The sequence below is a fragment of the Streptomyces sp. NPDC047022 genome (assembly GCF_040644155.1).
Taxonomy (GTDB): Bacteria; Actinomycetota; Actinomycetes; order Streptomycetales; family Streptomycetaceae; genus Streptomyces.
Window position 1 is genome coordinate 1 of sequence record NZ_JBEYVV010000019.1, and the last position, 115,343, is coordinate 115,343.

Annotated in this window: 94 protein-coding genes, 3 tRNA genes and 3 pseudogenes; 58 read left to right on the forward strand and 42 right to left on the reverse strand. The window is 70.0% G+C overall.

Annotation, left to right across the window (positions count from 1 at the left end):
• Nucleotides 1-439: 439 nt before the first annotated feature.
• A pseudogene (locus tag ABZ845_RS20170) lies at nucleotides 440-523 on the reverse strand (glyoxalase/bleomycin resistance/dioxygenase family protein); the annotation flags it as partial.
• A 48-nt stretch (nucleotides 524-571) separates the two neighbouring features.
• On the reverse strand, nucleotides 572-1,168 hold the full coding sequence (locus tag ABZ845_RS20175) for a TetR family transcriptional regulator (protein ID WP_360981415.1): 597 nt from the start codon (nucleotides 1,166-1,168) through the stop codon (nucleotides 572-574).
• A 278-nt stretch (nucleotides 1,169-1,446) separates the two neighbouring features.
• Between ABZ845_RS20175 and ABZ845_RS20180 the strand changes: the two genes are divergently transcribed.
• Both ABZ845_RS20180 and ABZ845_RS20185 read left to right on the forward strand, forming a co-directional pair.
• Complete coding sequence (locus ABZ845_RS20180) at nucleotides 1,447-2,991, forward strand: MFS transporter (RefSeq protein WP_360981418.1); 1,545 nt, start codon at nucleotides 1,447-1,449, stop codon at nucleotides 2,989-2,991.
• A 252-nt stretch (nucleotides 2,992-3,243) separates the two neighbouring features.
• Complete coding sequence (locus ABZ845_RS20185; RefSeq protein WP_360981421.1) at nucleotides 3,244-4,146, forward strand: NmrA family NAD(P)-binding protein; 903 nt, start codon at nucleotides 3,244-3,246, stop codon at nucleotides 4,144-4,146.
• A gap of 305 nt (nucleotides 4,147-4,451) precedes the next feature.
• Here the strand turns inward: ABZ845_RS20185 and ABZ845_RS20190 are convergent, their stop codons facing one another.
• Nucleotides 4,452-4,637 carry a hypothetical protein gene (locus ABZ845_RS20190; RefSeq protein WP_360981424.1) on the reverse strand — a complete coding sequence of 62 codons (186 nt, stop codon included), beginning with the start codon at nucleotides 4,635-4,637 and terminating at the stop codon, nucleotides 4,452-4,454.
• 162 nt (nucleotides 4,638-4,799) lie between these two features.
• Here ABZ845_RS20190 and ABZ845_RS20195 point away from each other — a divergent pair, with 162 nt between their 5' ends.
• From ABZ845_RS20195 to ABZ845_RS20210, 4 genes and pseudogenes are all read left to right on the forward strand, one after another.
• Nucleotides 4,800-5,018: a hypothetical protein gene (locus ABZ845_RS20195; protein WP_360981427.1), complete on the forward strand. Its 219-nt coding sequence runs from the start codon at nucleotides 4,800-4,802 to the stop codon at nucleotides 5,016-5,018.
• A 166-nt stretch (nucleotides 5,019-5,184) separates the two neighbouring features.
• Nucleotides 5,185-6,198, forward strand: a pseudogene (locus ABZ845_RS20200) (AAA family ATPase); the annotation flags it as partial.
• On the forward strand, nucleotides 6,195-6,398 hold the full coding sequence (locus ABZ845_RS20205) for a helix-turn-helix domain-containing protein (RefSeq protein WP_360981430.1): 204 nt from the start codon (nucleotides 6,195-6,197) through the stop codon (nucleotides 6,396-6,398). The pseudogene ABZ845_RS20200 and the gene ABZ845_RS20205, both read left to right, overlap by 4 nt.
• A complete protein-coding gene (locus ABZ845_RS20210; protein WP_360981433.1) occupies nucleotides 6,398-7,801 on the forward strand; it encodes a tyrosine-type recombinase/integrase in 1,404 nt (467 codons plus the stop codon). Before ABZ845_RS20205 ends, ABZ845_RS20210 begins: the two co-directional genes overlap by 1 nt.
• Nucleotides 7,802-7,974: 173 nt before the next feature.
• Here ABZ845_RS20210 and ABZ845_RS20215 read toward each other — a convergent pair.
• Nucleotides 7,975-8,050: transfer RNA gene (locus ABZ845_RS20215), tRNA-Arg, on the reverse strand.
• A gap of 307 nt (nucleotides 8,051-8,357) precedes the next feature.
• On the opposite strand from ABZ845_RS20215, the gene ABZ845_RS20220 reads away from it, so the two are divergent.
• The 6 genes and pseudogenes from ABZ845_RS20220 to ABZ845_RS20245 all read left to right on the forward strand — a co-directional run.
• Complete coding sequence (locus tag ABZ845_RS20220; RefSeq protein WP_360981436.1) at nucleotides 8,358-9,965, forward strand: dynamin family protein; 1,608 nt, start codon at nucleotides 8,358-8,360, stop codon at nucleotides 9,963-9,965.
• A 5-nt stretch (nucleotides 9,966-9,970) separates the two neighbouring features.
• Entirely contained in the window at nucleotides 9,971-12,049 is a 2,079-nt protein-coding gene (locus ABZ845_RS20225; RefSeq protein ID WP_360981439.1) for a GTPase, read from the forward strand.
• Between the two features lie 306 nt (nucleotides 12,050-12,355).
• Nucleotides 12,356-12,850 carry a single-stranded DNA-binding protein gene (locus ABZ845_RS20230; RefSeq protein WP_360981442.1) on the forward strand — a complete coding sequence of 165 codons (495 nt, stop codon included), beginning with the start codon at nucleotides 12,356-12,358 and terminating at the stop codon, nucleotides 12,848-12,850.
• Between the two features lie 272 nt (nucleotides 12,851-13,122).
• The gene (locus tag ABZ845_RS20235) at nucleotides 13,123-14,532 is read left to right on the forward strand and encodes a Cys-Gln thioester bond-forming surface protein (protein ID WP_360981445.1); all 1,410 of its coding nucleotides are present in this window, start codon (nucleotides 13,123-13,125) and stop codon (nucleotides 14,530-14,532) included.
• 371 nt (nucleotides 14,533-14,903) lie between these two features.
• Nucleotides 14,904-15,809 carry a hypothetical protein gene (locus tag ABZ845_RS20240; protein WP_360981448.1) on the forward strand — a complete coding sequence of 302 codons (906 nt, stop codon included), beginning with the start codon at nucleotides 14,904-14,906 and terminating at the stop codon, nucleotides 15,807-15,809.
• Between the two features lie 139 nt (nucleotides 15,810-15,948).
• Nucleotides 15,949-16,743: pseudogene (locus tag ABZ845_RS20245) on the forward strand (class F sortase); the annotation flags it as partial.
• Nucleotides 16,744-17,031: 288 nt separating this feature from the next.
• Here the strand turns inward: ABZ845_RS20245 and ABZ845_RS20250 are convergent.
• Nucleotides 17,032-17,553, reverse strand: a complete 522-nt coding sequence (locus ABZ845_RS20250) for a hypothetical protein (RefSeq protein WP_360981451.1) — start codon at nucleotides 17,551-17,553, stop codon at nucleotides 17,032-17,034.
• A 207-nt stretch (nucleotides 17,554-17,760) separates the two neighbouring features.
• Between ABZ845_RS20250 and ABZ845_RS20255 the strand changes: the two genes are divergently transcribed.
• From ABZ845_RS20255 to ABZ845_RS20275, 5 genes are all read left to right on the forward strand, one after another.
• Entirely contained in the window at nucleotides 17,761-18,342 is a 582-nt protein-coding gene (locus tag ABZ845_RS20255; RefSeq protein ID WP_360981454.1) for an MSMEG_1061 family FMN-dependent PPOX-type flavoprotein, read from the forward strand.
• 186 nt (nucleotides 18,343-18,528) lie between these two features.
• Complete coding sequence (locus ABZ845_RS20260; RefSeq protein ID WP_360981457.1) at nucleotides 18,529-18,984, forward strand: hypothetical protein; 456 nt, start codon at nucleotides 18,529-18,531, stop codon at nucleotides 18,982-18,984.
• 280 nt (nucleotides 18,985-19,264) lie between these two features.
• Entirely contained in the window at nucleotides 19,265-20,929 is a 1,665-nt protein-coding gene (gene ettA, locus ABZ845_RS20265; RefSeq protein ID WP_360981460.1) for an energy-dependent translational throttle protein EttA, read from the forward strand.
• Nucleotides 20,930-20,931: 2 nt separating this feature from the next.
• Nucleotides 20,932-21,342 carry a thioesterase family protein gene (locus tag ABZ845_RS20270; RefSeq protein ID WP_360981463.1) on the forward strand — a complete coding sequence of 137 codons (411 nt, stop codon included), beginning with the start codon at nucleotides 20,932-20,934 and terminating at the stop codon, nucleotides 21,340-21,342.
• A complete protein-coding gene (locus ABZ845_RS20275) occupies nucleotides 21,339-22,025 on the forward strand; it encodes a hypothetical protein (protein ID WP_360981466.1) in 687 nt (228 codons plus the stop codon). Before ABZ845_RS20270 ends, ABZ845_RS20275 begins: the two co-directional genes overlap by 4 nt.
• 30 nt (nucleotides 22,026-22,055) lie before the next feature.
• On the opposite strand, the gene ABZ845_RS20280 is transcribed toward ABZ845_RS20275, so the two are convergent.
• From ABZ845_RS20280 to ABZ845_RS20355, 16 genes are all read right to left on the reverse strand, one after another.
• Nucleotides 22,056-22,469: a globin gene (locus ABZ845_RS20280; RefSeq protein WP_360981469.1), complete on the reverse strand. Its 414-nt coding sequence runs from the start codon at nucleotides 22,467-22,469 to the stop codon at nucleotides 22,056-22,058.
• A gap of 144 nt (nucleotides 22,470-22,613) precedes the next feature.
• On the reverse strand, nucleotides 22,614-24,059 hold the full coding sequence (locus ABZ845_RS20285; RefSeq protein ID WP_360981472.1) for an FHA domain-containing protein: 1,446 nt from the start codon (nucleotides 24,057-24,059) through the stop codon (nucleotides 22,614-22,616).
• A gap of 94 nt (nucleotides 24,060-24,153) precedes the next feature.
• Nucleotides 24,154-25,503: a VWA domain-containing protein gene (locus tag ABZ845_RS20290; RefSeq protein WP_360981475.1), complete on the reverse strand. Its 1,350-nt coding sequence runs from the start codon at nucleotides 25,501-25,503 to the stop codon at nucleotides 24,154-24,156.
• Between the two features lie 135 nt (nucleotides 25,504-25,638).
• Nucleotides 25,639-27,108, reverse strand: a complete 1,470-nt coding sequence (locus ABZ845_RS20295) for a protein phosphatase 2C domain-containing protein (protein WP_360981478.1) — start codon at nucleotides 27,106-27,108, stop codon at nucleotides 25,639-25,641.
• Between the two features lie 3 nt (nucleotides 27,109-27,111).
• Nucleotides 27,112-29,757: a tetratricopeptide repeat protein gene (locus ABZ845_RS20300; RefSeq protein WP_360981481.1), complete on the reverse strand. Its 2,646-nt coding sequence runs from the start codon at nucleotides 29,755-29,757 to the stop codon at nucleotides 27,112-27,114.
• The gene (locus ABZ845_RS20305; RefSeq protein ID WP_360981484.1) at nucleotides 29,754-31,082 is read right to left on the reverse strand and encodes a hypothetical protein; all 1,329 of its coding nucleotides are present in this window, start codon (nucleotides 31,080-31,082) and stop codon (nucleotides 29,754-29,756) included. Before ABZ845_RS20305 ends, ABZ845_RS20300 begins: the two co-directional genes overlap by 4 nt.
• 83 nt (nucleotides 31,083-31,165) lie before the next feature.
• Nucleotides 31,166-32,173, reverse strand: a complete 1,008-nt coding sequence (locus ABZ845_RS20310) for a glutamate ABC transporter substrate-binding protein (RefSeq protein WP_360981487.1) — start codon at nucleotides 32,171-32,173, stop codon at nucleotides 31,166-31,168.
• A 14-nt stretch (nucleotides 32,174-32,187) separates the two neighbouring features.
• Nucleotides 32,188-33,528 (reverse strand): hypothetical protein, encoded by a 1,341-nt coding sequence (locus ABZ845_RS20315; RefSeq protein ID WP_360981490.1) that lies wholly within the window; start codon nucleotides 33,526-33,528, stop codon nucleotides 32,188-32,190.
• A 783-nt stretch (nucleotides 33,529-34,311) separates the two neighbouring features.
• Nucleotides 34,312-35,307 (reverse strand): BadF/BadG/BcrA/BcrD ATPase family protein, encoded by a 996-nt coding sequence (locus ABZ845_RS20320; protein ID WP_360981707.1) that lies wholly within the window; start codon nucleotides 35,305-35,307, stop codon nucleotides 34,312-34,314.
• Nucleotides 35,304-36,569 carry a 6-phospho-beta-glucosidase gene (locus ABZ845_RS20325; protein ID WP_360981493.1) on the reverse strand — a complete coding sequence of 422 codons (1,266 nt, stop codon included), beginning with the start codon at nucleotides 36,567-36,569 and terminating at the stop codon, nucleotides 35,304-35,306. The genes ABZ845_RS20320 and ABZ845_RS20325 overlap by 4 nt, the downstream gene beginning before the upstream one ends.
• Before the next feature lie 4 nt (nucleotides 36,570-36,573).
• The gene (locus ABZ845_RS20330; protein ID WP_360981496.1) at nucleotides 36,574-37,467 is read right to left on the reverse strand and encodes a carbohydrate ABC transporter permease; all 894 of its coding nucleotides are present in this window, start codon (nucleotides 37,465-37,467) and stop codon (nucleotides 36,574-36,576) included.
• A 2-nt stretch (nucleotides 37,468-37,469) separates the two neighbouring features.
• On the reverse strand, nucleotides 37,470-38,411 hold the full coding sequence (locus ABZ845_RS20335; RefSeq protein WP_360981500.1) for a sugar ABC transporter permease: 942 nt from the start codon (nucleotides 38,409-38,411) through the stop codon (nucleotides 37,470-37,472).
• Between the two features lie 10 nt (nucleotides 38,412-38,421).
• The gene (locus tag ABZ845_RS20340; protein WP_360981503.1) at nucleotides 38,422-39,756 is read right to left on the reverse strand and encodes an ABC transporter substrate-binding protein; all 1,335 of its coding nucleotides are present in this window, start codon (nucleotides 39,754-39,756) and stop codon (nucleotides 38,422-38,424) included.
• A gap of 72 nt (nucleotides 39,757-39,828) precedes the next feature.
• The gene (locus ABZ845_RS20345; RefSeq protein WP_360981505.1) at nucleotides 39,829-41,040 is read right to left on the reverse strand and encodes an ROK family transcriptional regulator; all 1,212 of its coding nucleotides are present in this window, start codon (nucleotides 41,038-41,040) and stop codon (nucleotides 39,829-39,831) included.
• A gap of 116 nt (nucleotides 41,041-41,156) precedes the next feature.
• Entirely contained in the window at nucleotides 41,157-41,777 is a 621-nt protein-coding gene (locus ABZ845_RS20350; protein ID WP_360981508.1) for a Uma2 family endonuclease, read from the reverse strand.
• Between the two features lie 212 nt (nucleotides 41,778-41,989).
• Nucleotides 41,990-43,084 (reverse strand): mechanosensitive ion channel family protein, encoded by a 1,095-nt coding sequence (locus ABZ845_RS20355; protein ID WP_360981511.1) that lies wholly within the window; start codon nucleotides 43,082-43,084, stop codon nucleotides 41,990-41,992.
• Nucleotides 43,085-43,425: 341 nt separating this feature from the next.
• Here ABZ845_RS20355 and ABZ845_RS20360 point away from each other — a divergent pair, with 341 nt between their 5' ends.
• From ABZ845_RS20360 to ABZ845_RS20375, 4 genes are all read left to right on the forward strand, one after another.
• On the forward strand, nucleotides 43,426-43,962 hold the full coding sequence (locus ABZ845_RS20360; RefSeq protein WP_360981514.1) for an HNH endonuclease: 537 nt from the start codon (nucleotides 43,426-43,428) through the stop codon (nucleotides 43,960-43,962).
• 254 nt (nucleotides 43,963-44,216) lie between these two features.
• Nucleotides 44,217-44,471, forward strand: a complete 255-nt coding sequence (locus ABZ845_RS20365) for a hypothetical protein (protein ID WP_360981517.1) — start codon at nucleotides 44,217-44,219, stop codon at nucleotides 44,469-44,471.
• Nucleotides 44,472-46,553: a 4-alpha-glucanotransferase gene (malQ, locus tag ABZ845_RS20370; protein ID WP_360981520.1), complete on the forward strand. Its 2,082-nt coding sequence runs from the start codon at nucleotides 44,472-44,474 to the stop codon at nucleotides 46,551-46,553.
• A 117-nt stretch (nucleotides 46,554-46,670) separates the two neighbouring features.
• On the forward strand, nucleotides 46,671-46,910 hold the full coding sequence (locus ABZ845_RS20375) for a hypothetical protein (protein WP_360981523.1): 240 nt from the start codon (nucleotides 46,671-46,673) through the stop codon (nucleotides 46,908-46,910).
• 124 nt (nucleotides 46,911-47,034) lie between these two features.
• Here the strand turns inward: ABZ845_RS20375 and ABZ845_RS20380 are convergent, their stop codons facing one another.
• Complete coding sequence (locus tag ABZ845_RS20380) at nucleotides 47,035-47,604, reverse strand: TetR family transcriptional regulator (protein WP_360981526.1); 570 nt, start codon at nucleotides 47,602-47,604, stop codon at nucleotides 47,035-47,037.
• A gap of 143 nt (nucleotides 47,605-47,747) precedes the next feature.
• On the opposite strand from ABZ845_RS20380, the gene ABZ845_RS20385 reads away from it, so the two are divergent.
• Nucleotides 47,748-49,217 (forward strand): FAD-dependent monooxygenase, encoded by a 1,470-nt coding sequence (locus ABZ845_RS20385; protein WP_360981529.1) that lies wholly within the window; start codon nucleotides 47,748-47,750, stop codon nucleotides 49,215-49,217.
• 138 nt (nucleotides 49,218-49,355) lie between these two features.
• Here the strand turns inward: ABZ845_RS20385 and pepN (ABZ845_RS20390) are convergent, their stop codons facing one another.
• Nucleotides 49,356-51,929: an aminopeptidase N gene (gene pepN, locus ABZ845_RS20390; RefSeq protein ID WP_360981532.1), complete on the reverse strand. Its 2,574-nt coding sequence runs from the start codon at nucleotides 51,927-51,929 to the stop codon at nucleotides 49,356-49,358.
• A gap of 124 nt (nucleotides 51,930-52,053) precedes the next feature.
• Between pepN (ABZ845_RS20390) and ABZ845_RS20395 the strand changes: the two genes are divergently transcribed.
• Together ABZ845_RS20395 and ABZ845_RS20400 are read left to right on the forward strand one after the other, a co-directional pair.
• The gene (locus ABZ845_RS20395; RefSeq protein WP_360981535.1) at nucleotides 52,054-52,284 is read left to right on the forward strand and encodes a ribbon-helix-helix domain-containing protein; all 231 of its coding nucleotides are present in this window, start codon (nucleotides 52,054-52,056) and stop codon (nucleotides 52,282-52,284) included.
• Complete coding sequence (locus ABZ845_RS20400; protein ID WP_360981538.1) at nucleotides 52,271-52,618, forward strand: type II toxin-antitoxin system PemK/MazF family toxin; 348 nt, start codon at nucleotides 52,271-52,273, stop codon at nucleotides 52,616-52,618. Before ABZ845_RS20395 ends, ABZ845_RS20400 begins: the two co-directional genes overlap by 14 nt.
• A 52-nt stretch (nucleotides 52,619-52,670) precedes the next feature.
• Here the strand turns inward: ABZ845_RS20400 and ABZ845_RS20405 are convergent, their stop codons facing one another.
• From ABZ845_RS20405 to ABZ845_RS20415, 3 genes are all read right to left on the reverse strand, one after another.
• The gene (locus tag ABZ845_RS20405; RefSeq protein ID WP_360981541.1) at nucleotides 52,671-53,687 is read right to left on the reverse strand and encodes an aspartate-semialdehyde dehydrogenase; all 1,017 of its coding nucleotides are present in this window, start codon (nucleotides 53,685-53,687) and stop codon (nucleotides 52,671-52,673) included.
• Nucleotides 53,688-54,082: 395 nt separating this feature from the next.
• Complete coding sequence (locus ABZ845_RS20410) at nucleotides 54,083-57,403, reverse strand: S8 family serine peptidase (RefSeq protein ID WP_360981544.1); 3,321 nt, start codon at nucleotides 57,401-57,403, stop codon at nucleotides 54,083-54,085.
• A gap of 299 nt (nucleotides 57,404-57,702) precedes the next feature.
• Complete coding sequence (locus ABZ845_RS20415) at nucleotides 57,703-58,242, reverse strand: CGNR zinc finger domain-containing protein (protein ID WP_360981547.1); 540 nt, start codon at nucleotides 58,240-58,242, stop codon at nucleotides 57,703-57,705.
• 167 nt (nucleotides 58,243-58,409) lie between these two features.
• Between ABZ845_RS20415 and ABZ845_RS20420 the strand changes: the two genes are divergently transcribed.
• The 4 genes from ABZ845_RS20420 to ABZ845_RS20435 all read left to right on the forward strand — a co-directional run bounded on the left by ABZ845_RS20420 (nucleotide 58,410) and on the right by ABZ845_RS20435 (nucleotide 61,834).
• A complete protein-coding gene (locus tag ABZ845_RS20420; protein ID WP_360981550.1) occupies nucleotides 58,410-58,862 on the forward strand; it encodes a VOC family protein in 453 nt (150 codons plus the stop codon).
• A gap of 2 nt (nucleotides 58,863-58,864) precedes the next feature.
• The gene (locus tag ABZ845_RS20425) at nucleotides 58,865-59,752 is read left to right on the forward strand and encodes a pyridoxamine 5'-phosphate oxidase family protein (RefSeq protein ID WP_360981553.1); all 888 of its coding nucleotides are present in this window, start codon (nucleotides 58,865-58,867) and stop codon (nucleotides 59,750-59,752) included.
• Nucleotides 59,753-59,761: 9 nt separating this feature from the next.
• Nucleotides 59,762-60,220, forward strand: coding sequence for an NUDIX hydrolase (locus tag ABZ845_RS20430; protein ID WP_360981556.1), 459 nt, complete (start codon nucleotides 59,762-59,764; stop codon nucleotides 60,218-60,220).
• A gap of 402 nt (nucleotides 60,221-60,622) precedes the next feature.
• Nucleotides 60,623-61,834: a glycosyltransferase gene (locus ABZ845_RS20435; protein WP_360981559.1), complete on the forward strand. Its 1,212-nt coding sequence runs from the start codon at nucleotides 60,623-60,625 to the stop codon at nucleotides 61,832-61,834.
• A gap of 97 nt (nucleotides 61,835-61,931) precedes the next feature.
• Here ABZ845_RS20435 and ABZ845_RS20440 read toward each other — a convergent pair whose 3' ends face one another.
• Both ABZ845_RS20440 and pepN (ABZ845_RS20445) read right to left on the reverse strand, forming a co-directional pair.
• Nucleotides 61,932-62,996: a hypothetical protein gene (locus ABZ845_RS20440; RefSeq protein WP_360981562.1), complete on the reverse strand. Its 1,065-nt coding sequence runs from the start codon at nucleotides 62,994-62,996 to the stop codon at nucleotides 61,932-61,934.
• 537 nt (nucleotides 62,997-63,533) lie between these two features.
• Nucleotides 63,534-66,128 (reverse strand): aminopeptidase N, encoded by a 2,595-nt coding sequence (gene pepN, locus ABZ845_RS20445; protein WP_360981565.1) that lies wholly within the window; start codon nucleotides 66,126-66,128, stop codon nucleotides 63,534-63,536.
• A 200-nt stretch (nucleotides 66,129-66,328) separates the two neighbouring features.
• Here pepN (ABZ845_RS20445) and ABZ845_RS20450 point away from each other — a divergent pair, with 200 nt between their 5' ends.
• Nucleotides 66,329-66,991: a DsbA family protein gene (locus tag ABZ845_RS20450; RefSeq protein WP_360981568.1), complete on the forward strand. Its 663-nt coding sequence runs from the start codon at nucleotides 66,329-66,331 to the stop codon at nucleotides 66,989-66,991.
• Between the two features lie 7 nt (nucleotides 66,992-66,998).
• Here ABZ845_RS20450 and ABZ845_RS20455 read toward each other — a convergent pair whose 3' ends face one another.
• The 8 genes from ABZ845_RS20455 to ABZ845_RS20490 form a co-directional block, all read right to left on the reverse strand.
• The gene (locus ABZ845_RS20455) at nucleotides 66,999-67,220 is read right to left on the reverse strand and encodes a hypothetical protein (RefSeq protein ID WP_360981571.1); all 222 of its coding nucleotides are present in this window, start codon (nucleotides 67,218-67,220) and stop codon (nucleotides 66,999-67,001) included.
• Nucleotides 67,221-67,508: 288 nt separating this feature from the next.
• Nucleotides 67,509-68,903 carry an amino acid permease gene (locus ABZ845_RS20460; RefSeq protein ID WP_360981574.1) on the reverse strand — a complete coding sequence of 465 codons (1,395 nt, stop codon included), beginning with the start codon at nucleotides 68,901-68,903 and terminating at the stop codon, nucleotides 67,509-67,511.
• 121 nt (nucleotides 68,904-69,024) lie between these two features.
• The gene (locus ABZ845_RS20465; RefSeq protein WP_360981577.1) at nucleotides 69,025-69,918 is read right to left on the reverse strand and encodes a TauD/TfdA family dioxygenase; all 894 of its coding nucleotides are present in this window, start codon (nucleotides 69,916-69,918) and stop codon (nucleotides 69,025-69,027) included.
• A 14-nt stretch (nucleotides 69,919-69,932) separates the two neighbouring features.
• A complete protein-coding gene (locus tag ABZ845_RS20470) occupies nucleotides 69,933-71,330 on the reverse strand; it encodes an LLM class flavin-dependent oxidoreductase (protein ID WP_360981580.1) in 1,398 nt (465 codons plus the stop codon).
• Complete coding sequence (locus tag ABZ845_RS20475) at nucleotides 71,327-72,061, reverse strand: ABC transporter ATP-binding protein (RefSeq protein ID WP_360981583.1); 735 nt, start codon at nucleotides 72,059-72,061, stop codon at nucleotides 71,327-71,329. The genes ABZ845_RS20470 and ABZ845_RS20475 overlap by 4 nt, the downstream gene beginning before the upstream one ends.
• On the reverse strand, nucleotides 72,037-72,897 hold the full coding sequence (locus ABZ845_RS20480; protein WP_360981586.1) for an ABC transporter permease: 861 nt from the start codon (nucleotides 72,895-72,897) through the stop codon (nucleotides 72,037-72,039). The genes ABZ845_RS20475 and ABZ845_RS20480 overlap by 25 nt, the downstream gene beginning before the upstream one ends.
• The gene (locus tag ABZ845_RS20485) at nucleotides 72,894-73,961 is read right to left on the reverse strand and encodes an ABC transporter substrate-binding protein (protein WP_360981589.1); all 1,068 of its coding nucleotides are present in this window, start codon (nucleotides 73,959-73,961) and stop codon (nucleotides 72,894-72,896) included. Before ABZ845_RS20485 ends, ABZ845_RS20480 begins: the two co-directional genes overlap by 4 nt.
• A gap of 354 nt (nucleotides 73,962-74,315) precedes the next feature.
• Nucleotides 74,316-75,524, reverse strand: a complete 1,209-nt coding sequence (locus ABZ845_RS20490; protein WP_360981592.1) for an ROK family protein — start codon at nucleotides 75,522-75,524, stop codon at nucleotides 74,316-74,318.
• A 468-nt stretch (nucleotides 75,525-75,992) separates the two neighbouring features.
• Here ABZ845_RS20490 and ABZ845_RS20495 point away from each other — a divergent pair, with 468 nt between their 5' ends.
• Nucleotides 75,993-76,616, forward strand: coding sequence for a biotin transporter BioY (locus tag ABZ845_RS20495; RefSeq protein ID WP_360981595.1), 624 nt, complete (start codon nucleotides 75,993-75,995; stop codon nucleotides 76,614-76,616).
• A 96-nt stretch (nucleotides 76,617-76,712) separates the two neighbouring features.
• On the opposite strand, the gene ABZ845_RS20500 is transcribed toward ABZ845_RS20495, so the two are convergent.
• Entirely contained in the window at nucleotides 76,713-78,194 is a 1,482-nt protein-coding gene (locus ABZ845_RS20500) for an amino acid permease (RefSeq protein ID WP_360981598.1), read from the reverse strand.
• Between the two features lie 262 nt (nucleotides 78,195-78,456).
• Between ABZ845_RS20500 and ABZ845_RS20505 the strand changes: the two genes are divergently transcribed.
• Both ABZ845_RS20505 and ABZ845_RS20510 read left to right on the forward strand, forming a co-directional pair.
• Nucleotides 78,457-78,942: a ribose-5-phosphate isomerase gene (locus ABZ845_RS20505; RefSeq protein WP_360981601.1), complete on the forward strand. Its 486-nt coding sequence runs from the start codon at nucleotides 78,457-78,459 to the stop codon at nucleotides 78,940-78,942.
• Between the two features lie 108 nt (nucleotides 78,943-79,050).
• Entirely contained in the window at nucleotides 79,051-79,866 is an 816-nt protein-coding gene (locus ABZ845_RS20510; RefSeq protein ID WP_360981604.1) for a DNA-formamidopyrimidine glycosylase family protein, read from the forward strand.
• 10 nt (nucleotides 79,867-79,876) lie between these two features.
• Here ABZ845_RS20510 and ABZ845_RS20515 read toward each other — a convergent pair whose 3' ends face one another.
• Nucleotides 79,877-81,106, reverse strand: coding sequence for a GNAT family N-acetyltransferase (locus ABZ845_RS20515; RefSeq protein ID WP_360981607.1), 1,230 nt, complete (start codon nucleotides 81,104-81,106; stop codon nucleotides 79,877-79,879).
• A 147-nt stretch (nucleotides 81,107-81,253) separates the two neighbouring features.
• Between ABZ845_RS20515 and ABZ845_RS20520 the strand changes: the two genes are divergently transcribed.
• The 9 genes from ABZ845_RS20520 (at nucleotide 81,254) to ABZ845_RS20560 (ending at nucleotide 89,000) form a co-directional block, all read left to right on the forward strand.
• On the forward strand, nucleotides 81,254-82,435 hold the full coding sequence (locus ABZ845_RS20520) for a PP2C family protein-serine/threonine phosphatase (RefSeq protein WP_360981610.1): 1,182 nt from the start codon (nucleotides 81,254-81,256) through the stop codon (nucleotides 82,433-82,435).
• Between the two features lie 304 nt (nucleotides 82,436-82,739).
• Entirely contained in the window at nucleotides 82,740-83,066 is a 327-nt protein-coding gene (locus ABZ845_RS20525; RefSeq protein WP_360981613.1) for a hypothetical protein, read from the forward strand.
• A 31-nt stretch (nucleotides 83,067-83,097) separates the two neighbouring features.
• On the forward strand, nucleotides 83,098-83,418 hold the full coding sequence (locus ABZ845_RS20530; protein WP_360981616.1) for a pore-forming ESAT-6 family protein: 321 nt from the start codon (nucleotides 83,098-83,100) through the stop codon (nucleotides 83,416-83,418).
• Between the two features lie 32 nt (nucleotides 83,419-83,450).
• A complete protein-coding gene (locus tag ABZ845_RS20535) occupies nucleotides 83,451-83,828 on the forward strand; it encodes a DUF6507 family protein (protein WP_360981619.1) in 378 nt (125 codons plus the stop codon).
• Nucleotides 83,825-85,951 carry an ADP-ribosyltransferase gene (locus ABZ845_RS20540; protein ID WP_360981621.1) on the forward strand — a complete coding sequence of 709 codons (2,127 nt, stop codon included), beginning with the start codon at nucleotides 83,825-83,827 and terminating at the stop codon, nucleotides 85,949-85,951. The genes ABZ845_RS20535 and ABZ845_RS20540 overlap by 4 nt, the downstream gene beginning before the upstream one ends.
• A gap of 41 nt (nucleotides 85,952-85,992) precedes the next feature.
• On the forward strand, nucleotides 85,993-86,397 hold the full coding sequence (locus ABZ845_RS20545; RefSeq protein WP_360981624.1) for a hypothetical protein: 405 nt from the start codon (nucleotides 85,993-85,995) through the stop codon (nucleotides 86,395-86,397).
• Between the two features lie 165 nt (nucleotides 86,398-86,562).
• On the forward strand, nucleotides 86,563-86,970 hold the full coding sequence (locus ABZ845_RS20550; RefSeq protein ID WP_360981627.1) for a hypothetical protein: 408 nt from the start codon (nucleotides 86,563-86,565) through the stop codon (nucleotides 86,968-86,970).
• Nucleotides 86,971-86,984: 14 nt separating this feature from the next.
• Complete coding sequence (locus ABZ845_RS20555; protein ID WP_360981630.1) at nucleotides 86,985-87,437, forward strand: HD domain-containing protein; 453 nt, start codon at nucleotides 86,985-86,987, stop codon at nucleotides 87,435-87,437.
• 129 nt (nucleotides 87,438-87,566) lie between these two features.
• Complete coding sequence (locus ABZ845_RS20560) at nucleotides 87,567-89,000, forward strand: DUF6177 family protein (protein WP_360981633.1); 1,434 nt, start codon at nucleotides 87,567-87,569, stop codon at nucleotides 88,998-89,000.
• A gap of 66 nt (nucleotides 89,001-89,066) precedes the next feature.
• Here the strand turns inward: ABZ845_RS20560 and ABZ845_RS20565 are convergent, their stop codons facing one another.
• Nucleotides 89,067-90,179 (reverse strand): acyltransferase family protein, encoded by a 1,113-nt coding sequence (locus ABZ845_RS20565; RefSeq protein WP_360981635.1) that lies wholly within the window; start codon nucleotides 90,177-90,179, stop codon nucleotides 89,067-89,069.
• A 515-nt stretch (nucleotides 90,180-90,694) separates the two neighbouring features.
• Here ABZ845_RS20565 and ABZ845_RS20570 point away from each other — a divergent pair.
• Entirely contained in the window at nucleotides 90,695-90,889 is a 195-nt protein-coding gene (locus ABZ845_RS20570) for a hypothetical protein (RefSeq protein WP_360981638.1), read from the forward strand.
• A 478-nt stretch (nucleotides 90,890-91,367) separates the two neighbouring features.
• On the opposite strand, the gene ABZ845_RS20575 is transcribed toward ABZ845_RS20570, so the two are convergent.
• Nucleotides 91,368-91,438: transfer RNA gene (locus tag ABZ845_RS20575), tRNA-Gly, on the reverse strand.
• Between the two features lie 210 nt (nucleotides 91,439-91,648).
• Here ABZ845_RS20575 and ABZ845_RS20580 point away from each other — a divergent pair.
• From ABZ845_RS20580 to clpX, 5 genes are all read left to right on the forward strand, one after another.
• A tRNA-Pro gene (locus tag ABZ845_RS20580) sits at nucleotides 91,649-91,725 on the forward strand.
• A 202-nt stretch (nucleotides 91,726-91,927) separates the two neighbouring features.
• Complete coding sequence (gene tig, locus ABZ845_RS20585; protein WP_360981641.1) at nucleotides 91,928-93,298, forward strand: trigger factor; 1,371 nt, start codon at nucleotides 91,928-91,930, stop codon at nucleotides 93,296-93,298.
• 586 nt (nucleotides 93,299-93,884) lie between these two features.
• The gene (locus tag ABZ845_RS20590) at nucleotides 93,885-94,496 is read left to right on the forward strand and encodes an ATP-dependent Clp protease proteolytic subunit (protein ID WP_360981709.1); all 612 of its coding nucleotides are present in this window, start codon (nucleotides 93,885-93,887) and stop codon (nucleotides 94,494-94,496) included.
• A 116-nt stretch (nucleotides 94,497-94,612) separates the two neighbouring features.
• A complete protein-coding gene (locus ABZ845_RS20595) occupies nucleotides 94,613-95,293 on the forward strand; it encodes an ATP-dependent Clp protease proteolytic subunit (RefSeq protein WP_311696969.1) in 681 nt (226 codons plus the stop codon).
• A 224-nt stretch (nucleotides 95,294-95,517) separates the two neighbouring features.
• On the forward strand, nucleotides 95,518-96,804 hold the full coding sequence (gene clpX, locus ABZ845_RS20600; protein ID WP_150478206.1) for an ATP-dependent Clp protease ATP-binding subunit ClpX: 1,287 nt from the start codon (nucleotides 95,518-95,520) through the stop codon (nucleotides 96,802-96,804).
• 131 nt (nucleotides 96,805-96,935) lie between these two features.
• On the opposite strand, the gene ABZ845_RS20605 is transcribed toward clpX, so the two are convergent.
• Nucleotides 96,936-97,943 carry a hypothetical protein gene (locus ABZ845_RS20605; protein WP_360981646.1) on the reverse strand — a complete coding sequence of 336 codons (1,008 nt, stop codon included), beginning with the start codon at nucleotides 97,941-97,943 and terminating at the stop codon, nucleotides 96,936-96,938.
• 137 nt (nucleotides 97,944-98,080) lie between these two features.
• Between ABZ845_RS20605 and ABZ845_RS20610 the strand changes: the two genes are divergently transcribed.
• The 11 genes from ABZ845_RS20610 to ABZ845_RS20660 all read left to right on the forward strand — a co-directional run bounded on the left by ABZ845_RS20610 (nucleotide 98,081) and on the right by ABZ845_RS20660 (nucleotide 114,181).
• Nucleotides 98,081-100,705 (forward strand): valine--tRNA ligase, encoded by a 2,625-nt coding sequence (locus tag ABZ845_RS20610; RefSeq protein ID WP_360981649.1) that lies wholly within the window; start codon nucleotides 98,081-98,083, stop codon nucleotides 100,703-100,705.
• A gap of 364 nt (nucleotides 100,706-101,069) precedes the next feature.
• Entirely contained in the window at nucleotides 101,070-102,578 is a 1,509-nt protein-coding gene (locus tag ABZ845_RS20615; RefSeq protein ID WP_360981652.1) for a folylpolyglutamate synthase/dihydrofolate synthase family protein, read from the forward strand.
• Nucleotides 102,579-102,584: 6 nt separating this feature from the next.
• Entirely contained in the window at nucleotides 102,585-102,941 is a 357-nt protein-coding gene (locus tag ABZ845_RS20620) for a DUF4233 domain-containing protein (RefSeq protein ID WP_360981655.1), read from the forward strand.
• A 112-nt stretch (nucleotides 102,942-103,053) separates the two neighbouring features.
• Nucleotides 103,054-103,467: a nucleoside-diphosphate kinase gene (gene ndk / locus ABZ845_RS20625; RefSeq protein WP_360981658.1), complete on the forward strand. Its 414-nt coding sequence runs from the start codon at nucleotides 103,054-103,056 to the stop codon at nucleotides 103,465-103,467.
• 342 nt (nucleotides 103,468-103,809) lie between these two features.
• On the forward strand, nucleotides 103,810-104,829 hold the full coding sequence (locus ABZ845_RS20630) for a rod shape-determining protein (RefSeq protein WP_360981711.1): 1,020 nt from the start codon (nucleotides 103,810-103,812) through the stop codon (nucleotides 104,827-104,829).
• A gap of 363 nt (nucleotides 104,830-105,192) precedes the next feature.
• Nucleotides 105,193-106,224 (forward strand): rod shape-determining protein MreC, encoded by a 1,032-nt coding sequence (gene mreC, locus ABZ845_RS20635; protein ID WP_360981661.1) that lies wholly within the window; start codon nucleotides 105,193-105,195, stop codon nucleotides 106,222-106,224.
• Between the two features lie 11 nt (nucleotides 106,225-106,235).
• On the forward strand, nucleotides 106,236-106,904 hold the full coding sequence (mreD, locus tag ABZ845_RS20640) for a rod shape-determining protein MreD (RefSeq protein ID WP_360981664.1): 669 nt from the start codon (nucleotides 106,236-106,238) through the stop codon (nucleotides 106,902-106,904).
• A 132-nt stretch (nucleotides 106,905-107,036) separates the two neighbouring features.
• Nucleotides 107,037-109,289: a penicillin-binding protein 2 gene (mrdA, locus tag ABZ845_RS20645; protein ID WP_360981667.1), complete on the forward strand. Its 2,253-nt coding sequence runs from the start codon at nucleotides 107,037-107,039 to the stop codon at nucleotides 109,287-109,289.
• Nucleotides 109,286-110,482 carry a rod shape-determining protein RodA gene (gene rodA / locus ABZ845_RS20650; protein ID WP_360981670.1) on the forward strand — a complete coding sequence of 399 codons (1,197 nt, stop codon included), beginning with the start codon at nucleotides 109,286-109,288 and terminating at the stop codon, nucleotides 110,480-110,482. The genes mrdA and rodA overlap by 4 nt, the downstream gene beginning before the upstream one ends.
• A 94-nt stretch (nucleotides 110,483-110,576) precedes the next feature.
• A complete protein-coding gene (locus ABZ845_RS20655; protein ID WP_360981673.1) occupies nucleotides 110,577-112,088 on the forward strand; it encodes a CYTH and CHAD domain-containing protein in 1,512 nt (503 codons plus the stop codon).
• A 122-nt stretch (nucleotides 112,089-112,210) separates the two neighbouring features.
• Entirely contained in the window at nucleotides 112,211-114,181 is a 1,971-nt protein-coding gene (locus ABZ845_RS20660) for a TIGR03960 family B12-binding radical SAM protein (RefSeq protein WP_360981676.1), read from the forward strand.
• A gap of 296 nt (nucleotides 114,182-114,477) precedes the next feature.
• Here ABZ845_RS20660 and ABZ845_RS20665 read toward each other — a convergent pair whose 3' ends face one another.
• Nucleotides 114,478-115,155, reverse strand: a complete 678-nt coding sequence (locus ABZ845_RS20665; protein WP_360981679.1) for a GAP family protein — start codon at nucleotides 115,153-115,155, stop codon at nucleotides 114,478-114,480.
• Between the last annotated feature and the right edge of the window lie 188 nt (nucleotides 115,156-115,343).

Here is a 115,343-nt window from a genome sequence, read left to right on the forward strand (position 1 = left end):
ATAGTGCGTATCAGGCAGGTAGCGTGTCCGCAGTTGGGCTACGGTGCGCCCTCGTGAAGGCGTCAGAGGCGTTGTTTCCTCGGGAGAGGCAGAGCGGATCGGAAGTCGCCTCCGGCTCCTTCGCCCATTGAGTGGTCGGCTTCGCCGACGGGCTGTACCACCTACCGGGTGGTTCAGCCGTCTGTGAGCGGACAGGACACCTACGGCCCGAAGGCGGCCCGGGAGGGCGCTCTTCATGTGGCTGAGACGTCCGCCTTATAAGTTCGTTTTCCACCCGGTCCAGCTGGGGCCCGCATCGTGGGCCGGTGCCGCCATCCTGCGCCGGACGCTCGACGACTACCAAGCCACGTACCGCCCGGAGTTCGTCGCTGAGTATGCCTAGCGATGAGCAATCTCCGGGCGCGGCCTCGGACGGCCCAGGAACGATCACTACCCCGTCAGTGGCTGCGTTGACCTGCTCCGTGGACTCGACCTCCACGCCGAGGTGGTCTAGGCGGGTCTCCTGCCCGGGGCCGGCCTGAAGCCGACTTGCGAGCCCGGGCGGCGGCCGACACCGTCAGCCGACCCCCAGTCAGTCCGTGCGCTGCTGCGGTTCGAACTGCCCCGTGCCGCTCTTGGTGAGAGCCGTGCGCGCGGACTGCAGCAGTTCTTCGGAGATCGGATTGCCCCGGGTGGCGCGGGCAAGGACGAGGGCACCGACCATGGTGCAGAGCTGGGCCATGCCGTCGTCGTCGCCGGTGGCCAGCCGGGCGGCTCGGTTCCGTACCCCGTTGATGTAGACGTCCTGGGAGCGGGCGGCCTGGTCGGGGTCGCGCCCCAGGTCGGTGGCGAATCCGGAGACGGGGCAGCCGTCCTCGGCGTGATCGCGATGCCAGATCGAGAGGTACTGCTCGATCAGCGTTCGGCGGGCGGTCTCGTGGTCCCCGGCGGGCTCCTCTAGCCCAGCCGGCGAGTGTGCCGCCGGATCCTCGAAGGCGTGGGCGATGGCCTTGCCGACCAGGTCGTCCTTGGAGGCGAACTGCTTGTAGAACGCGCCATGGGAGAGCCCGACGGCTTTCATCAGGTCGGCGATGCTGACCGCGGTGCCCTTCTCGCGGAACATCCGGGAGGCGGTGGCCACGACCTGCTGTCGCTTCTCCTGTGCCTGCGCCTTGGACACGCGGCCCACGGAATCACTCTCCTCGAATAGCTGTCACTTGCAATCTATTCTATCCCGTGTTTAGTTTGATGGCGACATCTATTTTGTCGGCGAGGCCACCCGCAGGTCGGGCAGGGCCTTGCGCTGCCTCCCGCAGTCCGGGGCCGACGGCCTCCGCCCGGTAATCGCAGAACCATCGACAGCACTGGAGACCCCCCGTGGCATCACCACCCACTCCCGCCGAGTCCTCGACACCCGCGCCCTCCACGCCACCCGTGCCGCCTACCCAGCGGCGAAGGGTTTCAGAGGTGGTCCACCGTCGGCGCTGGGCCATCCTGACCGTGCTCGCGTTCAGCCTCCTGGTGGTGATGCTGGACAATTCGATCCTCAACGTGGCGATGAAGACCATCGCCCAGCCTGCTCCCACCGGACTCGGCTCCACCCAGAGCCAGCTGGAGTGGGCGGTCAACTCCTACACGCTGGTCTTCGCCGGACTGCTCTTCACCGCGGGTCTGCTGGGTGACCGGCTCGGCCGCAAGAAGGTGCTGCTCTTCGGCATGGCCGTGTTCGGTGTGGGATCCGTGCTGTCCGCGCTGTCGGACTCCTCCGGGCAGCTCATCACCTTCCGCGCCGTGATGGGCTTCGGCGGCGCCTTCATCCTGCCCGCCACCCTCGCGATCATCATGAACGTCTTCGAGCCCGCGGAGCAGCCCAAGGCCATCGGCATCTGGACCGGTGTGGTCGGTTTCGCCATCGCCGCCGGTCCCATCACCGGCGGCATCCTGCTGCAGCACTTCTGGTGGGGCTCGGTCTTCCTGGTCAATGTGCCGATCGTGGTCGCCGCGATGATAGCGATGGTGGCTATCGTCCCCGACTCCAAGGACCCCAGGCCCGGCAGGCTCGACCCGGTCGGCGTGCTGCTGTCGATCGTCGGTCTGGCGGTGCTGGTCTACGGCATCATCAAGGGCGGCCAGCTGGGCGACTTCACCCAGCCCGAGGCGTGGGCGACGATCCTGGGCGGCCTGGCTATCCTCGTCGGTTTCGTGGTGTACGAGGCCCGCAGCGACCATCCGGCCCTCGACGTCACCTACTTCCGCAACCGGCGGTTCTCCGCCTCCGTCGCCGCCATCGGCCTGGTCTTCTTCGCCCTCATGGGCGTCACGTTCTTCAGCGTCTTCTACAACCAGAGCGTGCGCGGCTACAGCGTCCTGCAGTCCGGACTGCTCGTGCTGCCGCTGGCCGCCTCCCAGATGTTCTTCGCCCCGCGGGCCCGGCTGGTCGTCAACCGCTTCGGCGCCCGAGCCGTGTGCGCCGCCGGCCTCGTCCTGACCGCCGTGGCCTTCGCCGGCTTCCTGCTGCTCGGCCAGGACACCCCCATCTGGGTGCTGGAGGTGCTGTTCTTCCTGATGGGCACGGGGATGGCCCATGTGATGCCACCCGCCACCGTCATGATCATGTCGTCGCTGCCGCGGGAGAAGGCCGGCTCCGGATCCGCGGTCAACAACACCTTCCGGCAGGTCGGCGGGGCCATGGGCGTCGCCGTGCTGGGGTCGCTGCTGTCCACCACCTACCGCAACGGCATCGACGGACACCTGGACGTACTGCCCGCCTCCGACCGGCACGCCGCAGGTGAATCCGTCCAGGCGACCCTGACCGTCGCCGAGAAGCTGGGACCGGCCGGCAGGGCCCTGGTGCAGCCCGCGCACGATGCCTTCATCCACGCCATGCACATCGCGGCGATAGGGTCCGCGGCCGTCGCTCTGGTCGGCGCGGTCGTCGTGCTGGTCCTCCTGCCGGGCAAGGCCGCCGCCGCGGCCGCCAGCGGTGCTAAGTCCCAGCGCCAGACTCTCTAAGCCCGACGGTGATCACGAACCATCCCCGCGAGACACCGAAGGCGACCGCCTGCCGGAGACGTCCCCGCAGCGTCGTCGCCGAAACCGCCGTCATCGAGACCGCGGCTGCTCCAAGAGGCTGCCACGACGTGTGAAATCGCCACACGGACCCGCGGTGACATCGCGGGGCTAACGCCTTGCTGACGGTTCCGCTGGCGCTCTGATCACACCTCAAATCAGATATTTTCCATTACTTTCGAAGGAGATCACCCGATGGTTGCCAACAACCTTGTTCTTATCCCCGGTGCTGGCGGCGTGGGCCGCACGGTCTTCGAGCACTTGCGTGCTCAGGATGTGCCTGTGCGTTTCATGGTCCGCCGCGATGACGAGCGGGCCTCTGAGCTGCGGGCACTGGGCGCGGAGGTCGTCCTCGGTGACCTGACCCGGCCTGAGACGGTAGCGGCCGCGCTGCAGGGCGTGGCGCGGATGTACTTCGGGATGCGCGTGTCACCGGACCATCTGCTGGCGGCGACCGTGGTGGCTTCCGTTGCGAAGGAGTACGGGAAGCTAGAGGCCCTGGTCGACCTGTCGCAGATGACGGTGTCGCAGATGACCGCCACCAGCACGGAGGAGTCGCACCAGCAGCGGCTGCACTGGCTGGCGGAGCAGGTGTTCGACTGGTCGGGTCTGCCGGTGGTGCACGTCCGGCCGACGGCGTTCCTGGACACTCCGCTGTTCACCACGATGGCGGCGCGGTCGATTCAGGAGAACGGCACGATCGCGGTTCCGTTCGGCACCGGACGCACCTCGCCGGTCGCCGTGGACGACGTCGCCCGCGTCATCGCCACCGTGCTCCGGGACCCGGCTCCCCACATCGGGCAGGTCTACGAGCTGACCGGGCCGCGCTCGGTCGACATGACGGAGCTGGCCGCGGAATTCTCTCGGGCGCTGGGCAGGCCGGTGTCCTATGTGGACATGCCCCCGAAGCGGTGGGAGGCCCACCTCCCGAAGCTGGGGATGCCCCAGCACCTCGAACAGCACGTCGCCACCATGGCCCAGCTGCACCGGGACGACCGTTACAACCGCATCGCCGACGGCGTCGAGCGCGTGACCGGCATCCCCGCCCAGTCCATCGAGGCGTTTGTAACCGCCCGAAAGGACTTCTACCTGGGCTGAACCGCCCCGGCCCAGCCCTCTCGGCCATGTCGTCTCCAGTTCAGATGGTGATCGCTGCTTCTGTGGCGGGGCGACGACATGGCCGATCAGCCGACGGGTTTCTGGGACGCTCGTGACCGCCGCCTTGTAAGGGCGGCCGTGGTCGGCGGCAGAATTCCCCAGGTGACTTCGGCTGTAGCCGCGGCTCGGGTGAACGATGCATCTCGAGTGTGATGAACCGTCGTTGACCGTGGTTGACCGCACGATGTGGCACGACTGTGGCACACCCCGAAAGACAGGGCCACGGTGCGCGGGATCAGCGAACGTCAACTCAGTTCTCCGGAAGCGACCGGGAGCTGTTCCCTGTAGGGCCATGTGAAGGTGCGGTCGGGTTCGAGATGGGCGTCCCCCCAGTGGATGGCATGGATACCGCTTTCGGCGTCAGCCGTGAAGAACACGCAGACCAGCCTGGTGGAAGCCCCCAGTTCCTCGAAGGCTTCGTGCAGCCCCAAGTACTCCTCGGTCGCCAAATCTTCATCGACGTCAAAGAGGCCTTCCGGAGGCTGTGGCCCGTGTGCCCGAAACAACCGGTGCCGAGTGGGCGACGCGTTGGCGGGCAACCGGGCTCGGTCCAGGGGCCTTGGCCTGTCCGCGTACCGGAACGGGAAGAGTGCGTGATCGTTGATCACTGCGTACTCGTATCCGCGTACGTCTCTCACGGCTTCCCCAAGCTCGCGCGCCATCTCCGCCAGGTTCTCGCGCACCACGCCCGCAAGGGCGAACCCGTACGGACTCCGCTTCTTCAGTCCCGCGGCGAGGTGCGCGGCATGGGCCTTCCCGTGCGCCTCGGCCAGTTGCACCGGGACCGCCGCGGCAAGCGCGCCGGCGTGTAGCCCGAACCGCTCGACGGCCCAGGCCGACGGTCCTACCGGATAGCCCCCCCAACACCGACATGCAGTGCTCCCCTCCCCCAGGCTTCCCCTCTGAACTGTGTGACACGTACACGAAGGGCGCACAAGGGGGTGATCCGGCCAGGGCGCGGGCACGCACTTCCCCGAGCCGAAGTGGGCCGTGCCCGGCATCCTCGCTGAAGGCGTCAGCGTGCTCGCCGGACCGCCCAAGGTCGGCAAGTCCTGGCTCTCCCTCGGACTGGGCCTGTCGGTCGCGGCCGGAGGCAAGGCCTTCGACTCCGTGCCCGTCGAGGGCGGCCCGGTGCTCTACCTCGCCCTGGAAGACACCCCGCGCCGCCTCCAGACCCGCATGGGCAAGCTCCTCGGCGGCCAGCCAGCCCCCGCCGGGCTGACCCTGGTCACCGAATGTCCGCCCTTCCCCCAGGGCGGCACCGAGGCCATCGCCCAGTGGCTGGAGCGCCACCCCGACGCGCGCATGGTCGTCATCGACGTGTTCGCCAAGATGCGCGGACAAGCCCCGGCCGGCGTGTCGGCATACGACGCGGACTATGTGGCAGTCGGCTACGCGAAGCGGCTCGCCGACCACTACAGCGTGGCCGTCGTCCTCGTCCACCACGTCCGCAAGGCAGGCTCCGAGGACTTCCTCACCGAGGTCTCCGGCACCAACGGCATCGCCGGAGCCGCAGACGCCACACTCGTCCTCAAACGGGCCCGCGGGCAGGCGGACGGCATCCTCCACGTCACCGGCCGCGACGTGGACGAAGCCGAATACGCCCTCAGCTTCCAACCCGCATCCGGCGCCTGGCACCTACTGGACGGCCCAGTCACCGACCACACCGTCAGCGACACCCGCGCCACGATCCTGCGCTACGTCCGCACCCACCCCGGCGCCAGGCCGAAGGACATGGCGGGGGAACTGCCCAACGTCGACCTGGACACGATCCGCCGCACCTGCAGCCGCATGGCCGATGCCGGACAGCTCAGCAAAGACGCCGGCGGCTGCTACTACCCGGACACCGAGACCCGGACACAGGGCGCCCAAGAGGTGTCCGCACTGTCCGGCTGTCCGGTTACCCCATCTGACCAGCACGAACACGCCGGACAGTCGGAAATGGAGCTGTCCGGCCTGTCCGGCCCGACTCGCGAAGGGGGCGCGCGGTGACTACGGCCCTACCAAGGTCCAGGGAAGAAAAACTCACGCTTGCCGAGATCTGCCAGGACTTGAAGATCTCCCGCTCCACCTTCTACGACTGGCGGGCGAAGGGCCGCGCCCCGCGTTGCATCAAGCTGCCCAACGGCGACCTCCGAGTCCGGCGGAGCGACTACGAACACTGGCTGGACGATCGGGAGGACGCCGCCTGATGGACGGCACGACATACAACGTCAAGATCTGGAAGACGGCTGTCTACAAGGGCAAGGGCAAGGGCAAGCGCAAGTCCACCCATACCGTGCGCTGGGAGCTTGACGGCAGGGAATGGCGAGCGCCGTTCGATACGAAGGCACTCGCGGACGCCTTCCGCTCCGAGCTGGTCAGTGCGACACGCCGTGGCGAGGCCTTCAGTCTCGCCACGGGGCGTCCCGCCTCTCAACACTCCGGGGCGAGCGGGGTGAACTGGTATGACTTCGCTGTCCAGTTCGCAGACGCTCAGTGGCACCGGACCGGTGGGAACAACCGCAAGAACACGTCCAAGGCGCTCATGACGACCACCGTTGCTCTGCTGCGCACGCCACCGACCGCGTTCCGGCCGGTCGACGTCCGCACGGCGCTGAGGGAGTTCGCGTTCAACACACGGCGCCGGGAGGACGCTCCACCCGAGGTGATCACCATCCTGAAGTGGGTGGAGCGCAACACCTTGACCATGGCTGCATGGGAGGACCCCGCCAAGGTTGACGAGGTACTTCGGGCCGTCGGCTCGAAGTTGGACGGCGCGAACGCCGCAGCAAGCTCCGTCAAGCGCAACCGGCGGATCCTGAACGTGGCCATGGAGTACGCCGTCAAACACCGGATTCTGCTGGCGAACCCCCTGCCGAAAGGAAGAGGGGCGACGCCCAAGACGTCATCCGCGGTCGACAAGAGGGCACTGCTCAACCCGGAGCAGGCGGCGCGCCTGCTGGGGTGGGTGCGCCGGCGTCCCCGCGGCGGCAAGCGGCTCCACGCCTTCCTCGCCACGATGTACTACGCCGGGCCGCGCCCGGAGGAGGTCGTGGCGATGGACGTGACGGACGTCCGCCTGCCGGACGAGGACGCCGAAGATCAGTGGTGCGAGCTGTTGTTCCACACAGCTCAGCCGGAGGTCGGGAAGAACTGGACGGATGACGGTGAGATCCACGAAGAGCGCGGGCTGAAGGGACGCGCTTCGGACGACACGCGCGTCGTGCCGGGGCACCCGTCGCTGACGCGGATCCTGCGCGAGCACATCAAGGCAGAGAGCCTGAAGCCGGGAGATCTGCTGTTCCAGGGCGAGAAGGGCGGCATGCTCGCGGGCTCGGTCGTCCGACGGGCGTGGCGGTCCGCCCGCGCGGAAGTGCTCGCTCCGGAAGAGTTCGCCTCGCCGCTCGGTAAGCGGGTGTACGACCTGCGGCACACCTGCCTGACCAACTGGCTCAACGATGGCATCCCGCCGGCGCAGGTGGCTGAGTGGGCGGGCAACAGCGTCCCCGTGCTGTTGGCCATTTATGCCCGGTGCGTCTCCGGTCAGCTCCGTGATCTCAAGCAGCGGATCTTGGCCCGTGGGGACCTCCCCGACCTGCCTGAGATCGTCTGACGGCTCCTGGAGGACTTCTCCGCGTATTCACCGCAGCCACCCGCAGAAACCCGGTGACAGCCGGACAGCGCCGGACTCTCCCGCGATCATCGAGGGAGGGTCCGGCGCTCGTCTGTGTAGGGGCACACCTGCTCTGACCAGCAAAAAGGCCCTCCCGTGGGGAGGGCTCTCAGTGGCGCCCCCGGCAGGACTCGAACCTGCGGCCAAGCGCTTAGAAGGCGCCTGCTCTATCCACTGAGCTACGGGGGCCGGTGTGGTGGCCTGGTGTGGTGCCCGGGTGTGGGCTGATCCGTGACCTTGCCGGGGACAAGGATAGAGCTCCTGGTTCCGTGTCCCCGTTGCTTCGCCTCCGTGGCTCGATGTGGAGGTTCGGTGAAGCGGTCCCGATAATCGCAGGCAGGTGCGAATTGCGCACCGCTTTTCGCGCCTGGCGCCCCGGGTGTTGTGCACTCGTTATGCCTGTGTCCCGGTCATCCCTTCCATCCCATGTGTCCTGTCGGCGCGCAGACGCCATCATATGCTTCAGAAAGCCTCCAAAATTGGGCATTCTTCGCATGTGGTGACCTTGGACGTACGGCCTCAGCTGCTCGACACACTTTCCGCACTGCGCGACCGTGTCGCTGCCGCACGCTTCCCGCTGCCCCTCGAGGGGGCTCCACGCGCGCGTGCCAACCGCGACGAGCTCCTCGCACAGCTCGATGATTACTTGGTGCCCCGGCTGAGAGATCCTGAAGCACCTTTGCTGGTCGTCATCGGGGGTTCCACCGGTGCCGGCAAGTCGACCCTCGTCAACTCGCTCGTGGGCCGAAGAGTCAGCGAGGCGGGCGTGTTGCGCCCCACCACACGAACGCCCGTCCTGGTGTGCCATCCCGAGGACCACCACTGGTTCAGCGGCATGCGTGTGCTGCCCGACCTCACCCGCGTGTGGGTGCCTCATCAGGAGGTCGACGACGATCTGCAGGACATCGTCGGGAGTCAGGAGCGCGTCCTGCGCATCGAGACCGCGGACACGCTGCCTCGCGGACTCGCCCTCCTGGACGCGCCCGACATCGACTCGCTGGTCGCCGGCAACCGGATCCTCGCCGCCGAACTGATCAGCGCGGCCGACATCTGGGTCCTGGTCACCACCGCCGCACGCTACGCCGACGCCGTGCCGTGGCATCTGCTGCGGACCGCCAAGGCGCACCGGGCGACCCTGATCACCGTGCTCGACCGCGTACCGCATCAGGTCGTGTCCGAGGTGTCACGGCAGTACGGCGCCCTGCTCACCAAGGCGGGACTCGGCGAGGTGCCCCGCTTCACGGTGCCCGAACTGCCCGAGTCCGCCTGGGGCGGAGGGCTCCTGCCGGCCACCGCCGTCGCACCCCTGCGCGCCTGGCTCACCTACCAGGTGCACGACCCCGCCGCCCGCGAGGCCGCCATGTCCCGTACCGCACAGGGTGTCCTGGACTCGCTCAGGTCACGGATGCCCGAACTCGCCGGTGCGGCCGCCGCGCAGTACGCCGCCGCTCTGCGGCTCACGGCAGCCGTCGACTCCGCCTACGACCGCGAGCACGCGCGCGTGCGCAGCCGCCTGAAGTCCGGCGCCGTGCTCGCAGGCGATGCCCTGAGGCGGTGGCGCGGATACCCCCTCGACTCGACCGCCGGTGAACTGCTGGACGCTCTGACCGAGAGTCTCGGCGTTTTGCTGCTGTGCGCCGTCACGGCCGCCGACGAGCACATCGACGAAGCCTGGCGGCGCGAGCCGGGCGCGAAGACGCCGGGGTTGACGAACCGTGACCCGGCGCTGGAGAGCGCCGAGCACCGCATCGGGGTGACCGTACGACGCTGGCGGCGCGTCCTCGAGGAGTACACCGAGGAACAGGTGCGCGACCTGGACAAGAGTGCCGCGCAGGACGCGGAGTCGGTGGCCGCCCTCGCCGCCATTGCGCTGCTGGGCGGGCGCCGGGCGGGGACGGCCGGTGAGCAACTGGCCGAACGGCTGGGCGCGCAGGCGTCGTTGCGTCTGCGCGACCGTGCCCTGCGGCTGCTGTCCGAGTACGTCGACAGGGCGCTGCGTACGGAGCGCGAGCGCCGCCTCGCTCCCCTGGACGCCCTAGACGTCAACGCCGAGCGCCAGGCCGAACTCATCGCGGCGCTGTCCGTACTGCAGAAGGAGAGGTGACCGAGGTGGCTGCCGTCACTGACCGCACGGATCACGAGCACCCCGGGGGCGAGCCTCGGGCCGGGCACGACGCCCAGGCCGAGGAGCGTCCGGCGGCTGAGCGGGACGGCGGCAACGCACCGCGCACGGCCGGCGACGGAGGCGGGCATCCGGGTGTGGAGTGCGAATCCGGGCCCCTCGGCCACGAGGAGGAGGGGCACCCGAGGGGCGATGCCCGGCAGTCGCGCGTGGAAGGAGGTGTCCCGCACGTGGGTGTGGAGGGCGGTGTTCCGTACGTGCGTGCGGAGGGTGACCCCGGCCACCCGGGCGCGGAGACCGGGGACCGGCACGCGCGCGTGCCGTGCGACGAGTCCACGGACGGTGCAGCAGCAGCGGCCACCTGGGACGACGGACTGATCGCCAGACGCCTGCCGGAAGCGCCCGACGCGCCGGGGGGGATCACGATCGTGGAGCCCCGCTCACCGGCCGTCCAGCAGCCCGAGTCTCTCGCGTACGAGGGCGCGCTGCGCGCACGCCTGGACGCGCTCCGGGAGCTGGTGGGGCTGTCGCGCACCCGTCTGGACAGCGGCACCCTGGCCGAGGCGGGCCGCGTACTGGATGAGGCGGCCGCGCGCCGCAAGCTCTCCGCCGAGCACACCGTCGTCGCCATCGCGGGAGCCACCGGAAGCGGCAAGTCGACCCTGTTCAACGCGCTGGCGGGCGTGGCCCTCTCGGAGACCGGAGTGCGCCGGCCGACCACCGCGTTGCCCATCGCGTGCAGTTGGAGCGACGGTGCGGCCTCGCTCATCGACCGGCTCGGCATTCCCGGGCGACTGCGCAGACGTCCCGCGCAGAGCCCGGACGGCAAGTCTCAGCTCCACGGGCTCGTCCTGCTCGACCTGCCGGACCATGACTCCGCCGCCGTGGAGCACCGGGACCAGGTCGACCGCATCCTGGCGCTCGTGGACGCGGTCATCTGGGTCGTCGATCCCGAGAAGTACGCCGATGCCGTCCTGCATGAGCGCTATCTGCGGCCGATGGCGGGGCACGCCGAGGTCATGTTCGTCGTCCTGAACCAGGTGGACCGGCTGCCGGGGGAGGCCACCGAACAAGTGCTTGACGATCTGCGCCGGCTGCTCGACGGTGACGGGATCGCCCTGGGCGAGTACGGCGAGCCGGGCGCGACCGTACTCGCCCTGTCCGCCCTCACCGGTGAAGGCGTGGGCGAACTGCGTGAACTGCTGGGACAGTTCGTGACCGAACGCGGAGCGGCGGCGCGCCGGATCTCCGCCGATGCGGACGCGGCTGCGGCCCGGCTGCGGCCCGTCTACGCGACAGGGGGGCGCGGCGGGCTCAGCGAGGAGGCCCGTGAGGAGTTCACCGAGCGGCTCGCGGACGCGGTGGGAGCGACCGCCGCGGGGGAGGCCGCCGAGCGGGAGTGGCTGCGCAACGCGGGCCGCGCATGCGGCACACCCTGGCTGCGGCTGTGGCGGTGGTGCCGCGACCGGCGCGAACCTTCCACGGGACGGCTGCCGGTACGTGCCCCCGCGGACGAGGAGGGCACGGACCGCCAGCGCGTGGAGCAAGCCGTGCGCACGGTGGCGGACCAGGCAGCGGCCGGTATGCCCGCGCCGTGGTCGCAGGCGGTGCGCGAGGCCGCAGCACGCGGTGCGCAGGGATTGCCCGAGGCGCTGGACGAGCTGACGGCGGACACCGCGACGCCGCCGGAACGGCCGCCGAGGCCCGGCTGGTGGACCGCCGCCACGGTCGTCCAGGCGTCGATGACGCTGCTGCAGATCGCCGGCGTGCTGTGGTTGGTGGCCCAGGTCGTCGGGCTCGTGTCGTGGGACCTCGGGGGCGCGGCGCTGTTGGTACTGGCGGCCACCGCCGGGGGCCCGGCCGTCGAGTGGGGCTGCGGGCTGGCCGCGCGCGGGCCGGCCCGGAGACACGGGTTCGAGGCCGGACGACGCCTGAGAGAGGCGGCGGCCGGGTGCGGACGAGCTCACGTGCTGGATCCGGTGGCGGCGGAGCTGCTGCGGTACGGGGAGGTACGGGAGGAGTACGTGAAGGTGACGGGGGCCGGATCGGGAACGGGAGGGCGGTGAGCCGGAGCGGGGCGGGGGCGGGGCGTCGGGCAGGGGGAAGCTGATGCGCAGGGGGCGCTGACGGCGACAGGCGGAGCCGATCGTTCGGGTGACTGAGTTGTCCACAACCGGGCGGCGGCCCACAGCGCTCAGCGGGCTCGGGCCGACGGAGGCAGTCTGATCTCGCGACGGCCGTGATGGACACGGCCGCCGCGCAGATGGCGGTCTGCGACAGCGCATGACCGCCGTGGCAGACGCATACGCACGGGACGGGCCCGTACGCGTGATGCCCCGGCCGCCGGCCGGGACGAGGGAGGGGAACCTCATATGAACGAGACGATGGTGTGCGTCGTCGGCAATGTCGCGACGCAGCCGGTCTACCGGGAGTCGCCGTCCGGACCCACGGTGCGCTTCCGGCTGGCGGTGACGGCGCGCTATCTGGACCGTGAGAAGAACGAGTGGACGGACGGGCACACCAACTTCTTCACGGTGTGGGCGCGGCGCTCACTGGCCACGAACGTCGGCGCGTCCGTGGCCGTCGGTGACCCGCTGGTCGTGCAGGGGCGGCTGAAGGTGCGGACCGAGCAGCGGGACGGGCAGGGCTGGCTGTCGGCGGATCTCGACGCGGCGGCGATCGGCCACGATCTGTCACGGGGCACATCGGCGTTCCGGCGCTCGTCCCGGACCGAGCCGCAGGCCGGAGCCGCACCCCAGCCGGAACCCAGCTGGGAGACGGACCCGCCCGGCCGCCCGCAGCCGGCCGACGACGATCGGCGGGATCCTGCGGCACAACACAGCCCCGAACCAGTCGGCGTGACATGACTTCAGGTCGGCTCGCCCGCACTGCCCCAACTGCCGTTTATCGACCCATGAATCGTTCAACGCCCGGACGATCCCTATGTAATTCATCGATAAGCGCAGCTCACAGGCGGTGTGGCGATAACGATTCCGAGTCGGATCGGTTATCCGATGACATGACTGGGGAGAGGGGTGCGCCGCGTCCTTAGGATGCGAGAGGTAGCTCCTGGGGCTTCCGATTCTGCTGGCGGGACCGTGCCCCCCACGTCAACGGGTCCTGCTCGAAGGGGAATTCTGTGTTTTCTTCGTTCTCTGTGCCGTCCGCGCGCAGGCGAGGGGCCGCCCGCCTCGCCGCCGCAACGCTGGTGTCCGGACTCGTCGCGGCGGGCCTGATGGCCACCGCGGGAGTGGCGGTCGCCGACGGGACGCCGCAGAACGAGGGCGGAGCGACCGCGACCCTGGGCGGCCTCAAGGTGTTCGGCGCCGCCGTCGTGCATGACGGCGGCACGGACCGGCAGGTGTCAGCGGGCCTGTTCGAGATGTCCGTCGACGGCGGCGGCACTTTGCAGACGTACTGCGTCGACATCCAGAGCCCGGCGCAGCGGGACGCCAAGTACCACGAGACGTCCTGGAACGGCACCTCCCTGAACGGCAACAGGAACTCCGGCAAGATCCGTTGGATCCTGGACAACTCCTACCCCCAGGTCAACGATCTGGCGGCACTCGCGGCCAAGGCCGGCGCCAAGGGCCTCACCGAGCAGGACGCGGCGACCGGCACCCAGGTGGCGATATGGCGCTACTCGGACGGGGCGCACGTGGACGCGGTCGATCCCCAGGCGGAGCGGCTCGCGGACTACCTGGAGAAGCGGGCGCGTGACTCCCAGGAGCCGGCGGCGTCCCTGACGCTCACCCCGCCCGCCGTCTCGGGGCACCCCGGCGAGCGGCTCGGCCCCGTCACGGTGCACACGAACGCCGACGGCGTCACGGTGGCGCCCTCGCCGGACGCCGCTGCCTCAGGCGTCAGGATCGTGGGGAACGACGGCAAGAAGGTCACGTCGGCAGCTGACGGCAGCCGCATCTACTTCGAGGTGCCGAAGGGCGCGCAGGACGGTGTGTCCGAGCTGACCGTACAGGCGTCGACCACCGTGCCGGTCGGCCGGGCCTTCGCCTCCGAGACCCGCAGCCAGACGCAGATACTCGCCGGCTCCAGCGAGTCGACCGTCTCGGCGACGGCCACGGCGGACTGGGCCAAGGCGGGTGCTGTACCCGCGCTGTCGGCGGAGAGGAACTGCGCGAAGGGCGGTGTGAACATCACCGCGGTGAACAACGGAGACGCTGCCTTCACGTTCGCCCTGATGGGGGTCGGGTACACCATCCCGGCGGGCAAGACCCGGACGGTGACGATCCCGTTGCAGGAGGACCAGGCCTACGACTTCATGGTCAAGGGGCCGGGTGGCCACCAGAGGTGGTTCAGGGGCGTGCTCGACTGCAAGACCGAGACCGGCATGGGCGGTATCGCCGCTCAGACGTTCCGTCAGCCCAGCCCGGCGACGGTGGGCGGCACGTCGGCCTCGGACACCAACCTCGCGGAGACGGGCACATCGAGGACGACCCCGATCATCACGGGAACGGCCATCGCCCTGGTCGTCATCGGCGGCGCGACGCTCGTCCTGCTCCGCCGCAGGCAGACGCCGACGCGCGACTGACGCCGGCGGAGCACCGGGCCCGGGCCCGCCGACGCCGGCGCCCGCCGCGCTGGAGCCGCGCCTTTCCTGCGCCGATGAGTTGCGAGGGAAACTGACGTCATGTCATCGAACGTATGGATGAGGTGGGTCGGCGCCGGGCGGCTGCTCGGAGGTGCGGCCATTCGGGGTGGGGACTGCTGCTGAAGGAGGTGCCGCCGAGCGGGTTACTTTTCGGCCTGGAGACACTCGGAGGGAGTACGGGCCGACACTATTTTCGTGTCCTGCGGTGGTGGGGCGTGGTCATCGGGTTGATGGTGATCACGGTGCTGCTGCGATTCCGCTGTGCCGGCGTGGTGCCGGCCTTCGCGGTGGCAGCGAAAGGACTACCTCTGATGAGAGTGACCCGGACCATGTTCGCCTCCGCTGCGGTTGCCGCGGCCGTTGCGTTCTCCGCGCCCGTCGCGCACGCCGTTTCGGCGGTCCAGCTGCGGGCTTCTGACGACCACTCTTCCCACGGCAATAAACACGAGTGGTCCAAGGGAGCGGAGTCGGGAGGACAGCAGTCGAGAGGCGGGGCGGCCAACGGAGAGGCAGCGCAGGGCGAGGAGGGGGGCAGCGCGCACTGGCACGGCCAGGCGAAGGGCGGTGACGACGCGCGCAGCGACGAGGCGACGGGTGGCGACGACCAGGCGCAGGGCGGGAGCCAGAGCGACGACGCTCAGGGGCGCGGCGCGCACCAGGATGCGAAGCAGCAGCCGACCGGCGGGGTGCGTGCCGGTGGCGGCGCGTTGGCCATGCGGTCGGGCCATGGCCATGACTGGGGCGGCGACTCGGGGGGTGACTCGGGCGGCGACTCGCAGGGTGGTGCGGGTGGCGACCAGCAGGGCGGCGACTCGCAGGGCGGTGCGGGTGGCGACCAGCAGGGCGGCGACTCGCAGGGTGGCGCGGGCGGCGACCAGCAGGGCGGCTCGGACAGCGCCGGGGACTCCGCGGCGGGTGCCGAGGGCGACAGCCAGAGCGAGGGCCAGCAGGGTGGCGGCGCCCACCAGCACGGTGAGCACCGCGGTCAAGGTGGTGCTCAAGGCGGCGGGCAGGCCTTCGGACAGGCCGGCGGCCAGGCCGGCGGGCAGGCCGGCGGGCAGGCGACGACGCCGCGCGGTGGGGTGCACGCCGGTGGTGGCGGTCTGGCCCAGTCCGGCGGCGGTCTTGCCGCGGGATCGATGCTGCTGCTCGGTGGCCTCGGCGCGGGTGCGTACATGCTGCGCCGCCGCGGTGCGTCGGGTGCTGTAGGAGCCTGACCGGGCTGGTATTCACCTGTTTCCGTGTGATCGCGGCCGTTGTCGCTCTGGGAAGGGTGACGACGGCCGCAACTGCGGTCCGGGTGTCCGCCGCCCGGCCTGCCGAAGTCCGACCTATGCTGATGAAAGGCATTGTCCGATGGCCCTCTCGCAGTCGCCCGTGTCGGATGAGTCCCGGAGCAGGCCGGCCGCCGGCCGGGCTCTGCTCTGGCCGGCCGCGGCGGTGGGGCTCGGCGCCCTGCTCATCCACAACTCACTGGCAAGCCCCGCGGACCCCAAGCCACCGACCCCGCCGGCGACCGTGGCCCAGCGCGCGGAGGCCGCATCGCCATCGGACACCGCTTCGCCCGTGAACGTCACCCCGCCGGCGGCCGTCCCCACGGCCGGCGCGTCGCCCACGGTCGTCATCCCGCCCATGGCCGACCCTGCGCAGACCGCGTCGAACGGGTTGGCGGGATCCAGAGGTCGGGGGCTCACCCTGTCCGAGCCGAAGCGGCTCGTGATTCCGGCGATCGGGGTGAACGCCCCCTTCATGGGGTTGTCCCTCGCGGCTTCCGGGCAGTTGAACGCGCCACCCGTGAACAACACGAACCTCGTGGGCTGGTACCGGGGCGGGGCCGCGCCGGGGTCGCGGGGAACGGCGATCGTGGTGGGGCATGTCGACACCAAGACCGGTCCCGCGGTGTTCGTGTTCCTGCGCTTCCTCAAGCCGGGCAGCCAGGTGGAGATCACCCGGGCGGACGGCATCGTCGTCCGCTTCAAGGTCGATTCTGTCGAGACCTTCAGCAAGGCGGATTTCCCCAGCGACCGGGTCTACGCAGACACACCCACCGCTCAGCTGCGGCTGATCACATGCGGGGGCATCTACAACCACAGCGCTCACGACTACGAGTCCAACGTGGTGGTCTTCGCCCACCTCGACTCGGTCAAACGGCCCGCCGGCCTGCCCAGGCAGCAACCCGCGCAGGTCCCGCAGCAGCCCGCAGAGGTTCCGCAGCAGCCCAGCCTGGTCACGCGAGAGCCCGGCCCGGTCCCGCAGCAGCCCGGCCCCCTCCCGCCGTCGCCACGAGCGGGCGGCCTGATGCCCCAGCCTCTCCGCTGAGCCTCGGGCCACGCCGCCGCAGCGCACACGCCGAGGGCACCGGCCATGGGGTCCTTCGTTCGGATCAGGCCGGACCCGCGGGATCTGGTGCCTGATCCGGCCTGATCCAAGCGAAAGACGCTAGATCTCACGCTCGGCCTGCCGCGCCGCCTCGACGAACGCGTCGACCGAGGCCAGGTAGGCGTCGACCGCCCGGCGGAAACCCTCGGCCTCCCGCACGTCCTCCTCGACGGCGACGAGGCGGGCGTATGCCTCGACGGAGGCCGCATGCACCGCGTTCGCCGCGGCTATCGGCCCGGGGCGGCATTCCAGCGAGACCACTGCCAGCGCACGCAGGAACGGCCCGTAGGAATCACGCAGTCGGTCCCGGAGCTGCGCGAGGGACGCCAGGCGCGCCTCCTGGTCCGCCACCTCCACGTACTTGGGGATCCTGCGGTACAGGATCCCCATGTCATTGGCCTGCTGGATGAAGTCCAGGTGTGTGGTCCTGCGTGCCTCGCGCTTCCGGGCGAGGTGTTCGGACTCGGCGGTGGCCCGCGCCTGGACGCGGGCGGCCTGCGCATTTCCCCTGCTGGTCACCCAACTGGCGGCCACCGCTGTGGTGGCGGTCAGCAGCGCCACCCATAAAGCACCGTTGCCCATGCCACAGAGTGTGTGCCACGACTGCCGCCCTGCCCAGAACGCGCACAAGCCTGCCCGAAGGCCGGCCGAGGCGGCGCTTGACTCAGCCATCAAGGCTCCACCGCCCGCGCGGGCACGCCCCCGTGTCTTCGATCCGCAGCTATGATCTCCGGAGTGGATGACTCCCTGATACCCCGGGCTCTGACCAGTGAGGCGCAGCTCCGAGAGTTGTACGCGGACCCCGGAGAGCGGGCGGTACGCAAAGAGCTCGACCACATCGACGAGATGTCGCGCCGCCTGATAGCGGTCTCGCCCGTGGTGTTCGTCGCCACCAGCGATGCCGATGGCCGCTGTGACGTGGCCCCTCGGGGCGGCACCCCCGGCTTCGTCACCGTCCTCGACGAGCGTCATGTAGTGATTCCGGACGCGACGGGCAACAATCGGCTGGACAGCTATCGCAACATCCTGGCCAACGGGCACGCCGGGCTCAACTTCGTCATCCCCGGCCGGGACACGACGCTTCGTGTCAACGGCGCAGCCTGGATCACGGCCGATGAAGACCTGCTGGCACGGCTGACCCCGGTCGGCAAGCCGCCGAAAACCGCGCTGGTCGTGCGGGCCGACGAAGTGTATGTCCACTGCGCCAAGGCGTTCGTCCGGTCGAAGATCTGGCACCCCGAGGCATGGCCGCTCAATGAGGATCAGCCGACGTCGGCCGAGGTCGCTCTTGCTCATCAGCGCGACCCCGACTTGACTCTCGCCGAGGTCGAGCAGGATCAGCGTGACTCCCTCCTGCACCGGCTGGCCTGAGACCGGTTCGCCGCGGCCGACCGATCTCAGGCGCCGAGTCCTGGTTGCGGGTCGTCCCTGGTCCGCTCGCGGAGCGGTGCGGTGGGAGTCCGCGATCTCCTCGAGGCTGGTTGCAGTCGCGGTGCCTCAGGAATGCGGTGATGCTGTCAGGGAGCGCGGCTGGCTGCACACGGGCAGCGTGTGTCGGTGACCGCGCCGTACAGAAAGGCGGCGGCCATGGCAGCGATTCCTGACAAGGCGCGGCTGGGGCCTGACAGCAGCGAAAAGATCAACGGCGCGTCTCTGTTCGCCGGTGCCGCGCTGATGCTCAGCGGGCCGCTCAGCATTCTCATGGGCGCGGCCGGCATCGCACAGGACAGCATGTTCTCCGCCTCGACCCAGTACGCATACCGGTTCGGCCTGACCACCTGGGGCGTGATCCACCTGGTGGTCGGAGTGGTGCTCGTCATCGCCGGCCTGGGAATCCTGACTTACAAGAGCTGGGGTCGCGGGGCAGGCGCGGCGGGGGCAGGGATCAGCCTGATCACCCAGTTCATGTTCGTCCCGTACTACCCGGCGTGGGCCATCCCCGTGATGACACTCGACCTCCTGATCCTGTTCGCGCTGACGAGGTTCCATGTCGGAACCAGCGGCGGTCACTGATCCCGGACGAGAGGTCCGGCGGAACCGGAAGGCGGCCGTTGCCGCCCTGCCGGTGGGAGCTCGAGCGTTCCCGGGCCGTCCCTGGGCCGTGCGAGGGCGCCCGAAGGAACTCGGCAGCGACCGGCAGCGACAGCCGAGCCACCGCCGTCGTAGGTGAAACCCCATGTGAAACCCCAGGTCAGAGGGGCTCGACCATTCGGGTTTCCGCGTAGGGGTGGCGGTGCGGCAAGATGGGGTGTATCTGCCCACTGCCAGATTTCAAGCTGCCGGACGGTTTCTCTTGGCTGAGTTCATTTACACCATGCGCAAGGCGCGCAAAGCGCACGGCGACAAGGTGATCCTCGACGACGTCACCCTGAGCTTCCTGCCGGGTGCCAAGATCGGCGTCGTCGGCCCGAACGGCGCCGGGAAGTCGACGGTCCTCAAGATCATGGCCGGTCTTGAGCAGCCGTCCAACGGCGACGCCTTCCTCACTCCCGGCTACACCGTGGGCATCCTGCTCCAGGAGCCCCCGCTGAACGAGGAGAAGACCGTCCTGGAGAACGTCCAGGAGGGTGTCGCCGAGATCAAGGGCAAGCTCGACCGGTTCAACGAGATCGCCGAGCAGATGGCGGTCGAGTACACCGACGCGCTGATGGACGAGATGGGCAAGCTCCAGGAGCAGCTCGACCACGCCAACGCCTGGGACCTGGACGCGCAGCTGGAGCAGGCCATGGACGCGCTGGGCTGCCCGCCCGGCGACTGGTCCGTCACCAAGCTCTCCGGTGGTGAGAAGCGCCGCGTCGCGCTCTGCAAGCTCCTGCTCGAGCAGCCCGACCTCCTGCTGCTCGACGAGCCCACCAACCACCTCGACGCCGAGTCCGTGAACTGGCTGGAGCAGCACCTGGCCAAGTACCCGGGCACCGTCGTCGCCGTCACCCACGACCGGTACTTCCTGGACAACGTCGCCGGGTGGATCTGCGAGGTGGACCGCGGCCGTCTGCACGGCTACGAGGGCAACTACTCCAAGTACCTCGAGACGAAGGCCACCCGCCTCAAGGTCGAGGGCCAGAAGGACGCCAAGCGGCAGAAGCGCCTCAAGGACGAGCTGGAGTGGGTCCGCTCCAACGCCAAGGGGCGGCAGGCCAAGTCCAAGGCGCGTCTGGCCCGCTACGAGGAGATGGCCGCCGAGGCCGACAAGATGCGGAAGCTGGACTTCGAGGAGATCCAGATCCCGCCGGGCCCGCGTCTGGGCAGTGTCGTGGTCGAGGTCGACAAGCTGAACAAGGCGTTCGGCGAGAAGGTCCTCGTCGACGGCCTCAGCTTCACCCTGCCGCGCAACGGCATCGTCGGTGTCATCGGTCCGAACGGCGCGGGCAAGACCACGCTGTTCAAGATGATCCAGGGTCTGGAGACGCCCGACGCCGGTTCGATCAAGGTCGGCGAGACCGTCAAGATCTCGTACGTCGACCAGAGCCGAGAGAACATCGACCCGAAGAAGACGCTGTGGGAGGTCGTCTCCGACGGGCTCGACTACATCAACGTCGGACAGGTCGAGATGCCCTCGCGCGCCTACGTGTCCGCGTTCGGCTTCAAGGGCCCGGATCAGCAGAAGCCCGCCGGCGTCCTCTCCGGCGGTGAGCGCAACCGCCTCAACCTCGCGCTCACCCTGAAGCAGGGCGGCAACCTGCTGCTCCTCGACGAGCCCACCAACGACCTCGACGTCGAGACGCTGTCCTCGCTGGAGAACGCCCTTCTGGAGTTCCCGGGCTGCGCCGTGGTCGTCTCCCACGACCGCTGGTTCCTGGACCGCGTGGCCACGCACATCCTCGCCTACGAGGGCGAGTCCAAGTGGTTCTGGTTCGAGGGCAACTTCGAGTCGTACGAGAAGAACAAGATCGAGCGCCTCGGCCCGGACGCGGCCCGTCCGCACCGAGCCACCTACAAGAAGCTGACGCGAGGCTGATCTTGCGGCACATCTACCGCTGCCCGCTGCGCTGGGCGGACATGGACGCGTACGGCCACGTCAACAACGTGGTGTTCCTCCGCTATCTGGAGGAGGCCCGTATCGACTTCCTGTTCCGCCCGGACAAAGAGTTCAAGCAGGGGTCCGTGGTGGCGCGCCATGAGATCGACTACAAGCGGCAGTTGGTCCACCGGCACGCGCCGGTGGACATCGAACTGTGGGTCACGGAGATCAGGGCGGCGTCCTTCACCCTCGCCTACGAGGTGAAGGACCCGGACCTGGTCTACGTCCGCGCCTCGACGGTGATCGTGCCGTTCGACTTCGAGGCGCAGCGGCCACGCCGCATCACCGACGAGGAGCGGGAGTTCCTCGCGCAGTACAGGGACACCGAGGAGGAGGCCGTCGCCGCATGACGGTGCTCCATCTGGCCGATGACGGGGAGGCGGCGGATCTCGCCGCCTTCCTCGCCCGGCTGATCCATTACGACCGCGGTGCCGCGGTGCGGCTCCAGGCGAGCGGCACGGCCCTGGCGGTGTTCGGGCGTCCGCCGTCGTTCGAGGTGCTCGCGGTCCGCGCGGTGCGCCTCGCCAAGCCGTACGAGAACGGGCTGGAGGACCGGCTCGATGTGACCGTCTCGGCGGGCGAGTTCCTGGAGTCCGTGGACGAGCGCGCGGCCACGGCCACCGTACCGGCCGCGGTGACGGGTCCGCCTTGGGCGGGCGTCCTTCCGCCGCGCGGCGGCTGGCGGCCCGAGCCGGGGCTGCCCGCTCCCGACGCCCTGCGTGCGACCGTGGCGGCGGCCGTCGCCGAATTCCGCTCGCGGACCGGGGAGTTGGCGCCCGAGCGGCGGACACGCGCCGAACTGGACCGGATAGGCCGGGAGATCTGGTCCCGCACGGTCGGAACCACCGGACTGCCCGTGCGGGCCCTGCACGCGGCGCAGTCGCTGGGCTTCCTGCGCCCGGTCCCGCAGACGCCGGGCGCCGAGCCGCTCGGGCTGTACTCCTCGGGCACCTGGCTCAGGCTGCGCATGCCGTACGGATCGGTAGCCGTGCGCCGGGCGGGCCTCGGGGCCCTGGACGTCAGCGTCCGCTGACGGCATCCGCCCTCGGGCCCGGGAACCGTCTCACTCCGGGGTGTTCACCATCGACGCGGCGGCGTACGTCAGGTAGTTCCACAGCGTCGTCGTGTGCTCCTCGGAGAGACCGAGTTCGTCCACGGCGACGCGCATGTGCCTCAGCCAGGCGTCGTGGGCGGCCTGGTCCACGGTGAAGGGCGCGTGGCGCATGCGCAGACGCGGATGGCCGCGGTTCTCGCCGTACGTCGTCGGGCCGCCCCAGTACTGGATCAGGAACAGGGTGAGGCGCTCCTCGGCCGGGCCCAGGTCCTCCTCGGGATACATGGGCCGCAGGAAGGGGTCCTCGGCCACTCCCTCGTAGAAGCGGTGCACGAGGCGGCGGAAGGTCTCCTCACCGCCGACCTGCTCGTAGAAGGTCTGCTCCTGAAGTGTGCCGCGCCGAATTTCTCTCACGTGGTCCATGGTCTCAGACGGGGCGGCGGAGGACTCAAGGCTTAGGACCGCCGGGCTGAGGGCCGGCGCATGACCCCGGAGACCCGGCCGGGCAGGCCCCGGGCCCCATGAGGGGGTCCCGTACGCCTGCCCGGACCGCTGGTCGCGTGCGCGTCAGCCCTGGCGGATCGTGATCGTCGTCCACGCGCCCACGTGCACCCGGTCCCCGTCCCGCAGGGGGATCGGCACGAAGGGCTGGATCGGCTCCTCGCCGCCGTTGACCGTGGTGCCGTTCGTGGAGTTCTGGTCGACGACCGCCCAGGTCCCGTCCGGCTGCTGGACCAGGAGCGCGTGCTGGTGCGAGACGCCCGGGTCCTCCGGGGGCACCGACAGATCGATGTCGGGGGTGTCACCGGTGGAGTGCCGGCGGCGGCCGATGGTGATCTGGTCGCCGGTGAGCGTGCGCTGCTGCTCCGGGGAGTACGCCGGCAGGTTGAGGCCCGCGGCCTCGGGGCCGGAGCGGTGCATCATCGCCATGAAGTACTCGCGGTCCGGACCGATGGTCGCGGTCCAGGTCACCGGCTGCTGCTCGTAGGACGGCGCGGGGGCCTGCGGGGAACCGGGCGCCGGGTAGCCGTAGCCGCCTCCCTGGGGGCCGCCGGCACCCGCGGGTGCGCCGGTGGCCGGGCCGGAGGACGACGGCGGTGAGATCATCCAGTCGTCCTCACCCCCGCCGAAGGCCGGAGCGCCGGGCTGTGTCGGCGCGGGCGGGAAACCCTGCTGGGTCCGCTGAGGGGGCGGCGGGGCCGGGGGCTGGTACGCCGAGGGCGGCCCGCCGTGGAAGGCCGAGGGCGCGCCGGGAGCGCTGGTCTGCTGTGGACCACCGGAGCCACCCGGACCTCCGGCGCCACCGGGGCCGCCGGACGTGGGCGCGGGCGGCGGCGGGACCGGACGCGAAGGGTCCGCGCCGAAGCCGGAGTCGTTCCCGAAGCCCTGCGGGCGGGAGGGATCGGCCCCGAACGCCGACGGGTGTGACGGGGACTCGCCGAACGCCGACGGGCGTGACGGGGACTCGCCGAACGCGGACGGGTGTGACGGAGCCTCGCCGAACGCGGACGGGCGCGACGGGGGCGTCCCGAAGCTGGTCGGCCCCGACGGCTCATCGCCGAAGGGCGAGCCCGGAGGAATCGGTTCCGCGGGCCGGTTCACCTGCGAGGGCCGGGACCGCTCGTAGTCGAACGGGTCGGCTCCGGACGCGGTCTGCCCGCCGCCCTGCTGGAAGCGCAGCGCCGGGTTCGGCGCCGGCGGGCGCGGCGCCGCGGGGGTGTAGGAGGTCGCCGTGTTGGTCAGGAAGTTCCATCGGCACTCCTCGCAGAACGGCGCACCGCCCTCGCGGGGCGTGCGGCACTGCGGGCACAGCTCCGGATCGGCGCCGGGCACGGCGGACAGCGGGCGTCCGCCGGTCCGGCCACCGCCCGGCGGCGGGGGCGGAGGCGGATAGCCGTAACCGGCGGTCGGCGGCGGTGGAGGCGGCGGGGGTACGGCACCGGCCATACGGTGACCGCAGACCTCGCACCAGTCGTCGGAACCCGACTGGTGTCCGTTCGGGCAGGTCGGCATGTCGGCGCTTCCCCCTCTCCTTCTCCGGTCACGCTGACCGGTGTGGTTCTCCGGCCCTTCGGGGGCCGGGCTCGCTGCTGGCAGGACGTTCAGGTCACTTCTTTACACGAACAGTCTTTGTGGACCGTGTCTCGAGTGTCATCTCGTCGGCCTCCGCGACCTTTGTCTTCAGTCGCACAGTACCTGTCGCGGCATCGACCACGTCCACCACCTTCGCAAGCAGTTTCGCAGTATCCGCGTTCCCCGAGACACCGGCCAGCTGAACGGCACGCCCCAGCTTGGCCGTTGCACCATCGAAATCGCCCGCTTTGCGCAGGTCGAGGCCCTGCTGGATGACTTCCGCCAGTTCGGCTTGTCCTGTGTAATGCGCCACTTGCGGGTTGATCGAGGTCGACGCCGACATGTCGTCGGTCCACACGGCCCGTATGAGCCCCTGCGCGCCGAGGTTCTGGCTGCCGCCGCCCTCGCCCTGCGGGATCACCAGGGAGACACGGGCGGCCAGCATCTCCTGGCCGATGGCCGCGGGCGGCACCTGGACGCACACGTGGTAGTCGCGGGACTCGTCGCCCCAGGAGCCCGTGGGGTAGTCCCCGGCGCGCGGGCCCGCCTCGGCGCGGCGGTCGGTCAGTTCCTCGACCGTGGGCGCCACCTGCTTGACGAAGGCGACCTGTGCCCCGACCGGTGTCCACAGCCGCAGCGCGACATCGGCGACCTCCTTGCCCATGACCGTCTCCATCATGTGCGTGAAGTCGGCGGACAGGGCCGCCGGATCCGCGACGATGTCGGCGGTGCCCAGCAGCGCGGAGGCGATGCCGGTCACCTCCTTGACCTCCCAGTCGGTGCCCACGCCCCGCGCGTCACAGGTGAAACGGCCGGTGCAGTCGTCCAGCGCCGCCTTCAGGTCCTCCGGCGCCTCGTGCTCGTTGCGGCCGTCGGTGAGCAGGATGCCGTGGCGTATGGAGACGTCCGCCGAGGACAGCAGCCGGTCGGCCAGCCGCAGCCAGGTTCCGATCGCGGTGCCCCCGCCAGCCTTGAGTCCCCGCAGCGCCTGCTTGGCCTGCTCACGGGTGGTCGCGTCGGCGACGGCGAGCCTGCCGCCGCCCGGGTAGACCTCCTTGGCCACATGGGTGCCGCCGATCACCGCGAAATGCACGCCGTCGCGCAGCGTGTCGATGGCCGCGGCGGTCGCCTCCCGCGCGTTGCGCATCTTGGTCGGCGGGTAGTCCATCGAACCCGAGCAGTCCACCATGATCGCCACGGCCGCGCTCGGGCCGTGGCCCGGCGTGTACATCTGGGGCGCCGAGACCGCGTTCCCGACCGTGCCGCCGCCGGTCGCCGTGACCGTCACGATGGCGTTGACCTCGCCGCCGCCCTGAGGCAGGTACTCGTTCTGGTACACGTCCACCGAGAACCGCGGCGCGCTCGACTTCGAGAAGTTGGCCATGACTTGTCCGATCCCCCTTGAAATCCCCAGCGTTGTGGGGTGATGACGGTATGCGGACCGGTCCCCTCCGGTCCTTGGGCGTACTGCGCCCAGGGGTCGGTCCCGCCGGCCCCTGGTGTGTCCGGGGAACACACCTCAGGCGGATCCTGCCCCCTGCGGCACCGCGGGGAACGGGACGACGGCCACTGTTACGTTGTCGTGGCCCCCGCCGTCCAGGGCATGGCCCACCAGCACCTGGGCGGCGTGCAGTGGCCTGCTCCCGGCGTCCGGAGGCACCACCTCGGCCATCTCCTCGGCCCCTTCGGCGTAGTTCCACAGCCCGTCGGTGCACACCACCACCACACCCGGCCGGTCGGGCTTGAAGGACGCGGTGTGCGGCTCCAGTTCGTAGGCGTCGGCGCCGAGCCAGCCGGTGATCGCGTGGGCGCGCTCGTCGGCGTACGCCTCGGCCTGGCCCATCAGGCCCGCGGCGACCATCTGCGCGGCCCATGAGTCGTCCTCGGTGAGTCGCGCCGGGGGAGCGGAGCGGTCGGCCGGAACCCAGTAGACGCGGCTGTCGCCGACCCAGCCCACGACCAGCAGACCGGCGGTGACGACGGCGCTGACGAGGGTGCAGGCGGGCGCGTTCTGGTGCGGGGAGTGCTCCTGGGCCGTCTCCGGTTCGACGGCCAGCGCGTTGACGGCGTGCGACGCGGCCACGATCGCGTCGTGCATGGCCTGCTGGGGGTGGGCGCCGCGCGGCAGGGCCTGAAGCAGCGCCTCGTTCGCGGCCCGGGCGGCGGCGAGTGAGGCGTCGTCGGGGCGGGTCGCCGAGGAGACGCCGTCGCAGACGACCGCGACCACGGCGGACGAGCCGTCGGGCAGCGCGGCCTGGGAGACGGCGAACGCGTCCTCGTTGCGGTGGTGGCGCAGCCCCCGGTCGCTGACCGCGGCGACCGCGCCCGACTCCTGCTCGACGTGGTCGCGTTCGCGCGGCTGGGCGTGGCCGCAGTGCTCGCAGTAGCCGTCGCTGTCCACGGTGCCCGCGCGGCAGGCCACGCAGACCGTCGTACCGGCGGGAGGCGTGGCGGTGGCGGCGACGCGCGGGTCGACGGGTTCGGGCGCCGCGAGGTGGTAGTCCTCCTCGGACTCCAGGATCTCCTGGGGCGCCCCGGTCTGCCCGGTCTGTGCGGCCTCCCCGGTCGCTTCGGTCTCCCCGAACTCCCCGGATTCCGAGTGCCGGTCGAACCGCACGCCTCTGGACCCGTCCGGCGCAGCAGAAGCCCCAGCAGAAGCCGCGGGGGAAGCCTCCGGCTCGTCGTCCGCGCCGGAGAGTTCGGAGCCGCCGGAGTCCGTGCCGGGAATGTCGGCCGGCAGGTGCAGCGGGGCAGGCACGCCCGGGACACCCGCCGGCGGGGCGGCGGGCCAGTCCGGGGACGCGGCGTCATGAGCCCGGGGGCGGGGCGGCATCGCGCCGTTCATGGTGAGCGTCGGGGTGTCCGGGGGCGGGGCGGGCACCACCGAGAGGTCGTACCCGCAGGCGCCGCAGAAACGGTCACCCTGCTCAAGGGGCTCCTCGCAACTGGGGCACCGCGAAAGCGCCGTGGGCTGGGGCATCTGGGACATCGATCACACCCACGTCCGGGGGCGGTAACGGTTGGCACGTTCCACCAGGTCGATCCTCTCCTCGCCGCCCTGGGCGAGCCTGGCCAGCATCCGGTACGAGCGCTCCAGGCCGAAGCGGAGGCCACGCTCGTCCAGATCGCTGCCGAGCAGCGCCCGGCCGGCCGCCGCGCCCGGCGCAACCGCCGAGGCCGGTGTGACGGAAGCGGACGGCGCGGAACCCCGGCTACCGGAGAGTACCCAGTCCAGGGCACAGCCGAGGACCTCTGTGGACAACTGCTCGCGCCGCACGGCGTCCAGTCCGTACCCCTCCAGCGCCTGGACCTGACCCGCGGCGGCCACCAGGTCGTCCAGGACGGCCGGGTCGGGGCCCTGGCCCGCGCGCTGCCGCAGCCGCGCCCGTACGGCGGCGACTCTGGCGGCGGTGTAGTGAATGGACGCCTCCGGTACGGACTCCAGGGTGCGTACGGCGCCCCGGCGGTCCCCGGCGGCGAACTGCACACGTGCCTGGCCGAACGCCGAGCTGACATAGCTGGGGTCGGTGGTCCACACGAGGCCGTAGTACTCGGCGGCGTTGTCGAGCTGGCCGAGGACCTCGGCGCACAGGCCCAGGGCCAGCTTCGGGGCGGGCTCTCCGGGGAAGGCGTCGTAGATCGCGTCGAAGGAGAGCGCCGCGCCCTCGTGGTCGCCCGTGACCAATGCCGTCACACCGCGGTACCAGACGACCCGCCAGTCCTCCGGGTGGTCCGACTCCAGCGACTGGAGGGTTCGCCCGGCGGCGGCCGTGTCGCCCATCTCCAGACGGGCGCGCAGTTCGCGCAGGCGCAGCTCGGGGGAGCCGGCCGGCGCGGTGTGCAGCGCGGTGATCAGCTCGGCGGGCCCGGAGGCCATGAGACCGGCGAGGAAACCCGCGTTGGGGTCGCCGGGGTCGACGAGGGGCACCGGCAGCGCGAGTGCCGCCGCGGCGGCGTCAACGGGCTTGACGGGCTGGACGAGGGCGGCACCGGCCGCGCCGGCGGTCGAGCTCGGCATCCCGGCCCCCGGAGGGGCACTTTGGGAAGGGATGAAGGCGCCGGACGCCGCCGCGCTGGAGCCGGGCGCCGAGCCCCCCGCGCCCGAGGCGGCCGCGCGCCGGCGGCGCGACGGGACCACGCGCGCTCCGAGCCGAGAGACGTCCCCGTCCGGCTTCGGGAACAGCTCCGTGTCCGTGACCTTGAGCTCCGGCCCGAACTGCGTCGACAGGGCGGGCCGCGGACGGCCCGTCTGCAGCGCGACGACCTCGCGCAGCACTCCCGTCAGCTGCTCCGACATCTCCTGCGCGGACGCGAACCGGCGCGCCGGATCCGGATCGGTGGCGCGCACCAGCAGCCGGTAGAAGGACTCGTACCGGCGGAAGACCTCGACGGTGTCAGGATCGGGCAGGGAATCCACGTAGACGCCCGTATAGCCCTGGAAGTCGAAGGTGAGCACCGCGAGGGTGCGCGCGACCGTGTACAGGTCGCTCGCCACCGACGGGCCGATCTCCGCGACCTCCGGCGCCTGATAGCCGACGGTGCCGTAGATGGCCGACTCGTCGTCGTCCATCCGGCGCACCGCGCCCATGTCGATCAGCTTGAGCTGGTCCTCCGTCTGGATCGCGTTGTCGACCTTGAAGTCGCAGTACAGCAGGTTGCGGCTGTGCAGATGGCCGAGGGCCTCCAGCGCCTCGATGCCGTACGCGCACGCCTGCTCCACCGGCAGCGGATCCCGTCTCCCCTCCGCCGAGCGGCGGGAGTTGGCGATGTCCTTGAGCGACTTGCCGCCGACGTACTCCATGACGATATAGCCGTCGAGGGAGCCGGTGCGCTGGTCGAGGTGCTCCACGAAGTTGTAGATGCGCACGATGTTGGAGTGCTCGATCTCCGCGAGGAAGCGCCGCTCGGAGATCGCCGCGGCCATCGCGTCCTGGTCGCCCGTGTCGAGCAGGCCCTTGAGGACCACCCACCGGTCGGAGACCGCCCGGTCCACCGCGAGATAGATCCAGCCGAGCCCGCCGTGGGCGAGACAGCCCACGACCTCGTACTGGCCGTGCACGATGTCGCCGGACCGCAGCTTGGGCACGAACGAGTACGGGTGGCCGCACTTCGTGCAGAACCCCTCCGTGCGTCCGGGCCGCTCGCCGCGCGCCCGCCCCACCGGGGCCCCGCAGTCGGAGCGCGAGCAGAACCGCTTGCGCTCGGGCACCTCGGGGTTCTCCAGCACCATGGCGCGGGGATCGGGCCGCGGCACGTCCGGCACCTGCACCAGGCCGAGGCCGAGGCGGCTGCGACCGGAACCGCCGGACGCCGAACCCGAGCTGCGCACCGACACCGAATGGCCCGTGGACCTGCCCGTCAGCCGTCCCGACACCGAGCGCCGGGACTGCGACGAGCCCGAGGAGCGCGACGAGCGCGACGACGAACTCGACGAGCCCTGGCCGCCTCCGGTGATCCCCGTCGCCGGGGAGGCGAGCATGCCGTCCCCGGCAGCCTGGTCCCCCTCGGCCCGGGAAGGCGCCTTGGACGAGACGACCGGCGCGAGCCCGCACGTGTCGCAGTACAGCTCGCCGCCGCCCACGTCCTCGTACGACCCCTCGCAGCCGGGCCGCTGGCAGGTCTGCCCTTCCTGGCTCATGCTTCCCCCCTCCGGTCGGCCGGCGTGCCCTGGTGGGGCACGCGCTGGCCGAACTGCTCGGCCGCCGCCTGCTGGTAGCGCAGCACCGCCCCTTCGGCGGCTCTGAGGTCGCAGGGCGCGCTCCACAGCATGCGGCGCGCCGCGTCGTACCGCTCGATCAGCAGCGGGTCCTCCGCGAGACCGTGCCGCGCCACCTTCGCCTTGTACGCGTCGAGACGGCCGCGCAGTTCCGCGCGGACCGCGAGAGGCGCGGTGACCGCAGTCAACGACTCACGGGCGCGCAGCAGTTCGTCCTCGGCCCGCTGCTCCAGCGACTCCAGGAGCGGTGACAGACGGTGCCACTGGGCGTGCCTGCGGTACTCGGCGGCGGTCGCCAGCTGCTCCTGGAGCGCGGTCGGCGGACCGCTGACCGCGGGCACCTCCGAGGCGGCGATCTTCGCGAGGACCTCCCCGCGGGCGCTGCGGGCCTCGGCCAGCGTGCGGTCCGCGCGGCTGAGCAGATCGCGCAGCTTGACGAGCCGTGCCTCCGCGTCCTGACGGACCGTCAGTACGGCGTCGATCTCCCGGCGCACGTCCTCCAGGGCGCGCGCCTCACGGTCGTACGTCGCCGTGTCCGGCCGGCCGCCGCCGGGAGCCGAACTCCCCTGTGCCGGAACCCAGTACGCCAGCGGGTCGGAGACGACCTCCTGGCGCAGGCTCGTCAGCGTGCGCGTGATGCGCTCCAGGTCGTCGCCCGCCGGGTGCTTTCCGGGGCGCACGCCCACGGAGTGGGCGAGCTGACGGGTGCGCTGCAACTCCGCGGCCAGTAAATCGATGCGCGCTGGCAGCGCCGACCACACCGCGTCGGCGGTGACGACCATGTCGAGCGAGGACGCGTACAGCTCGTTCATCCGCTCCACGAGCCGCGCCAGTGTGAACTGCTCACTGAGTTTCCCGGTGCCCGTCAGGGCCTGCGCGTTCACGTTCCCCGCCACCGCGGCGCCGCCCGCGACGGTGACGCTGGTGCCGCGCAGCAGTTCGGTCAGCTCGGCCAGGTCCTCACGACTGGACCAGCGCCGCCGGGCACGAACCTCACGCGCCTGACGCAACGTGGCGGTGTAGGCGTCGAAGTACGCCCACAGCAGGGTGATCGAGGCTTCCGCGGACGCCCAGCGCTCCTTGGTGACGCCGGTCAGTTCGGCGCCTTCCAGGAGCCGGCGGCCCGCGTGGTCCTGCAGGGCGAGGAGCGAGGTCTCTATGGCCTCGTGCTCCGCGCCGAGCCGCGCCAGCGCACGGTCCACCTCGTCCCGGTCCAGCACCGGCCCGGTGGGTCCCGTGGCGCCCATCGATCACCTCTCGTCTCGTCGTGTCCCGTGCGCGCATCCGGTGCGCCGGGTAACTCTCCAGTGGTATCAGGTCGGTTGGCCGGTCAGGTGGAAGGCGGCCTGGACGACGTCGAGTCGGCGCCCAGAGTCGGGGAGAGCCACTTGTCGTACGAGGCCTGCCAGCCGCTCTTGCGGTAGTCCACGAGCACCTGGTTGACCCGGCGCACCAGATCACCGTCGTCCTGGTTGAACGCCACTCCGTAGTACTCGGTAGTGAAGGGCTTCCCCTTGAGTTCGACCGTCGGATCCTGGGCCGCCTGGCTGGCGGCGAGCGCACCGTCGGTGACCACCGCGTCGACCTCGCCGAGCTGCAGTTTGACCAGGCAGTCCAGCTGGTTGGGGACGGTGGTCGAGATGTCCGTGGACGCGGGCAGCTTGCCGGACTGCTTGTCCTGCGTCAGTGCGGCGGCGGCCGTCGAACCCTCGGCGGAGCAGATCCTCTTGCCGGCCAGGGAGTTGTCGTACCCCGTGATGCCCGACGCCTTCGGCGCCAGGACCTGCTGGCCGGTCGTGAAGTACGGGTCGGAGAAGGCGACTTTCGCGAGCCTGTCGCAGGTGATCGTCGTGGTGCGCACCACCATGTCCACCTGCTTGTTCTGAAGGGCGGGGATGCGCTGGTTGGTGGGAATCGCGCGGAAGTGCACGGCGTCCGGGTTGCCGAGGATCTGCCGGGCTATCTCGTGGGCGACGTCGATGTCGAAGCCCTCGAGGTCGCTGCCCTTCTTGTTGGGGTCGCGATAGCCCCAGCGGTAGCTGTTCTGGTCGACACCCACCGTCAGATAGCCGTTCGTCTTGATCCGCGTGACCGCGTGACCGCTCTCGTCGCTGGACGGCGGCGGGCTCATCCGCTCCGGGTGCTGTCCGCAGGACTCCGCCTTGGCCTGGGTGGCCTCGGCGATGCCCGGGCCGCCGGCGTCCGCGGAGTCGCCGCTCGGCCGGGGGTGGGTGAGCGGCAGCAGCAGCGCGAAGCCGACGGCGAGGACACAGGCGACCAGCATCGCGCCCACACCGCCCCAGCCCTTCAGGCTCGCCCTCAGACGCCGTGCGATCATCGCCGCTCCCCTACTCACCGGTACTCCGAAAGCCTGCGTCCGATGCCCAGCAGCGCGCCCGCCGCGCCCAGCACAGCGAGCACGCCCGCGCCCGCCGGGAGCGCCGTCAGCGCGTCCCGGCCGTCGGTCGCCGACCGGTGGAACTCGCTCTCCTCGTAATCCAGCGCCTTCGCCAGATTCGCGTCCACGCCGTCGAAGCACGCGCCCGTGGGCTTGTCCGCCTTGTCGCCGATGATCTTGTTCAGCGCGGCCTGGTAGTCGCCCCCGTCGTCGGCCTTGCGCGCGTCCTTGTGGCGATCGAGCCACTCCTTCATGTTGGCGGTGGCGGCCTTCACGGGCCGCTCGCCCGCCGCGGCGTCGGCGAGGGACGAGGCCTTGCCGAGCGAGGCGGACAGGGTCTTCATGTCCTGCTGGAACGCGTAGTCGTACGCGTCCTCGTCCGACCCGTCCGGCAGTTTCCTGGTCTCGGCGCCGCGGCTGACCAGTGTGAGGTTCTCGTTCCCGCGCGCGTTCAGGGACGCGATGCGCGCGTCGTGCAGCACATCCAGTGAACGGATGCCGTGGTCGTACGACGAGTCGAGCCCGGCGCGGGCCACGCTGTGGCCGACGACCAGCCACAGCAGCACGACGGAACAGGAGGCCGTGGCGGCGACCAGGCCCCGGTTCAGCACCCTGTTCGTGCGCCGGTAGTTGCGGCGCTGCGCCAGCCCGAGCGCGGCCAGCACCAGGACGCCGGCCGCGATCGCGAACCAGGGATACGGCGTCGCGTCCGCGTAGTCGGAGCGCAGCTGCTGGTTCTCCTTGGTGTACAGGTCCTGCGCGGCCGGCAGCATCTGCTGCTGCATCAGCTCGTTCGCCGTCCGCAGGTAGGCGCCGCCCACCGGGAAGCCCTGCCGGTTGTTGGCCCGGGCCCGCTCGACGAGGCCCTTGTACTCCGGGAGCAGCTGGTTGAGCCTGGCGACGGTGTTCGCGGAGGGGGAGCCGGGTTCGGTGCCGGCGGCCGCGGCGACGAGTCCCGCGGCGGCCGTCCTGATGTCCTTCTCGTACCGCTCGGTGGTCGCCACCGGCTCCTGGCCGCCCGACAGGAAGCCGCTGGAGGCCGCCGTGTTGGCGTCCGCGAGGGAACGGTAGATGTCGGCGGCGCCCGCGCTGAGCGGCTGACTCCTGTGCAGCACGTCGTCTGCGGCGCTCGCGCGGTCGCTCATCTGCCAGGCGGTGGCGGCTCCGAACGCCACGACGAGCAGGGCGAGAACGGCGCCGATGAGCCGCAGCCTGCCGGGCTCGGTGGTCGTGGCGGCGCGCACCCGCTCGACGCCCTCCGCGAAGGCCGTACGGTGCGGCGGCGCGGGCGGCATGGGGGGCGCCGCGTATGGTGCGCCGCCCTGCTGCAGATGTGTCACTCGACCTCCCCCATGGTCTCCTCCGTCGGACACCGCCGCCCGGTGCTCGGGCGTGGACGCGGGTGTGCCGCGGCAAGTATCACTGCCGCGACCGACATCCGCACAGGCCTTCACGCGATCTTGATCAGATCGCAGCGTTGCGCCACACCCCCCGTACATAAAAACGTCGACGCCCCACGTCCGGTTCCCTGCGCGGCCCGCTGGGAGTGAGCGGGGGTTTCGCGCAGTTCCCCGCGCCCCCATCGGGTGGGATCCTGCACGTCGTCATCCGCGGGTGCGTTGTGGTTCTTCGCGCAGTTCCCCGCGCCCCTGTCAGGGTTCCCGTGAGTCGTTGACTGCGGGTTTTGACAAGCACCGGTTCTCACCCGAAAGCCGCGCAGTCCGACCTCTCCGCCACGCGCCCGGCAAGGGGCACGGGAACCCAAGCGACCGACCACGACGCCGCCGCACTTGATAGGGGGCGGGAAACCGCGCGACGAACCACAACCCACCCGCAGCCGACAACGCACGTGATCGGGGGCGCGGGGAACTGCGCAAAACCGTCCACGCACCCGCAGCCGACAACGCACGTGATCGGGGGCGCGGGGAACTGCGCAAAACCCCCCGCCCACCCGCAGTGGGCAACGCGCCTGATCGGGGGCGCGGGGAACTGCGCGAATCCGCCCACGCAGCCGCAGTGGACAACGCACGTGATCGGGGGCGCGGGGAACTGCGCAAAACCGCCCACGCTGCCGCAGGCTACGACGCACCCACCCCCGCGCGGAGCGCGAAATGGCCCCGCACCCTGCCCTGCGCAGCAGACGGCGCGCGCACCGCATCCAGCCCCAGCAGCGCAGCGCCCAGCACCGGCGGAGCCGTGACCACCCGCGCCACAGCCTTCGGTGCCCGCACGCCCAGCAACTCCCGCACACGGTCGTCGAGCTGAAGCCGGCCCGCGGCCAGAATGCCCCCGCCCAGCAGCACCGGCACCTCCTCCTCGAGCAGTTCGAGACGCGTCAGCGCGACCACGGCCATCGCGACCACCTCCTCCGCGAGCCGGTCGACGATCGCTCGGGCGACCTGATCGCCCTCCTCGGCCGTGGCGAACAGCACCGGCGTCAGCTCGTGCCGCCGATCGTGCTCGACGTGCCCCAGATGGAGCGCCTCGATCAGCGCGTACATCGAGCCGAGGCCGAAGTGCGCCGGCAGCGTGCGCATCAGCTCGGTGGGCCCGCCCCGGCCGTCCTCCGCCCGTGCCGCCCACCACAGGGCCTCCTCGGCGAGCCCCCAGCCGCCGCCCCAGTCACCGGAGATCCGGCCGAGCGCGGGGAACCGTGCCGTGCGGCCGTCGGGACGCATTCCGACGCAGTTGATGCCGGCGCCGCACACGACCGCGACCCCCCGCGGTTCGGAGACGCCCGCCCGCAGGATCGCGAAGGTGTCGTTGCGCACCTCCACGGTCGTACCCCACCCGCGCGCCTGCAGCGCGGCGGCCAGCTGTTCCTCCTCCACCGGCAGGTCGGCGTTGGCGAGACAGGCCGAGACATGCCCGACCGCGCCGACCCCGGCCGCCGTGAACGCCCGGGCGACGACCTCGCCCAGCGCGTCCACGGCCGTTTCGACGCCCACGGCGGGCGGCCGGAAGCCTCCTCCCCGCGCGGTGCCGAGGACCCGCCCGTCGGCGGCGACGACGGCCACGTCGGTCTTGCTGTTGCCCGCGTCGACGGCGAGCACGCCCCCCGCCACCCCGGTCATGCCCACGCGAGATGCTCCCGGTTGTGCGCGATCAGCCGGTCGGTGAGGGCGTCGGCGTAGGCGTGCTGCCCGATGAGGGGGTGGGCGAGGAGCGCCCGGAACACCCTCTCGCGTCCGCCGCGCAGTGCCGCGTCGAGGGCGAGCTCCTCGTACGCGGTCACGTTCGCCATCAGCCCCGCGTACAGCGGATCCACCTGGGGCACGGGCAGCGGGCTCGGCCCGCGCGGTCCCACGGCCGCCTGCACCTCGATCACCGCGTCGTCCGGCAGGAACGGCAGCGTGCCCTTGTTGCGGGCGTTCACCACCTGGTACGGCGACCCGCCCCCGCCGAGCAGCGCCGCCGCGAGGTCGACGGCCGCCTCCGAGTAGTAGGCGCCGCCCCGCTTCGCGAGCAGCGCCGGCTTCTCCTCCAGTGAGGGATCGGCGTACATCTCCAGCAACTGCCGCTCCATCGCCGCGACCTCGGCGGCGCGCGAGGGCTTCGTCCTGAGCTCTCGTACGACCTCGTCGTGCGCGTAGTAGTAGCGCAGGTAGTACGACGGGACCACGCCGAGCCGGTCCAGGAGGGCGCGCGGCAGCCGAAGGTCCCCGGCGATACCCTCGCCGTGCTCGGCGAGCAGCTTGGGGAGGACGTTCTCGGCCTCGGGGCCGCCCAGACGCACACCTGTCTCCCAGGTGAGGTGGTTGAGGCCCACATGGTCGAGATGGACGTCGGCGGGCGTGACCCCGAGCAGCGCGGCGAATTTCCGCTGGAACCCGATCGCCACATTGCACAGCCCGACCGCGCGGTGGCCTTCGTCCAGGAGGGCGCGCGTGACGATGCCGACCGGGTTGGTGAAGTCGATGATCCAGGCGTCCGGGTTGGCGCGGCGGATCCGTTCGGCGATGCCGAGCACCACGGGTACGGTGCGCAGCGCCTTGGCGAGCCCGCCCGCACCGGTGGTCTCCTGGCCCACGCAGCCGCACTCCAGGGGCCAGGTCTCGTCCTGCTCCCGGGCCGCCTGGCCGCCGACGCGCAGCTGGAGCAGCACGGCGTCGGCACCCTCGACCGCCCGGTCCAGGTCGTCCGTGGTGACGACGCGCCCCGGATGCCCCTGCCGGGCGAAGATGCGCCGGGCGAGCCCGCCCACCAGCTCCACGCGTTCGGTCGCAGGGTCGACCAGGACGAGCTCCTTCACGGGCAAGGTGTCCCTCAGCCGTGCGAATCCGTCGACGAGTTCGGGTGTGTAGGTCGACCCTCCGCCGACCACGGTGAGCTTCACAGTGCTAGCCCTTCACTCCGGTGAGCGTGACACCCTCGACGAACGCCTTCTGCGCGAAGAAGAACACGAGGATCACGGGGGCCATGACCAGCACGGTGGCGGCCATGGTGAGGTTCCAGTCGGTGTGGTGCGCTCCCTTGAACGACTCGAGGCCGTAACTGAGTGTCCACGCGCCCGGGTTCTCCGAGGCGTAGATCTGCGGGCCGAAGTAGTCGTTCCAGGCGTAGAAGAACTGGAAGAGCGCGACGGCGGCGACGCCCGGCCTCGCCATGGGCAGTACGACCTTGAGCAGAGTCCGCAGGTCGCCGCAGCCGTCGACCCTCGCCGCGTCCAGGTACTCGTTCGGGATGGTCATCAGGAACTGGCGCAGCAGGAAGATGGAGAACGCGTCGCCGAACGCCATCGGGATGATCAGCGGCCACAGCGTGCCCGACAGGTCCAGCTGTCTCGCCCAGAACAGATACATCGGGATGATGATCACCTGCGGTGGCAGCATCATCGTCGAGATCACCAGCATCAGGGCCAGATTCCGGCCGGGGAAACGGAACTTGGCGAGGGCGTAGGCGACGGGGATGGACGACACCACGGTCAGGACGGTGCCCAGTCCCGCGTAGATCAGGGTGTTCTTCCACCAGGTGAGGAAGCCGGGCGTATCGAACACCTTCTTGTAGTTGCCCCACTCCCACGTGTGCGGGATCAGATCGCGGCTGAGCGCCTGGGTGTCGCTCATCAGCGAGGTGAGGAACACGAACACGAAGGGGAGGGTGAAGAAGAGGGCGGCGGCCACACCGAGGGAGTGGATCGCGATCCACTCCAGGACCGCCTTGCGACGGGCGGCGCGTTCGGCCGTCGCGAGAGGGCCGCTCAACCCCACCGGTTTGTCGAGTACTTGGGCCATGCTCAGTCACCTGCCAGGTTGAGGCCGCCCCGGCGCCGCATCAGGAACGCGGTGAACACCATCGACAGGGCGAAGAGGACCAGCGCGACCACACAGGCGGAGCCGTAGTCGAAGCGCTGGAAACCGAGGTTGTAGACGAGCTGAGGCAGGGTGAGCGTGGACTTGTCGGGGTAGCCCGGCTCGAACTGCGTACCGGCGCCCTGGATGACACCCGAGGCGACCTTTCCCGCGATCAGCGGCTGTGTGTAGTACTGCATGGCCTGGATCACCCCGGTGACCACCGCGAACATCACGATCGGCGAGATGTTCGGGAGCGTGACGTACCGGAAGCGCTGCCATGCCGAGGCCCCGTCCAGCTCAGCCGCCTCGTACTGCTCCCTCGGCACGTCCAGCAGTGCCGCCATGAAGATGACCATCAGGTCGCCGACGCCCCACAGGGCGAGCAGGGTGAGCGCGGGCTTCGACCAGGAGGGGTCGTTGAACCAGCCGGGGGCCGGTATGCCGACCTTCTCCAGGATCGAGTCGACCGGCCCCGTACCGGGGTTGAGGAGGAACGCGAACGCCATCGTCGCGGCCACGGGCGGCGCCAGGTAGGGAAGGTAGAACAGGGTACGGAAGACCCCCGTGGCCGTCTTGATCTTGGTTATCAGCAGGCCGATGCCGAGCCCGAACACCACCCGCAGGCTCACCGTCACCACGACCAGCCACAGGGTGTTGCGCAGGGCGGGCCAGAACAGCGGGTAGTCCTCGAAGACGTAGTGCCAGTTCTTCGCCCCGCTCCACGCCGGCGGCCGGAAGCCGTCGTAGTGCATGAACGAGAAGTAGACCGTGGAGACCAGCGGGTACGCGAAGAACACCGCGAAGCCGATCAGCCAGGGCGACATGAAGGCGAGGTTGCGCAGCGTCTTTCTTCTGCGCTTGGCGGCGAGGGTGACCGTGCTCATCGCCGCCGCCTCACTTCGCCTGCGCGATGTCCGTGTCGATCTGCTTGGCCGTGCTCTCCAGGCCCGCCTTCAGATCCCTGGCCTTGCCGCTCTCGTAGTCGTACCCGAACTGCTGGATCGTCACCAGGTACTGGCCGCCGTTGATGGAGGCGGGCGTCGTCGTGGAGTCCGGGTTCGCCGCGATGTCCAGGAACGTCTTGAAGCGCGGGTCGTACTTCAGCCCGGGGGACTTCAGGGCGGCCAGAGTGGAGGGCACGTTGTGGATGTCGTTGGCGAAGCCGACCACCGCGTCCGTGTCCGTGGTCATGTACTTCACAAGTTCCCAGGCCGCGTTCTGCTTCTTGCTGGTGGCGGCGATGCCGGCGATGGTGCCGGTGATGTAGCCCTTGCCGTACTGGGACGCCTGGTCGTCGGGCACGGGCAGCGGGGCCACCCCGATCTCGAACTTCGGCTTGGTGTCCAGGGCCATGCCAAGGCGCCACTCGCCGTCCAGCTGCATGGCCACCTGACCGGTGTGGAACGGGTGCTTGGGGCCCCATTCGTCACCCAGCTTCGAACGGTACTTCTCCAGCTTCCGGAAGCCGCCCAGGTCGTCCACGAGCTTCTTCTGGAGCGTGAAGCCGGCGGCGAAGGCCGGGTCCTCGGCGAGGTTCGACTTGCCGCTCTTGTCGAAGTACGTCGGGGAGAACTGCGCGAAGTAGTGCTCGGTCGTCGTCTCCCAGCCGTGGTAGTCGGGCATGAACCCGAGCTGCTTGTAGCCGTCGCCCTCGGGGACCGTCAGCTTCTTCGCGTCTTCCTCGAACTCGGTCCACGTCCTGGGCGGTTCGGCTATGCCCGCGTTCTCGAAGGCCGTCTTGTTGTAGTAGAGCCCGTAGGCGTCGCCCAGCAGCGGCACCGTGCAGCGGTCGCCGTCGTACTGGGTGTACTCGTTCATCGCCTTCGGGAACGTCGTGGCGGGGTCGATGCCCGCCTTCTTGAAGAAGGGGCCCAGATCGACCAGGGCGCCCGAGGAGCAGAACTTGCCGACGTTGTTGGTGGTGAAGGAGGAGATGACGTCGGGGGCGTTGTCGCCGCCGCTGCGCAGCGCCTGGTTGATCTTGTCGTCGGTCACGTTGGCGACGACATGGACGTGGATGTTGGGATGCGCCTTCTCGAAGCCCGCGATCAGCGTGCTCACGGCCTTCGTCTCGGAGGGCGCGCTCCAGGCGTGCCAGAAGTTGATGGTGGTCGCCTTGGACGCGTCGTCGTTCGCGCCGGAGGAGGACTGGCCGGTACAGGCGGCGGTGGTGAGGAGTGCGAGGGACGCGGTGAGGGCGAAAGCCGTCTTTCTCATGGTTCCGGGCATGACGGGGTCTCCCTGGGACGGGCGAGGTGTGGTGGTGCCGGTGGTCGTACGGGGTCCGGGACTCGGTGGATCTCAGCGCGAGGTGTCGAAGACCTCGTCGCGGGTGGTCGCGAGGGCGCTCTCCAACGCGCCGCGCAGTACGGGGTGTTCGCGTACGTCGCCGACGACGAGGCGCGGCCGGGACGCGGCCAGCTCCTCCAGTTCGGCCTGGATCAGGGCCCGCAGCGGCTCGCCCCCCGCGGCGAGGGACGCGCCGCTGAGGACGACGAGTTCGGGGTCGAGCACCGCGACGAGCGCGGCGAGACCGGTGGCAAGACGGGTCGCGTAGGTCTCGAGGAGCCGCCGGTGGGGGCCCGTGACGGTGTCGGCGCCCAGGGCGACAAGGGTGGCGGCGACCTCGGCGTACGGGCCGGTGGGCACGTCCTCGACGCCGAGTTCGCGGGCGAGCCCGGGGATCGCCTGGGAACCGGCCAGCTCCTGGAAGCCTCCGCTGTTGGCCTTGGTCACCTGGCGTACCAGGGGTGCGCCGGGCACGGGCAGGAAGCCGACCTCGCCCGCGCCGCCGGTCCAGCCGCGGTGCAGCCGGCCGCCGAGGACGAGGGCGGCGCCGAGACCGCCCTCGTTCCACAGCAGGACGAAGTCTCCGTGGCCCTTGGCGGCGCCGAGGCGCTGCTCGGCGAGGGCGGCGAGGTTGACGTCGTTCTCGTATTCGACAGGCATCGGGAGGGCACCCGCGAGTTCGTCGAGCAGTGTGGGGGAGTGCCAGCCGGGCAGGTGGGAGGCGTAGCGCAGCCGTCCGGTGGTGGGGTCGAAGGCGCCGGGGGTGCCGATGACGACCCGCTGCACGTCGGAGAGCGCGCGCCCGGCGGCCTTGACGGCGCCGCCGAGGGCGTCGGTCACCTGGCGGACCACGGGGTGCGCGGGTCGGCGGCCGGGGGTGGGCAGTTCGTACTCGCCGACCGTTCTGCCGGTGATGTCGGCGACGGCGGCGAGGATGCGCTCGGGGGTGACGTCGAGCCCGGCGACGTACGCGGCGGTCGGGTTGACCGCGTACAGCTGTGCGCTGGGGCCCGGTCGGCCCTCGCTCGTGCCGGTCATCAGGACGAGTCCGGCGGCTTCGAGGCGGGCGAGGAGCTGGGAGGCGGTCGGCTTCGAAAGCCCGGTGAGCTTGCCCATGCGGGTGCGGGTGAGCGGGCCGTGCTCCAGGAGCAGATCGAGGGCGGCGCGGTCGTTCATGGCGCGCAGCACGCTGGGGGTGCCGGGTGTTCCGGCGGGTCCTGCCATGTCCCTTGCCACCTGCCTCTGAGCGTACTGTTAGGAAAGTTTCCTATTGAGTGAGAGGAAGGTAGGCCCGCTCCCGCGGAGGCGTCAATACCGCGGTCAGTCCTTCACGAAGACGGTCAGTCCTTCAGGAAGGGGGCCGTGTCCAAGGTGGGGTAGGGGGTCGGGAGGGGGAGGGGCTCGCCCAGTGGAACCTTTGCTTCGTCGGCGTAGTAGGCCTTGGTGGGGCTGTCGCCGGGCGTGACCGGGTTGGTGTAGCAGTGTGCGGTCTTCGTGGTGCGGTTGATCAGTACGTAGACGGGCACGCCGGCGGCGGCGTACGTGCGCAGTTTCGGGCCCGTGTCGGTCTCGTGGTTGGTGGACGTGACCTCCCCGACAAGGGCGACCATGCCGATGGGATACCACCCTTTGTGGGCCCGACGGTAGGACTCGTCCAACTCGGACGCCTTGCGGCGGCGGATGTAGAAGTCGGGGATGAGGAGAGCCATGGTGCTTCCGTCCCTGTGGGCGGCCCGATAGCCGTTCCCCATACCGGACAGGTCGAGCCCGGCGTTGAAGAATTGGACGGCGAGCTTGAAGGCTCCGTCGTTGTGGTGGTCATTCGGTTGCGGCGGCGCGATGGCCATCCCCTCGACGTACTCGGGTCGAATCGGCGCCTGAGACGCCTCCTCGATCGCGATCAGCAGATCGATGGGGTCCTGTTGTGTCATCACCGGCTCCAAGAAGGGTTCGGCGCTCATCGCTGGTTCTCCTCGTCGCACTGGTGTCAGGCTAAGCCCGCGCTGGGTGCCCCGGCAGAACGATGGAACGCGTGCCTCGCCGGTCATGCCGAAATGCCCTCCGTTCACCCGAACGAGCATGCTGAACCGTTCCGTCGTCGGCCGCGTCAAACGAGGAGGCGGCACCCGGAGAATCCCGGATGCCGCCTGTTCCTCTTCCGGCGGACGACCGCCTACCGCGTCGCAGGCCGTGGCGGCGCGATCGGCGCCGCCGCCTCCGCCTGGGGCGAGGCCGCGTTCGAATACACCGACGGGGCCGCCACCGAGGCCGTCGGGTCGGCCGGCTCCTCCTCCAAGGACGCGGTCGGCAGACCGCCCACGATGCGGATGTTCGCCTCGTCGAACGCCCGCTTGATCCGCCAGCGCAGCTCGCGCTCCACCGACACCGCCTTGCCCGGCATCGTCTTGGCCGACACCCGGACCACCATCGAGTCGATCAGCACGCTGTCCAGGCCGAGCACGTCGATCGGGCCCCAGAGACGCTCGTTCCAGGGCTCAGCCTTGCTCATCCCCTCGGCGACCGACTCCAGGAGCGCCTTCACCCGGTCCAGGTTCTCGCTCGAACGGACGGTCACGTCCACCCCCGCCGTCGCCCAGCCCTGCGAAAGGTTGCCGATGCGCTTGACCTCGCCGTTGCGGACGTACCAGATCTCACCGCTGTCTCCGCGCAGTTTCGTCACGCGCAGTCCGACCTCGATCACCTCACCGGAGGCCACCCCCGCGTCGATGGTGTCGCCGACGCCGTACTGGTCCTCCAGGATCATGAACACCCCGGACAGGAAGTCCGTCACCAGGTTGCGCGCGCCGAAACCGATCGCCACACCCGCGACACCGGCGGAGGCGAGCAGAGGTGCCAGATTGATCTGGAAGCTCCCCAGCACCATCAGCGCCGCCGTGCCCAGGATCAGGAACGACGCCATCGAACGCAGCACCGAGCCGATCGCCTGCGAGCGCTGGCGCCGTCGCTCCACGTTCACGAGCAGACCGCCGAGCGCGGTGCCGTCCACCGACTGCACCGTCCGGTTCATGCGGTCGATCAGCTTGGTGATCGCCCGCAGCACCGCCACTCTCAGGACGGCCGCGACCACCAGGATCAGCAGGACCCTCAGGCCGATCGCGAGCCACGTCGACCAGTTCTGTTCGACCCAGCTCGCTGCGTTCGTCGCGCTCTGCTGGGCGTCCTGAAGACTGGGAACCGCCGGAGCCGTCGTCTGCGAGGGCGACGGAGACGGGGCGGCCCCGGCGGCCAATAGGGCGGGCAAGGACACGGCAGGTACCTCCAGGTGCTGCGCTGCCTCCGGTGCGAGCGGTCGGGCTGGTCGTGCTGTCAAGGTCGGCGAGGTCACGGAAGAGTCACCGGACGGGCAGGGGCACCACACTAACGGGGCATCGTGTGGGGATCATGGCGAAGTTCCGAGAAGAGACTGTGCTCACCCGGAGAAGTGCAGGAGAAGTAAGGGGGCTCGAATCGGGGGATGCATCAGGTGTGGTCGAAAACACTCCCAGCCCGTTACCGGGACATGGTGGCGCGTCCACCAGGCATGAGGGGAGACTGACTGCAGATCGTCCCGGCGCGAGCCACGCGTCGCCGGCGTACAAGGAGGCATCCGTGCCGCACGTCCTGGTCCTCAACGCGTCGTACGAGCCACTCGGCGTCGTACCGCTCCGCCGCGCGCTCGTCCTCGTCCTCGAGAACAAGGCTGTAAGCCTCGAGGAGTCCGGCGCCTTCATGCACAGCGCAACCGTCACTGTCCCCGCACCCAGCGTGGTCCGGCTCAAGCGATTCGTTCGGGTTCCCTACCGGGGGCCCGTTCCTCTCACCCGGCGCGCGCTCTTCGCACGCGACGGGGGCCGGTGCATGTACTGCGGTGGCGTCGCAACCAGCGTCGACCACGTCATTCCGCGCAGCCGCGGTGGTCAGCACGTCTGGGACAACGTGGTGGCGTCCTGCCGCCGCTGCAACCATGTCAAGGCCGACCGGCATCTGTTCGAGCTGGGCTGGCGGCTGCGCCACAAACCGGCACCGCCGACCGGGCTCGCCTGGCGCATCATCGGAACGGGGCATAGGGACCCGCGCTGGCTGCCATACCTGCAGCCGTACGGCGCGGACGACGCCTTGGCCCGGATCGACGGCATTTCCGCCTGACGGTCCGGGCTTTCGCATACCCGGACGGCCCCGCGTCCCGGAGGCGGGGCCGTCCGGGCGCGTCGCGTGCCCGTCCGCGTCCCTGAAATGTCACCGAGGGTGGCTATGGTGGTGCTGTCGGTCACCATGAGTGCACGGTGAGGGAGGTTTGTGTGACCCGGCGCACGTTGTCCGTTCCCGTACGTCTGTCCACGCGCCCACGGGGTAGGGCTGCTCTCACCCGCACCCGTCGTACGACGACAAGGAGATCCTCCGTGACCGCCCCGGTACACCCTCTCGTCCCGGCCCAGTCCAAACCCGGCGCGGACACATCCGCGACCGCGACCACCGACCTGGACACCCTGCTGTGCGTCCTCAGCGCGGAGGGCGCCTGCGCCGAGGCGCCGCTGACCAGTGAGCCGCCGCTGCCCGACGCCGAGCCTCTCACCAGCGAGCCCCCGCTCTACGACCTCACCCCCCTGACCAGCGAGCCCTCCGCCGCCGCAGGCCCGGACCCCACGGGGTACTAGATGCCGCCGGCCGACCCCGCACGCGACGCGACGCCCCTGGACCGGCTCGCCGCGCTGCACGGCGTCGCCACCTCCTACCGCCCCTCCCCGGACCGTACGGTCGCCGCCTCGGACACCGCCGTCACCGCCGCCCTGGCCGCGCTCGGCGTCGACACGAGCACCCCGGACGCGGTGCGCGCCGCGCTCGCCGCACGCGAACGGGAACTGCGGGAACGGCTGCTCCCGCCGACCGTCGTGTCCTGGGGCGGACGGCCGCCCACCGCGCTCGCCGGCCTCCCGGACGGCACCAGCCTGCGGATCGAGACCGAACAGGGCGAGTCGCGCGCCTCGGCCGAACAACTCCCGCCGGGCGTACACGCCTTGCACATCACCGCGCCGGACGGACACACCGCGGAGGCCCACCTGGTCGCCGCCCCCGACCGGCTGCCCGCGCCCCCGGCCCGCTCCTACGGACTGCTCGTCCAGCTCTACTCCCTGCTCTCCCGGCGCTCCTGGGGCATGGGCGACCTCGGCGACCTCACCGAGCTGACCGCCTGGGCGGGGCGCGCACTCGACGCGGGATTCGTGCAGGTCAACCCACTTCACTCGGCCGTGCCCGGCGCCCCCACCGATCCGTCCCCCTACCGCCCCTCCTCCCGCCGCTTCCCCGACCCCGTGCACCTGCGCGTCGAGGACATCCCCGAGTACCCCTGCATCGAGGCCCAGGGCCGCCTCCGCACGCTGCTCGAGCGCGCCGCCCGGCTGCGGGAGTCCGTCCTCGACAAGGGCGCGCTGATCGACCGCGACGCCGTGTGGGACCTCAAACGCCAGGTGCTCGAACTCGTGCACGGTGTCCCCCTCGGACCCGGACGCCGCGCCGCCTACGCCGACTTCCTCGCCCAGGAGGGCGACGCGCTGGAGGACCACGCCACCTGGTCTGCGCTCGCGGAGGTGTACGGATCCGACTGGCACGCCTGGCCCACCCGGCTGCGCGACCCACGCTCGCCCGAAACCGCCCGCGCCCGCGCCGAACTGATGGACCGTGTCGACTTCCACAGCCGCCTCGCCTGGCTGACCGACGCCCAGCTCGGCACGGCCCAGCGCACCGCGCGCGACGCCGGCATGGCGGTCGGTCTCGTCCACGACCTCGCGGTGGGCGTCCACCCGGGCGGTGCCGACGCCTGGGCGCAGCAGCACTGCCTCGCGCCCGGCATGTCGGTGGGCGCGCCGCCCGACGCCTTCAACGCCCGCGGCCAGGACTGGGGTCTGCCGCCATGGCGCCCCGACCGCCTCGCCGCCTCCGGGTACGCCCCCTACCGCCGGTTGCTGCGCGCCCTGCTGCGGCATGCGGGCGCCCTGCGCATCGACCATGTCATGGGCCTGTTCCGGCTGTGGTGGGTACCGCAGGGGCAGCCGCCCACGGAAGGCACCTACGTCCGCTACGACGCCGAGGCGATGCTCGCCGTCCTGGTGCTGGAGGCCTCCCGCGCAGGGGCGCTGGTCATCGGTGAGGACCTCGGCACGGTTGAGCCGGGGGTGCGTGAGGTGCTGCACGAGCGCGGGGTGCTCGGCACATCCGTCCTGTGGTTCGAACGCGACTGGGAGGGCTCCGGGAAGCCTCTACCGCCGGAGCGCTGGCGCGCGGACTGCCTGGCCACCGCCACCACCCACGACCTGCCCTCGACCGCTGCCCGGCTCACCGGCGAGCACGTCGAACTCCGTGACCGGCTCGGACTGCTGACCCGCCCCTTGGACGAGGAACGCGCCGCGGCGGCGGCCGACACCGGGGAGTGGCTCGCCCTGCTGTCCCGGCTGGGGCTGCTGAAGGGGGCGAGCGGAGGGGTCTCGGCGGTGTCGGAGGAGATGGAGATCCAGGCCGTCCACCGCTTCCTGCTGGGCACCCCCGCGCGGCTGATCGGCCTCTGGCTCCCCGACGCGGTGGGCGACCGGCGCCCGCAGAACCTCCCGGGCACCTGGGACGAATACCCGAACTGGCGGCTGCCGATCGCGGACGGAGAGGGCCGGCCGATGACCCTGGAGGACCTGGCGGCCTCGCCACGGCTGTACGCGCTGGTGGACGTGTTACGGGGGAGACGCGGGTGAGCGGGCGCGGTGTGTCCCTGCCGCGCGCCCCCGGTGCGCGGGCCCGTACCGCACCCCCCGGGCCCGTACCGCACCCCCGGGCGCGCGGGCCGTTCGGGCGTTCGCTACTTTTGCAGTGTGGACAAGAAGAACGCCCTGCGCGCCGGTGCCCTGGCCGCCGGTACGACGCTGATGATGCTGCTCATGTCGTCTCCCGCGCTCGCGCTGACCCGCGACGACGGCGACGACCCCGGCAAGGGCCTGAGCGTGGCCCAGACGCTGGGTCTCTACGTGGTGATTCCGATCGTTCTGTTCCTGATCATCGCGGGTCTCGTCATGGCCCTGGACAAGTCCCGCAAGCAGCCGAAGCAGGGCTGACCGGGCCGGGCCGACGCCCGTTTTCTTGCTTCCGCCGAGGGAGTCCCCGCATCCGTACGATGCGCGGACTCCCTCGGCGCTTTTCACCCCTTCACCCGTATGGGCGTATCCGGTGCGGGGCCCTCTACGGGTGCGGAGCCGTGAGATAGCGCCGTACCGTCGGTGCCAGCCAGGCCACGATCTCCTGGCGGCTGAGATCCACGGCGGGCTGGAACTTCAGCACATACCGCGCGAGGGCCATACCGAGCACCTGTGACGCGATGAGGCCCGCGCGGGCGGGCGCCTGCTGGGGGTCCGGGCAGATGCGTTGTGCGACCGGCATCAGCTGGTCCCGGAAGATCTCCTGGATCCGCTCGGCCCCGGTCTCACCGGTGACCCCCACGCGCAGCATCGCCGTGAGCGCTTCGTGGTTCTCCTCCCAGAGGGTGAGGAAGTGATCCACCAGGGCCTCGCCCACATCGCGGTCGCCCAGCCGCTGAGGGTCGGGGATGCGCAGGTCGATGTCGAGGACGGCGCCGAACAGGCCCTCCTTGGAGCCGTAGTAGCGCATGACCATGGACGGATCGATGCCCGCGTCCTTGGCGATGGCCCGGATGGTGGCGCGCGCGTAGCCCTCGGAGGCGAAGCGCCGGCTTGCGGCGGCCAGGATCGCCGTGCGGGTGGCGTCTGAGCGGCGTGGGGGTTTTTCAGGCATGCCAACAAGCGTAGGCCAACATGTGTTGACAGTCCAGGGCGGGTCAACGTATGTTGGCAAACAAGCGTTGGCCTACAAGTGTTGGCCCACGAGTGTTGGCCAGCCGTCCGCGGCCGACAGCCACCGGCTTCCTGGAGGTCGCCATGAACGACACGACCCGCACCACGACCCGCACCACCACCGAAGTCGCCGTCGTCGGCTCCGGTCCGACGGGCCTCCTCCTGGCCGGCGACCTCGCCATCGCCGGTGTCCCCGTCACCCTCGTCGAGAAGCGCCCCCACAAGATCAGCAACCTCTCCCGAGCCTTCGTCCTGCACGCCCGCACCCTGGAGCAGCTCGACGCCCGTGGGCTCGCCGACGAACTGGAGGCCAAGGGCCGGCCCCTCTCCGACATCCGCCTCTTCGACCGCCTGACGATCCGGCTCGACACCCTCCCCTCCCGCTTCAGGCACCTGCTCGTCCTCCCCCAGTACGAGGTCGAGAAGGCGCTGGAGCGGCGCGCGGTCGACGCCGGCGTGCGCTTCCTCTACGAGACCGAGGTCACCGGACTGAGCCAGGACGCCGAGGGGGTCACGGTCCACCTCCGCGGCGCCGACGGGGAGCCCGGTGAGCTGCGCGCCGCGTACGCCGTCGGCACCGACGGACTGCACAGCGCCGTCCGCGAGGCGGTGGGCCTGTCCTTCCCCGGCAAGTCCGTCATCCGCTCGGTCGTCCTCGCCGACGTCCTCCTGGACGAGAAGCCGGAGCACACGCTGACCGCCAACGCCGACGGTGACGCCTTCGCCTTCATCGCGCCCTTCGGCGACGGGTACTACCGGGTCATCGGCTGGCACCGTGACCGCAACGTCCCCGACACCGCCCCGCTGGACCTCGACGAGGTCCGGGAGATCGCCCGTCTCGCGCTGGGCCGTGACTACGGCATGCGCGACGCGCGCTGGCTGTCCCGCTTCCACAGTGACGAGCGCCAGGCGCCCGCGTACCGCGTCGGCCGGGTCTTCCTCGCGGGCGACGCCGCGCATGTCCACACCCCGGCCGGCGGCCAGGGCATGAACACCGGGCTCCAGGACGCCGCGAATCTCGCCTGGAAGCTCGCCGCCGTGCTGCAGGGCCACGCCGCTCGCGAACTGCTGGACACCTACCAGTCGGAGCGCCACCCCGTCGGGAAGTCCGTGCTGCGCAGCAGCGGCGGGATCGTCCGGCTGGCGATGGCCAGGCGCCCCTGGACCCTGGCGCTGCGCGCCGCGCTGACCACATTTTCCAACCACGTCGGCCCGGCCCAGCGGCACGCGGCGGGCCAGATCACCGGAATCGGGTACGCCTACGCCGCCCCGCGCGGCGCGCACGCCCTGGCCGGCAAGCGCATGCCCGATGCCGACCTCGCCTCCGGCAGGCTCTACGAGGCCCTGCGCGGCGGGATGTTCGTGCTGATCACGCCGAAGCCGCAGCAGTACCGGGAGAACGGACGGAAAGACCGGCTGATGGTGGAGAGCTGGGCGAGCGACCGGCGGACGACCGTCCTCGTACGGCCCGACGGATACGTCGCCTGGGCGGCCGAGGCGCCCGACGCCGCGCAGACGGAGGCGGCGCTGACCCGCTGGACGGGCCGCAACTGACCGTGCGACCCGCGCGGGCGGGGGCGGACACGACGAAGGGCGCCCGGCAGCAGGGGCCTCCCGTTCGGATCAGGCCGGGCTCGCGGAGCCTGATCCAAACGAAAGACCCTGCCGGGCGCCCTTGCGCATGGGTCACCGTCAGACGGCGGCAGCGTCCGCGGCCTGCGCCTTGAGCGCGCGCTCGATGCCCGAACGCGACTCCATGACCAGGCGCCGCAGCGCCGGGACCGGCTCGGTGACGGCCAGCCACGCGTCGGTCTTCGACGCCGTCTCCTCGGAGACCTGGACCGCCGGGTAGAGACCGATCACGATCTGCTGGGCCATCTCGTGCGAACGGGAGTCCCACACGCCCGCGAGCGCGGCGAAGTACTTGTCCGTGTACGCGGCGAGCAGCTCACGCTGGTCGGTCTGGACGAAGCCGGCGATCACCGCCTCCTGGACGGCGTTCGGCAGCTTGTCGGACTCCACGACCGACGCCCACGCCTCCGCCTTGGCCTCCGGGGTCGGACGGGCCGCACGCGCGGTGGCCGCGTGCCGCTCACCGGCCGCCGTCTTGTCCCGCTCCAGCTCGCCCGCGATCTCCGCCTCGTCGAAGCGGCCCACCGCGGCGAGCCGCTCCACGAACGCCCAGCGCAGCTCGGTGTCGACGGCCAGGCCCTCGACCGTCTGCGAACCGTCCAGCAGCCCCTCCAGCAGGTCCAGCTGCTCCGGGGTACGGGCGGTCGCCGCGAACGAGCGCGCCCACGCCAGCTGGTGGTCGCTGCCGGGCTCGGCGGAGCGCAGATGGGCGAGGGTGGCGTCCGTCCACCGGGTCAGCAGCGCCTCGCGCATGGACGGGTCGGCGTACAGGTCGATGGCCAGCTTCACCTGGCGCTGCAGCGACTGCACCACCCCGATGTCGGACTCCTTGCCGATGCCGGACAGCACGAGCGCGAGGTAGTCGCGCGTGGCGAGTTCGGCGTCGCGCGTCATGTCCCAGGCCGAGGCCCAGCACAGGGCGCGCGGCAGGGACGCCTCGAAGTCGCCGAGGTGCTCGGTGATGAAGGCGAGCGACGCCTCGTCCAGGCGGACCTTCGCGTACGAGAGGTCGTCGTCGTTGAGCAGGACGACGTCCGGGCGGTGCCGGCCGGCGAGCTGCGGCACGGCGGTCAGCTCGCCGTCGACGTCGAGCTCGACGCGCTCGGTGCGCATCAGCTTGCCGCTCGCGTCGTCGAGGTCGTAGAGGCCGATCGCGATGCGGTGGGGCCGCAGGGTCGGCTCGCCCTTGGCGCCCGCCGGGAGCGCGGGGGCCTCCTGGCGGATGGCGAAGGAGGTGATGACACCGTTGCCGTCCGACTCGATCTCGGGGCGCAGCACGTTGATGCCGGCCGTCCGAAGCCACTTCGTCGACCAGGTCTTCAGGTCGCGGCCCGAGGTCTCCTCCAGGGCGCCCAGCAGGTCGGACAGGCGGGTGTTGCCGAACGCGTGCCGCTTGAAGTACGCCTGCACACCACGGAAGAACTCGTCCATGCCGACGTACGCGACGAGCTGCTTCAGCACGGACGCGCCCTTGGCGTACGTGATGCCGTCGAAGTTGACGATCACGTCGTCCAGGTCGTTGATCTCGGCCATGATCGGGTGCGTCGACGGCAGCTGGTCCTGGCGGTACGCCCACGTCTTCATGGAGTTGGCGAACGTTGTCCAGGAGTGCGGCCAGCGGGAGGCGGGGTGGTACGCCTGGCACGCGATGGAGGTGTAGGTGGCGAACGACTCGTTCAGCCACAGGTCGTTCCACCACTCCATGGTGACGAGGTCGCCGAACCACATGTGGGCCAGCTCGTGCAGGATGGTCTCGGCCCGCAGCTCGTAGGACGCGTCGGTCACCTTGGACCGGAAGACGTACTGGTCACGGATGGTGACCGCGCCCGCGTTCTCCATCGCGCCCGCGTTGAACTCGGGCACGAAGAGCTGGTCGTACTTCTTGAACGGGTACGCGTAGTCGAACTTCTCCTGGAACCACTCGAAGCCCTGCCGGGTCACCTCGAAGATCGCGTCGGAGTCGAGGAACTCGGCGAGGGAGGGACGGCAGTAGATGCCGAGCGGGACGCTCTGCCCGTCCTTCTCGTACACGCTGTGCACGGAGTGGTACGGGCCCACGATCAGCGCGGTGATGTACGTCGAGATCCGCGGCGTCGGCTCGAAGGCCCAGACGTCGTCCTTGGGCTCGGGGGTGGGCGAGTTCGAGATCACGGTCCAGCCGGTGGGCGCCTTCACGGTGAACTGGAAGGTGGCCTTGAGGTCGGGCTGCTCGAAGGAGGCGAAGACCCGTCGGGCGTCCGGGACCTCGAACTGCGTGTAGAGGTACGCCTGCTCGTCCACCGGGTCGACGAAGCGGTGCAGGCCCTCGCCGGAGTTGGTGTACGCGCAGTCGGCGACCACGCGGAGCACGTTGCGGCCCTGAAGGAGGCCGGGGAGCGTGATCCGGGAGTCCTTGAAGACCTCGGAGGGGTCGAGCGGGTCGCCGTTCAGCGTGACCTCGTGGACGGTCGGCGCCACCAGGTCGATGAAGGACTCCGCGCCGTTCTCGGCGGAGTCGAAGCGCACCGTGGTCACGGACCGGTAGGTACCGCCCTCCTGCGCGCCCGAGAGGTCGAGATCGATCTCGTACGAGTCAACGCTGAGCAGCTTCGCCCGCTGCTGAGCCTCTTCGCGAGTCAGGTTTGTGCCAGGCACGCGGTCATCTCCTCGTTATGTGTGGGTTCGGACATCCTTCCACGACCGCTGGCCGGATTGGTGTGGGGAGATCCCTACCATCCGGAGTAGCTACACCTTGCCTACCAGGAGTAGCATCGACGGTATGAAGATCAGTGTGAGTCTGCCGCAGGAGGACGTCACCTTCGTCGACGAGTACGCCGCGCGTACCGATGCCGAGTCCCGCTCGGCCGTGATACATGCCGCGATCGAACTCCTGCGCCAGGCGCAACTGGAGCAGGAGTACGCCGAGGCTTTCGCCGAGTGGGACGAGAGCGAGGACGCACGGTTCTGGGACCAGTTCTCGGGGGACGGCCTGACCGATGAAGCGCGGTGACATCTACCTGGTCGATTACGAGCCCGCACGTGGCAGTGAGGCCAACAAGGCGCGTCCGGCGGTGATCGTCTCGAACGACGGTGCCAACGGGGCCGCGGAGCGAACCGGCCGAGGCGTTGTCACGCTGGTGCCGCTGACGACGAACACCTCCCGGGTGTACCCGTTCCAGGTACTGCTTCCCGCGGAGGAATGCGGACTGCCGAAGGACTCGAAGGTGCAGTGCGAGCACGTGCGCGCCCTTGCTCCAGAGAGGCTGCTGCGCCCGATCGGCGCAGTTCCACGTCGGCGCATGACCGAGATCGACGCCGCGCTCCGGCGGCATCTGGCGCTCTGAGCATACGAAAAAGGGGCGCCCCGCCAAGAGCGCCCCTTGCTCACACCGTCTGCTACTCGCTCAGCTCCGCCGCCACCAGCTCCGCGATCTGCACCGCGTTCAGGGCCGCGCCCTTGCGCAGGTTGTCGCTGGAGACGAAGAGGGCGAGACCGTTCTCCACCGTCTCGTCCGCGCGGATGCGGCCCACGTAGGACGGGTCCTGCCCGGCCGCCTGCAGCGGCGTCGGGATGTCGGACAGGGCCACGCCAGGGGCGCCCGCGAGCAGCTCCGTGGCGCGCTCCACCGACAGCGGACGGGCGAAGCGGGCGTTGATCTGGAGGGAGTGGCCCGAGAAGACCGGGACGCGGACACAGGTCCCGGAGACCTTCAGACCGGGAATCTCCAGGATCTTGCGGGACTCGTTGCGGAGCTTCTGCTCCTCGTCGGTCTCGTTCAGGCCGTCGTCCACGAGGTTGCCCGCGAAAGGCAGCACATTGAAGGCGATCGGCCGCTTGTAGACGCCCGGCTCGGGGAAGTCGACCGCCGCGCCGTCGTGGGTCAGCTTGTCGGCTTCGGCGACGACCTTCTGCGCCTGGTCGTGCAGCTCCGCGACGCCCGCGAGGCCCGAGCCCGACACCGCCTGGTAGGTGGCGACGACCAGCGCCTCGAGGCCCGCCTCCTCGTGCAGCGGCCTCAGGACCGGCATCGCGGCCATCGTCGTGCAGTTCGGGTTGGCGATGATGCCCTTGGGGCGGTTCACCGCCGCGTGCGGGTTCACCTCGGAGACCACCAGCGGTACGTCCGGGTCCTTGCGCCACGCGGAGGAGTTGTCGATCACGACGGGGCCCTGGGAGGCGACCTTCTCGGCCAGCGCCTTCGAGGTCGCGCCGCCCGCGGAGAACAGCACGATGTCCAGGCCGGTGTAGTCGGCCGTCGCCGCGTCCTCCACCGTCACGCCGTCCAGAACCGTCCCCGCCGACCGGGCAGAGGCGAACAGACGCAGCTCCTCGACCGGGAAGTTCCGCTCGGTGAGGATCCTGCGCATGACCGTGCCGACCTGACCGGTGGCTCCGACGATTCCGACCCTCACGGTGACTCCTCTGCGTGTTTCCGGCGTGCCTCTGACGTGCCCGTTGTTCGGCCGAGGCTTCTCCATCATGCGGCCGACACCTGGCTGTCTGTCCAATTTTCTGCACTGTGCGCCCGAGGACTGGGACGCCCCGGCTCCGGACCCGGTTGCGGACCTTCGGTGTCCACCCCGGGGACCTGGAGAAAATCATCCCGCGGGCGCCCCGTGCCGCAAGCTGTGCTGCCCCGCACCTGCCCGCGGCCCCCAGGCGCACACGGCGGTGTGACGTACGCCTCGGGCTCTGCCCCCGTGGTCTCGCACAGCGACGCGGGACGACGAAGGGCGGGCGCCCCTACGGACGCCCGCCCCATCGCCGTAATCCCGCCGAGGCACTACGGCACTACGGGATCACGGCACTACGGCGTGACCTTCCCGATCTTCACGCTGCCCACGCCCGCGACAGTGCCGCGCGCGTTCACCAGCTGGACCTGGCCGAAGAACTCCCGGCCCTCCGGAGCAGCCGTGGCCGCCGTGACCGAGCCGGACACCGTCGCGGTGTCACCCGTGCCGAGCTTCACCGGCGCCGAGCCGTCGACCGCGACCTGGCCGAGCGAGGGGGAGAAGAACACGTCCCGGTAGTCGTAGGCCGTGGAGCCGGACGGCACCGAGTAGCCCGCGACCTCGATGGTGTACGTACCGGCGGCGGGCGAGGCGATGTGCACCGACTCCTCGGAGTCGCCGTCCGCCGACTGCGCGACCTGCTTGCCGGACGCGTCGTACACCGTCAGGTCCAGGTCGGCGGCCGCGTCGGACACATTGCCGATGGCGACGTCCAGCGAGGTCGCGCCCGCGGGCACCTCGACCGTGCTGGTCTGCTTGTCGCCGCCCTTGATGGTGGGCCGGTCCGTCTTCGAGGAGCCGAGGGGGCCGCCGACCAGCTTGCCGTCCAGGGCCGCGTAGGTGTTCGTGACCTTCCAGGAGGCCGGAGCCGGGGTGCCGGCCTTGGCCTCGGGCACGGTCACCGTCTGCGGGTCGAAGGCGGCGCTGAGGACGGTGACGTCCAGCTTGTAGGGGTTGTCGAGCATCGGTGAGGTGCGGCGCGCCTCGACCTCGATCTCCCACACGCCGGCCTGCGGGTCCGCGTACGAACGCACGTCGGGCTTGCAGCCGTTGCCGTCGAAGTAGTTGTTGTAGCAGTTGGGCGTCGAGGTGTTGTCGACCGGGACGCCGTAGGGGTGGATCGCGATGAACCGGGTCTGGCTCTGGTCCTTGAGACCGCCGATCGCGACCTCCAGCGACTTCGCGCCCTCGGGCACGGTCAGGAAGTACGACGTGCTGCTGTTGCGCTGCACGGAACTCGACGCCGAGTAGGTGTACTTGACCGGGGTCGACACCACGACCGTCGTCAGGATCTGCTTGTCGACGCCGACCGTCTTCGGGTCGTCGACCTCCAGGATCGCGCTCTTGATGCCCGAAGTCCTCGGCGCGGCCTGGACCTTGACGGTCACCGGCTGGTTCAGCGGCAGCCTGACCTCGTCGGGGCCGAGGATCCGGAACGTGCCGCGGTAGTCGTTCTGGAAGCGCAGCTCGTGGCGGAGCGCCTTGTCGGGGCCGGACGTACGCGTGATGGTGATGTCGTACGTCTTCTTGTCACCGGCCTTGAGCCCGCCCTCGCGGTCGTACAGGCCGGTGCCGAAGCCCGGGGTCTTGAGCGCGGAGTCGATCGCGGTGTCGACCGGGGCCTTCACCGTGTAGTCGTGGGCGTCCGCGCCGAGGCGGATCGCGTCCCAGGCGTCGACGATGTTGATCCGTCCGGCGCCTTCCTCGTACGCCTGGGCGCCCCTGATGTGGTCGGCCGTCGAGGTGAGGGCCGTGCGCAGCGTGGCGGGCTTCAGGTCGATGCCCTTCTGCTTCGCGGCCGACAGCAGCAGCGCCGAGGCGCCCGCGGCCTGCGGGGAGGCCATCGAGGTGCCCTGGAGCATGGAGTAGCCGGCCGGCAGCGAGTAGCCCGCCTCGGCGACCGGGGAGCCCGGCAGCCAGGTCTGGGTGGTGTTGATCGCGGCACCGGGCGCGACCAACGTCGGGGTGAAGCCGCCGTCCTCACGCGGGCCGCGTGAGGAGAAGGGCATCATCTGGTACTTCGTGGTGACCTGCGAGCCGTAGTTCGCGGCCCAGGTCTCCCTGGAGATGCCGGCGCCGACCGAGATGACCTTGTCCGCGAGGCCGGGGTCGCCGATGGTGTTGGCACCCGGGCCGGAGTTGCCCGCGGAGATCACCAGCTGGACGCCGTAGGTGTCGATGAGCCGCGTGTACAGCTCGGAGCGCGCGTTGTTGCCGTCGTTCAGCGCCGGGAGGCCGCCGATGGACATGTTGACGATGTCGACGCCGTGGTTGACGACGAGGTCGATCATGCCCTCGGTGAGCGCGACGTTGGTGCAGCCGCCGGTCCAGGTGCAGGCACGGGAGGAGACGATCTTCGCGCCCGGGGCGGCGCCGCTCATCTTCCCGCCGAACAAGCCGTTCGCGGCGGTGATACCGGCGACGTGCGTGCCGTGCTCGGACTCGATGACACCGATGTTGACGAAGTCGGCCTTCTTGCCGACCCAGGACCCGCCGTAGGGGTCCATCGGCACGTCCTTGCGGATCTGCACGACGAACGGCACACGCTCGGCGACGTCCGTCTTCGGGTCGTCGGTGCCGAAGTAGCCGACCTGGTAGCCGTCCTTGTACGGCTTCATCGGCGTGTCGTCGCTGAAGTCGTGGTTGTTGTTCAGGTCGAGCGTGACCGTGCCCGCCGCGGCGTCGTACAGGACGCCCCAGCTGTCGGTGGTGTCGCCGTCGCGGTCGAGGTCGCCCTTCTCGTCGCCGCCGGTGGTCGCGGACTCCTTGAAGGTGCTGATCTCGTACGAGCCCGCCGGCGCGGTCCAGGTCTGGCCGCCGTAGGTGAAGGTGGGCCCCGAGACCGCGGTGACCATGGGACGCCAGGTCGCGTCGCTGTCCGCGATCGGGTCGGTCGAGGTCACCCAGTCGACGATCTTCCGCTCGCCGGTGGTGGTCTTCTGCAGCGCCGGATGGCTGAGGTCGACACCGGAGTCGAGGATGCCGATGGTGACGCCGCGGCCGTCCGCCTTCGGGTGCTCGCGGACGAAATCGACGGCGCCCGTCTCGAAGGACGGGTTGTAGGGGTTCTCGGCTGGGGTGTTCTTGCCCGGGCCGGTGTAAGTGGTGGTGCCCTTCGAGGCGTTGCCCTTGGCCGCCGCGCCCTCGGCGGTGTCCGCGCTCGGCGCCGGGTCGTCGAGCTGGATCTCCTGCCGCAGGTCGATGGCGTGCACGGAGGACAGCTTCTCTGCGGCGGCGATGACCGAATCCGCCTTGGCGGTCGGCACGGTGGCGCGGACGTAGCCGACCTTGTCGTACGTGCGGCCCACGGAGCCGCCCTTGACGGCGTCCAGTTGCTCGGCGACCTGCTCGGTCTGCCCGGGGGCCGTCGCGATCATCATCGTGACGTTCTTGGCGCCGTCGGCCTTGGCCTCGGCGAGAAGGTTGGCGTCGTCCGAACCGAGCTTGGCGCTCGCGGACTTGACGGCCGGGTCGGCCGGGGCCGACGGGTGGTTCGCGGAGTGGGCCAGGGGTATCGGCCCGGCCGCGGAGAGCGCGGCCACGATACCCGCGGCGACGGCGGTGCGGGCCACGCGTCTCGCGCGCGATATGGGCGCGCGCTGAGAGTCGGTCGTCATCGGCATCCCTTGTAGGTAAAGGAACGGAGGGTGGTACGGCCGGAACCGCTCAAGTCGACCGGTCCTGACCGCAGTCGTCCGGTTTCGGGTCCGGAAGACCGCTCAGCTTTACCTAAGGGGCAGATGTTTGGGGAGAGTTGACCCGGACGGGATGGAGTCATGGCGTAATCCCGCCATACGCCATCGGGAACTTAGTGGAGCAGGCCGGACATTCTGTGCGCTCGCTGCGCACTGCTTGTGTGTCGGCTGTGCGCTGCCTGTGTCCCTGGGCGCGCCCCTACGCGCGTAACTCCCCGATCTCAGCTCTCGCGCGTGCGCGCGTAGTGACGGGACGCCTTCGCGCGGTTGCCGCAGCTCGCCATCGAGCACCAGCGGCGGGTGCCGTTGCGCGAGGTGTCGAAGAAGTGGAGGACGCAGGTCTCGTGCGCACAGCCGCGGATCCGGTCGGCGGCGGTGGTCAGCAGTTCCAGGTAGTTACGGGCGGCGAGCCAGGCGGGACCCCAGGACGGATCGTCGAACTCGACGCGCTCGCCGGGCCCTTCGGGTGTGAGCGTCGGCCGGATCCGCCCGTGGCCGAGCATGGCGTCGACGGCGGCGGCCCCCTGTGCCGGCGGGCCGTCCACCGCGGCCCGCAGGGCGTCGCGTGCCGTGAGCGTGTGCCGCAGGGTCGTGTCGTCGGCGGTGAACCCGTCGAGTCCGCCCGAGGTCAGCCATACCTCGAGTCCGTCGGTGTCCGTGAGCAGGTCCTGGAGGGCGCCCTCCTGCGTCCAGCGGGTGTTCAGGAGGTCGAGCGCGAGGGGTTCGCCGGTGAGCGGGCGCGGATCGCGGGTGGCGGACATGGGGGCTCCTCGGCTGCCGACCTGTACTAACCCCTCAAGGGTACGTCACCGGTTGACGTTCCCTGCTTATAACCTTTAAAGTCTAAGTAAGTGGTTAGCTCGCGCGCCCCCCACGGCATCCCCATCACCTGGGCTGCCGTGAACCAAGGAGAACCGAGGAGATCCCCATGCCCCTGCGCACCGCCCACACCGGCCTGAATGTCACCGACCTCGACCGCTCGCTCGCCTTCTACCGGGACGTCCTCGGCTTCCAGGTCCTCGCCGAGGGGCAGGAGGACGGCCGCGGGTACGCCTTCCTCGGCTTCCCCGACGACGCCCCGATCCCGGTGCTCACGCTCTGGCAGCAGGCGCGGGGCGCATACGACGCCGGGCGCGCCGGACTGCATCACCTCGCCCTGGAGGTGGACACGATCGAGCAGGTCAGGGGGTACGAGAAGGCCCTGCGCGGCTACGGCGCCGAGTTCGCGTACGAAGGTGTCGTCGCCCACCGTGAGGGCTCCGCATCAGGCGGCATCTTCTTCCACGACCCGGACGGGACGCGGCTGGAGATCACCGCACCGGGCGGCGCCGAGACCGCGCCCGCGCCACACGCGAACGCGCCGACCTGCGGTTTCTTCTAGCCATGGGGGTGTATCACGCCGGTTCGCGCGCGGTGCAGGACCGGCTCGGCGTCCGGGACCAGGCGGACCATGTCGGCCGGTCCATGGGCGACACCCTGAAGCCGGTAGCCGCGGCATTCCTGGAACTCCAGCCGATGCTGGTGCTGGGCGCGGCCGACCGGGACGGCGGCGGCGTGTGGGCGTCCGTGCTGACCGGGGAACCGGGCTTCGTGCACGCCCTGGATCCGCGCCGGATCGCGGTCGACGTCGGCGTCGCGGTGACCGATCCGCTGGCGCCGGCGCTCGCGGTGGAGGGGGCCCGCGTGGGCACGATCGCCCTCGACCCGCGCACCCGCCGCCGTATGCGCCTCGTGGGCCGGTCCTGGCCGACGCCCCGGGGCCTGGCGATCGAGGCGGAGCGGGTGTTCTCCAACTGCCCCCGCCACCTCCAGAAGAGGGAGTCGTACGAGTGGGTGGCGGACCGCATCCCGGAGGAACCTCGACGGGGCACCGAACTGACCTGCTCACAGCAGGAGTTCATCGCAGCGGCCGACACGTTCTTGCTCGCCACGGTCCACGCGGACGGGGTCGACGTGAGCCACCGGGGCGGCAACCCGGGCTTCGTCCGAGTCGAGTCACCCCGCGAACTGGCCTGGCGCGACTACCCCGGCAACTCGATGTTCCTCACCCTCGGCAACCTGCTCGGCGACCCGCGCGCCGGGGTGCTGTTCCTCGACTGGACGACGGGAACGACACTGCACCTCACCGGCGAGGCCCGGACCGAGTTCGCCGCCGACGGCGAGCGCACCGTCCGCTTCACCGTGACGGAGGCGGTCCGGACGCCGGCCGCCGTGCCGCTGCGCTGGTCCCCGCCCGAATACTCGCCTGCCAATCCCGACCCGACGCGTTAACGTCACTGTGTGCGCGAGAAGTTGAGGGTGGCGGCCTACGCCGTCTGCGTCCGTGACGGCAGGCTGCTGATGGTCCGTATGCCGAACCCCGACGGCACGTCCGTATGGGGCCTGCCCGGCGGCGGCATGGAACACGGTGAGGACCCTTACGACACCGTCCTGCGGGAGGTGACGGAGGAGACCGGCTACCGCGCGGAGGTCACGGGGCTGCTCGGCGTCGACTCGGTCCGCTTCATCACCCGGGGCCGCCTCGGCCGCACCGTCGACCGCCACAGCGTACGGCTCGTCTACGAGGGCCGCGTCGTCGGCGGCGAACTGCGCGACGAGGTCGGCGGGTCCACCGACCTGGCCGCCTGGCAGGACCTGACCGCCGTGTCCGGACTGGCGCGCATCCCGCTGGTCGACGCCGCGCTCGCCCTGTGGCACGAACGCCCCGCCGCCGGACGGGCCGGACTCCCGGAGGCCTGACCGGCGTGGCCCCGCGCCCCTTCAGGGCGTCTTGGCGTGGGGAGTGGGTTCGGCGCCCTCGGGGTGCGTCGGGTGGCGTGATCGGTGCGCCACAAGAAGTGGCACGGGGACGCGGTCGCGTTCGAGGCGCGGCTCGGGTAGGGCTCCGGCGCCTGGTGGCGGTCCGGTGGTCGCCTCGAAGTAGGCTGTGTCCGCCCGCCTCGGCCGGTGCCCGGGCGTCCGGCTCGCCGTCGGGAAGCCGTCGAGTGATGGTGTAAACCCATTCGACTCGGACATGAGACGCGCCGTTCATCTGCCCGAAACATCCATGCCGCCTCATAACGGACAACCCGCTGTTCACGGGGATGGTCCACTTATTGTTGCTAGGCGGGTGGTCGCGTGCTCACAAGGCACCCTCTGCGCGTGCTCTCGGTCTACGAGGGCTTCTTTTCCGGGGGCGCCCGGATCCTTCACACCGACGTCGTCCTGGGACTCCAGGAAGGCGGCCAGTACCACCGCGTGCTGAGCCTCCACGGGGAAGTGCTCCGTGAGGCCACCCGGCAGGCGATGGAGAACGACGCCTGTTACCGGTCGCTGACCTCGTCCGGCGTCGAGGTGCAGTCCCTGGGCCGAACCTTCGGCCTTCCCGGGGCCCACCTCGCCGATCCGACGCTGTTCACCGGCCCCGAGCTGGCCACGACCGCGCGGGCCATGGCGGGCGCGGACGTCATCCTCTCGCTCAAGGAGCAGCCGCTCGCCCTGCTCAACCAGGCGGGCCTGCCGCGGCGCCCCGTGATCGTCAGTCTCCACCGCTCGGACCCCGAGAACCAGGGCGCCGCGCTCAGTGAGCTGAAGGCCGCCATCGCCGACGGCACGGTCGTGGCGTGCGTCTGCTGCGCCGAGTCGACCCGGGCCGCCTACGAGGCCGCCGGGATCCCGTCCGAGGTGCTGCATGTCATCCCCAACGGTGTCGACCTGTTCCGCTTCCAGCCAGACCCGGCCCGCCGGGCCCGGCTGCGCGCGGACCTCGGCATCCCCGGAACGGCGCCGGTGGTCGTCTTCGCGGCCCGCTACGACGCGATGAAGAACGTCTCACTGTTCCTGCGCGCCGCACGGGCCTGGCTGGCCGACGAGCCTGACGGGCATGTGCTGATGTGCGGCGCGGGTATGGCCGAGGGACAGCCCGGGCTGCGCGCCGACATCGAGGACGCGTTCGGGGACGACCTGCGCCACGCGGACCGCCTCCACCTGCTGGGGGTCCGGCGCGACATGGAGAACGTCTACGCCGCCTCCGACGTGGTGGCGCTGACCTCGGCCTGGGGCGAGGCCGCCCCGCTGTGCCTGATCGAGGGCATGATGTGCGGGGCCGTCCCCGTCACGACAGACGTGGGCGACAGCGCGGCGATCGTGGCCGGGCAGGGCTTCGTCACCCCGCAGGACCCCGAGGCCATCGCCCGGGCCTGGACCGAGGCCGTCGCCGCACGCCCCGGCCTCGAGCCGGTCCTCGCCCGCAGCCGCGAGCGGTTCAGCCGCACCCGCATGATCGCCTCGTACGCCGGTCTCATCGACCGTGTCCACGAGGTGGCGGTCCGGCCCGCCGCTCTCCCGGAGCCTCCCCTTCCGGAGCCGCTCTGACGGGCACACCGCACCCCGCGGTACACGAGGAGGGGTCATCGGCCGCCCGATGACCCCTCCTCTCCCCTCCTGTCCACCGCCCCCGCGGCCCCTGGGCCTACCGGGGCAGCACCACGACATACGCGGCCGGCTCCCGGTACGCCGCCGCCATCAGTGCCGTACGCACCACCGCGGCCTGCTGCTCCATCGCGTCCCGCAGCTTGCGCGGTGTGACGTGGACGACCGTGATCCCGAGCCGCTCCAGGTGCTCGCGCTTGCGGGCGTACTGCGCCGACAGCGCGTCCTCCTCCTGCCTCAGGCCGTGGCGCGGGCCGCGGGTGTCCACCTCGACCGCCACCGCCTGGTCGGGCCAGTAGGCGTCCAGACCGCCCAGGTAGGGGCCGCCCGGGAGCTTGAGGTCGACGTTCCACAGCGGTTCCGGGAGGCCGTACTCCCGCACCATCCGGTACAGGCGGTCCTCCGCGAGCGCCCGGCGCTCCGCCAGGATCGAGTCCACCGCGTCCACGACATGCGGGCGGCCCAGCAGTTTCGCGTGGTTCAGCTCCCGGACGACGGTGGCCGGTTCGCAGTGGCCGCCGCGTACGGCCTCCGTCATCAGACTGCGTACGGCCGCAGCGTCCGTGAGGCTCGCCACCGCGTCCGTGAGGGCGCGCGCGACCGGTGCGACGGGCAGTCCCGTCACCTGCCGCGGGGCCGGCATCACCGGGGTGCGGAGCACCCGCGCGCAGCCCGTGCTGCGCAGCCGGCGCAACCGTGGGACCAGGACGTCGATCTTCTCCAGCGCCGTCAGCGGGGGAGTGCAGCCGAAGCCGTACAACGTCAGCGCGGCCAGGCCCGTGATCATCGCGTCCGTCCTGCCCAGCGGCGGGAGCGGGCAGCTCGCACCCGGCTGGGCCGGCACTCCGGGCGCCAGGCCGGTCAGGGGCGCGCGGGTCGCGTACAGCAGCACCGCATGCAGACGTTCCTGGGAGGTCGGCGGGCCGGCGTGCAGCAGGTACACGCCCGGCAGGAACTGCTGCCAGGGCCCGCCGGGCCGGGTGTGCTCCTCGGCCTCGGCGGCGGTCACACCGTGGGCGCGCAGCTGGGCCGCGGTCAGCACCCGGCGCTGCACCTCCGACAGATGGCGGAGGGGGCGGGGGGAGAGCGGGGTGTCGTAGGTCATGCCCCCGGGGTTCCCGCGTCCGGTCCGCCCTCTAACCGCTGTTACACGCCTGTCGGCAAACACGGACAAGGCGGCGCTAAAGTACGGGCGTTCGACTGCCGAAACTACCGGGTTCAGGTGCGCAAACCTCCGGGTTACGGCTTCCGATTCTCCTATTTCGTAACTGTCGTGACTCCCTACTCGTCAACACGCGAAACGCGCCCCGGATCCGGCACGCCGCCGACCGCGAGCAGGCCGCGGCTGATCACGCAGTTCCCACACCCCTGGAAACGCACTCCGCCCCCACACACCCGCAGCCGACAACGCCCCTGTTCAATGGCGCGGGGAACTGCGCGAAATCCCCCATGCACCGGTAGGTGACGACGCGCCTGTTCAGGGGCGCGGGGAACTGCGCGAAACCTCCAACGCACCGGCAGGTGACGACGCGCCTGTTCAGGGGCGCGGGGAACTGCGCGAAACCTCCAACGCGCCCGCAGCCGACAACGCACCTGCTCAGGGGCGCGAGGAACTGCGCAAAACCCCCAACGCGCCCGTCGCCTAAGACGCCCCGCCCTCAACCGCGTCACACGCCTGCCCCCGCAGCCCCCGAGCCAGATCGTCCCGAGCCTCCAGCACCAGCCTCCGCAACGCCGGCGCAGCCCCCTCGTGTGCGGCAAGCCACGCGTCGGCCGCGTCCACGGTGCCCTCCGAGTCCTGCAGCGAAGGGAACAGCCCCCGCACCACATCCATCCCGATCTGGATCGACCGCTCGGCCCACACCCGCTCGATGGCCGCGAAGTACTTCTCCGCATACGGCGCGAGCAACGACCGCTGCGACGCCTGTGTGAAGCCCGCGATGGTCGCCTCCACGAGCGCGTTCGAGAGGGTGTCCGACTCGACGACCTGGGCCCACGCCTGCTCCTTCACCGCCGCGGACGGGCGGGCGGCCAGGCAGCGGACCTGGTGGCGCTTGCCGGAGGCGGTGTCGTCACGTGCCAGCTCCGCCGCGAGCACCGACTCGTCCGCGACCCCGTGCGCCGCGAGCGGCGCAAGGAACGCCCAGCGCAGCTCCTGGTCCACCTCCAGGCCGTCGATCTTCTCCGTGCCCTCCAGCAGACCGCGCAGCAGCCGCAGTTCGGTCTCCTCGGACGCGACGGAGGCGAGGAACCGCGCCCAGGTCAGCTGGTGCTGGCTGCCCGGTTCGGCCCGCCGCAGCTCACTCAGCGCGCCCTCAGCAAGCAGCCGCCCGCCGCTCGTCCGCCAGTCGGGGGCCGCGTAGTACGTCAGGGCCGAGTTCGCCCAGGTGTGCAGCATCTGCAGCACACCGATGTCCGACTCCCGGCCGGCGAACCGCAGCACCAGGTCGATGAACTCCCGCGCCGGCAGCAGCGCGTCCCGGGTCATGTTCCACAGCGCCGACCAGCACAGTGCCCGCGCGAGGGGGTCGGTGATGTCGCCGAGCCGGTCCCCCAGGGTCGCCAGCGAGGTGGCGTCGAAGCGGATCTTGCAGTACGTGAGGTCGTCGTCGTTGACCAGGACCAGCTCGGGCTCCTCGGCGCCCGCGAGTTCGTGAATCACGGTCAGCGGACCGTCGACGTCCACCTCGGCGCGCGCGTACCGCACGAGCGCGCCTTTCTCGGTGCGGTAGAGGCCCACCGCGACCCGGTGCGGACGCAGTTCGGGGTGGGACTCGGCGGCTTCCTGGAGCACGGACAGCTCCGCGATCCGGCCGTCCTCACCGAGCAGCACCTGCGGGGTGAGGGAGTTGACGCCCGCCGTCTGCAGCCAGGACCGCGCCCAGGCGGCCATGTCGCGGCCACTGGTCTCCTCCAGGACCGACAGCAGGTCGGCGAGGCGCGTGTTGCCGTAAGCGTTGCGCTTGAAGTAGCGGCGCGCACCCTCCAGGAACGCGTCCCGGCCCACGTACGCCACCAGTTGCTTCAGCACGGAGGCACCCTTGGCGTAGGTGATGCCGTCGAAGTTGAGCTTGGCGTCCTCCAGGTCGCGGATGTCCGCCGTGACGGGGTGGGTGGACGGGAGCTGGTCGGCGCGGTAGGCCCACGCCTTGCGGTTGTTGGCGAAGGTGATCCAGCCATCGGTGAAGCGCGTCGCCTCCACCAGCGAGAACGAGCCCATGAAGTCCGCGAAGGACTCCTTCAGCCACAGGTCGTCCCACCACACCATGGTCACCAGGTCGCCGAACCACATGTGCGCCATCTCGTGCAGGATCACATTGGCCCGGCGCTCGTACGCCGCCTGTGTCACCTTGCCGCGGAAGATGAAGTTCTCCGTGAAGGTGACGAGACCCGGGTTCTCCATCGCGCCGAGGTTGTACTCGGGCACGAACGCCTGGTCGTACTTACCGAACGGGTACGGGTAGTCGAACTGGTCGTGGAAGAAGTCCAGGCCCTGCTTGGTGACCAGGAAGACGTCGTCCGCGTCGAAGTGCCTGGCCAGGCTCTTGCGGCACATCGCGCCGAGCGGGATCTCCAGCGTCGTGCCGTCGTCGAGGGCGCGGGAGTAGCTGTCCGAGATGTAGTGGTACGGGCCCGCGACCACCGCCGTGATGTACGTCGAGATCGGCTTCGTCTCGGCGAAGCGCCACACGCCGTCGTCGTCCAGCCCGCCCGCGCCGTTGCCCCACACCGTCCAGCCCTCGGGGGCCCGTACCTCGAAGCGGAAGGGGGCTTTGAGGTCGGGCTGCTCGAAGTTCGCGAAGACACGGCGGGAGTCGGCGGGCTCGTACTGCGTGTACAGGTACACCTCGCCGTCCTCCGGGTCGACGAAGCGGTGCATGCCCTCACCGGTGCGCGAGTAGGCGCACTGGGCGTCAACGACCAGTTCGTTCTCGGCGGCCAGGCCCTCCAGCCGGATACGGGCGCCGTCGAAGACCTCGCCGGGGTCGAGGTCCTTGCCGTTGAGGGAGACCGCGGTGACGGCGGGGGCGATCAGGTCGACGAAGCTGTCGGCGCCGGGCTCGGCGCAGCGGAAGCCGATCGTGGTGACCGAGCGGAAGGTGCGCGGGCCGGTGCCCGCGCCGCCGGGCGACTCGCCGGTGGCGGAGCGCAGATCGAGCGACACGTCGTACCCGTCGACGGACAGCAGGGCGGCCCGCTCCCGGGCTTCCTCGCGGGACAGGTTCTCACCGGGCACGGGGGCACTCCCTCTGGTCGGCTGGATCGGGCTGGTCCCCTGTGTGACGGGGCGAACAGACCGATATTGCCATGTGCCCCTGACGCCGGGCACCGGGGCGCACGCGCGGGCGCATTCCGCGAGGGACCGGGAATGACCGGCGCGCCGTCGATTGTTGCCCCGTAAACGAGCGTGTCCCGCCCCATGACTTACGGAGAACCATGTCCGAGACCGTGACCTCGTCCGGCAAGACCCCCGTCGACTTCTGGTTCGACCCGCTGTGCCCCTGGGCCTGGATGACCTCCCGTTGGGTCCTGGAAGTGGAGAAGGTCCGCGACATCGAGGTCCGCTGGCACATCATGAGCCTCGCCGTGCTCAATGAGGACAAGCTGGACCAGCTGTCCGAGGAGTACCGGGACATGCTCGCCACCAAGGCGTGGAAGCCGGTGCGTGTGGTGACCGCGGCGTGGCAGAAGCACGGCGCCGACGTCCTCGGCCCGCTGTACACCGCGCTCGGCACCCGTATCCACAACCAGGGCGAGGGTCCGACGCTCGAGGCGATCGCCGCCGCGCTGAAGGAGGCGGGGCTGCCCGCCGACCTGATCGACTACGCCGAGCAGGAGGACTTCGACTTCGACGCCGAGCTGCGCGCCTCGCACAAGGAGGGCATCGAGAAGGTCGGCCAGGAGGTGGGCACGCCGGTGATCGCTGTCCCGGGCGCCGACGGCGAGCAGGTCGCCTTCTTCGGCCCCGTGGTCACCCCGGCGCCCAAGGGTGAGGACGCCGCGAGGCTGTGGGACGGCACCCTTGCGGTCGCCTCCGTCCCGGGCTTCTACGAGATCAAGCGCACCCGGACGCAGGGGCCGGACTTCAGCAACCTCTAGAGGCGGCCTACAGCCCTTCCGGCAGGGTGGCGCCCACACTCCAGTGGTCCTTGCGCTGGACCCGGCGGCAGCCGGCGCGGGCGCAGCGGTGGTAGGCCTTGGCGACGAAGGGTTTGCCCTCCAGGCTCGGAGCGAGGACGAGCGCGGCCGCCGCCGTCTCCGCCTTGCCCTCCAGCTCCCGGAACTCCTGCATGGTGTCGGCACAGTTCGGGCACCGCACATACGCCATGAGCGCCTCCTCGGGGGAAGGCCACGGGCCGTCGGCACCGCGGCCCGGTGAGCGTAGGTGCTACCGGGAGGTAGGAGAATGCCCCTGTGAGCGCGTGCGTGCGTTCCAGGGGCATTCGTCAGCCTGCCCGCGTGACGGGTGAGAAGACGATCACGTGGCAGGGTCCGCTCGAGCTTATTGCAAGTCAGTTGCAACTGCATGCCATGGGTGGCATCGAGTAACGCGGGTAAGGGGGAAGGCCCCCCACGTGTCGCACGTGTGAGGGGCCTTCCGAGGTGCGCGGAGGCGTCAGCCCCCGGAGCCGCGTGCCCGCTGCCGGGCGTACCCCACAACCGCCAGGACCAGCGTCATCGCGCCCGTCGAGTACAGCTGCACCCGTGTGTCCGGCTGCCGCGCCATCAGGACGAAGACGGCGGCCATGCCCGCCAGCGCGACCCAGGTCAGGAAGGGGAACGCCCACATGCGGACGACCAGCTTCTCGGGCTCCTCCCGCGCCAGACGGCGGCGCAGCCTCAGCTGCGACACCCCGATGAAGAACCAGACGACCAGGACCACCGCGCCGATCATGTTCAGCAGCCAGGGGAAGACGTCGTCGGGCCGCCAGTAACTGAGGAGCACACAGATGAACCCGCACACGCAGGAGGTGAGCACCGCGATCCGCGGCGCGCCGCCGGACACCCGGGCCAGCGCCTTCGGACCCTGGCCCCGCTGGACCAGGGAGTAGGCGATGCGCGAGGAGCCGTAGATGTTGGCGTTCATCGCCGAGAGCAGGGCGACCAGGATGACGACCTTCATCAGCTGAGCCGCGCCGGGGATGCCCAGGTGGTCGAGGGCGGCGACGTACGGGCCCTTCTCGACCAGCTCCTTGGAGTCCCACGGGACCAGCGTGACGATGACGGCCATCGAGCCGATGTAGAAGACGGCGATCCGCCACATCGCGGTGCGCACGGCGCCCGCCACACCCTTGACCGGGTTCTCGGACTCGGCCGCCGCGATGGTCACGGTCTCCAGGCCGCCGTACGCGAACACCGATGCGAGCAGGCCGATGACGAGGCCCTGACTTCCGTGGGGCAGGAAGTCGTCGAGGTTGGAGGTGCCCGGGGCGTCCGTGCCGGGCAGGAACCCGGCGATCGCCAGCACACCGAGCACCAGGAACAGGGTGATCGCGCCGACCTTCAGTGCCGCGAACCAGAACTCGAACTCGCCGAAGTTCTTCACCGAGGCCAGGTTCGCGGCACAGAACACCACCATGAACAGCGCCACCCACGCCCACTCGGGGGTGCCGGGCAGCCAGCCGGTGACTATCTTCGCGGCGCCGATGCCCTCCAGGCCGACGGCCGTGCACAGCAGCACCCAGAACGCCCAGCCCGCCGTGAACCCCGCCCAGGGACCGATCGCCCGCTCGGCGTGCGCCGAGAACGACCCGGACGACGGATAGGCGGCGGACATCTCGCCGAGCATCCGCATCACGAGCATGACGAGCAGGCCGGAGACGGTGTACGCGATCACGACTGAGGGTCCGGCGGCGGCGATCGCGGCGCCCGAGCCGACGAACAGTCCGGCGCCGATCACCCCGCCGAGGGCGATCATCGACAGATGGCGCTGCTTGAGGCCGTGGGACAGGGAGGCATCGTCCGCCTCGGGCGGCGTCGCCGTCGGCGTCTCGGCAGTACTGCTGGGCATGTGCGCGGCTCGTCCAGTGCGATAGAGGGGCAAAATCGCCCATAGTCTGGGCGGCCTCCGTGCTTGCGCGTGGAGGCCGCCCACGATCCGGACGCCCGCTGTGCGGAACGTAAGGGTCCGGTTACCCGGCGACCGGGGTGTAGTGAGTCGCGTCGCCCTCGACCGAGTAGCTCTCCTTTCCGTCGATGCCGGCCGGGATCTCGCCCGCCACGGTGACCCGGTGCAGACGGCGCGGCAGGTCGTCGTAGTTGTCGACGGCGTAGTGCTGGGTGATGCGGTTGTCGAACAGGACCAGCTGGTCGGGAGACCAGCGCCAGCGCAGCACGTTCTCCGGGCGGGTGACATACGCCTGGAGCAGGTCCAGGATCGTGCGGGACTCCGGTACCGACAGGCCGACGATGCGCTGTGCGAATCCGCCGATGAACAGGCCGCGCTCGCCGGTCAGGGGGTGGACGCGGACCACGGGGTGGGCGGTGCGGTACTTGATGGATGTGAACTGGGCGCGCTGGGCGGCCTTCTCCTCGTCGACCGCCTCATCCGGTACCGCGTAGTCGTAGTCGTTGGTGTGTTCGGCCCACAGGGTGTCGGCGAGGCGGCGCAGCGGCTCGGGCAGATCTCGGTAGGCGCCCGCGGAGCTGGCGATGAGTGTCTCGCCGCCGTAGGGCGGGACGGTGATGCTGCGCAGGGTGCTGGCCTGCGGCGGGTTGAGGACGAAGGTCACGTCGGTGTGCCAGTGGTTGGCGCGGCCCCGCTCGCTGTCCACGGGCAGCACGTTGGGGGCGCCCTCGACGGCGGGCACCGTCGGATGGGCGGTGGTCAGCTCCCCGAAGTGACGGGCGAAGTCCTGCTGGCCCTCGTCGTCGAGGCGCACGTCGTCGAAGACCAGGGCCTTGTGGGCGTTCAGCGCCTCCCGGAGGGCGGCGACCGTCTCCTCGTCGAGCGGCTTGGAGATGTCGACGCCGCGGACTTGGGCGCCGATGTTCGCGGTGACCTTGCGGATGTCGATGTCGGTCATGGCAAGCGGTCCTTTCAGTGGGTGGCGAGTGCCGGGGTGGAGGCGAGTGCCGGGGTGGAGGCGAGTGCCGGGGTGGAGGAGGAGTACCGGTTGGCGGGGCGGGGAAGGCCGTAGCGCGCCCGCAGGGTCCTTCGGGGCCCGTACTCCGTGCGCAGCAGCCCCCGGGAGCGCAGGATCGGGACGACGTGCTCCACGAAGGCCTCAAGACCGGAGGGCAGGAGTGCGGGCATGATGTTGAAGCCGTCCGCCGCGCCGTGCGTGAACCAGGTCTCCATGGCGTCCGCGACCTGCTCGGGCGTACCTGCGAAGGTGAGGTGACCGCGCCCGCCGCCGAGCCGCCCGATCAGCTGCCGGACGGTGAGCCGCTCCCGTCTGGCCAGCTCCACCACGAGTGTGTAGCGGCTCTTGGCGCCCTCGATGGCGCTCTCGGGAGGCAGGTCGGAGGGGAGCCCGGCGTCGAGGTCGAGAGTGCCGGGCTCCAGGTGCAGCAGGTTCTCGAGCCTGGCGCGCCCGTGCTCGTGGACGATGTGGTCCTCCAGAACCTGCTCGCCCGCGCGCGCCTCGGCCTCGGTCGAGCCCAGGACCGGGACGATGCCGGGCAGCACCCTGATACGGTCCGGGTCCCGGCCCGCCGCGGCCGTGAGGGACTTGAGATCCGCGTAGAAGGCCTGTGCGTCGGCGAGGGTCTGCTGCGCGGTGAACACCGCCTCCGCGTACCGGGCCGCAAAGCGCCGGCCGTCCTCGGAGGAGCCCGCCTGCACCAGGAGGGGGCGGCCCTGGGGCGAGCGGGGGACGTTCAGTGCGCCCTCGACACCGAAGTACGTCCCCTTGTGCCGTGCCGGGTGGATCTTGGTGTCGTCGCCCCAGACGCCTGCCGCCTTGTCGGCGACTATCGCGTCGTCCTCCCAGCTGTCCCAGAGCTTGAAGGAGACGTCCAGGAACTCGGCGGCACGGGCATAGCGGTCGGCGTGCGCCGGTTCGTCCTCCAGACCGAAGTTGCGCGCGGCCTCGCCGCCGGCCGTGGTGACGATGTTCCAGCCCGCCCGGCCCCCGCTGATGATGTCGAGGGAGGCGAACCTGCGGGCCAGGTTGTACGGGGAGTTGTAGGACGTGGAGGCCGTGGCGATCAGGCCGATGTGTTCGGTCGCCGTCGCCAGGGCGGTGAGCAGGGTGAGCGGCTCCAGTGCGCCGGCAGGACGCTGGGCGACGCTCCCCCACAGCTGGGGACTGTCGGCCAGGAACAGGGAATCGAAGGTGCCGAGTTCGGCGATGCGCGCCAGTCCGACGTAGTGGGCGAGCTCCACATGCGCGTAGGGGTCGCTCTCCGGCAGGCGCCACGAGGCTTCGTGGTGGCCGGTGTTCATCAGGAAGGCGTTGAGATGCAGCTGCCTCGAGGTACCTCGTGAGGTCATTGAGAGTTCTCCGTCACGCCCAGCGCGGCCAGGAGCCGCTCGCGGTACTCGCCGAGCAGCGGCTCGCGGTACGAGCGCGGGTGGGGGCGGTCGATGGTCAGGTCGAGGCCGATACGGCCCCGGTCCAGGACGAGCACGCGGTCGGCGAGCACGATCGCCTCGTCCACGTCGTGCGTGACGAGCAGCACCGAGGGGCGGTGGCGTTCCCACAACTGCCTGAGCAGAGCGTGCATACGGATCCGGGTGAGGGCGTCCAGCGCCCCGAACGGCTCGTCGGCCAGCAGCAGTTCGGGCTCCTGGACCAGGGAGCGGGCCAGCGCGGCACGCTGAGCCTCGCCGCCGGACAGCTCGCCGGGCCAGGTCCGCTCACGACCCCCCAGGCCCACCTCGGCCAGGGCGGCGCGACCGCGTTCCGCCGTGTCCTTCCCGGACCTTCCGAGCAGCACGTTGTCGAGTACGCGCTGCCAGGGCAGCAGCCGGGAGTCCTGGAAGACCACGGACACCCGCCCGGGGGCGTCGATCCCGCCGCTGCCGGCGACTGCGTGATCGATACCCGCGATGGCCCGCAGCAGCGTGCTCTTGCCGGAGCCGCTGCGCCCGAGCAGCGCCGTGAACTGGCCCGCGGGCAGTTCGAGATCGATGCCGTCGAGGACCTCGCGGCCGTCGAACGACCTGGTCAGGCCCTGAATACGGACGGCGTGACGAGTCAGTTGGCCAGTGTGCGGCGCCATGACAGCACCCTCCTCTCCAGGAGACGTACCGCGCTGTCGGAGGCCAGGCCGAGGACGCCGTAGATCAGCAGTCCGACGAGGATGATGTCCGTACGGCCGTAGTTCTGCGCCTGGAACATCATGTAGCCGAGCCCGCTGGTGGCGTTGATCTGCTCAAGGACGACCAGCCCCAGCCAGGAGCCGGTGACCCCGAGCCGCAGCCCCACGAAGAAGCCGGGCAGCGCACCGGGGACCACGATGCGCCGGACGAAGGCGAACCTCGACAGACCCTGGACCTCGGCGAGTTCGACGTACCGCTGCTCGATACCGGCCAGCGCGGCGTGGGTGTTGAGGTAGACGGGGACGTATACGACGATGGCGATGATCGCGATCTTGAAGGTCTCACCGATACCCAGCCAGAGGATGAACAGCGGGATCAGGCCGAGGGTCGGGATCGCCCGGTTGAGCTGCACCGTTCCGTCGATCAGTGCCTCACCCGCCCGGCTGAGCCCGGACGCGAGCGCGAGCGTCACGCCCGCGGCCAGACCGATCGCGAAGCCGTAGGCGGCTCGCTCCAGGGAGGTCAGGACATCGGTGGGCAGGGTGCCGCCGGTCCACAGCCGGACGCCTGTCCTCAGGACCGTCCAGGGAGGCGGGATCGCGCCGGGGTCGAGCCGGCCGGCGGCGGAGGCGACGGCCCACAGCACCAGGAGGAGAACGGGGCCGGCGAGCCGGGCGGCGGGAAGCCGCCTGCCCGGGGCGAGGCGGCGGCGCCTGCGCACCGGTCGGATCTGTTCGTCCGCTTCGACCGGTGCGACACCGGTCGCCGACGTCGTGGTCGTGGTCACGGCCGTCACCTCCGGTACTCCGTCGGCACGGCCTTCGCCGCGATGCCCTCGAAGCGCCGGTCGAAGAGCGAGTCCACCTTGAACCTCTTGACGAAGCCGCCGTCCGCGAGCAGGTCCGCGGTCTCCTGCTCCCAGGCGATTGCCTCGTGCCAACTCGGAGGGAACAGCGGCTTGTTGGCCAGCTTCGTGATCGACTCGGCCTGGGCCGGAGTCAGGTTCTGGGTCTTCACGTAGAACTCCCTGTTCCAGAGGTCGGGGTGTTCGTACTGCCACACCTGGCCCTTGGCCCACTGCGGGATGTAGGCGGCGACCGCAGCGGCCTTCGCGGGGTCGTCCAGCACCGAGGCCGGTGCCCACAGCAGGTTCAGCAGGTCGACGACGTCCGTACGCAGGGTGCGCGCGCCCTTGGACGCGTACTGCTCCAGATAGGCAGGCACTTGCTGATTGGCGAGCGGGGCGACATCCACCTGGCCGGACTGGAGGGCGGTGAGGAACTGGTTGCTGGTCAGCGGGACCAGATCGGCGTCGTCGTACTTCAGCCCGGCCTGCTTCAGCGCCCGCAGAAGTACGACGCCCTGCGCCTGCCCTTGTGAGAAGGCGAGTTTCCTGCCCTTGAAGTCCTCGACCGTGCGGATATCGCTGCCGGGTTTGGTGGCGAACAGGTAGGTGGGCTTGCGGGTGATGTCGATCGCTACGATCCTCGCGTCAAATCCCTGGTAATGCGCTTGGATGGGCGGGATTCCGGCGTTGTTGGCGACGTCGAGGGACCGGGCCCGAAAGGCGTTGATGACGTCGGGCCCCGCCCCGATGTCGACCCAGTCCGACACCGTGAACGGCAGTGGAGGAAGGCCGGACAACCGGAACTGCACCTGCTGGACATGCTGATACGAGGCGATCTTCAGGCTCGTCCCGGCCGGGACCTTGTCGGCCAGCGGCGCCGATGGGGCGCTCCGGGTTCCGGAGGCGGCGCTGCTCTCCGCGCAGCCGCTCAGCCCGGCGGCAGCGGCGGCGGCGCCGAGCAGGGAGGAGAGGAACAGCCGCCGGTCGACGGCGGGCGTGGGCGGAGCGGGCATGGGAGAACCCCCTGGGTTTCATGGGAAAGAAATCAGGAATGCCGGGATTCCAGTACGGTGAAGTCCGGAACGGAGGCAGAGAGAAATCGCGGGAAAGATCGCGGGGAAAGGAATTGGGCGGGCGTGAATGGCGCTGAAGGCGCCAAATGCGTCGAAGGTGTCACGGAGCCGTGGAATCGCGGAGAGTTGATCCGGCGGCGCGCAAGCGTGTCCGCGCGTCGGCGATTCTGTGTGTCAGCGCGTCAGCAGCAAAGGGTGCGACAGGTGCGACAGTTCATGTGCGGGCTCATGAACACCATGTTCCTGGCCTCCCGCAACCCGTGTCAACATTCCGAGTTTCTGAATTAATTCGGCTCAGGCGAACGCGCCCAGCGGATCCCGGTAGAGCACGTCCAGAGCCACCGATCCGGCCGCCACGGCCGGTACGGAACCGGGAAAGCTGGTCGGCACGGCGACTGTCGCCCGGTCGGGCCCCAGCGCTTCCCGTAGCGTGGTCAGGCAGTCCGCCCGGTGCGTCACTCCGGCCTCGGCGACGACGATCGCCTCCGGGTTGAGCAGGTCGAGCAGCAGCCCCGCCGCCCGCCCGGTCGCCCGGGCCCGCTCCACCAGCAGCCGCACCGCCACCGCGTCACCGGCCGCCGCCGCGGCGACCACCCGCATCGGATCCATACCGTCGGTGACACCCGCCCGACGGGCCCGCCGGCACAGCGTCAGATCGCTCAGTTCGGCCTGGAGGCAGCCGCTGCGCCCGCAGTCGCAGGACTCCGAGCCGCCCGGCACCGGAAGATGGGCGATCGCCCCCGCCCGGGAACGGGGGCCGTGATGCACCTCGTCGTTGGTGGCGAACGCCGCCTCCACCATGGTGCCGACGAACAGGTGCAGCACGCTGCCGCTGCCGCGGACCCGCCCGAACAGCCGCTCACCGTTGACCAGCGCCCGCGCGTGCCCGTCCACGTGCACCGGCAGCCCCGTACGCGCGCTGACCAACTCCCGTACCGGGACGTCCCGCCAGCCGAGCAAGGCGTGCTCGACGACGGTTCCGCGGTCGCGGTCCACCCAGCCCCCCGTCGCCACCCCGACGGCCAGAGGTCTGCTGTCACGGGCTTCCGCCAGGAGTGCCCGCAGTGCGTCGACCGCCCGTGCCAGCACCTGCCGGGGTTCGTCGGGCCGGTGCCGAAGCCGTCGTTCGGCCACCACCCGGCCGCGCAGGTCGAGCAGGGCGACCGTGGTGTACGGCACCGCCACATGCACCCCGCCGACCACCAGCCGCGAGCCGTCGAGGTCGACGGGTGTGTGCGGGCGCCCCGCCCCCTTCGGCCGCCGCGACGCGGTCGTCTCACGGATCAGCCCGAGCTGGGTGAAGCGGGCGCAGTAGTCCGTCACCGAGGCCGGGGACAGCCCGGTCAGCCGGGCGATGGTGCTGCGTGCGACCGGCCCGTGCTCCAGCACGGACCGCAGGACGGTGCTCGCGCTCGTCCGTCGCCGGTCGGGATCGGCGGCGCGAGGCATGGCAGAGGCGGAAGGGGCAGGCAAAGCGGCAAGGGCCGCTGCGGTGCGGGGCATGGAAGCTTCCTCGGGAACGGGTCCGACACTGTGCCGTCCGAACAGGCGAGGCGTTCCGGAGCCGCTCCGTCCCGCCTCACACCGGGCGGCGACAGGTGGCCGTGCCCTGGCGCCGCAGGTCGACATAGCGACGCGACGTGAAGTTCCGGGCCTGGGCAACCATGAGCCCGAAGCTAGCAAAAGGGCTCACCGCTGCCCAGACAGCGACCGACGGGCGAGACGACGGCCGTTCGAGGAGCGGGCGTAATTGGGGGAACCCCACAGTCACCCTGGAAGGCTCGCCTGTACCGTCGGCCACTTCACCTCAGTGACCGGCATCACGCCGGGCCAGATGGAGCCCCTCCTTTTGTGCACAGCCCACCAAGCAGCGGATCAAGCCTTTGTCGATCGCTGACGGTGATCGTCCCGCCGCCCCCGGGATAGCGTCGCCGTGTCCCGAACCGCCTCCAGCCCCGGAGTGAGTCCTTCATGAGCACCGCCGCCACCGCCATCGCCCGCCCGGGCAAGGTCCTCGGGGACCTGCTTCCCGCCCCCAAGCTCTCGGCTTCGCTCGAGCAGGGCGGTGCCTCCACCCGCGTCCGCGATGCCGCCCTCGTGGTCGGCGGCGCCCTGCTCACCGGGCTCGCCGCGCAGCTCTCGGTGCCCGTGCCGGCCTCCCCGGTGCCGGTGACCGGTCAGACCTTCGCCGCGCTGCTGGTGGGCACGTCCCTCGGTGCCGGGCGAGGTTTCCTGTCGCTCGCTCTGTACGCCCTGGCCGGTGCGGCCGGCATCCCGTGGTTCGCCGGCGGGACCTCGGGAGCGTCCGCCCCCTCCTTCGGCTACATCCTGGGCATGCTGCTCGCCTCCACGGTCGTGGGCGCCCTGGCCCGCCGCGGCGCCGACCGCTCGGTGCTGCGCACCGCAGGAGCGATGCTGCTGGGCGAGGCGATCATCTACGCGGTCGGCGTCCCCTACCTGGCCGTCTCCACGGGGATGTCCGCGAGCGTCGCGATCGCGAAGGGACTCACCCCGTTCCTGATCGGCGATGCCCTGAAGGCGGCCCTGGCGATGGGCCTGCTGCCCACCGCCTGGAAGCTCGTCGACAAGAAGTGAGGCCGTTCCTCCTCTGACCAGTTCCCCCGACGCAAGGCGAGGGCCCCGCGGCGCAGTGCCGCGAGGCCCTCGTGTCCGATCGGGCGCATGTGCCGGTCAGGCGCCGACCTCGGCCTTCGCCTGGTCCGCGTCCTCGACGGCCGCCGTCGAGACACGGGCGCCGCCCAGCCTGTGCTTGATCACGGCGATGACGAGCACCACCGCGGCGACAAGGAGCGAGAGCAGGACGGTCTCGCGTCCGTCGTGCTCCGTGTCGGTCAGCATGTAGCCGAGGACGAACACGATCAGCCCCGCAGCCGCCCAGGTCAGATACGGGTACAGCCACATCCTCACGATCAGCTTCTCCGGCGCCTCGCGCTGGATGATCTTCCGCATCCGCAGCTGCGAGAAGCAGATCGCCAGCCAGACGAACAGGGCGACCGCACCGCTGGAGTTCACCAGGAAGAGGAAGACCGAGTCCGGGTACTTGTAGTTGAAGAAGACGGCCAGGAAGCCGAAGAGGACGGAGACGACGATCGCCGTCATCGGCACACCGCGGCTCGTCGTACGGGCGAAGGCCTTCGGAGCGTCGCCTCGCTCACCGAGCGAGAAGGCCATACGGGAGGCCGTGTAGAGCCCGGAGTTCAGGCAGGACAGCACGGAGGTCAGCACGATGAAGTTCATGATCTGGCCGGCGTGCGCGATGCCGAGGGAGTCCAGGGCGGCGACGTAGGAGCCCTTGTCCTGGATCGACGCGGCGTTCCACGGCACCAGGGAGACGACCACGAGGATCGAGCCCAGATAGAAGACCCCGATACGCCAGATGATGCTGTTGGTCGACTTGGTCACCGCGCGCCGCGGGTCCTCCGACTCGCCCGCCGCCAGCGTGGCGATCTCGCTGCCCATGAAGGAGAAGACGACCAGCAGCACACCGGTGAGGATGGAGCCGGGACCGTGGGGCAGGAAGCCGCCGTGGCTGGTGAGGTTCCCGAAGCTCGCCTGGTCGCTGTGGACACCGGGCAGCACGCCGAAGATCGCGAGCGCGCCGACGATGATGAAGGCGCCGATCGCGACGACCTTGATTCCGGCGAACCAGAACTCGAACTCACCGTAGGAGCCGACGGACACCAGGTTGGTGGCGGTCAGCACGAACATGACGATCAGGGCCCAGCCCCACTGGGGCACGGCCGGGATCCAGCCCTCGAGGATCTTGGCGCCCGCGGTCGCCTCCACGGCGAGCACGACCACCCAGAAGAACCAGTACAGCCAGCCGATCGAGAATCCGGCCCAGCTGCCGAGCGCGCGGTCGGCGTGCGCGGAGAAGGAGCCGGAGGTGGGGTTCGCGGCGGACATCTCGCCCAGCATGCGCATCACCAGCACCACGAGCGTGCCGACGAGGGCGTAGGAGAGCAGGATGCCGGGGCCCGCGGTGGCGATTCCGCTGCTGGAACCGACGAACAGGCCGGCACCGATGACGCCGCCGATGGCGATCATCGTCAGATGACGGTTCTTGAGTCCGGCCTTCAGGCCGCCGCCGGGGTCTCCGGCGTTGACGGTATGGGGGCTGCCGGTGTTTGTGGGGGTCGGCTGCGAGGTCATGAAGGATATTTCCTTTGAGCCGGTGTGTACGGAATGTGAGGGACACACGTACGTACGAACACGTCCGGTCCCGTACGAGCGGTACGGGGTCTCGTACGGGCGACGTACGAGTCGGTCCAGTGAATCGGAGGCATATGGATTCAGGAACCTTTGAATCCTGATTGTTACTTGAGGTTTCCTTGAGGTTCTATAGCCTGGCTCACATTCCTGGCAGGTAATACCCAGCGAGGCCCGTCGGCGGCGGGCGTGACACACTCGGATCATGCGCGTGTATCTCGGCTCCGACCATGCCGGCTTCGAACTCAAGAACCACCTCGTCGAGTGGCTCAAGGCCGCCGGCCACGAGCCCGTCGACTGCGGGCCCCACATCTACGACGCCCAGGACGACTACCCGCCGTTCTGCCTCCGCGCCGCGGAGCGCACGGCCGCGGACTCCGACGCCCTCGGCATCGTGATCGGCGGCTCCGGCAACGGGGAGCAGATCGCCGCGAACAAGGTGAAGGGCGTGCGGGCGGCCCTCGCGTGGAGCGAGGAGACGGCGTCCCTGGGCCGGCAGCACAACAATGCGAACGTCGTCGCCGTGGGTGCGCGCATGCACACGCAGGAGGAGGCGACGAAGTTCGTCGAGACGTTCCTGAACACGCCGTTCTCGGGCGATGAGCGGCATGTGCGGCGCATCGACATGCTGGCCTCGTACGAGACCACCGGCGAGCTCCCGCCGATCCCCCCGCACCACCCGCAGGCCTGAGGCCCGCAGGCCGGAGGTTCCGGCCCGTAAGGCCCGCAGGCTTCGGCGCTGTCCCGGCGTCTCGGGACAGCGCCCGTCGTACGACGTTCACCGGGAGGCAGGGACACCGTGCCGGAGGGGCACACCATTCACCGGCTGGCCGAGGACTACGCCGCACGCTTCGGCGGCGGCGCCGTCGGCGTCAGCAGCCCCCAGGGCAAGTTCGCCGACGCCGCCGCCCTCCTCGACGGGGCCGAGCTGCGTACCGCCGACGCCCATGGCAAGCACCTCTTCCTCGGCTTCCGCGACGGCGACTGGGTGCACATCCACCTGGGTCTGTTCGGCAAGGTCGCCTTCGGCGACGCCCCCGCGCCCCCGCCCACCGGCACGGTGCGCCTTCGCCTGGCGAACCCGGCCTCGTACGTCGACCTGCGTGGTCCCACCACCTGCGCGCTGATCACCGACGACGAGAAGGCGGCCCTGCACGGCAGGCTCGGTCCCGACCCGCTCCGTGACGACGCCGACCCCGCCGCCGCGTACCGCAGGGTGTCCCGGAGCCGCACGACCATCGCCGCCCTTCTGATGGACCAGAAAGTCATCGCCGGAGTCGGGAACGTCTACCGCGCAGAAGTCCTCTTCCGGCATGGCATCGACCCGTACCGGTCCGGCAGGGACATCGCGCCCGCCGAGTGGGACGCGATCTGGGCCGACCTCGTGGGCCTGATGCGCGAGGGCGTACGCAACAACCGCATAGACACCGTCCGCCCCGAACACACCCCCGACGCCATGGGCCGCCCGCCGCGTGTGGACGACCACGGCGGGGAGGTGTACGTGTACCGCAGGGCCACCCTGCCCTGCCACATCTGTGGCGGCGAGATCCGCACCGCCGATCTCGCCGCCCGCAACCTGTTCTGGTGCCCTGCCTGCCAGCCTGCCGCGGTCTAGTGCCGCGGCACTAGAACCCGTGCGGCAGCCACGGCGCCACCGCTGAGCCGAACGCTGCCGACGCCTCCGCCAGGCCCCCCGGCCGCAGTTCCCGCACCCGGCCGGCCGCCGCCAGCGCGGCCAGGGACACCCCGCCGAGGTAGGCCGCTCCCAACTCCCGTACGGACAGGGCGAGGTCGGCGGCATCCGCGGACCGCGCGCACGAGGCCCCCTTGGAGTCACCGGTGAGCCGCCAACGCCCCGCGTTCCAGGGGCAGAAGTCGTCCTCGACCTCGAAGACCACGTCCACGGGCGCCTGATAGGTCCGCAGCTCCAGCGCCGCCGGGAGATCGACCAGACGCACATAGAGCGCGTCCCGCACCCGCGGCCTGCACCGCCGGATGTCGGACACCATGTACTGCCAGGCGTCGTCGACCGGCCGTGAGTGCACGCTCAGCGTCGTCATCAGGTCGATCCCGTACAGGAAGCGCCACAGCGCCGCCTCCGTCGCCGGGTCGAGCGCGGCGAAGCCCGACAGGGACACCGTGCCGTCGTGTCCGGAGACACCCCAGCCGAGCTTCGTGCGGAAGCGCGCGTACCCCGTGATCTCACCGTCCCGTCCGGCGACCACGCACTGCAGCGCGGAGGCCCCGTTCCGGTCGCTCGGCGCATCCAGCAGTCCGGCCCGCTCCCAGCCCGGCCGGCGCGCGAGCATGCCGGGGCGGCCGGGCACCAGCCGCGCGTACACGGCCTCGCACGCGTCCAGGGCGTCGGAGGGATCGGCGTACCGAATCCGTACGTCATCCGTACCGGCCGGAACGGACAGTCCGACGCGACTCGTGTCGATCTCCGCGTCGACCTGGAAGACCGCGGCGCCGTACCCGAACCGGGAGTAGATCGCCGGCTCCGAGGCGGTCAGCACCGCGAGCGGCTCGCCCCAGCTACGGATGTCGTCCAGTTGCCGGCGCATCATCGACCTCAGCAGCCCGCGTCTGCGGTGCGTGGCCGCGACGCTCACCATGGTGATGCCCGCGGCGGGGACCGAGAGGCCGCCGGGGACGGTGAGACGGAAGGTGAACGCACCCGCCGTTCCCACGCACGCCGATCCATCCCATATGCCGATGAAGCGGTCGAATTCGGTCAGGTCGCGCGTCAGTGCGCGCTCTTCGGGCGACTCGTCCGAAGAGCTGAAGGCGCGGAGGAGATTGCCGTACCAGTCGTCCCACTCGTCCTGCCGCAGCACCCGCACGTCGGTCGTCATGGGGCATGCCTACCAGGGCAATGCGGCACGAGCGACCGGATTTCCGCCGTGCCAGGGGGCGTGAACCTGTGAAGTTGGGCGCTCGGACGGGGGACAAGTGGGACCTCCCGTGCCAAGGGGCAGGTCCGATGGATAGGGTCCCGAGCAATGGCAGCAGGACGAGAGCGGCGCGCGGAAGCCGAGACGTTCGCGGCCCGGTTGAAGAAGCAGTGGCACCGGGCCCGCACCGGCCTGCGCAGATCCGCTGTGGACTACTTCCGCGGGGACGGTTCGGACTGGATCGCGCTGGCCGGTCTGCTGCTGATGATCCCGCTGATCGCGGCGGCCACCCTGTTCGATCCCGTGTGGTGCTCGCCCGCCCTCCTCATACTGCCGATCGTGGCGGGCGGCCTGCTGCTGCGCCCCTCCAGCCTGCTCGGCCTGTACGCGGCCGGGGCCACCGCGCTGATCGTCGAGTCCGTCAAGCTCGGCCCGTACACCGAGGGCCCGTCGAGGGTCACCCCCGGCGTCGTGCTCGTGGTCGCGGCCTGCGGGTTCTTCGGGCTGCTGATCGCGCAGTTCCGCAGCCGGGTCGGGGTGCCGTGGCGGCGCGGCGGAACCATGCTCTTCGACCTGCGCGAACGCATCCGGGTACAGAGCAACCTGCCCGGCCTGCCGGTGGGCTGGCACCGGGAGATGTCCCTCAGGCCGGCGGGCGGGCAGTCCTTCTCGGGAGACTTCGTGGTTGCCGCCCGGACGAACGGCGGCCGGACGCTGGAGGTCGTCCTGACGGACGTCTCGGGCAAGGGAATGGACGCGGGCTCACGGGCCCTGCTGCTGTCCGGGGCGTTCGGCGGCCTGCTGGGATCGCTCCCACCGCACGAGTTCCTGCCCGCGGCCAACGGCTATCTGCTTCGTCAGGACTGGGACGAGGGCTTCGCCACCTCCATCCATCTCGTCCTCGACCTGGAGTCGGGCGACTACGAGCTGTACTCCGCCGGTCACCCGCCGGGCCTCCAGCTCAGCGCGGGCAGCGGACGCTGGGAGGAGAAGGCCGCGGACGGGCCGCTCCTCGGCGTCTATGACGGCGCCCAGTTCGACCCGGTGAAGGGCTCACTGCGGGCCGGCGACGTCCTGATGCTGTTCACCGACGGCCTGGTGGAGACGGCCGAGCGGGACATCGTGGAGGGCATCGACCGCCTCACCGGTGAGGCGGACCGCTATGTCGCCGGCGGCTTCCACGGCGCCGCCTGGCATCTCATCGAGGCGGTCGCGAAGGACGTGAACGACGACCGTGCGCTGCTGCTGATCTGCCGCGACGGCCCGACGGCGCAGGCTGCGACGCGCTGAGGCCGGGGCGGCGGTCCGGGACCGCCGCCGCAGGCGTCGTTCCATGGCTCCAACGCTGCCTCGCTCCCACGCGCCCTCGCTCCCTCGTTCGCAGTGGTGACCGCCGAGTTCACCTGAACTGCTGTGCAAATGTGCGTGACATGTCCCGAATTCTCTTACGAGCCGATCACACCTTTGTGGCGGCCCAGTGGGTGCGGATTGCAAGGGCAATCGCGAAATTGGTAGAGATGGCTCCGCATACGGGTGAGACGGGGAGCAGGGCCGGAGGGCCGGATCGCCGGACGGCCGGGACGGTGAGGTCGCGATGAAGTTCGACATGGGGGCTCAGACCCTGTCGACGCTGATCAGCAATTCACGGGGGTCGAGTGACGACCTGCGAGCGCTGATCCGTCGACTCGTGCAGGCGGCACAGCCGTTGGAAGGGAAGTTCAACGGCGCGGGACGGGTCGCGTTCGACCGGTTCAAGTCCCGGGCGGACGGGATCGCGCAGGAGCTGAACGCGTCGTTGGCGGCGATTCTGGGCGGCCAGTCGGGGATGGACGCGGCATTCGCCTCGGGTGATCAGGAGCAGGGCGACAACGCGACGCGGCAGATGTCGGCGGCGGACTTCGACGGCGCGCGGTTCCGCTGAGCCGGGGCGAGTTGGGCGGGAGTGGTCTGTGATGGCGGGTGCGGGTGCGGGTGCTGACCGTCGGTCGTACGACACGGACGCGTCGGCGGATGCGCAGGGCAATATCCAGGCGGTGATCGGTCGTCTCGAGGAGGTCATCGCGGCGCGCGACCGCCAGGTGAAGGCGGCGATGGCGGACTTCACGGCGGATGGCGTGGCGGATGAGTACCACGCCAAGGAGCTGCGATGGAACCGGGCGTCGCGGGAGGTCAGAAACATCATCGCTCTGGTGAGGTCGACGCTGGAGCACAACGACACGACGGCGCAGTCGACCATGGCGAAGGCGAAGGCGGCGGTCGACGGCATCGGCTGAGTTCGCCGGGCGGGACGCGGAGGACAACGGGGATGACCGGCTGGGATCTGACGCCGCAGGGCATCGCGTTTGTGCTGAGGGCGACGGGTGATACGGCGTCGCAACTCGAGGGGCACGCGAAGGCGTACGGGGAGCATCTGACGTCGGCGGCGTCGAGCGCGGGCACCATTTCCGCGGACGAGGCGCCGGGCGGGGGCGGCCTGGTGGCTCTTGCCCTGTCGCAGTACGCGGAGCACGCGACGAGGGATCTGACGTACCTGGCGGCGCGGGCGGGCAGGTCGTTGCGGGGTGCGGAGGACGCGACGACGGCGTATCTGAGCGGGGACGAGGCGATGGCCGCACAGGCGCAGCGCGGGGCGCTCGCGCTCGGGGAGCCGAGGGTGGATCTGCCGGAGGTGGGGAAGAGGTGATCGATCCGGAGCGGGTCCCGCAGTTCACAGGCGATCTGGCGCAGTTGGAGGAGGACTGCGGCGGCCTGAGGACGGTGGCGTCGGATGTCCGCTCCACGGGCCAGGAGGTGGACAGAAAGTTCCAGGGCCTTGCGGCGTACTACCGGGCGCCGGAGGCGGAGCGGCTGTTCGCGACGACCAAGCCGGTGGCGGACCGCGCGGACGGTTTCGCCACCGGTCTGGAGACCGTGTCGGGTGCCCTGTCGGCGTACGCGACGGAGGTCCGGCCACTGGTCGCGAAGCTGGAGCAGCTGAAGGTCGACGCGGCGGACTTCGCTGAGTCGGTGAAGGGGGATGACGACTGGGAGTACGACGGGGACAAGGTCGACAAGTGCAACCGGATCCGGGACGACGTCACGGCGACGGTGGCGGCGTTCTGGGCGGCGGAGCGGGAGTGCCACAACAGGATCACCGCGCTGTGGGGCGGGACGCAGATGGTGGCGGAGGATGGTTCTGACCGCGAGGACCAGTACGGGTACAACGCCGCCGACATGAAGAACGCCGAACTCCCCTGGGGCGACCCGGTGGAGGAGAAGCACCACTGGTACGAGATCGGCCACTGGGTGAAGTCGTTCGTGTGGGACGGCATCGTCGTGGACGGCGTATGGGGGACGATCAAGGGCCTGGGCACGCTGGCGGGCATCGGTGGCTGGGATGCGATGGGCCAGGCGTGGAAGGGCCTGGCGCGGCTGGCCACGGGGCTGGCGGTCTCCTCGGTTCCGGGGGCGGCGGCTGTCTTCTGGGCGTCGCCGGACGCCGAACTCCCCTCCTGGCTGCGTGACTCGCGGACGGCGATGAAGCGGACGGGCAAGGCGCTGGTGGCGTGGAACGAGTGGGGCAGGAACCCGGCTCGTGCCGCGGGCGCGGTGACGTTCAACGCGGTGACGACGGTGCTGACGGGTGGGGAGGGCGCGGCGGCGGGGGCGGGCGTGGTCGCGAAGGCGGTGTCGGTGGCGGGCAGGGCCGGCAGGGCCATCGATCCGATGACGTACGTCGGCAAGGCCGCGGGCGCGGGCCTGTCGAAGATCGGCGATGCCGCGAAGGCGTTGAAGGGCGTGGGCAACGTCGAGATCCCCAAGCTCCCGGACGGTTCGGTGCACCTGCCGGACGGCCGCCTGCTGGACGCGGACGGCAACCTCATGCGGCACGACGGCACCCTGGACACGACGCCGGTCCCCCGGGAAGCGACGCCCCAACTCCCGGCCCACGCCGGGGTGCACACAACGGACCACGTCCCCGGCGCCCACACCCCGCACACCGGGCACGACGCACCGACCGGGCACGCCCACCCGACAGAAACCACACCACACGGCACGGGCCATGACGCCGGGCCCCTGGGCGACGGCGGGGGCGTGCCGCACGGCACGGGGGACATCGCCGCACATGACGGCAACGGCGCGGCTAATCCTGGGCACGGGGGTGGGGAGCCGTTTGAGTACAAGCCGTCCATGCCGGACAGACAATTCTCTGCACTGGCAACCGATGCCGAGAAGCACGCGGTGGCCAGAGCTGAACTCGTGCACGGCACGAATCCCGCGCCTAGTCTGAGTGATAGGGCCGGGTTCGATTACGGCAAAGCGTACTGGAATGAGTTCCTAGACAACCTCGAACCGGCGTCGAAGAAATCGCTGGCTACCTACACAAGTAACGCCTTCGACGACATCAACGGTCACCTCCGCCTCGGCGCTGAGGCGTCTGCGGACACGTTGCACACGATTAACGAGATGGACAAGGTAATGGGTGCCCGACCTGTGCCTGAAGACATCATGGTGGTCCGTGGTACTGGAGTCGAGCACCTCCACTTGGATACGCCGCTGGACATGCGCGGAGGCGTCTACGATGACAAGGCATACACCTCCACGGCGCTTGGCAAGACGCCGCCACCACCGTTCGACGGGAAACCGGTGTGGATGCACCTTCGGGTGCCGAAGGGAACGCCCGCCCTCTGGTTGGACCACATCTCGGAGTTCCCCGGCGAACGGGAACTGCTCCTCGCTCGCGGTACCCAGTACAGGGTAACGCGAGTTTTCATGGATCACGCGGGCAAGTGGCACGTCTATGGGGAGGTTCTGCCGAGGCCGTAACCTAATCGTTGATCAGGCAGAGGTAAAGGAACGTGGACTTCATGAGTAGTGAGCGACCGATCAACCCACGCTTCGATGACGATATGTGGTTCAACCAGGTGTCGCCGGGGCCGCCACGCTACCGGAGCCGGACCGAAAAGCCGGTGCGTTATTTCACGGTCATTGACAAGCAAGACGGTGTGGTTCTCGGGTACGTGTGGGCCGCTAACGAGGACGATGCCGCTGCGTGGGAGCCTCGGCAGGCGGCCGGGCCCCGAGCACACATCGAGGGTGGCGTCTGGCACGCCATCTTGGAGGAGGCAAAAGGGCGAGGCATCCTGCCTTCCGAGGCCCTCACTGAGCTGTACAGCGACCCGGAGGTGGGGGTCAACGGTCGAGCCCTGCCAGGCTCCCTCGCCGATGCTCCGAATGCCGGTGCGGTCAAGGCTCTGGCCCAGGGTGACTGACCAGCCACGGAGGAGCCGGGCAGTTCAGTGCAAGGTGCGGCGTCCGGGCGGTAGTTGCAGCTCCGTTGCCAGAACCGAGTTGGAGTCGGCCCTCCTTACGCGATACAGATGAGCCTCGCCCCCCCCAACCAACCAGTAACACCACCGTCCCAGGAGTCCCCTCCCATGAGCATTCCGCAGGGCAACCCCTACGCCCAGCAGCCGCAGCCCAACCCCTACGCGCAGCAGGGTGGTTACCCGCAGACGAATGGGTACGCGGTGCCCGGGGCGGCGTACCCCGGTGGAGGGTATGCCGCACAGATGTCCTGCCGGTTCTGCGGTACCGCCCCCGCCGTCGACGTCACCTTCCGGGCCCATCGCGCGATGATCTTCCTCATGACGTTCCGCAAGCTGGAGGGGCCCATGTGCCACTCCTGTGGGATGCAGGTCTACAAGAAGCTCACCACCGAGACGCTGTGGCAGGGCTGGTGGAGCCCCGCCTCCCTCGTCATATTCACCCCGTTCACCCTCATCTGGAACGTGATAGCCAGTGGCAAGGTGAAGAAGCTTCAGGCGGCCGTCCCGGCCCGGTAGCGAGAGGAGCCCGTATGCCGCTCATGACAACGGCGGAGGTCGAGACCGTCGCGTGCGCCGCGCATGCCGCGCAGCAGGACAAGGCCGGGCGGCCTTACACGGAGCATCTGCGCGCTGTCGCCGAGGGTGTACGGGCCCGTGGCGGCGGTGACGAACTCGTCGCCGCCGCCTGGCTGCACGACGCGGTGGAGGACGGCGTCCTCAGCGAACAGTGGCTGGAGGCGGCCGAGCTGGCGCAGGTCACCAAGGATGTCGTACGGGCCGTGACGAAACGCGAAGGCGAGCCGCCGCAGGAGTACGCGCGGCGCATACTCGCCACCCCGGGCGCCCGGCTCGTCAAGGCGGCCGACCTCGCGCACAACGCCGACCCGCGGCGGCTGGCCGCCCTCGACGCCCCCACCGCCGAGCGGCTCGCCCGCAAGTACGCCGCCATGCGGGAGTACCTCGGCCTCACCACCGAGGACTGAAGGCAGGTTCCCGTAAGTGGTGAGCACAACGGCCCGGCTCAGCCGGGTCACCCTGGTGGTCACGCTGTCCTCGGCGGAGGTCGCCGACGGCGCCGTACCGAGGCTCATCGGGAAGGATCGCCCGACCCCATGACCAAGGACGTCATCGCCCTCGTGAAGAAGATGCCGGACCCGCTGAGCGTGATCGCGGGACTGCTCTGCGGTGGCCCCGACAAGCTGGTGGGCACCGAGGGCGACGGCTCGGTCGTGCAGTTGTGCGACGAACGAGGGCGCCCGCTGGTCTCCGTCGAGGCGCCGCTGCTCATCCAGGTCAGGGGCGAGGCCCAGCGGCTGCTCGGCACGAGTGAGCCCGAGGTGCCGTACTGGTGGACGGAGGCACGCGCGACCACGGGTGTACGGGAGGCCGAGCAGCTCGCCGGGACCTTCGCCGCGCGTCTGGCCGCGCTGGTCGGCGGCACCGTCTGGCCGCAGGAGGCCGAGGCATCCCTGGCGGTGGTGCCGGCCGAGGGCGTGAGCGCGTTACCGGCGCCCGCCGCCGCGCAGCCCGCCGTGGACGTGCTCACCGACAAGGTGGCCGTTGTGATCCAGGACCGCCCGGTCGTCGCGATGACGGCCTGGCTCGCGGACGCCCTGCGCGCGGCGGCGAACGCGGAGCTGGGTCTGCAGATCGTCACGCCCGCGGGAACGCGTCTGTCTCACGCCGTCCGCGACAGCCTCCCGGGCTGGCCCTCGCGGTGGGTCGTGCGGGACGAGAAGGACGGCTACTACGACGGACTGTCCGGAGCCGTACTGGAGTGGAGGAACGGCCTCTTCGCGACGGTCGAGTCACCGGACGCCAACGCGCAGGACCCGCGCACGCCGGTGGCCGCCTCCTTCCACGAGGACATCGAGGACCTGGGCGAACGGCAGCTCGCGATCTCCTTCCGGGCGATTCACCCGGCCGAGGAGCGCCTGGTGCTCGGCGGCGCGCTGGAGTCCGTATGGAGAGGGATCACCGGCGGCCCACCGAGCGGCTGGGGCACCGAGGAGCCCGCCAACCTGCCGTGGTCACCACGTCAGTTGACCGACCTGGCGTACGAGCGAGCTCCCGAGCCGACCTGGTCGGTGGTGGTCGGTGCCCCGGAGCGCCCCGGGGTGGCGACGGTCCGCGTCAGCCGTACGAAGGCGGGGGTCGAGGAGGACGTCAGGCTGGCGTTCGGCTACGGGCCCGGTGAGGAGGTGCCCACGGACGCGGTGCGCGGGGCGGCGGAGGCGCTCGCCACCAGGCACGGCCTCCAGTCGATGCTCGTCCAGATCCGCAGGGCCCGCCGGGACCTGTCGGTACCGCCGCGCTTCGAGGGCCCCGGCGTCCCGTTCGCCTTCGTGCTCGGCGCCGAGGAGGTCCGCTCGCTGCCGGCAGGCCGAACCCGGCACACCCCCCTGACCGAGCCCCCGATCCCGCTCGGCCCGAAAACCCGCCCGGCCCTGTACTACCCACTGCCGGGAGACCCGACGGACCTGTCCGCCTGGCACCACTTCGAGCACCTGATGCGCCACCTGAAGGGCCTCAGGGGCGCCCCGTAGGACACCCCTGGTAGCGGCGCGGGGAACTGCGATCGACCGCAGCAACTCGCCCACCCACTGCCTGTGCTACACCTGCACCCGCGCCGCGTCGCCCCTGAACGCCCACGCCATCTCCGGCTCCACCACGAACCGAAGTGCCCGCCGAACCGGAGCCGTACACAGGGCGGTCACCAACGCCCCCGCCAGCAGCGTCACCAGCACCACGCCCAGCCGGTTGTGCAGCCACCCCGCGTCGTACCAGCCCTCGTAGTTCGCGGTCTTGATGAAGAAGGCGTGCAGCAGGTACGCGTAGATGGTGCCGGCGCCCAGCGACGTGAACCACATCCTCCGGCCCGGCACCCAGGAGAAGAAGCAAGCCGTGAGCAGAAGCGAGCAGCCGAGCATCGCAATTGTCATGAGCGGACCGCACCACCACGGCGCCCCCAGTTCCTGTGCGCTGTCACGGTGGTAGAACCAGGCCCCGTTCATCCGCGGCTCGGACCACCACGCCACGGCTATCGCGCAGGCGAGCACCGGTACCGACAGGATCCGTACCGCGCGGCGCCGCACCAGCCGGAAGTGCTCCGGCCTCATCGACAGGCCGAGGACGAAGTACGGCAGGAACTGCAGCACCCGCTGGAGGTCGAGATCGTCGCCGATGTCGGGCGAAACGGTGGCCAGCATGGCGATCACGATCGCCAACGGCACCGGGTAGCGGACCAGTTTCCAGATGGGGGCCGTGAGCCGCCAGATGAACAGCGCGATCAGGAACCACGTCAGATACCAGGGGTCGAGGAGGCTGATCGGCATGTCCGGGTCGTCGCCGAGGGCGCGCTCGAAGAGGACGAACGCCGTCTCGAACACGACGTAGGGCACGGCGACGCCCGTCACCAGCCGCTTCAGCCGGTCCGGGCGCATGTCGAAACTGCGAGAGAAGTAGCCGGAGATGAGGATGAACGCCGGCATGTGGAAGGCGTAGACGAAGTTGTACGCCCCTTGCAGGGTCCGGCCCGGGTGCAAGGGCTCCCAGGAATGCCCCAGGGCCACCAGCACGATCGCCAGGTACTTGGCGTTGTCGAAGAAGGCGTCACGCTGCTGCACGGAAGGCTGCCGGTCGGCCTCGGGGGCGCGCGGACTCGGGACGGCCTGCGCCGTGGACGGGCCTGTTGCTCTTGCGGAGGACGAGTCGGCGTCGAACATCCGGGGAACCCTAGCGTCGTCGGTGGGATTTCGTAAAACCCTTGATGTGAATGCGGCTTTGGCCTGCACTTACCCCGGATCCGCGAAAGTCGGCATTGCCGGAACGTGTTTTGCCGCACACCCGTCTTCGCGCCGATCGGCCCATGCAGCAAGGCTGTTGTGTCCGTATTCATCCCGACTAAAACGGGCATAACGTTCGAGGGCGTCTCTGGCGGAATGTCCGACCTCAAAGAGATCGTCGGGACGTCTCGAATTACCTGCGAACGTGATGTGTGGATATGGAAATGATCACTGGCCGATTTCCGGCGGAGCGGGGTGCGAAATACCGTATGAGGGCCATGGTCCGCCGTCGGGGCGGCGTGCGGCCGGCGTGGTCCGGGCGACGGGGGTCATCGATGATGCCTCATGAGCCGCATAGGGCGGGCCTGTTGGTGGCACGATGGTTCCAGCGGGGGGCGCGCAAGGGGATGCGCCCCCGGGCCGGGAGAGCGGACCGACCTAGGGTGTGATCAGTTGTGGCCATTTCACTGTCCGTGGTGCTGCTGTTGGCGATCATCCTGGTGGTCATGATCAGAGGGGGGTCGATCAAGGCGGGCCCGGCGATCGTGGCGATCCTCTTCGGCTTCTTCCTCGCCTCGACCACCATGGCCCCGTCCATCAGCCGGTTCCTCAACTCGATAGCGGAGACCGTCAACTCGATCCACTTCTGAAGGCCGCGCGCCGGCGTGCCAGGGCGGCCGACTCTCCTGCCGTGCCCAGCTACGACCCTGACAAAGAATGCGCCAAGATCCTTCTGTCTCGGGTCGGCCGTGTCTTCGCCGAACGGCAGGAGAGCATCGGCTGCCGGAGGCGGCGGGCCGTGCGTACCGTGATCGAGGTCCGTGAGCTCCTCGCCGAGCGCCGCGAGGAGCCGCCGGGGCCCGGCGCGAGACGGCTCGCCTGCGCCGGGAGGCTCCGGAACGCGGCACGCGGCCGATCGCCGAGATCCGTGCCGAGGGCCTGCGGGAACGAGACGCGATGATCGCTCAAGCCCAGGCACGGCGCGCGGCCGGCCGCGTGATCGCGAAGACGTCCGAAGCGGTCGTGACTCGAGGCGCGTGCGGGGTCAGGGCGGGCTGATCCGCGGCCCCGGCAATGATCAAGGCCAGGCAGAGGACTGATCCTCCGGCCTGGCCTTGAGTCGTACAGAGCGGGCGACGGGAATCGAACCCGCGTAGCTAGTTTGGAAGACTAGGGCTCTACCATTGAGCTACGCCCGCAACAGGTCGCGCCGTAGGTCTCCGACCGCGGCACAGGAGGCATCGTAGCGGGTCGCCCGCCCTGGAGGCCAACGCGTTGATCCGCGTGTACGGCCTGCAGGACCAAGATCGCGGCCGGGATCGCGATCAAGACGACGATCAAGGTCGCGGCCAAGAACAAAAGAGACCGACGCACGCTGTCTGGGCATGTACCCTACGTGTCGCACCAGACGGGGTGTGGCGCAGCTTGGTAGCGCGTCCGCTTTGGGAGCGGAAGGCCGTGGGTTCAAATCCCGCCACCCCGACCACTGTCCGGCGCCGCTCGGGCGCCGACTTGCTTGATCGCCTTTTGGGGCGCCGACCGGCTGCGGTTACTATGCAAGCTGCGCGCCCGTGTGTCTGCACTGTCTCGTCTCTCAGGCAGGGGCCGCTCATCAGTCGAACGCCTTCCCGTCCCGGGAGGTGCAGCTCGACAGAACCCCAAGAAGTCAGCCACAAGGAGACCGAACCGTGAAGAGCGCCGTGGAGACCCTGAACCCGACCCGGGTTCGGCTCACTGTTGAGGTGCCCTTCGAGGAGCTCAAGGACAGCCTCGACGCGGCGTACAAGAAGATCAACCAGCAGGTCACGGTGAAGGGCTTCCGCAAGGGCAAGATCCCGGCCCGGGTCATCGACCAGCGGTTCGGCCGTGGCGCCGTGCTGGAGGAGGCCGTCAACGACGCGCTTCCGAAGTTCTACACCGAAGCGGTCAACGAGGCCGAGCTGAACCCTCTGGGCCAGCCCGAGGTCGACATCAAGGAGCTGAAGGACAACGAGGTGCTGTCCTTCACCGCCGAGGTCGACGTCCGCCCGACCATCGAGATCCCGGACTACTCCGGCATCGAGGTCGAGGTCGACGCCATCGAGGTGACGGACGAGGACATCGAGAAGTCGGTCGAGCAGCTGCGTGACCGCTTCGCCTCGACGACCCCGGTCGAGCGTGCCGCCGAGGACGGCGACGTCGTGACGATCGACCTGGAGGCCAAGGTCGACGGCGAGGTCCTGGAGGACGGCGTCGCGAGCGGCGTCTCCTACACGATCGGCTCCGGCGAGCTGCTCGACGGCATCGACGACGCCGTCAAGGGCCTCGCGGCCGACCAGGAGGCCACCTTCACCTCCGAGCTCAAGGGCGGCTCGGCGGCGGGCAAGGAGGCCGAGGTGACGGTCAAGGTCACCCAGGTCGCCGCCCGCGAACTGCCGGAGCTGGACGACGAGTTCGCGCAGCTCGCCTCCGAGTTCGACACGCTGGAGGAGCTGAAGGCGGACAGCCGTAAGCGTCTGGCGAACATGAAGGAGTACGACCAGGCCACGCAGGCCCAGGAGCGCGTCCTGGACAAGCTGCTCGAGCTGGTCGAGGTCCCGGTCCCCGAGAAGCTCCTCGAGGACGAGATCAACACCCGTAAGCACAACCTCGAGCACCACCAGCTCGGCCAGATGGGTCTGACCCTCGACAAGTACCTGGAGATCCAGGGCAAGACCGCCGAGGAGTTCGACACCGAGACGCGCGAGGCCGCGATCAAGGGCATCAAGACCCAGTTCGTGCTGGACGAGCTGGTCAACAAGGAGAAGCTGAACGTCAACCAGGAGGAGCTCACCGAGCACCTCATGCGGCGCGCGGCCTCCTCCGGCATGTCCCCCGACCAGTTCGCGCAGGCGGTCGTCGAGGGTGGCCAGGTCCCGATGCTGGTCGGCGAGGTCGCCCGCGGCAAGGCCCTCGCGGTCGTGGTCGAGGCCGCCACGGTCAAGGACACCAACGGCGAGATCGTCAACCTCGAGGACGAGGACGAGGACGAGTCGGAGGCCGCCGAGGCCGAGTCCACCGAGGAGACCCCGGAGGCCTGACCTACCGGCGGCACCTCGGCCGTACGGACACCACGTACGCAGCCGTACCAGGACGGGCCCCAGGAGAGCGCACACAGCGCCCTCCTGGGGCCCGTCGCCCTGTGTGCCCGCACGCTCACCGCGCCCGTACGCCTACGGGCGCGGGCGCGGGCACGAGGGCGATCACGGTCCGGCACCCCCCCCGGCACCCGCACCGGCCCCTGTCCCGCTCCGCCAGGAGCCCCGCACACTGCTCCGTCAGGAGTACGGGACGCACGGGAACCAGGCCCCCGCCCCTCTGACAGCCCGCTCCGGCGCGACCCCGGCGGCCCCCGCGGCGACAATGGAGCCGGGGCCCGGGCCCAAGCCCCGCCGGGGCTGTTCCGGACACCGGGTTCCGCGTGACGGGCCGCCATGCGCTGACAGCGAACACCCGCAGAAGCGGGATTGCACCCGACTGCCTGCGCGTTAGGGTCCATGAATACGAGGGCAGGGGAGTCCCCGAAGCCGCCCCGGCAGGGGGCGCAAGGGGTCCCACGCCCCAGCAGAACACGTGAGACGGCTCCGCGCCGTCGTAAGACGAGCAGGTGGATACGTGACGAATCTGATGCCCTCCGCCGCCGGCGAGCCTTCCATCGGTGGCGGCCTCGGCGACCAGGTCTACAGCCGGCTGCTCAACGAGCGGATCATCTTCCTCGGCCAGCCGGTCGACGACGACATCGCCAACCGGATCACCGCACAGCTGCTGCTCCTTGCCGCCGACCCGGACAAGGACATTTACCTGTACATCAACAGCCCCGGCGGTTCCATCACGGCGGGCATGGCGATCTACGACACCATGCAGTACATCAAGAACGACGTGGTGACCATCGCCATGGGCATGGCGGCGTCGATGGGGCAGTTCCTGCTCAGCGCCGGCACCCCGGGCAAGCGCTTCGCCCTGCCCAACGCCGAGATCCTGATCCACCAGCCCTCGGCCGGCCTCGCCGGCTCCGCGTCCGACATCAAGATCCACGCCGAGCGGCTGCTGCACACCAAGAAGCGCATGGCCGAGCTGACCTCGTTCCACACCGGCCAGTCGGTCGAGCAGATCACCCGTGACTCGGACCGCGACCGCTGGTTCGACGCCGACGAGGCCAAGGTGTACGGCCTGATCGACGAGGTCATCACCACCGCTGTCGGTATGCCGGGCGGCGGAGGCACCGGGGCGGGCTCGTAAGGACTCACCGGGCCCCCGTCGCCCGGCAGGCCCTCCGAGGCCTCTCACCGGCGCCGCGGGGCCCCAGTGCCCCTCAAGCCCCCCAGCCACCGCCCCAGCTCTTTCCAGGAGACACCGTGAACGACTTCCCCGGCAGCGGCCTCTACGACCGTGTGCGCGCCGAGTACACCGCCCCCGTGGCCGAATCCCGCTACGTCATCCCGCGCTTCGTGGAGCGCACCTCGCAGGGCATCCGCGAGTACGACCCGTACGCGAAGCTCTTCGAGGAGCGCGTGATCTTCCTGGGCGTCCAGATCGACGACGCCTCGGCGAATGACGTCATGGCGCAGCTGCTGTGCCTGGAGTCGATGGACCCCGACCGTGACATCTCGGTCTACATCAACAGCCCCGGCGGCTCCTTCACCGCGCTCACGGCCATCTACGACACGATGCAGTTCGTGAAGCCGGACATCCAGACGGTCTGCATGGGCCAGGCCGCCTCCGCCGCCGCGGTCCTGCTGGCCGCGGGCACCCCGGGCAAGCGCATGGCGCTCCCGAACGCCCGTGTGCTGATCCACCAGCCGTACAGCGAGACCGGCCGCGGTCAGGTCTCCGACCTGGAGATCGCCGCCAACGAAATCCTCCGGATGCGCTCGCAGCTGGAGGAGATGCTGGCCAAGCACTCGAACACGCCGATCGAGAAGATCCGCGAGGACATCGAGCGCGACAAGATCCTCACGGCCGAGGACGCCCTGTCGTACGGCCTGATCGACCAGATCATCTCGACCCGGAAGATGAACAACACCTCGGTCCGCTGACGCGAATCCATCCGATTCCACCCGATTCACCAACGGACCTGTATCGTCTCCCGCTCCTTGGCACGGTTCGACATCGTTCGACATGTCGCACCTCACGCCGCACGTCGAAGTGAACCGTGCCAAGGGGGGCCCGAACGAGGGGCCCGGCAAGGTACCGTCGGACATAAGGCAGCACCAGGAGCCGCTGGATCCAAGGCGTCTCCCAGGCGAAGGGGAAGCACACCGTGGCACGCATCGGTGACGGCGGCGATCTGCTCAAGTGCTCGTTCTGCGGCAAGAGCCAGAAGCAGGTCAAGAAGCTCATCGCAGGCCCCGGTGTGTACATCTGCGACGAGTGCATCGATCTCTGCAACGAGATCATCGAGGAAGAACTCGCGGAGACCAGCGAGGTGCGCTGGGAGGAACTCCCCAAGCCCCGCGAGATCTACGAGTTCCTCGAGGGGTACGTGGTCGGCCAGGAAGCGGCCAAGAAGGCGCTCTCCGTCGCGGTGTACAACCACTACAAGCGCGTCCAGGCCGGTGAGAACGGCGGCGCCCAAGGCCGTGACGACGCCATCGAGTTGGCGAAGTCGAACATCCTGCTGCTGGGCCCGACGGGCTCCGGCAAGACACTCCTCGCCCAGACCCTGGCCCGCATGCTGAACGTGCCGTTCGCCATCGCGGACGCAACGGCGCTGACGGAGGCGGGATATGTCGGCGAGGACGTCGAGAACATCCTCCTGAAGCTCATCCAGGCGGCCGACTACGACGTCAAGAAGGCCGAGACGGGCATCATCTACATCGACGAGATCGACAAGGTGGCCCGCAAGAGCGAGAACCCTTCGATCACGCGCGATGTCTCCGGCGAGGGCGTACAGCAGGCACTGCTGAAGATCCTGGAAGGCACGACCGCCTCGGTCCCGCCGCAGGGCGGGCGCAAGCACCCGCACCAGGAGTTCATCCAGATCGACACGACGAACGTGCTGTTCATCGTGGGCGGTGCCTTCGCCGGCCTGGAGAAGATCATCGAGTCGCGCGCGGGCGCGAAGGGCATCGGCTTCGGCGCGACGATCCGCTCCAAGCGTGAGCTGGAGTCCAAGGACCAGTTCGAGGACGTCATGCCCGAGGACCTGGTGAAGTTCGGGATGATCCCGGAGTTCATCGGCCGCCTCCCGGTGATCACCTCGGTCCACAACCTCGACCGCAAGGCCCTGCTGCAGATCCTCGTCGAGCCGCGCAACGCCCTGGTGAAGCAGTACCAACGCCTCTTCGAACTCGACGGCGTGGAGCTGGACTTCGAGCGCGAGGCGCTGGAGGCCATCGCGGACCAGGCGATCCTGCGCCAGACAGGCGCCCGCGGTCTGCGCGCCATCATGGAGGAGGTCCTCCAGGCGGTGATGTACGAGGTCCCGTCCCGCAAGGACGTTGCCCGCGTCGTCATCACGGCGGACGTGGTCCTGTCGAACGTGAATCCGACCCTGATCCCGAGGGACGCGCGCGGGCGCGGTCCCGGTGAGCAGAAGACGGCGTAAGCAGTCCCATTGGACGCTCAAGGGGACGCCCGGTGAGTCGGGCGTCCCCTTCAGCTGTCGCTTGCCTGTGCAGCACCGGAGCCCCGGTCGTCGAAGCGATCGACCGAGGCTCTGTCCGAGTGCGGGAGGCGCTACGCCTTGACGCGCGCCGCGGAGCGCAGCTTGGTGGCGAAAGCGGCGACGTCGTCCTGGGAGAAGCCGCCGCCGGTCTTCGCGGCGGCCAGGTCCAGCCCGTTGACCACGCCGTAGGTGCTGTGGTCGGCCCAGATGCAGACGGGCGTGTCGAGGTTGTCCGCACCCTCGGAGACATGGGCGACCTGACACTTCATGAGGGCGCCGTCAAGACCGCTCGGCTTGACGCTCTCCGGGCTGCCTTTCCAGGTGACCGTACCCTTGCTGCCCGAGTTCTGCGAGTTCCTGTGGGAGTTGTCGAATCCCCGGTCGATCGCGGCTTCCGGGTCGGCGATCTTTCCGTAAGCGCCGTTGAGGGCCATCGCCTTGCCCAGGTCCACGCCGCCGGTGCTGTACGAGGCGCGCACTATCTGGCCGTCCTCGATGCCCATGGCCTTCAGCTTGGCCGCACTGCTGGTGCCCGCCGGGCCGCCGTCGTCCGAGTTGAAGGAGCTGTCTGCCTTCTTGTACTCACCGACCGCGGCCGGAGGTACCAGCTTGTGCGGGCCGTCGTCCGCCACCGAGTCGGAGGAGCCGCCCAGCGCGAGGTAAGCGCCCACCGCGATCGCCGCCACGACCGCCACCGCGCCGGTGATGATCAGGGCCGTCTTCTTCTTGCCGCCGCCCGGCGCCGGCGGCTGCGGGACGCCGTAGGGCTGCTGGCCGTAAGGCTGCTGACCATAGGGCTGCTGGCCGTACGGGCCCGGCTGACCCGGCTGTCCGTACGGGTTCTGCTGCTGCGGAACGCCCTGAGGTGCCTGCGGGGGGTAGGCGTAGCCGGGGCCGCCCTGCGGGGTCTGCGGAGGGTAGCCGTAACCGGGCTGGGGAGCCTGCGGCTGCTGCTGGCCGTACGGGCCCGGCTGCGCAGGCTGACCCGGCTGACCGTACGGACCCGGCTGCCCCGGCTGGCCGTACGGACCAGGCTGCTGAGGCTGCCCGCCGTACGGGCCCGGCTGGTTGTAGCTCATTTCTGGGTTCCCCTCCAGATGCTTATACGTTCCTCACATCCTTGCGTAGGTACAGGAGGCCCAAGGCGCCGGGGGCCGCACCGTTACAGAACAAATGCGGTTCGGTACTGGGTCGTGACCCCTCTAAACTGAGCCCCGTGACCGAGAACGCTCAGCAGCAGCCATCAGCGCCCGAACCCGAACTGCCGACTCAGTACGCGCCGGCCGATGTAGAGGGGCCGCTGTACGAGCGCTGGGTAGAACGGGGTTACTTCGAGGCGGACGCGAAGAGCGACAAGCCCGCGTACACCGTCGTCATCCCGCCGCCGAACGTCACCGGCAGCCTGCACCTCGGCCACGCCTTCGAGCACACGCTGATCGACGCCCTCACCCGCCGCAAGCGCATGCAGGGTCACGAGACGCTGTGGCAGCCCGGAATGGACCACGCGGGCATCGCGACCCAGAACGTCGTGGAGCGGGAGCTGGGCAAGGAGGGCAAGTCGCGGCACGACCTCGGCCGCGAGGCGTTCGTCGAGCGCGTCTGGCAGTGGAAGTCCGAGTCCGGCGGGCAGATCTCCGGTCAGATGCGCCGCCTGGGCGACGGTGTCGCCTGGTCGCGCGAGCGCTTCACGATGGACGAGGGTCTGTCCCAGGCCGTCCAGACCATCTTCAAGCGGCTCTACGACGACGAGCTGATCTACCGCGCCGAGCGCATCATCAACTGGTGCCCGCGCTGCCTCACCGCGATCTCCGACATCGAGGTGGAGTACCAGGACGACGACGGCGAACTCGTGTCGATGAAGTACGGCGAGGGAGAGGACTCCATCGTCGTCGCCACGACCCGTGCCGAGACCATGCTCGGCGACACCGCGGTCGCGGTCCACCCGGACGACGAGCGTTACAAGCACCTGATCGGCAAGCTCATCAAGCTGCCGCTCACCGACCGTTCCATCCCCGTCGTCGCGGACACGCACGTCGACCCCGAGTTCGGCACCGGCGCCGTCAAGGTCACCCCGGCCCATGACCCGAACGACTTCGAGATCGGCCAGCGCCACGACCTGCCGAGCCTCACCGTCATGGACGAGCACGCGATCATCACCGCCCACGGCCCCTTCCAGGGTCTGGACCGCCTCGAGGCCCGCTCCGCCATCGTCGCCGCCCTGCGGGCCGAGGGCCGGATCGTCGCCGAGAAGCGGCCTTACGTCCACTCGGTCGGCCACTGTTCGCGCTGCAAGACCACCATCGAGCCCAGGCTCTCCATGCAGTGGTGGGTCAAGGTCGGCCCGCTCGCCAAGGCCGCCGGTGACGCGGTCCGCGAGGGCAAGGTCAAGATCCACCCGCAGGAGATGGAGAAGCGGTACTTCGACTGGGTCGACAACCTCCACGACTGGTGCATTTCCCGCCAGCTGTGGTGGGGCCACCGGATCCCCGTCTGGTACGGGCCGAACGGCGAGGTCGTCTGCGTCGGTCCGGACGAGCAGCCCCCGAGCGGCGACGGCTGGCACCAGGACACCGACGTCCTGGACACCTGGTTCTCCTCCGGCCTGTGGCCGTTCTCCACGCTGGGCTGGCCCGAGCAGACCGAGAGCCTGAAGAAGTTCTATCCGAACTCCGTCCTGGTCACCGGCTACGACATCCTCTTCTTCTGGGTCGCCAGGATGATGATGTTCGGCCTGTACGCGATGGACGGCACCCCGCCGTTCCACACCATCGCCCTGCACGGCATGGTCCGCGACCAGTTCGGCAAGAAGATGTCGAAGTCCTTCGGCAACGCGGTCAACCCGCTTGACTGGATGGACAAGTACGGGTCGGACGCACTCCGGTTCACCCTGGCGCGCGGCGCGAACCCGGGCGTGGACGTGCCGATCGGCGAGGACTGGGTCCAGGGCTCCCGCAACTTCGCGAACAAGATCTGGAACGCCACCCGGTTCGCGCTGATGAACGGTGCGACGGTCGAGGGCCCGCTGCCCTCGCCCGAGCGGATGTCGGCCACCGACCGCTGGATCCTGTCCCGCCTGAACTCGGTCGTCGCCGAAGTCGACGCCCTGTACGAGGACTTCCAGTTCGCCAAGCTGTCCGACGCTCTCTTCCACTTCGCGTGGGACGAGGTCTTCGACTGGTACGTCGAGCTGTCCAAGACGACGTTCCAGGCGGGCGGAGAGGCGGCCGAGGTCAGCAAGCGTGTCCTCGGCGAGGTCCTCGACGTCACGCTGAAGCTGCTCCACCCGATCGTCCCGTTCGTCACCGACACCCTGTGGACGACGCTCACGGGCGGCGAGTCCCTGGTGATCGCCGACTGGCCGACCGACAGCGGCTTCCGTGACAAGGCCGCAGAGCGGGAGATCGAGTCCCTCCAGTCGGTCATCACCGAGGTCCGCCGCTTCCGCTCCGACCAGGGACTCCAGCCCGGCCAGCGGGTCCCCGCCCGGCTGACCCTCGACGGCACCGCCCTGGCCCCGCACGAGGCCGCCATCCGCCAGCTGCTGCGCCTTCAGCCGGAGGGCGAGGACTTCACGGCGACGGCGACCCTGCCGGTCGCGGGCGCCGAGGTCGCGCTCGACCTGTCGGGCACGATCGACGTGGCGGCGGAGCGCAAGCGCCTGGCCAAGGACCTGGCGGCGGCGCAGAAGGAGCGCCAGCAGGCGGAGGCGAAGCTCGGCAACGAGGCGTTCCTCGCGAAGGCTCCGGAGAACGTGGTCGAGAAGATCCGCACGCGCCTCGCCAAGGCCGACGAGGACATCACCCGCATCCAGTCACAGCTGGACCGCCTCCCCCAGGCGTAAGCGGTCCCTCGCTGGGCGAAGGCCCCCGGAATCTCTTGATTCCGGGGGCCTCGGCCGACCTGGAGGGGCGCGGGGAACTGCGCGCCCGGGTCATGACGACCCCGCGCCCGCCGGCGCTCCCGGGCCACCCCGCCCCTAGGGTCTTTCGTTTGGATCAGGCCGGATCAGGGAGCGGGGTCTGGCACCGCGCCTCGCCGCGTTGTCGTCGGTTGCCATGGCTCCGCCATGACGCCCTCCTCCGCCTTGCGATGCACGGCACCAGCCCCCGCTCCCTGATCCGGCCTGATCCAAACGAAAGACCCTAGGGCCCACCGCTCCCCAAGCCACCGCACGCGTCGTCACCCCCGCTCCGTAGACTGGCCTCGTGAGTGACCTGCGCCCGCGTGACCCCAATGAGAGCGATCCCTTCGAAGACATCGTCGCGGCCGAGACGGACCGCGACCCCGACCTCGCGGCGATCGAAGCCGGCAGCCGCACCCTGCGCACCCAGGGCGGCCGGCCCCAGGCGGACGTGCCGGTGCGGCCCGCCGACCCCGAGGTGGACAAGGCGCTGCGAGCGGTCGAGGCCGAGCTGGCCGGACGCTGGGGCGAGACCAAGCTGGAGCCGTCCGTCAGCCGTATCGCGGCGCTGATGGACGTCCTGGGCGACCCGCAGCGGTCGTACCCCTCCATCCACATCACGGGCACCAACGGCAAGACCTCCACCGCACGCATGATCGAGGCCCTGCTCGGCGCCTTCGAACTGCGCACCGGCCGGTACACGAGCCCGCACGTGCAGTCGATCACCGAGCGCATCAGCCTCGATGGCGCCCCGATCACCCCCGAGCGGTTCATCGAGACCTACGAAGACGTCAAGCCGTACGTGGAGATGGTCGACGCCCAGCAGGAGTACCGGCTGTCGTTCTTCGAGGTGCTCACGGGCATGGCGTACGCGGTCTTCGCGGACGCGCCCGTCGATGTCGCGGTGGTCGAGGTCGGCATGGGCGGCACCTGGGACGCCACGAACGTCATCGACGCTGACGTCGCCGTCATCACCCCCATCGACCTGGACCACACCGACCGGCTCGGCGGCACGCCCGGAGAGATCGCCCAGGAGAAGGGCGGCGTTATCAAGCAGGACGCCACCGTGATCCTGGCCCAGCAGCCGGTGGACGCGGCTCAGGTGCTGCTGAAGAAGGCCGTGGAGGTGGACGCGACCGTGGCCCGCGAGGGCCTGGAGTTCGGGGTCGTCGCCCGCCAGGTCGCGGTCGGCGGCCAGCTCCTCACCCTGCGCGGCCTCGGCGGCGAGTACGACGAGGTGTATCTGCCGCTGCACGGCCCCTACCAGGCGCACAACGCCGCCGTGGCGCTCGCCGCCGTCGAGGCGTTCTTCGGAGTGGGCTCCCAGCGCCCCGAGCCGCTCGACATCGACACGGTCCGCAAGGCGTTCGCGTCGGTGTCGTCTCCGGGCCGCCTGGAGGTCGTACGGCGCTCCCCGACGGTCGTCCTGGACGCCGCCCACAACCCGGCGGGTGGCCGCGCCACCGCCGAGGCCATGAGCGAGGCGTTCGACTTCAGCCGGCTGGTCGGGGTCGTGGGCGCGAGCGCGGACAAGAACGTCCGGGGACTGCTGGAGGCGTTCGAGCCGGTCTTCGCCGAGGTCGTGATCACCCAGAACTCCAGCCAGCGGGCGATGGACGCCGACGAGCTGGCCGCGATCGCCGTCGAGGTCTTCGGCGAGGAGCGTGTCCAGGTCGAGCCGCGGCTGCCCGACGCCCTGGAGGCGGCGATCACCCTGGCCGAGGAGGAGGGGGAGTACGCGGGCGCCGGCGTCCTCGTCACCGGCTCCGTCATCACTGTCGGCGAGGCCCGACTGCTTCTGGGGAAGGGCTGACTTCTCGTGCGTACGCTGTGTGCTTCGACCCTGATCGGCGAGTTCTTCGTCATCGGCTTCGCCGGTCTGGTCGCGATGAAGGACCCGCATCTGACCACAGGCACGGTCTGGACGGTCAGCGGCATCGCCATGGCCCTGTGCGTCCTGCTGTGCGGCGTGCTCACACGGCCGGGCGGGATCCAGCTGGGCTGGGCCCTGCAGATCGTGCTGATCGCCTCCGGCTTCTTCGTGCCGACGATGTTCTTCATGGGCGCGGTCTTCGCGGGACTGTGGTGGGCGTCCGTCCACTACGGCCGGAAGATCGACGAGGCCAAGGCCCGCTTCGCGGCGGCCGAGGGCACCGAAGAAGGCAGCCCGGCCTGAGCGGCCGGGCCGGCGGCTCACCCGGACGGGACGCGGCTTACACTGCGTGACCACCGCCCCGACCTGCCCTGTAGCCTCATCCTCCCGCACAAAACATCAAAGGAGCCCTCTCGTGACCTCGCGCACCCTCGTCCTGCTCAAGCCCGACGCCGTCCGTCGCGGGTTGATCGGCGAGATCATCGGCCGTATCGAGCGCAAGGCCGGCTGGACCATCAGCGCGCTGGAGCTGCGCACCCTGGACCAGGACACCCTGGAGCAGCACTACGGCGAGCACAAGGGCAAGCCCTTCTACGAGCCGCTTGTGGAGTTCATGGCCTCGGGCCCGGTCGTGGCGCTGGTCGTGGAGGGCGAGCGGGTCATCGAGGGCCTGCGCGCGCTCGCCGGCCCCACCGACCCGATCGCCGCGGCGCCGGGCTCCATCCGGGGGGACTTCGGGGTGATCGTGCGCGAGAACCTCATTCACGCCTCGGACTCCGAGGAGTCCGCCGAGCGCGAGCTGAAAATTTTCTTCCCCGGTCGCTTCTGAGCGCACGGATGATGAACTTTTGAACGCCTTTTGTGAACAATTCTGAGGTTTTGTCACGTCACCCGGATGCCTGAACGGGGACCGTCGGATATCCGGCGACGAAAAACCCCCCGGACCCGTGGCATATGCGTGGCGTTCGGGGGAACGGCTACCCCCGAACGCCCGTCTCCACAAGCGAGGCGGTGCGTCATCTGCTGACAATGGCGAAGACCCTCGCGCAGTGTTTCGTGCGGGCGAGACTACGATGTAAGCCTTCACGTCACAGCACCCACTTCGCCACCCCAACAAAAGCCATCAAACGCTCAACTTGGGAAGGCCAGACGAATCCTGATGGGGAACTCAATGTCGTTCATCGGCCGTGACATGGCTGTCGACCTCGGGACCGCCAACACGCTGGTGTACGTCAGGGGTCGCGGGATCGTACTCAACGAACCGTCCGTCGTCGCGATCAACACCAACACCGGTGGCATCCTCGCGGTCGGCGCGGAAGCGAAGAAGATGATCGGCCGGACGCCGGGCAACATCGTCGCAGTACGTCCTCTGAAGGACGGCGTGATCGCCGACTTCGAGATCACCGAGCGCATGCTCCGCTACTTCATCCTGAAGATCCACAAGCGGCGGTACCTGGCTCGCCCGCGCGTCGTCGTCTGTGTGCCCTCGGGCATCACGGGCGTCGAGCGCCGTGCGGTCATCGAGGCGTCCTCCCAGGCGGGCGCCCGCCAGGTGCACATCATCGAGGAGCCGATGGCGGCCGCCATCGGCTCCGGCCTGCCGGTCCACGAGGCCACGGGCAACATGGTGGTGGACATCGGCGGCGGCACCACGGAGGTCGCGGTCATCTCGCTCGGCGGGATCGTCACCGCCCAGTCCATCCGCGTCGCGGGTGACGAGCTGGACAATGCGATCATCCAGCACGTCAAGAAGGAGTACTCGCTCCTTCTCGGCGAGCGGACGGCCGAGCAGATCAAGATCACGATCGGTTCGGCGTACGAACTCGACTCTGACGAGCACACCGAAATCCGCGGCCGTGACCTGGTCTCGGGGCTGCCCAAGACCGTGGTCATCTCCGCGGCCGAGGTCCGCAAGGCCATCGAGGAACCGGTCAACGCGATCGTGGACGCGGTCAAGACGACTCTGGACAAGTGCCCGCCGGAGCTGTCCGGCGACGTCATGGACCGCGGCATCGTCCTGACCGGCGGCGGCGCCCTGCTGCGCGGTCTCGACGAGCGGCTGCGCCGGGAGACCGGCATGCCGATCCATATCGCCGAGGACCCCCTGGACAGCGTGGCGCTCGGATCGGGCAAGTGCGTCGAGGAGTTCGAGGCGCTCCAGCAGGTGCTGGACGCCCAGCCCCGCAGGTGAGGCAAGGCGCGGTTCCGCCGTACGAGGCGATCTCCTGTCGATCCCTTCTCGTACGGCGGATCGCTGGTACAGGGGCATAAGCTCCCCTCGTACCTCCATATCTCCATACCCCGTCTCCATACCCCCGGACCGATCCCCGGATCGGCCCGGGACCGACCTCCGGACCGACCCCAGGTCGACTCGGGGATCGGTTTCCTGACTGACCCCGGATCACCCCGGGACCGACCCCCCGGTCGACCCCGGGACCGCGCCCAGCGGGTCGTGCCTGCCACCAGGTATCGCCCGCGGGGTCCGTGCCCAGCGGACCAGCGCACCCGGGATGCCCGCCCACACATTCCGACGAGGAAGGCACGGCCGCCGCACGTGAGGGACACACGAGAGAGCCGGCTGCTCCTGGTGCTGCTGATCGCCATCGCGTTCGCACTGATCACGGTGGACATCCGTGGCGGCCAGGATTCACCGGTCGAAGGTGCCCGCCAGGCTGCTGCCACGGTCTTCGGCCCGATCGAGAACGGGGTGTCGTCCGCCGTCGACCCCGTCGGCAACGCGATCGCGGCCGTGCGCGACTCAGGCAGCCGGCATGACCGCATCGCGCAACTGGAGCAGTCGAACGCCGCGTTGAAGGCGAAGCTGGGCAGCGACGACCGCAACCGCAGTCGGCTCAAACAGCTCGACAACATGATCCGCGTGGCGGGCGAGGGACAGTACGGGATCAAGGGCGCCGAGGTCATCGCCATAGGAGCGGCCCAGGGCTTCTCCTGGACCGTGACCATCGACGTGGGCGCCAAGGACGGCATCAAGCGCGACATGACCGTCCTCAACGGCGAGGGCCTGGTCGGACGGGTCACCACCGTGGGCCCGGACACCGCGACCGTGCTGCTCGCCAACGACCCCGACTTCACCGTCGGCACCCGTATGGAGGGCAGCGACGAACTCGGTTTCGCCACCGGGCAGGGCGACCGCCCGATGCGTGTCCAGCTCCTCAACGGCAAGGCGGACGTGAAGAAGGGCGACCGTCTGGTGACCTTCGGCTCGGAGGCCGACAAGCCCTTCGTGCCCGGCGTCCCGGTCGGCGTGGTCTCCCGCGTCGACCCTTCCGGCGGCGACCTCACCCGCACGATCTATGTGACGCCCTTCGTGTCCTTCACCAAGCTGGATGTCGTCGGGGTGGTCGTCCAGGCGCCCAAGAAGGACCCGCGCGACGCCGTTCTGCCCCCGAAGCCCCAGGCGCAGCCCACACCGACCGTGACCGTCACCGTCACGCCCTCTGCCGAGGGTCAGTCGCCTGACGGCGGGCAGTCGCCCGACAGTCAGCAGTCTCCCGGGGGCGGGCAGTCGCCGGGCGACCAGCAGACACCGGACAGTCCCCAGCCCGACGACCAGCAGACGCCCTAGGAGCTGAACAGATGCGCTTCAACCGGATTCTGCTCTCCGCCCCCCTGGTCGTCGTCGCCCTGGTGATCCAGGTGAGCGCCCTCGCCCGTCTCCACCTGCCCGGTGCCGTCCCCGACCTGGTGCTGCTGACCGTCGTCGCCCTCGCCATGGTCTACGGCCATGTCGGCGGCTGCCTCGTCGGCTTCGGCGCGGGTCTGCTCTCCGACCTGGTACCGCCCGCCGACCACGCCGCCGGACGCTACGCCCTGGTGCTGTGTGTCGTCGGCTACCTCGCCGGCCTGGCCAAGCCCGAGAACGGCCGTCTGAAGTCCGCGACGGGCCCGATGGCCGTGGTGGTCGCCGCCGCGATCGGCTCGACCCTGCTGTACGCGGGCGTGGGCGCCCTCGTCGGCGACACGGCCGCCCGTCATGTGGGCCTGGGCAGCCTGCTGTTCACGGCCGCCCTCTACGACCTGCTGCTCGCGCCGTTCGTGGTCCCCGTCGTCATGGCCCTTGCCCGCCGTCTCGACAACGACCCGCTCTCCGAGACCAGCTCCGCCAAGGCGTCCGACGTCTCCTCCGGCTGGCTCTCCTCCGGCACCGGGCTGCGCATCGGCAGCCAGCGCGGGGTACTGCGGGTCAAGGCGGCCAGGGCCCGGGTCGCCCGCGCCGGACGCATCAAGGGGGTCAAGCGGCTGTGAACCCGCCCGAGTTCCCGCCCGAGTTCACCCGAACGGGGAAGTTCCGCTGGAACGGGGCCGCGCCCGTCCCGCGTTCTCCATCCGTACGGGCACACGCACACACGTCCACGCACTGAGAGGGGAGGCAGCGCAGTGACCAACATTCCCGAGACCGGACGGACGCCCCGCGTCCAGATCCGGCTCGTCGTCATCCAGATCCTTGTGCTCTCCCTCCTCGGCACCCTCGGTGGCCGCCTCTGGTACCTCCAGATCCGCAACGGCGCCGAGTACGCCAAGGAGGCCAGCGGCAACCACGTCCAGCAGGTCGTCCAGCCCGCCGTGCGCGGCGAGATCCTGGACGCGCGCGGCGTCCCGCTCGCCGACAACGAGACCCGCCTCGTGGTCTCCGCCTCCCGCACCGATCTGCTGAAGATGAAGGACGACGGCAAGGGAGTCCTCACCAAGCTCGCCGGGGTGCTGGGCATGCAGCCCCAGGACGTCATCGGGAAGGTCCGGCTGTGCGACGCGAAGACGCCACAGCCCTGCTGGAACGGCTCGCCCTACCAGCCGATCCCCATCACCGACGAGGCCACGCCCAAGCAGGCCATGCAGATCCGCGAGCGCTCCGAGGATTTCCCCGGCATCACCGCCGAGCCGGAAGCCCTGCGCCGCTACCCGGGACCCGGAGACTCCAACACCGCCCAGGTGCTCGGCTATCTCTCGCCCGTCACCGACGACGAGATCCAGAAGGCCAAGGACACCGACTCCCCGTATCTGCGCTCCGACCAGGTCGGCCGCTCCGGACTTGAACGCCAGTACGACAAGGCGCTGCGCGGCAAAGCCGGCGTCACCCGCTACGAGGTCGACAACCTCGGACGCGTCATCGGCAAGGCCAAGAGCGACGCGGCCGAACCCGGCTCCAACCTCGTCACCAGCATCGACGCACGCGTCCAGCGGGTCGCGGAGTACGAGCTGGACACGGCGATGAAGACCGCCCGCACCCAGTTCGACTCCATCACCGGCGAGAACTACAAGGCGGACTCCGGCGCCGTCGTGGTGATGGAGGCCAAGACCGGCCGCATCGTCGCCATGGCCTCCGCCCCGACGTACGACCCGAACGTGTGGGTCGGTGGCATCTCCGCCAAGGACTACAAGCAGCTCACCGGCAAGGACTCCGACTACCCGCTGCTCAACCGGGCCATCCAGGGGCAGTCGGCACCCGGCTCGACGTTCAAGGTGGTCTCCACGGCGGCCGCCGTCGAGGCCGGCTACCCCTTCGACGGCCACTACCCGTGCACGAGCTCGTATTCGGTGGGCGGCCAGGTCTTCAAGAACTTCGAGGGAGAGAACTTCGGCCCGATCTCCATCGGCAAGGCCCTCGAAGTCTCCTGCGACACCGTCTTCTACGGCCTCGCCGACAACGAGTGGAAGAAGGACGGCGGCATCAACCCGAAGAAGGGTCAGCCCAAGGACTACTTCTTCAAGGCCGCCCACCAGTTCGGCCTCGGCAAGCCCACCGGCATCGACCTGCCGAACGAGGTCTCCGGCCGCGTCCCCGACCGCCAGTGGAAGCTGGACTTCTGGAAGGCCAACAAGGACTTCTGGTGCAAGACCGGCAAAAAGGACGGCAGTTACGTCGAGAAGATCGCGTACGAGAACTGCCTCGAAGGCAACAGGATGCGCGAGGGCGACGAGATCAACTACTCCATCGGCCAGGGCGACACGCTCCTGACGCCGATACAGGAGGCCGACATCTACGCGGCGATCTCCAACGGCGGCACGCTGTGGAACCCGACCATCGGCAAGGCGGTCATCAGCCCCGACGGCAAGAACATCACCGAGATCAAGCCCAAGGCCCACGGCAAGCTGCCGATCAACGCCAAGACCCGGGACGTCATGGACGAGGCTCTCGCGGGCGTCGTCACCCGCGGTACCGCCGCCTGGAAGTTCGGCGGCTGGCCGCAGGACAAGATCCCGCTGCACGCCAAGACCGGTACCGCGGAGGTCTACGGCAAGCAGACGACCTCATGGCTTGCCACGTACTCCAAGGACTACTCGGTCGTCATGACCATCTCCCAGGCCGGTACGGGTTCGGGAGCCTCCGGTCAGGCCGTGCACAACATCTACAACGCCCTGTACGGAGTCCAGAGCGACGGCTCGATCGACAAGAAGAAGGCCCTGCTCTACAGCCCGCAGCAGGGCCTGCCGGAGATCCAGCGCGACGGCTCGATCGTGGCCCCGAAGATCCAGAAGTACGACCCGAACGCGAACAAGGTGACCGGGCAGGACCAGCAGCAGTCCCCGACCGACAACCCGTCGGCCACCGTCCCCTCACCGACGGCGACCAACCGTGACACCCGCAGGCGGTCGGCCCGCCCGAAGAAGAGGCGGAGGATCCTGACGTGACCGCCCACAACTTCTCCGTCTCCGGATACGGACCCGAGCGGGCGGGCTGGACGCGGATCTTCGCCCGCGACGGCCTCGCCCGCCGCCTCGACTGGCCGATACTGCTGTCGGCCATCGCTCTGTCCGCGATCGGCACGGCGCTCGTCTACTCGGCGACCCGCGGCCGCACCGAGATCAACCAGGGCGACCCGTACTACTTCCTGGTCCGGCACCTGATGAACACGGGCATCGGACTCGCCCTGATGATCGGCACGATCTGGCTCGGCCACCGCACCCTGCGCACCGCCGTGCCGATCCTCTACGGGATCTCGCTCCTGCTGATCCTGCTGGTGCTCACCCCGCTCGGCGCCACCATCAACGGCAACCGCAACTGGATCGTCTTCGGCGGCGGATTCTCCCTCCAGCCCTCCGAGTTCGTGAAGATCACGATCATCCTGGGCATGGCCATGCTGCTCGCGGCCCGGGTCGACGCGGGTGACAAGCCCTATCCCGACCACCGGACCGTGGCGCAGGCCCTGGGCCTGGCCGCCATCCCGATGATGATCGTCATGCTGATGCCCGACCTGGGCTCCACGATGGTCATGGCCGTCACCGTGCTGGGCGTGCTGCTCGCCTCGGGCGCCTCCAACCGCTGGGTGTTCGGCCTGATCGGCGCGGGCGCCCTCGGGGCGGTCGCCGTCTGGCAGCTGCACATCCTCGACGAGTACCAGATCAACCGCTTCGCCGCGTTCGCCAACCCCGATCTGGACCCGGCGGGCGTCGGCTACAACACCAACCAGGCGCGCATCGCGGTCGGTTCCGGCGGGCTGACCGGCGAAGGACTGTTCCACGGCTCACAGACGACCGGACAGTTCGTGCCGGAACAGCAGACGGACTTCGTCTTCACGGTCGCGGGGGAGGAGCTCGGCTTCATCGGAGCGGGCCTGATCATCCTCCTGCTCGGCGTCATCCTCTGGCGCGCCTGCCGGATCGCCCGTGAGACGACCGAGCTGTACGGCACGATCGTCGCCGCCGGGATCATCGCCTGGTTCGCCTTCCAGTCCTTCGAGAACATCGGCATGACCCTCGGCATCATGCCCGTCGCGGGCCTCCCGCTGCCGTTCGTGTCCTATGGCGGCTCGTCCATGTTCGCGGTCTGGATAGCGGTAGGACTGCTGCAGTCGATCCGGGTGCAGAGACCGCTGTCGGCGTAGGACGCGGGGCGCGGGGCGGAGGGCACAGGCGCGGGTTCCGGACGAACCTCGGCCGACTCTGCCCCGCAGGCCCGATTGGCACTAGATTCGGTGCATGGCGGACACCAAGCGCGAAATCGAGCGTAAGTATGAAGCCGTGGCCGGGGACCCGCTGCCCGACCTGACCCGCGTCGGCGGTGTCGCGGCCGTGGTCGACAAGGGTGTCGCCGAACTCGACGCCACCTACTTCGACACGGCCGACCAGCGGCTGGCCGGGGCCTCGCTGACCCTGCGCCGCCGCACCGGCGGCGACGACGCCGGCTGGCACCTCAAACTGCCCGTCTCCGAGGGCGTACGGGACGAGGTCCACGCCCCGCTCTCGGACGGCATCCCGCGCCCCCTGACCGACCTCGTGCGCTCCCGCGTCCGCGACGCCGCACTCGTCCCCGTCGTCCGGCTGCGCTCCGCCCGCGACGTCCGCCACCTCGTGGACTCCGACGGCGCCCTGCTCGCCGAGGTCAGCCTCGACCGGGTGCGCGCCGAGCGGCTCAGCGGCGGCAAGGGCCGCGCCGAGTGGACCGAGATCGAGGTCGAACTGGCGGAGGACGGCGACCCCGCCTTCCTCGACAAGGTCGACAAGAAACTCCGCAAGGCAGGCGTCAGCCGCTCCTCCTCCGCGTCCAAACTGGCCAGAGCCCTGGAGGAGACCGGCGGCCGCGCCGCACCGGCCGTGGCCGCCGCCGGACAGGAACCGCCGGTCACCGCGGGCGACCACGTCCTCGCCTATGTCCGGGCCCAGCGGGACGCGATCGTCGCCCTGGACCCCGCGGTGCGCCGTGACGTCTTCGACTCCGTGCACTCCATGCGTGTGGCCACCCGGCGGCTGCGCAGCACGTTCCGCTCGTTCGGGAAGATCCTCGACCGGGGCGTCACCGACCCGCTCGCCGACGAGCTGAAGTGGCTGGCGGGCGAACTGGGAGTCGACCGCGACCGGGAAGTCCTCACCGAACACCTGACGGCCGCCGTGTCCGCGCTGCCCCGCACCCTGATCGCCGGCCCCGTCCGCGGACGCCTGCGCACCTGGTCGAACGCCCGTCGCGGTGGATCCCGGCGCCGCCTGATCGCGGTGCTCGACAGCAGACGCTATCTGGACCTGCTGGACGCGCTGGACGCCCTGGTCGACGGCCCGCCCCTGCTGAAGGCGGCGACGAAGGACCCTTCCAAGGCCGTCGCGAAGGCCGTGAGGAAGGACTTCCGCAAGGTCGCCGGCCTGGTCGGCCAGGCCCTGGACCTGCCACCGGGCCCCGACCGGGACCTCGCGATGCACGAGGCCCGCAAGAAGGCCAAGCGCACCCGGTACGCGGCCGAGGCCGCCACCCCGGCACTGGGCAAGCCCGCGGAGTCCCTGGTCAAGTCGATGAAGTCGCTGCAGTCGCTGCTCGGGGACCACCAGGACAGCGTGATGGCCCGGGGCACACTGCGGGAGTTGTCGGCCCAGGCCTACGCGGCGGGGGAGAACACCTTCACCTACGGCGTCCTGTACGGGCGCGAGGAGCAGCGCGCGGCGTCGGCGGAGGAGGCACTGCCGGAGGTGTGGCGGACGGCGCAGGGCGACCTGAGGCTCTGACGCGACACCGCGTCCGTCCAGGAAGGCCGCCTGCCCTCTCCGGGCGTCCGTGGTCGCGCCGCGCTCGCGTTAGGCTTGATGGTCACCCCTGTAAGTTCAGTCCAGCTCACGAAAGACGCGAGATGTCTGCCGAAGCCGCCGAGTCGGTGTTCCCGCAGCTCGAAGCTCTGCTCCCGCATGTGCAGAAGCCGATCCAGTACGTCGGCGGAGAGCTCAACTCCACGGTCAAGCCGTGGGAGACCTGTGACGTCCGCTGGGCGCTCATGTACCCGGACGCGTACGAGGTCGGACTGCCCAACCAGGGCGTCATGATCCTCTACGAGGTGCTGAACGAACGGGAGGGCGTCCTCGCCGAGCGCACCTACAGCGTGTGGCCGGACCTGGAGGCCCTGATGCGGGAGCACGGCGTCCCGCAGTTCACGGTGGACAGCCACCGCCCGGTGAAGGCCTTCGACGTCTTCGGCCTGAGCTTCTCCACGGAGCTCGGCTACACGAACATGCTCACGGCCCTGGACCTGGCGGGCATCCCCCTGGAGTCCAAGGACCGGACTCTGGACGACCCGATCGTGCTCGCGGGCGGCCACGCGGCCTTCAACCCCGAGCCGATCGCGGACTTCATCGACTGCGCGGTGATCGGCGACGGCGAGCAGGCCGTCCTGGAGGTCACCGAGATCATCCGTGCCTGGAAGGCCGAGGGCCGTCCGGGTGGCCGCGAGGAGCTGCTGTTCCGCCTGGCGAAGACGGGCGGGGTGTACGTACCGGCGTTCTATGACGTCGAGTACCTCGCCGACGGCCGTATCGGCCGGGTCGTCCCCAAGAAGTCGGGCGTTCCGTGGCGCGTGAGCAAGCACACGGTCATGGACCTCGACGAGTGGCCGTACCCGAAGCAGCCTCTCGTCCCGCTGGCGGAGACGGTCCACGAACGGATGTCCGTCGAGATCTTCCGCGGCTGCACGCGCGGCTGCCGCTTCTGCCAGGCGGGCATGATCACCCGCCCGGTGCGTGAGCGCTCGATCACCGGCATCGGCGACATGGTCGAGAAGGGCCTGAACGCGACGGGCTTCGAGGAGGTGGGCCTGCTGTCCCTCTCCTCCGCCGACCACAGCGAGATCGGCGACATCGCCAAGGGCCTTGCCGACCGCTACGCGGAGGACAAGATCGGCCTCTCGCTTCCGTCGACCCGGGTGGACGCGTTCAACATCGACCTGGCGAACGAGCTCACCCGAAACGGCCGGCGCTCGGGCCTCACCTTCGCCCCCGAGGGCGGCTCGGAACGCATCCGCAAGGTCATCAACAAGATGGTCTCGGAAGACGACCTGATCCGCACGGTCGCCACCGCCTACGGCAACGGCTGGCGCCAGGTGAAGCTGTACTTCATGTGCGGCCTGCCGACGGAGACGGACGACGACGTCCTCCAGATCGCCGACATGGCCACGCATGTGATCCAGAAGGGCCGCGAGGTCTCCGGATCCAACGACATCCGCTGCACGGTCTCGATCGGCGGCTTCGTCCCCAAGCCGCACACCCCCTTCCAGTGGGCCCCGCAGCTGAGCGCCGAGGAGACGGACGCGCGCCTGCAGAAGCTGCGCGACAAGATCCGCGGCGACAAGAAGTACGGGCGCTCCATCGGCTTCCGCTACCACGACGGCAAGCCCGGCATCGTCGAGGGCCTGCTCTCCCGCGGAGACCGTCGCATCGGCGCCGTGATCCGCGCCGTCTACGAGGACGGCGGCCGTTTCGACGGCTGGCGCGAGCACTTCTCGTACGACCGCTGGATGAGCTGCGCGGACAAGGCGCTGGCGGAGTTCGGCGTGGACGTCGACTGGTACACGACCCGCGAGCGCACCTACGAGGAGGTCCTCCCCTGGGACCACCTCGACTCCGGCCTCGACAAGGACTGGCTCTGGGAGGACTGGCAGGACGCCCTCGACGAGACAGAGGTCGAGGACTGCCGCTGGACACCGTGCTTCGACTGCGGGGTGTGCCCTCAGATGGACACTCAGATCCAAATCGGCCCGACCGGCAAGAAGTTGCTTCCGCTGACGGTCAAGAACGCAGGTCAGGCGCCTGCTTCGAGTGATCACGCGCACTGACGTGAGCGGGACTCTCGATCGGGTGATTGAGGCGCTGGCGGGGGTGAGCGAGGAGGAGGTGGCTGCGGCCGGTGCTTCGAGCTCTCGTCCGTCGGTGCCGCCGGTGTTCTCTCGGACGCCGCTGCCGGGCCCTAGACGATCTCCGCACATTGTCTCCGAGGTGGAGTGGGTCTGAGCTCCATTCCAGGTCTGTGCGCGACTGCCAGACGCCTCGAGCCCCTTTCCTGATGGGGAGGGGGCTCGTTGGTCTGTTGCACGTCCGTGAGCGACCACACCGTCATGCCTGGGTAAGCCTGTCAGGAGACGAGGATGGAGATGCCGTCTCCGAACAGCTTCAGCCCGAGGACGGAGAATAGGACGGCCATCACGGCGACGTTGTGCTGAGCTGCCCACTCTTTCCAGTTGGCGAGTGTGGTCTTGGCTCGCTCTCCTCCGAGGAGGAAGACTGCCAGCGGGGCCAGCAGGCCGAGGGTGGCAATCACGACGAAGATTGCCAGCGACGCGATCTCCTGCCCGGCCGGCAGTCCGGCTGAGCCGATCGCGGCGCCCGCGGCGATGGTCAGCGGGGCGTTCTTGGCGTTGAGCGCGGCCAAGGCCAGTCCGAGTGCGAAGACCTTGACCGGCGTGAGACGGTCGATCGCGCCCATCCATTTCGGCAGTTGGGCTTGCGAGGGATCCTTCGGGCGCCGGTGCCATTGCCGGGCGCCGAAGAGAACGAGGAACAGGCCCAACGCGAGCTTGAGGGCTCCCACCCAGGTAGCCGGGTGACCGTGGGAGGAGGCACCTGCGGGAGAGGCGATCGCCAGCATCACCGCGCCCAGAGCCGAGAGTCCCAGGATCCAGCCGACGGTGAAGAGGACTCCGTTGAGGCGTCCCCGAGGCGTGGCGAGTATGAGGATGATTGCGATGATCGGGAGCGGGCTGACGGCGACCGCGGCCGCGAACCCCAGCACGTCACCGAGAACGTGGCCCATGGTTGCCTCCGGGTGGAGATCCAGTGGAGCAGGGGGCGGCGGAAGCTGGCGACCTGGCCGCCTGCGCGGCGCAACGGGCTGGTGCGCGATGGGCTGCGGCGCTGTCTACGCGGCCGCGCGGAAGGGGCTGGCTGCCCGGCAACGGTGATGACGACGTACTCGGCACGTCTCACCGAATTCCATTTTCC

Coding starts and splice junctions, on each gene's coding strand:
- ABZ845_RS20275 (WP_360981466.1), top strand. CDS start 21,339: ATGACGGTGCTCCATCTGGCCGATGACGGGGAGGCGGCGGATCTCGCC.
- ABZ845_RS20655 (WP_360981673.1), top strand. CDS start 110,577: ATGGCGGACACCAAGCGCGAAATCGAGCGTAAGTATGAAGCCGTGGCC.
- ABZ845_RS20500 (WP_360981598.1), bottom strand. CDS start 78,194: ATGACCTCGCAGCCGACCCCCACAAACACCGGCAGCCCCCATACCGTC.
- ABZ845_RS20290 (WP_360981475.1), bottom strand. CDS start 25,503: ATGGCCAACTTCTCGAAGTCGAGCGCGCCGCGGTTCTCGGTGGACGTG.
- ABZ845_RS20460 (WP_360981574.1), bottom strand. CDS start 68,903: ATGCCCAGCAGTACTGCCGAGACGCCGACGGCGACGCCGCCCGAGGCG.
- ABZ845_RS20230 (WP_360981442.1), top strand. CDS start 12,356: ATGAACGAGACGATGGTGTGCGTCGTCGGCAATGTCGCGACGCAGCCG.
- ABZ845_RS20300 (WP_360981481.1), bottom strand. CDS start 29,757: ATGAGCCAGGAAGGGCAGACCTGCCAGCGGCCCGGCTGCGAGGGGTCG.
- ABZ845_RS20520 (WP_360981610.1), top strand. CDS start 81,254: ATGGCAGCAGGACGAGAGCGGCGCGCGGAAGCCGAGACGTTCGCGGCC.
- ABZ845_RS20410 (WP_360981544.1), bottom strand. CDS start 57,403: ATGACGACCGACTCTCAGCGCGCGCCCATATCGCGCGCGAGACGCGTG.
- ABZ845_RS20305 (WP_360981484.1), bottom strand. CDS start 31,082: ATGGGCGCCACGGGACCCACCGGGCCGGTGCTGGACCGGGACGAGGTG.
- ABZ845_RS20240 (WP_360981448.1), top strand. CDS start 14,904: ATGAGAGTGACCCGGACCATGTTCGCCTCCGCTGCGGTTGCCGCGGCC.
- ABZ845_RS20455 (WP_360981571.1), bottom strand. CDS start 67,220: ATGGCGTATGTGCGGTGCCCGAACTGTGCCGACACCATGCAGGAGTTC.
- ABZ845_RS20630 (WP_360981711.1), top strand. CDS start 103,810: ATGTCGTTCATCGGCCGTGACATGGCTGTCGACCTCGGGACCGCCAAC.
- ABZ845_RS20280 (WP_360981469.1), bottom strand. CDS start 22,469: ATGGACCACGTGAGAGAAATTCGGCGCGGCACACTTCAGGAGCAGACC.
- ABZ845_RS20185 (WP_360981421.1), top strand. CDS start 3,244: ATGGTTGCCAACAACCTTGTTCTTATCCCCGGTGCTGGCGGCGTGGGC.
- ABZ845_RS20335 (WP_360981500.1), bottom strand. CDS start 38,411: ATGAGCACGGTCACCCTCGCCGCCAAGCGCAGAAGAAAGACGCTGCGC.
- ABZ845_RS20515 (WP_360981607.1), bottom strand. CDS start 81,106: ATGACGACCGACGTGCGGGTGCTGCGGCAGGACGAGTGGGACGACTGG.
- ABZ845_RS20590 (WP_360981709.1), top strand. CDS start 93,885: ATGCCCTCCGCCGCCGGCGAGCCTTCCATCGGTGGCGGCCTCGGCGAC.
- ABZ845_RS20605 (WP_360981646.1), bottom strand. CDS start 97,943: ATGAGCTACAACCAGCCGGGCCCGTACGGCGGGCAGCCTCAGCAGCCT.
- ABZ845_RS20470 (WP_360981580.1), bottom strand. CDS start 71,330: ATGACCTCACGAGGTACCTCGAGGCAGCTGCATCTCAACGCCTTCCTG.
- mreD (WP_360981664.1), top strand. CDS start 106,236: ATGCGCTTCAACCGGATTCTGCTCTCCGCCCCCCTGGTCGTCGTCGCC.
- ABZ845_RS20320 (WP_360981707.1), bottom strand. CDS start 35,307: ATGACCGGGGTGGCGGGGGGCGTGCTCGCCGTCGACGCGGGCAACAGC.
- ABZ845_RS20550 (WP_360981627.1), top strand. CDS start 86,563: ATGAGCATTCCGCAGGGCAACCCCTACGCCCAGCAGCCGCAGCCCAAC.
- ABZ845_RS20505 (WP_360981601.1), top strand. CDS start 78,457: ATGCGCGTGTATCTCGGCTCCGACCATGCCGGCTTCGAACTCAAGAAC.
- ABZ845_RS20285 (WP_360981472.1), bottom strand. CDS start 24,059: ATGCCGACCTGCCCGAACGGACACCAGTCGGGTTCCGACGACTGGTGC.
- ABZ845_RS20565 (WP_360981635.1), bottom strand. CDS start 90,179: ATGTTCGACGCCGACTCGTCCTCCGCAAGAGCAACAGGCCCGTCCACG.
- ABZ845_RS20210 (WP_360981433.1), top strand. CDS start 6,398: ATGGACGGCACGACATACAACGTCAAGATCTGGAAGACGGCTGTCTAC.
- ABZ845_RS20385 (WP_360981529.1), top strand. CDS start 47,748: ATGAACGACACGACCCGCACCACGACCCGCACCACCACCGAAGTCGCC.
- ABZ845_RS20340 (WP_360981503.1), bottom strand. CDS start 39,756: ATGCCCGGAACCATGAGAAAGACGGCTTTCGCCCTCACCGCGTCCCTC.
- ABZ845_RS20465 (WP_360981577.1), bottom strand. CDS start 69,918: ATGACCGACATCGACATCCGCAAGGTCACCGCGAACATCGGCGCCCAA.
- ABZ845_RS20330 (WP_360981496.1), bottom strand. CDS start 37,467: ATGGCCCAAGTACTCGACAAACCGGTGGGGTTGAGCGGCCCTCTCGCG.
- ABZ845_RS20415 (WP_360981547.1), bottom strand. CDS start 58,242: ATGTCCGCCACCCGCGATCCGCGCCCGCTCACCGGCGAACCCCTCGCG.
- ABZ845_RS20315 (WP_360981490.1), bottom strand. CDS start 33,528: ATGCCGCCCGCGCCGCCGCACCGTACGGCCTTCGCGGAGGGCGTCGAG.
- ABZ845_RS20250 (WP_360981451.1), bottom strand. CDS start 17,553: ATGGGCAACGGTGCTTTATGGGTGGCGCTGCTGACCGCCACCACAGCG.
- ABZ845_RS20660 (WP_360981676.1), top strand. CDS start 112,211: ATGTCTGCCGAAGCCGCCGAGTCGGTGTTCCCGCAGCTCGAAGCTCTG.
- ABZ845_RS20560 (WP_360981633.1), top strand. CDS start 87,567: ATGACCAAGGACGTCATCGCCCTCGTGAAGAAGATGCCGGACCCGCTG.
- ABZ845_RS20450 (WP_360981568.1), top strand. CDS start 66,329: ATGTCCGAGACCGTGACCTCGTCCGGCAAGACCCCCGTCGACTTCTGG.
- ABZ845_RS20490 (WP_360981592.1), bottom strand. CDS start 75,524: ATGCCCCGCACCGCAGCGGCCCTTGCCGCTTTGCCTGCCCCTTCCGCC.
- ABZ845_RS20665 (WP_360981679.1), bottom strand. CDS start 115,155: ATGGGCCACGTTCTCGGTGACGTGCTGGGGTTCGCGGCCGCGGTCGCC.
- malQ (WP_360981520.1), top strand. CDS start 44,472: ATGCCGCCGGCCGACCCCGCACGCGACGCGACGCCCCTGGACCGGCTC.
- ABZ845_RS20555 (WP_360981630.1), top strand. CDS start 86,985: ATGCCGCTCATGACAACGGCGGAGGTCGAGACCGTCGCGTGCGCCGCG.
- ABZ845_RS20395 (WP_360981535.1), top strand. CDS start 52,054: ATGAAGATCAGTGTGAGTCTGCCGCAGGAGGACGTCACCTTCGTCGAC.
- ABZ845_RS20475 (WP_360981583.1), bottom strand. CDS start 72,061: ATGGCGCCGCACACTGGCCAACTGACTCGTCACGCCGTCCGTATTCAG.
- ABZ845_RS20420 (WP_360981550.1), top strand. CDS start 58,410: ATGCCCCTGCGCACCGCCCACACCGGCCTGAATGTCACCGACCTCGAC.
- ABZ845_RS20425 (WP_360981553.1), top strand. CDS start 58,865: ATGGGGGTGTATCACGCCGGTTCGCGCGCGGTGCAGGACCGGCTCGGC.
- ABZ845_RS20400 (WP_360981538.1), top strand. CDS start 52,271: ATGAAGCGCGGTGACATCTACCTGGTCGATTACGAGCCCGCACGTGGC.
- ABZ845_RS20345 (WP_360981505.1), bottom strand. CDS start 41,040: ATGGCAGGACCCGCCGGAACACCCGGCACCCCCAGCGTGCTGCGCGCC.
- ABZ845_RS20495 (WP_360981595.1), top strand. CDS start 75,993: ATGAGCACCGCCGCCACCGCCATCGCCCGCCCGGGCAAGGTCCTCGGG.
- ABZ845_RS20485 (WP_360981589.1), bottom strand. CDS start 73,961: ATGCCCGCTCCGCCCACGCCCGCCGTCGACCGGCGGCTGTTCCTCTCC.
- ABZ845_RS20530 (WP_360981616.1), top strand. CDS start 83,098: ATGGCGGGTGCGGGTGCGGGTGCTGACCGTCGGTCGTACGACACGGAC.
- ABZ845_RS20295 (WP_360981478.1), bottom strand. CDS start 27,108: ATGTCCCAGATGCCCCAGCCCACGGCGCTTTCGCGGTGCCCCAGTTGC.
- ABZ845_RS20535 (WP_360981619.1), top strand. CDS start 83,451: ATGACCGGCTGGGATCTGACGCCGCAGGGCATCGCGTTTGTGCTGAGG.
- ABZ845_RS20545 (WP_360981624.1), top strand. CDS start 85,993: ATGAGTAGTGAGCGACCGATCAACCCACGCTTCGATGACGATATGTGG.
- ABZ845_RS20380 (WP_360981526.1), bottom strand. CDS start 47,604: ATGCCTGAAAAACCCCCACGCCGCTCAGACGCCACCCGCACGGCGATC.
- ABZ845_RS20525 (WP_360981613.1), top strand. CDS start 82,740: ATGAAGTTCGACATGGGGGCTCAGACCCTGTCGACGCTGATCAGCAAT.
- ABZ845_RS20440 (WP_360981562.1), bottom strand. CDS start 62,996: ATGACCTACGACACCCCGCTCTCCCCCCGCCCCCTCCGCCATCTGTCG.
- ABZ845_RS20310 (WP_360981487.1), bottom strand. CDS start 32,173: ATGATCGCACGGCGTCTGAGGGCGAGCCTGAAGGGCTGGGGCGGTGTG.
- ABZ845_RS20350 (WP_360981508.1), bottom strand. CDS start 41,777: ATGAGCGCCGAACCCTTCTTGGAGCCGGTGATGACACAACAGGACCCC.